Raw genomic sequence first — 92,016 nt, forward strand, 5'->3', positions numbered from 1 at the left:
AGATCAAGCGCACGCGCTACGCCGACCTCGTGAAGCGGACGGGCGAGCTGGAGACGGAGCGGCGCATCCTCACCGGCAGCACCCGCCTGGTCAGCCTCGCCGAGCTGCCGCAGGAGCCGTTCTCACCCAAGGCCGTGCCGCTCCTGGCGGGCGGCCTTGTCCTGGCGGGCGTGCTGGCGGCAGCGGCGGCGCTGCTGCGCGACGTGACCGACCGCCGGGTCCGCACCTCCGCGCAGCTCATGGCCGGCACCGGCGCCCCGGTCTTCGCCCAGCTGCCGTGCCTGGAGGCGCCCGGCCTCGTCGGACGCCTCTCCGACCGGCACCGGGAGCTCGACCTGCCCGACGCCCTGGAACGGGCGCGCGTGGACCCGACGATGCAGAACGTGCTGCGGAACCTGCACGCCCACTTGGTCCTGGCCGGCGGCGGTGCCTCGCGGGTCATCCTGGTGACCTCGTCGAAGCCCCGCGAAGGCAAGTCCTTCACCGCCTTCGCGATGGCCGGGGTCAGCGCCGCGAACGGGCGCCGGGTGCTGCTGATCGAGTGCGACCTCCGCCGGCCGAACTTCGAGTCGTCGCTCGGCCTCGGGCGGGGCCCGGGCCTCGGCGGGGTGCTGCGCGGCGAGATCAGCCCGGCCGAGGCGGTGGTCTCGGCCGGACGCTTCGACGTGATCCCGGCCGGGACGCCCACGCCGGACTCGACGGAGCTCCTGATGAGTTCGCGCATGGTCGATTTCCTCGCGTGGAGCCGCCGCTACGATCTCGTCCTCCTCGACACCCCGCCGACGAGCCTGCTGATGGATGCCTCGCTGCTGGCCCGGCACGTGGACGGCGTCCTCTGCTGCGCCCGCTACGGCCAGTCGCAGCTCTCCGACACGATCGAGACCGTGGCGAATCTCCGCCGGGCGGGCGGCGCCGTCCTCGGCATCGCGATGACGATGGTCCGGCCGGGACGCCAGACGACCTACGACGCGATGGCGCTCCCCGAGCCGCGCTACGCCGAGGCGGCGCGATGAGCGGCGTCCTGCCCGTCGAGACCCTCGCCGATCGCGGGCCCCTGGACGGCGCCCGCGTCGCCAGCCCCGGCCATGGCACGCACCCTCGCGTCCTGTTCGTGAGCCACACCGGTACGATGTCGGGTGCGGAGCTCGTCCTGCGCGACGCCGTGCGCCCCTGGGCGGGTTCGACGGCGCTCCTGTTCGAGGACGGAGCCTTCGCGGGCGCCCTGCGGGACCTGGGGCTGAAGGTTCGCCTCGCCCGGAGCGGCGCCGCGCTGACGGGACTGCGCCGCGACGCCTCGCCCCTGCGCGCCCTTCCGATGCTCGGTCGCCTCGGAGGCCTCGCGCTGGAGGTGGCCCGCGCGGCGCGCGCCTGCGACGTGGTCTACGCCAATTCGCAGAAGGCCTTCCTGCTCGCTTCGCTGCCGGCCCGGCTGGTCGGCCGTCCGCTCATCTGGCACCTGCACGACATCCTCGACGGCGCGCATTTCGGCCGCGCCCAGCGCCTCGTCCAGGCGCGCCTCGCGAACCTCTGCGCGGCCCGGGTGGTCGTGCCCTCGCAGGCCGCGGCGGACGCCTTCCTGCGCGCCGGCGGGCGGCCGTCCCTGGTGACCGTCGTGCCGAACGGCCTCGACCTTGACCGCGACCCCCGCCCCGCCGCGGCGTTGCGGGCCGAACTCGGCCTGCCCGCGGGTCCCCTGATCGGTGTGTTCAGCCGACTCGCGCCCTGGAAGGGGCAGGACGTGGTGCTCGAGGCGCTGGCCGAGCTCCCCGGCGTCCGGTGCATCGTGGTCGGCGCGCCGCTGTTCGGCGAGGACGCCTACGCCGCGCACCTGCGCGACCGCGCGGCGGCGCGGGGTCTCTCCGACCGGGTGCTGTTCCTCGGGCAGCGCGGGGACGTGCCCGCGCTGATGCAGGCGGTCGACGCGGTCGTGCACCCTTCGGTCGACCCCGAACCCTTCGGCCGGACCCTCGTCGAGGCGATGCTGGCCGGCGTGCCGGTCATCGCCACCGATGCGGGGGCCTCCGCGGAGATCCTCGACGGCGGCGCGGTTGGCACCCTCGTGCCGCCGCGGCGACCCGACCGCCTCGCCGCCGCCCTCGCCGAACTCTTCGACGCGCCGGACGCGTTCGTCGCGCGCACGCGCCGCGCCCGGGAGCGGGCGATCGCCCGCTACGGGGCGGCGGAAATGCAGCGCGCCCTCGCCGACCTCATCCTCCGGGTCGCCGCCCGCGCGTGAGCGGCCGGCGATCCCCTGCCATGTACGGAGCTGTCGGAGCCGCCATGCCGCGCGTCCTCGTGAACATGCCGACCCAGCATGCCGGGCGGCCGTCAGGCGTCGCGCTCGTCGCCTTCCGGGTGATCGCCGGACTGGTCGAGCGCGGCTCCGTCTCGGTCGTGCTGCGCTCGCCCTGGACCCGCGCGCAGCTTCCCGCAGCGATCCGCGACCGGATCGAGGTCGTCACCGTGGCGCGCCCGCGCATCATGCTGCTCGACGTCCTGCGCCAGGCCGTGACCGTGCCGCGGCTGTGCCGCTCCCTGAACATCGACGTGGTGCTGAACGCCGATCCCTACGGCGCTGCCTTCGGCGGGCGCGCGCGGGTGAGCGTCGTCCATGATCTCTACTTCCGGACGATGCCCGAGCGAACGCGCTCCCGGGAAGCCCGGACCACGGACCCGATCTTCCGGCTCGTCCTCGGAAACAGCGCCCGGGTCATCGCGGTCTCCGAGACGACGCGGGCCGACCTCGGGCGCCACTATCCGTTCCTGCGAGACCGGACCCGGACGGTCCCCTCCGCCGCGATGCTCGATCCCGCCGCGACCGACCCGACCTTCGCGGTCCCGGAAGGACCGTTCGTGCTGGCCGTGGGCAACGCCCTCTACAACAAGAACTTCGCGACCCTCGCACGGGCCGTCGCGGCGCTCGCGCGCCCCGGGATCGGGGTCGTCCACGTGGGCGAAGACCCGGACGAGGCGATCGCCGCCGCCCTCGGCGACGCGCCGGTCCGGCTGACCCGGCTGTCGCGGATCGGCGAGGGCCAGCTCGCGGAGCTCTACCGGCGCGCCCTGTGCCTGTGCGTGCCGTCCTTCGCGGAGGGGTTCTGCCTGCCGGTTCTGGAGGCGCAGACGCTCGGCTGTCCGGTGCTCTGCTCGGACCGGTCGGCCACCCCCGAGATCGCCGGCGCTGGCGCTCTGACCTTCGATCCCGCCGACGCCGCGTCCCTCACCGCGTGCCTCAGCCGCCTCATCGACGAGCCCGGGCTGCGGGCCTCGCTGATCGCCCGCGGCTACGAGAACGCCCGCCGGTACGATTGGGCCGAGACCGCGCGCCGCTACGAGACCCTGCTGCTCGACGCGCTCCGGGACGCCGCGCGCGAACACCCCGCCCGGGAGGTGCCGCATGCGCATCCTGCACCTTAGTTCGCTCTACCCGCCCGAGCAGGTCGGCGGCGCCGAGCTGATGGTCGAGACCCTGGCGCGCAGCCAGGCCGGCTCGGGCCACGCCGTCGCGGTCGCCTGCACGGCCCGGCAGGTCGAGGCACCGACCCTGCAGGACGGCGTCACGGTCTATCGGACCGGCTACGGGACGCCGTTCCACATCCTCGACTGGCCGGAGCGCGGGCGCCTCGACCGCCTCCGCTACAAGCTGGCGGCCCAGTGGAACCGTCACACCCTCGTCCAGATGGCGGCGGCGGTGCGGGATTTCGCGCCTGACGTGGTGAACACGCACTCGATCTCGGAGCTGTCCCCGGCCATCTGGCCGATGCTCCGGCGGCTCGGCGTGCCGGCAGTTCACACGCTGCACGACTTCACCAGCCTCTGCACCAACGGCGCGATGGCGCGCCACGGTCAGGCCTGCGACGGCCAGCACCTCAAGTGCCGGATCTACGCGGAGCCGCACCGCCGCTGCCAGCGGTCGGTCGCGGCCGTCGCGGCCGTGGGCACCGACATCCTGGAGCGGCACGTCGCGGCCGGCTTCTTCGACGCGGTTCCGGCGGCGTTGCGGCGGGTGATCTGGAACCCGATCCCGCCGGGCGCCCCGGCGATCCGCCGCCCGCGCGCGTCCGGTTCGCCGGTGACGTTCGGCTATCTCGGGCGCATCGAGCCGGCGAAGGGCACCGACGTGCTGCTCGACGCCTGTCGGCGGCTGCCGCCCCAGGGCTGGTGGCTCGCCGTGGCGGGCCGCGCCGCGGACGGGATCGACCGGTACCGCGCCCGGGCCGAGGGATTGCCCGTGTCCTTCGTGGGCTATGCGGAGCGCGACGCCTTCCTGGACACCATCGACTGCCTCGTCGTCCCGCCGATCTGGCCCGAAGCCTTCGGCCGGACTGTGGCGGAAGCCTACAGCCGAGGCGTACCGGTGATCGGGACCGCCACCGGCGGCATCGGCGAGCAGATCGGATACGGCCCCTGGCTGGTGCCGCCCGGCGATGCCCCCGCCCTCGCGGCGGCGATGGCGCGCGTCGTCGCCGAGCCCGGCCGGCTCGCCGATGGGCTCGGCCGCGCCGCGGCGGTCCGCGCCGGGACCGACCCGACGGCCGTCGCGACCGCCTACCTCGACCTCTATGCCGCGGCCCGCAGCGCGGCCAGCTCCGACCCAGCGCCCGCGCATGCTGCGCGCCAGCACCTCAGCGAGTGCCGCCCATGACCGCCTCCTCCCTTCCCCAGGCCTACGCGCGGCTTCTGCCGGGCGCGCCGACCGTCACGGGGCGCGACACACGGTTTGATGGGACGGCCCTGCGGGCCTCGACGACGCCCCTGCGGATCCTGCATCTCAGCGCCCTCTACCCGCCCTACATCGTGGGCGGTGCCGAGCGCTCGGTGGAACACCTCGCCGAGGAACTGGTCGCGGCGGGTCACACGGTGGCGGCGGCCTGCATCGCCCGGGAGCCCGAGTCCAAGAGCGTGCGCGGCGGCGTCACGGTCTACCGGATGGCGCACCACAACGATTTCTGGCTGGAGGACTGGCCCAAGGCGACCCGCGTCGGGCGGGCCTGGGCGAAGCTCAAGCAGCAGTGGAACTTCGCCATCGCGGCCGAGTTCGGCCGCGTCCTCGACGATTTCCGCCCCGACATCGTCAACACCCACTCGCTCCTCGACGTCTCGACCCTGGTCTGGCGCGAGGCGGCCAAGCGCGGGATCCCGATCGTCCACACGGTCTGTGAGTACGATCTGATCTGCGGCAACGCCGCCATGTTCAAGAACGGCAAGCCCTGCGAGCGGTGGCACCTCGGCTGCAAGGTGGTGAATGCGGGCAAGCAGATCACCAACCGGTCGGTGGACGCCGTCGTCAGCGTCGGCACCGAGATCCTGAAGACCCACGTCAATCACGGCCTGTTCACGCATCTCGCGCCGGAGCGCCGCCGGGTGATCTTCTACTCCTGTACGGTCCCCGAGGGTGACCCCGAGGCCCGCCGCCGGATCGACCGGACGGGCAAGCCCATGACGTTCGGCTATCTCGGCCGGATCAACACCGAGAAGGGGGTCGGCACGCTGGTCGACGCCTTCAAGCGGATCGGCCCCGGCGACTGGCGCTGCCTCGTGGCCGGCCACGCGATGGACGACTCGATCGAGCGCTTCAAGGCGCAGGCCGCGGGCCTGCCGGTGGAGTTCGTCGGCTGGGCCAAGCCCGCCGACTTCCTCAGCGAGATCGACGTGCTCGTGGTCCCCTCGTTCTGGGCCGAGCCCTCGCCGCGGACGATCTACGAGGCCTACACGATGGGCGTGCCGGTGATCGGCGCGGCCTCGGGCGGCATCCCCGAGCTGATCGGCGCGGACAACGCCGACTGGCTGTTCACGCCGGGCGACGATGCCGACCTCGCCGCGCGCTTGGGGTCCGTGATCGCCCGGGGCCGCCGCGGTCTCCCGGACGAGCGCAGCTTCCAGCACGTCATCCGCGAATCGACCTCGGAGCGCGTCGCCGAGAAGTATCTCGACCTCTACGCCGAACTCGTTGCCGAGCGCCGGGCGGCCCGCCCGTGAGCGTGGGCGCACCAGTCCTGACCGAGGCGGCGGCGGCCGCGGAGGCCGCCGAGCGCGCGCCGGGCCTCGTCTCCGGCGCGGAGGTGACCGGCCGCTCCTTCGACGCGGCGCGGTGGGTCGCACTCGCCTCCGTGGGCAACGTCGTCCTGAGCTTCGGTGTCTTCCTCGTGCTGGCCCGGCTGATCGGGCCCGCGGAGTTCGGGATGGTGGCGATCGCCGCCGTCTTCATCGACATCCTGCAGATCGTGGCGCGCTGCGGCCTCCCGGACGCGGTGGTGCAGCGCGCCGACCTCGACGAGGATTTCGCCGCAACCGCCTTCTGGGTGATGCTCGGCACGGGTGCCCTGTGTGCGGCGGCGCTGGTGGCCGTGGCAGGGGCGATCGCCGCGATGTTCGACCTGCCGGAGTTGCGCCCCGTCCTGTGCGCGCTCTCGGCCTGCTTCGTGATCACCGCCGCCGGGGCGATCCACGAGGCGCGCCTGCAGCGCAGCTTCGGCTTCCGCAAGCTCGCCCTGCGGGCGCTCGGCTCCAACATCCTCGGCGGGGCGGCCGCCCTGGCGCTGGCAGTGTCGGGCTACGGCGTCTGGAGCCTCGTCGTGCAGCGCCTCGTCGCGGCCACGGCGACCACCCTGCTGACCTGGGCGGCGTCCCGCTGGGTGCCGGCCCGCCGCCTCGACCTCGCGGCCGCGCGGGCGCAGATCGCCTTCGGCTCCCGGGTGTTCTGCACCTACCTGCTGCTCGTCGCGGCGATCCGCAGCCAGGAGGTGATCGCCGCCTACTTCCTGTCGGCCGCCGACGTCGGATACCTCCGCCTCGCGTGGCGCTGCATCGACCTCGTCAGCCAAGTGGCGGTCATCCCCCTCACGACGGTCGGCCTGACCACCTATGCCCGCCTGCAGGATCGGCCCGCCGACCTCGCCGCGACCTTCCACGGCTTCACCGCGGCCTCGGCCTTCCTGGCGGTGCCGGCCTTCTTCGGCATGGCGGCCGTTGCGCCGACGCTGGTCCCGTTCCTGTTCGGCGACCAGTGGCACGACGCGGCGCCGGTCCTGCGGATCCTGGCGCTCCTGGCACCGGAATTCGTCGCGACCTCGATGCTGTGGATGATCTTCACGGCGCTCGGGCAGACCGGAATGGCCCTCCGGCTCGCGGGGGCGCAGTTCGCCCTCGGCGCGGCGGCGGCCGTCGTGACCGCGCCCCTGGGGCTCGCAGCCCTGGCCGCCGGGCACGTGGTGCGGGCCTACCTGTTCACGCCCTTCATCGTGGACAGGGTCGGGCGCCTTGTGCCGGTGGGCAACCGGTCCGTCTTCCGCGTGCTCACGCCGGTGACGGCCTGCGCGGTCGTGATGGCCGGCCTCGTCCTGCTCGTGCAGGGGCCGATCCAGGATGCCCTCGGGGACCGGCTCGGCCTGTTCGCGTCCGTCGGGATCGGCATCCTGGCCTATGCCGGGCTCGCCCAGACCTACATGCGCGACACGGTCCGGACGGCGCTGGGCTTATTCCTGCGCCGTGCCGCCTGATCGGCACCCTCCGCCAACCTTTGCCGGTGAGACTGACGACGGGATGCGCGCGTGTTCGAATGGATCGGGGCCATGACGGGACAGGCGGTGGCGATCGAGGAGCGGGCGCCGACAGCCTCCGTCGCCGTCGACGGCGCGGCGGTGTTCCTGCTCGGGGCCGCCCTGCAGTTCAACGTGCTGACGTCCAGCTTCGGATTGCCGTTTCAGCGCCTGTCCGACCTCCTGCCCTTTCTGCTCATCCCGTGGCTCGGCCTGCGGCGCGCGGTCCTCGCGGAAGCCATGCGCAACGTGGCGCCGCTCTCCGGGATCGTCGTCGTGATCGCGGCCTCCCTGGTGCTGAAGGCGCACATCCTCGCGGGCGACGTCTACCTGACGCTCGTGCTGCTGCTCTACGTCGTCCAGGCCTTCATCCTGCTCGTGCTCTTCCGCGACGCGCGCATCGAGAGCGCGTTCTGTGCCGGCCTGCTCGCGGGACTCCTCGGCTCCCTGGCGGTCCTGCTGCTCACCTCGACGGGCGCCTCCCTGGAGCGCTTCGGCCTCGCGGTCCCGACCGACGGCCTCGACGAGGACCTGAAGCTCTTCTTCCAGGACAAGCTGGGCGGCCTCTGGATCTCCGGGAACGAGACGGGCCACGTCTTCGCGCTGGCCGGGGCCGCGGCGCTTCTGCTGAGCCTGCGCTACCGCACGAAGGCGGTCTACCTCGTCTACTTCGCGGCCCTCCTGACCAGCTTCCCGCTGACCAACAACCGGGCCGGCCTGATCATGCCGCTCCTGTTCCTCGCCGTGCTGATGCGGCGGAACCTGAAGGCACCCGCCATCCTGACCGCGCTCGGCATCCTGGGTGCCCTGCTGGTCGCCTGGTCGGTGACGGGGGAGATCCCCCTGCCGGGGACCCTGTCGCAGGCGATCGAGCGACGTTTCGCGGAGGACACCAACGTCTCCAGCAACGTCGACGAGCGGTTCCTGTCAGGAATCTCCGCCCTCCAGCTCGTCGTCGCGTATCCGTTCGGCGTCGGCGAGGTCGCCCGCCGCTCCGGACTCCAGGCGCTCACCGGCCTGGTGACGCCGCACAACGGGTTCGTCTCCCTCGCGCTCCAGAGCGGACTCGCGACGCTCCTGCTGCTCGTCGCCGGGCTGGTGCGGATCCTCCTGGCGCCCGGCGCCGCCGGTCCGCTGCTGACCTACACCGCGCTGTTCCTCATCCCGTCGCTGATGTTCGAGGAGCTCTCGGTCAATCAGTACGTCCTGTTCTTCATGGCGCTCGTCGTCGCGTCGCTGGCGATCGCGCGCGAACCCGGAGCCCTGCGCACCGGACCGGGCTGACGGGGGCAAGCCTGGGCAGAGCAAAGCCGCGGCCGGCGCATTCACACGGCGTGCTGCTCGATAATCCCCCGCACGGCGTCCAGCATCCGCGCCCGGGCGTAGGGCTTGCGCAGGAATCGGGCCCGGCTCGGCACGTCGCCGGGCACCGGCTCGACCTTGCCGGACGTCATGATGATGCCGACGTTCGGCCAGCGCCGGTCGATGCACGCCGCCAGAACGATGCCATCAAGTCCACTGCGCAGATCGATATCTGTGATGACAACTCGAATATTGTCTCTATTTTCCAAGGCGCATACGGCATCCGCGGCGGTGCAAACGTCGACGGCCTCGTAACCAGCAACTTCCAGCACGTCGACAGCCGCCATCCGCTCGATGATTTCATCTTCCACGATGAGTACAGCTGGTTTCTGGGCATGTGACGCGCTCGAGACTGGATACATCGCTCAAACTTCCCCACAGCGGCCGATTCACGGTGCATGAACTATCAATTCGCCGCCCCGATCAAGCCACGCAGAGTTGCAATTTATCTTTTGATGTAGCTAAAAGTAGCAAATTGACCCTGTTCCCCTGGGTAAAATGCTGAAGATATTGCATTTTTGCAGGAGTTATGATTTTTATAAAGACTAGTGCCACGATGTGCTGAGATTTTAGATTGAATTGCAGATCCGAATGCAATATCGGTTGCGCATAGCGAGGCGTCGTGCTCAGGGGAGCGTCGACATCGCCTCCCAGATGATTGAGGCTCCGACCGTCAACGCGGCGATCGAGGCCGCCAGTCGCGCCATGGGCACCTTCCTAGCCGATGTGCCGGGCGTCGGCATCCTCACCGAGGTCGTGGCGGGCGGCCTCGTCTGGTCCTGCCGGCAGAACATGCCGTCCCCGCCGGAGCCCGATTTCATCCGCCCCTGAACCGGCGTCAGGACCGGCACCGGGCAATCACGCCGGCCCGGGTCCGGACAGGGCCGGATCCAGGGTCCGCGCGAGCGAGCGGGCGGCGGCCACGAGGGCGGTCACGATCGGGGTGGACGGTTCCCGTCGGGGGGCGACGAGGCCGATCGTGTGTTCCAGATCCGGCGCGGTGATCGGGATGGCGCGAACGCCGTCCATGGGACCCAGGGCGTCCACCAGGATCTCCGGCATGATCGAGGCCCAGCGCAGGGTGCGCACGTGGGTCAGCAGCACGATCATCGAGTTCGACTCGAGGGTCGCGGCGGGGTCCGCGCCGGCCTCGCGGATCTGCTGGTCGATGATCCGCCGGTTCTGCATGTTCGGCGTGAGCAGGCAGAGCGGCAGGCTGCTGGTCTCGGCCCAGCTAACGCTCGCCCGCCCGTCGAACGGCCCGCCGATGGCGGTCACGAGGCGGTAGCGCTCCCGGTACAGCGGGACCGACACCACGCGTCCCAGCGGCTCGTTGTCGAGGTAGGTGAGCCCGGCATCCGCCTCCAGATTCTCGATCAGCGAGAAGATATCGGCCGAGGTCGCGGACTCGACGGAGAGCCGCACGTCCGGGTGGCGCTCGCGGTACGGGGTCGTCAGTGCCACGACCATCGGCAGGGCGGTCGGGATCGCGGCGATGCGCAGATGGCCGGTCAGCCCCCGGCGCAGCCCCGTGACCTCCTCGTGCATCGCCCGCGCGTCGGCCACGATCCGCCGCGCCCATTCCAGCACCCGTTCCCCCTCGGGGGTGAAGCCCTGGAAGCGGGAGCCGCGCAGCACGAGCTGCACGCCGAAGCGGTTCTCGAGCTGCTTCACGCCCGCCGACAGGGTCTGCTGGGTCACCCCGCAGGCCTCGGCGGCATGGCCAAAATGCTGCTCGCGGGCGAGCGCGAGCAGGAAGTCCAGCTTGTCGATCACGACGGAGGGATCCCGGCACGGCGAGGCGCCGGAAGCCTAGCGACCCGTCGTGCCGGCCACAACCGGGGTTGGGCCTTACCGGAACAGGATGAAGGCCTTCGACAGGGTGATGCCGATGCCCCAGACGATCGGGATGCCGACCACCGCCCAGGCCACGGCCGCGCCCGGGCTGAAACCGCCGCGCCCGATGCCGAAGGAACCCGAGGCTCCGCCGACCGTGGCGCCGGTGCGGACGTCGAGGGACGCCCGCTCGGAATCGGACATGAACCAGCGCTGGGCCAGGGGCCGGACCAGCAGGTTGCAGAGGAAGCCGACCGCCAGGAAGCTCGCCAGCACGTACATGGTCCGGCCGTAGAGTTCCGCCCCCTGTACGCCCGCGGCGACCTGCGCCTCGCGGATCTTGGTGATGACGAAGGGTCCGACGATGCCCGCCATCGACCACGCGGTGAGCAGGCGCCCGTGGATGGCGCCGACGAACTGCGTGCCGAACACGTCGGCGAGGTAGGCCGGGACCGTCGCGAAGCCCCCGCCATACATCGACAGGATCACGCAGAAGATGGCGACGAACAGGGCCTGAGAGCCGATGCCGGCCGCCCAGGGTGCCGCCGCGTAGAGCAGGCCGCCCAGCGCGAAGAAGATCGCGTAGGTGACCTTCCGGCCGATCCGGTCCGACATCGAGGCCCAGAAGAACCGGCCCAGGATGTTGAACAGCGACAGCAGGCCGACGAAGCCGGCGGCGATCGCTGCCACCTGCGCCTTCTGGCCGGCATCGAGGGCGGAGAAGCCGGTGCCCGGCAGGCCGATCAGCTCGCCGCCGAAGATCTCTTGGAGCATCGGCGAGGCCAGCGCCAGGACGCCGATTCCGGCGGAGACGTTGAGGAACAGGACAAGCCAGATCATCCAGAACTGGACGGTCTTGTGCGCGTCCCGGAGGTGGACGTGCCCCGAGGCGATCATGGCGTTCTTGGCCGCCGGCGCCGTCCAGCCGTCCGGTCGCCAGCCGGCCGGCGGCACCCGGTAGCCGAAGGCGCCGCCCAGCATGAACAGGATGTAGCCCACGCCCATCACCGCCAGCGTCTGCCAGACGCCGGCCGAGTCCGCGGTCCGGAAGCCCTTGATCAGGCTGTCCGCCAGGGGCGAGCCGATCATCGCACCGCCGCCGAAGCCCATGATCGCCATGCCGGTGGCCATGCCGCGGCGGTCGGGGAACCACTTGATCAGCGTGGAGACGGGGGAGATGTAGCCGAGGCCCAGCCCGATGCCGCCGATCAGGCCCATGCCGAGCCAGACCAGCCAGAGCTGGTGGATGTAGACGCCGAAGGCGCCGATCAGGAAGCCGCCGCCCCAGCACAGGGCGGCGACGATGCCGGCCTTGCGCGGGCCCGCGCGCTCCAGCCAGCCGCCGAACAGGGCGGCCGACAGGCCGAGCACCACGATCCCGATGGAGAAGACCGTCACGAGGTCGCTCACCCGCCAGTCGCAGGTGGTGGTGAACAGGGCCGTCATCACGCCCATGTCGGGGCAGGCCGCCGCAGCGGGCTTGCCGACCGAGAGCGCCCGCGTCAGCGGAAGCCAGAACACCGACAGGCCGTAGGCCATGCCGATGCACAGGTGGATCGCGAGGGCCGCGGGCGGGACCAGCCACCGGTTGAAGCCCGGCTTGGCGACGATACGCTCGCGCGAGAGCAGACCCGGCGCGGCATCGGGCGCGACCGCACCCGTAACCCCAAGACTCATGACGTCATCCTCTTCGGCAGCCACGTGGATGGGCGGCTCGTGGGAGGATGATGCGCGATCTGTGTGCAACGTGCCAGCGTCGCCGATCACTCAGTCGACACGTTTACGCCCGATCGCCGCAGTCTGCATGCGCAACGACCAAGGAAAGAGGCCCGTCCAGGAGTCCTGATCGCGCGCCCTGCGCAGTTCGACGCCGGGATCAGCCCGCGTCGCTGGCACCGTCGCCGAGTTTCTGCGGATCGCGGGTCGCGGGCCGGACCGGGCTCTCGGCCTGCGGTTCGGCGCCGCGCAGGGCCCGCTGCACCAGATCGTCGGCCCGGTCGCCCATCGCCGGCAGGGCGGCTTCAAGCTTCGAGACCATCTTGGGCGTCCAGAAGGCCGTGATGTGCTTGTGGACGCCGGCGACCGCCTCCTCTTCCGGGTATGACCGGAAGAAGGTGGCGATCTGGTTGGCCATGCGGAGGAGCTTGTCCTCCTGACTCACCGCGCGCATCGGTTCACTCCGCCGCGTCGAGCGTGGTGTCTTGGGAATTGGCGATGCGCGTCAACGAGAAATCCTCCTCGTAGAACTTCGCCTGCCAGTCGGAGGGCCGGTTGGTCCGCCTGACCTGCACCGCCGTCACCTTGTACTCGGGGCAGTTGGTCGCCCAGTCCGAGTAGTCCGTGGTGATGACGTTGGCGCCGGTCTTGGCGTGGTGGAACGTGGTGTAGACCACGCCCGGCTGCATCCGCTCGGAGACCTTGGCCTTCAGCGCGATGTCGCCCGAGCGGCTCTCCAGGGCGACCAAGTCGCCGTCGACGATGCCGCGCAGCTCCGCGTCGAAGGGGTGGATCTCCAGCACGTCCTCCTCGTGCCAGCGCGAGTTCTCGGTGCGCCTTGTCTGCGCGCCGACATTGTACTGGGACAGGATCCGGCCCGTGGTGAGGATCAGCGGGAACTTCGCCCCCGTCCGCTCCTCGGTGGCCACGAACTCGGTGATCATGAACCGGCCCTTGCCGCGGACGAACCAGTCCACGTGCATCATCGGCGTGCCGAGCGGCGCCTTCTCGTTGCAGGGCCACTGCACCGAGCCCAGCGCGTCGAGCTTGGCGTAGGAGACGCCGGTGAAGCTCGGGGTCAGGCCGGCGATCTCGTCCATGATCTCGGACGGATGGCTGTAGCTCATCGGGTAGCCGAGCGCGTTGGAGAGCAGCACCGTGCCCTCCCAGTCGCCGTAGCCGCCCATCGGGGCCATGACCTTGCGGACCCGGGAGATGCGGCGCTCGGCGTTGGTGAAGGTCCCGTCCTTCTCCAGGAACGAGGCGCCCGGCAGGAAGACGTGGGCGTACTTGGCGGTCTCGTTCAGGAACAGGTCCTGGACGACGATGCACTCCATCGCCATCAGGCCCGAGGTCACGTGGTGCGTGTCGGGATCGGACTGGGCGATGTCCTCGCCCTGGATGTACAGGCCCTTGAACGTGCCCTCGACGGCCTCGTCCAGCATGTTGGTGATGCGCAGGCCCGGCGCGTTGTCGAGCTTGGCGCCCCAGAGGGCCTCGAAGCTCTCGCGGGTGGCGTCGTCGGAGACGTGGCGGTAGCCGGTGAGCTCGTGCGGGAACGAGCCCATGTCGCAGGAGCCCTGGACGTTGTTCTGGCCGCGCAGGGGGTTCACGCCGGCGCCGAGCTTGCCGATGTTGCCGGTGGCCATGGCGATGTTGGCCATGCCCATGACCATGGTCGAGCCCTGGCTGTGCTCGGTGACGCCCAGCCCGTAGTAGATGCCGGCCGCGCCGCCCTTGGCGTAGAGCCGGGCCGCCCCGCGGACCTCCGCCGGGTCGAGGCCGGTGAATTGCTGCTGGCTCTCCGGGGAGTGGCGCTCATCGGCGATGAACCGGGCCCAGGACTCGAACTCGGCGAGGTCGCAGCGCTCGCGGATATAGGCCTCGTCGACCAGCCCTTCCGTGACGATCACGTGCGCCAGCGCGTTGATGAAGGCGACGTTCGAGCCGGGTTTCAGCGGCAGATGATAGTCGGCCTTGATGTGGGGCGACTTCACGAGGTCGATCTTGCGCGGATCGGCGACGATGAGCTTCGCGCCCTGGCGCAGGCGCTTCTTCATCCGCGAACCGAAGACCGGGTGGCCGTCGGTCGGGTTGGCGCCGATCACCAGGATCACGTCGGAGTTCTCGACCGACTTGAAGTCCTGGGTGCCAGCCGAGGTGCCGAGCGTCGACATCAGGCCGTAGCCGGTCGGCGAGTGGCAGACGCGGGCGCAGGTATCGACGTTGTTGTTGCCGAAGGCGGCGCGCACGAGCTTCTGGACGAGGTAGGCCTCCTCGTTGGTGCAGCGCGACGATGTGATGCCGCCGACCGAGTCTTTTCCGTATTTCGCCTGGATCCGCTTGAACTCGCTCGCGGCCCGGTCGATGGCTTCTTTCCAAGAAACTTCGCGCCACGGATCCGTGATCTTCTCGCGGATCATCGGCTTGGTGATGCGGTCCTTGTGGGTGGCGTAGCCGTAGGCGAAGCGGCCCTTCACGCAGGAATGGCCCTCGTTGGCCTTGCCGCCCTTGTAGGGGACCATGCGGACGACGCGCTCGCCCTGCATCTCGGCCTTGAACGAGCAGCCGACGCCGCAATACGCGCAGGTCGTCACCGCCGCGTGCTCGGGCTGGCCGTACTCGTGGATCGATTTTTCCTGCAACGTGGCCGTGGGACACGCCTGCACGCAGGCGCCGCAGGAGACGCACTCGGACTCGAAGAAATTGGTCGGGCCGGCCGCCACGCGGCTGTCGAAGCCGCGGCCCGCGATGGTCAGCGCGAAGGTGCCCTGCACTTCCTCACAGGCGCGGACGCAGCGGTTGCAGACGATGCACTTCGACGGGTCGTAGGTGAAGTACGGGTTCGACTCGTCCTTCGGCAGGTACTTTTCCGAGCTCGGCCGGACGTGGTTGTCGCCCTCGTAGCCGTAGCGGACGTCGCGCAGGCCGACGACGCCGGCCTGGGTCTGCAGCTCGCAGTCGCCGTTCGCCGCGCAGGTCAGGCAGTCGAGCGGGTGATCGGAGATATAGAGCTCCATCACGCCCTTGCGGAGCTTGGCGAGCTTCTCGTTCTGCGTGTGCACCACCATGCCGTTCTCGGCCGGGGTCGTGCACGAGGCAGGCGTACCACGCCGACCCTCGATCTCCACGAGGCAGAGGCGGCACGAGCCGAACGGCTCCAGCGAGTCGGTGGCGCAGAGCTTCGGGATCTGCGTGCCGGCCTGCATCGCCGCCGCCATCACCGAGGTGCCGGCCGGCACCGTGACCTCCATGCCGTCGATCGTCAGGGTGACGGTCTGCTCCGACACGCGGATCGGCGTGCCGTAGTCGATCTCCTTGATTAGGCCCATCGACCGCTCCTCACTCGGCCGCAGCCGGCAGATCGCCGGCGCGCCTGAAATCCTCGGGGAAATGGGTGATCGCGCTCATCACTGGCATGGGCGTGAGCCCGCCCATGGCGCAGAGCGACCCATCGGTCATGACCTCGCAGAGATCCTCGACCAGCTTGAGGTTCGCGTCCGGCCGGATGCCGGCGATCACCTTGTCCATGGTCTCGACGCCACGGGTCGCGCCGATACGGCAGGGGGTGCACTTGCCGCACGATTCGGTGGCGCAGAACTCGAAGGCGAAGCGGGCCTGGGCGGCCATGTCGACGGTGTCGTCGAACACCACGATGCCGCCGTGGCCGACGAGGCCCTTCTTGGCCGCCATCGCCTCGTAATCGAGGGGCGTGTCGAGGAGATGGTCGGGGAAGTAGGCGCCCAGCGGCCCGCCGACCTGCACGGCCCGGACCGGCCGGCCCGAACGCGTGCCGCCGCCGAAATCCTCGATGACCTGCCACAGGGTGATGCCGAAGGCCATCTCGATCAGGCCGCCGTGCTTGATGTTGCCGGCGAGCTGGATCGGCAGCGTGCCGAGCGACCGGCCCATGCCGTAATCGGCGTAGGCCCTGGCGCCGTTCTCCAGGATCCACGGCACGGCCGTGAAGGTCATGACGTTGTTGACGAGCGTCGGCTTGCCGAGGAAGCCCTTGAGCGCCGGGATCGGCGGCTTGGCCCGCACGATGCCGCGCTTGCCCTCGAGGCTCTCCAGCAGCGAGGTCTCCTCGCCGCAGATATAGGCGCCGGCGCCCAGCCGCACTTCCAGGTGGAAGCTCTTGCCCGAGCCCAGGACGTTGTCGCCGAGCACGCCGGCCGTCACGCCGTTGGCGATCGCCTCCTTCAGGGTGGCGAAGGCCTGCGGGTACTCGGAGCGCAGGTAGATGTAGCCGCGGGTGGCGCCGGTCGCGACGCCCGCGATGGTCATGCCCTCGATGAGGTTGAAGGGATCGCCCTCCATCATCATCCGGTCGGCGAAGGTGCCGGAATCGCCCTCGTCGGCGTTGCAGACCACGTATTTCTGGTCCGCCTTGGCGAGCATCACGGTGTTCCACTTGATGCCGGCCGGGAAGCCGGCACCGCCCCGGCCGCGCAGGCCGGAATCGCGCACCGCCGCGACGATGCCCTCGGCATCGAGCTTCAGGGCGGCCTCGAGGCCGCGGTAGCCGCCATGCGCCCGGTAATCGTCCACGGAGACCGGGTCGATCACGCCGCAGCGGTGGAAGGTCAGGCGCTGCTGCCGGGCGAGGAACGGGATCTTTTCGGGATCGCCGAGGCGCAGGGTGTGGTCGCCCCCCGTGGTCAGGCCGGCATCCAGCAGGGCCTCGACATCCGCGAGCTTCACCGGCCCGTAGGCGACGCGCCCCTCAGGCGTGCCGACCTCGACCATCGGCTCCAGCCACGCCAAGCCGCGGGAGCCGGTACGCACGACGGTGACGTCGAGGCCGCGGCGCTCGGCGCCGGCGAACAGGGCCCGGGCGACCTTGTTGGCGCCCAGGCCGAGAGCGACGGCGTCGCGGGGAACGTAAAGGGTGACGCTCACTGGCGCACTTCCGTCAAGGCGGCTTCGAGGGCGTCGGCGGTCAGGTGAGCCAAAGGCTCGCCGTCGACCAGCGCGGCGGGACCGTTGGCGCAGAGGCCCAGGCAGTAGACCGGCTCGACCGTGGCGCTGCCGTCCGCGGTGGTCTCGTGCCAGCCGCAGCCGAGGCGGCCGAGGATCTCGCGGTGGAGCTTGTCGGAACCCATGGCCTGGCAGGCCTCGGCCCGGCACAGCTTCACCTCGTGGCGGCCGGCGGGATGGGCGCGGAAGTCATGGTAGAAGGTGACGCAGCCATGCACCTCGGCGCGGGACAGGTTGAGCGCGTCCGCGATCAGCGGGACGGCGCCGGTATCCACGTAGCCGAACGTCGCCTGCAGCGCGTGCAGGATCGGCAGCGTGGCCCCTTCGAGATGGGTGTGTTCGGCGATGATCCCGGATGCGCGCTCGGCGCTCCAGGGCTCGTGACGCGCCATGGTTTCCAGCCCAGTCTGTTCCTGTTCTAAGGCTGAACAGGAACAGAAATGCCAGTTCGCTTCAATCGAGCAGTCCGGTCGCTCGACAAAGGATATTTGTCGAGCTGTCACCCAGCCTGGGCGGATCGTGTGAATACGAACAAAATGTTTGGCTGGAAACGCATTTTCGTATCGACGCCGCAGCCCGCCGGCCCCGCGTGCAATGCACCATCACTTTGTGCCATGCATGAAATTGCAGGGCTGAGCCGGTCGAACGCCCGAACGGGGCGCTCGCTGTGCCGCAGCGGCAAGACCGCTCTGCGCGCGGGTGCCATGCGACGACCCGGAGCCCAGCGTCGTCGACCGCACCGCGATCGGATTGCGGCACCTCATCCGCGGGACTGAACCGGACCGTTCGATCCGGTCAGAACTCCATCTCCAGTTCCTCGATCTCCTCCGGCTCCTCGGCGGCGGCCTCGGCCCACTCGACCATCAGGGGCCAGTGCAGGATCGTGTCGCGGTAGGTGGCGGCGCGGGGCGGCAGCGCGACGTCGTAGGTGCGGAAGCGGGTGCAGACCGGCGCGAACATGGCGTCCGCCAGACAGGGGCGCGCGCCGAACAGGTACGGGCCCTCGTAGCGGTCCAGGCAATCGTCGAAGATGGTGACGATCCGCTCGATGTCGGCCTTCGCGCCGTTGAACAGCGGGAAAGCGGGGTGGAAGGCGCGCAGGTTCATCGGGAGCGCCGAGCGCAGGTTCACGAAGCCCGAATGCATCTCGCCGGAGATCGACCGGCAATGGGCCCGCTCGGTCACGGGCCGCGGCAGCAGGCCCGCTTCCGGGAACATCTCGCCGAGACATTCGGCGATGGCGAGCGCGTCCCAGACGACCACGTCGCCGTGGCGCAGGCGCGGCACCAGGAAGGACGGCGAGAGGTGGAGCAGTTCCGCCCGGCTGGTGGCATCGGTGCCCGACAGGACCTCGATCTCGAAGTCGAGGCCCGCCATCCGGCAGATCAGCCAGCCCCGCAGGGACCACGAGGAGTAGTTGCGGCTCGATATGGTGAGGGTAGCGGCCGTCATCGTCCTGCCCCGGGGCGCGTCGCCGATCCTACGGTCTGCGATGCCTCATCCAAGACTCGTGCCGAGCGGCCTCGACGAATCGCACCCCTGCGGCGATCCTACTCCCGCCGCAGGAGCGCGGCGACCTCCGCCTCCTCGGCGGCCGAGAGGTTTCGCGCGGGGGCCGCCGGCCGGCGGCGCGCGAGGCGCCAGATGCCGAACCCACCGAGCAGAACCGCGAGCACTGGCGTCAACCACAACAGGAGGGTGTGCGGGGCGAAGACCGGGCGCAGCAGCACGAACTCGCCGTAGCGATCGACGACGTAGGCGAGCACCGCCTTGTCACTGTCGCCCTTGCCCAGACGCTCGCGCACGATCACGCGCAGGTCCTTGGCGAGCGGCGCATCGGAGTCGTCGATCGACTGGTTCTGGCAGACGAGGCAGCGCAGTTCCGCCGAGATCTCCCGGGCGCGGTGCTCCAAGACAGGATCCTTCAACACCTCGTCGGGCTGGACGGCGCAGGCGGGGGTGATGCATGCGGCCAGGAGCAAGGCCGCCACGCCGATCCATGGGCGCGCCCTCCCCGCCATTCCTGCGCGGGCCGGTACCCTGCGCAGCAACGGGAACGAGGGGTGCGCCGAGTCAGCCCCGGTCGCGCCCGAGGGGACGGCCGCAGCCTCATCCGGCCGCCGGGTTTCCCTCTCCCGGCCGACGCGACGGCCGCACGCTGCGCCACCCTTCCCCGCGGCCGGGGGAGCGAGAATCGCGGAAGCCTCCATCTGCGCCCTCACTCGGCCGGCACTGCGTTGGGCAGCGGCCGCACCCTCGCCTTGGCGGGGACGCCCACGCGCATCCGCCGATCGGTGAGCGAGAGCCCGCCGCCCAGCGCCATCACCACGGCCCCGAGCCAGATCAGCAGCACCAGCGGCTTGTAGTACAGCCGCAGGCCGACGCCGCCGTCCTGGCTCATCTCGCCGAGGCTGGCATAGACCTGGCTGGCGCCGATCGTCAGCAGCCCGGATTCGGTAACCGCCATCTTGCGGCTCGGATAGAACCGCTTGCCGGTCTCCACGTGCCCGACTTCGTCGCCGGCGCGGGTGCGGATCGTCAGGGTGGCGGCGGCCTCCTCGTAGTTCGGGCCCTGGCGGGGACCGACGCTGTCGAGGGTCGCCGTGTAGGGTCCGGCCGTCAGGCTCTGACCGGGCTTCAACGTCGCGAGCCCCTCGGCGGCCCAGCCCTGCGCGGCGATGCCCAGTACCACCACGCCGACCCCGGCATGGGCGAGCGCCGTGCCCCACGCCGAGCGCGGCAACCCGACCGCGCGCCGCCCGATCTGGCCGAGCGAGCGCGCCCGGCTCGCGCCGTAGCCGCGGGCGCGGGAGACGATTTCCAGGGCGGAGCCGATCAGCAGATAGGCGCCGAGGCCGATCCCGACGGGCGCCATGACGGGGCCGCCCCACGTCATGGCCAGCACCGCGAGGCCGATCACCAGGGCCACCGCGAGGGCGGCGAAAAGGCGCTGCGACGCGGCAAGCACGTCGCCGCGCTTCCACGCCAGGGCCTGCCCGAAGGGCACGATCAGCAGGAGCGGGATCGCCAGCGGCACGAAGGTCGAATTGAAGAAGGGCGGCCCGACCGTGATCTTCTCGCCCGTCAGCATCTCCAGGACCAGCGGGTACAGGGTGCCGACCAGCACGGTGGCGCAGGCCGCCACGAGGAACAGGTTGTTGAGGACGAGGGAGCCCTCGCGGGAGATCGGCGCGAACAGCCCGCCCTGCCGCAGCAGCGGCGCGCGCCACGCGAAGAGCGTCAGCGAGCCCCCGATGAACAGGATCAGGATCGCCAGGATGAAGACGCCGCGGGTCGGGTCGGTGGCGAAGGAATGCACCGAGGTGATCACGCCCGAGCGGACCAGGAAGGTGCCGATCAGCGAGAGCGAGAAGGTCAGGATGGCCAGCAGCACCGTCCAGACCTTCAGGGCGTCGCGCTTCTCCATCACCACGGTGGAGTGCAGCAGCGCCGTGCCGGCGATCCACGGCATCAGGGAGGCGTTCTCCACCGGGTCCCAGAACCACCAGCCGCCCCAGCCGAGTTCGTAATAGGCCCAGTAGGAGCCCATCGCGATCCCCAGCGTCAGGAAGCTCCAGGCGGTGAGCGTCCAGGGGCGCACCGCCCGGGCCCAGACGGCGTCGATCCGCCCGTCGATCAGCGCGGCCACCGCGAAGGCGAAGCTGATCGAGAAGCCGACATAGCCGACGTAGAGGAGCGGCGGGTGGATCGCGAGACCCGGATCCTGCAGCAGCGGGTTGAGATCGTTGCCCTCGAGCGGCGCGGGGATCACGCGGCTGAACGGGTTCGAGGTCGTGATGATGAACAGCAGGAACACGAAGGTGATCAGCCCCTGCACGCCCAGCGTGCTGGCGCGCAGCCGCGGCGGCACGGAGTTCCTGGCGGCCGCCACGCAGGCGCCGAACAGGGTGAGGATCAGGACCCAGAGGAGCATCGAGCCCTCGTGGTTCCCCCAGACGCCGGAGATCTTGTAGATGAGCGGCTTCTGCGTGTGCGAGTTCTCGACGACGTTCTGGACCGAGAAGTCCGACTTGACGTGCGCCCAGGTGAGCGCCGCGAAGGCGAAGAGCACGCAGGCGAAGGCACCGAGCGCCGCCTGCGAGGCGGTCTGGCGCAGGGCCGGGTCGCCCGAGCGCGCGGCCCAGATCGGCATCACCATCTGGACGAGGGAGATCGCCAGCGCGAGCGCGAGGGCGAAGTGGCCGGTCTCGACGATCATGCGGTTTCCCTTAGCGCTCGCTGCGCGGGCCGAGGGTCGTATCGGCCGCGGCCGTGGCGGGCTTCGGGCCGCCCTTGTTCGGGCCACCCTCCTGCCAGCGCCCCTGAGCCTTCAGCGCGTCGGCCACCTCGCGCGGCATGTACGACTCGTCGTGCTTGGCCAGCACCGTGTCGGCGCGGAACTGCCCGCCCGGCTCTAGGACGCCCTCGGCGACCACGCCCTGCCCCTCGCGGAACAGGTCCGGCAGCAGGCCCTTGTAGTGGACCGCCACGGTGGCGTTCGTGTCGGTGACGGAGAAATCCACCGTCTGGTCCGGTCCGCGCCTGAGGGACCCGTCCTTCACGAGGCCGCCCAGCCGCAGGCGCGTGCCCGGCGCGATCGCCTGCTGGGCGATGTCGGTCGGCGACCGGAAGAACACGATCGAGCCGCTCATGGCGAACAGGATCAGCCCCACGGCCAGCGCGAGCACGCTGCCGCAGGCGGCGATCAGGATCAGGCGGCGGCTCTTACGCGTCACGGTTACGTCCACCCCGCGGTCCGGCAGGCGGCGCTCCGCCCAGACCCGAACCGTTCTCATTCTAGCTTCCTGAAGGTGTCGGCTCCGTGCGGGCGCGGGTCAAGGGCAGCCGTCGAGACGGATTGTCGTACGCGCGGCGCGGCGCGCCGGCCCGGCGTCAGGGACTGGGCTTGACCGGCAGGTCGAGTTCCCGGGCGAGCCCGTCGAGGCGGGCCACCGCCTCGCCGTTGGCCGCCAGGGCCATCCGGGCGCGGTCGAGGGCGCTGATCGCCTTGTCGCGCTCGCCCAGCGCGCTGTAGGAGCGCACGAGGCGCAGCCACTCGTCCGGCATGCCGCCCCGCGCGGCCAGGCGCCGGTCGAGGCCCTCCACCATGCCGCGGATAGCCGCGTCGCGGTCGGCCTGCGGCATGGCGCGCACGGCCGCCATCGCGGCCTCGGTCTCGGCCCGGGCCGCCGGTCCGCCGGGCCCCGCCGGCTGGGACGGCGCATTGTCCAGGCCGACGGCGCGGGCGGCCTGCTCCACCTGGGCCAAACCCTGTGGATCGTTGGCCAGCGCCACGCGGGCTCGGGCCAGGGCGGCGGCCGCCTGATCGTGCTCGCCGAGCACGACCCGGGAGCGGACGAGCCGCAGCCACTCGTCGGCGGTGCCGCCACCGCCCTTGAGCCGGGCATCGAGCCCGTCGACCATGCCGCGGATCGCCGCCTGCTGCTCCGCCGGAATCGTCGGAGCGGTCGGGGGCGCCTCGGGCGGCGGCGGCTCGCCCTTCAGGCGGGCGAGGGTCTGCCGGACCACCCCGAGCCAGGGGGCGTCGGGCGGCCCGGCGGCTTCGAGGGTCGTGAGCTGGCGGATCGCCTCGCCGGTGTCTCCCGCCTGCTCGGCCGCCCGGGCAAGGTAGAACCGGGGCTTGGGCGCGTTCGGGTCCTTGGCCTGCGCCTTCTCGAACAGCGCCTTGGCCTCCGGCGCGACGGTGCCGTTGCTGGCCGCCGTGAGCGCCTCACCCTGATCGGCGAGGAGGTCGGCGGTCTCGCCTTTCAGCCGGGCGATGTTCCCGTAGGCACGGGCGGCGTCTTCGAAGCGGCCGGTGCGCATGTAGACCGGGGCGAGCACCGCCCAGCCTCGGGCGTCGTTCGGATCGCGGGCGAGCCGCGTCTCGATCTGGCCGACCGCCTTCATCAGTTCGTCGGTGCCGCCGCGGGCAGCCTGCCGGTCGGCCTCGGTCTGCGCGGGCAGTTCGGGCGAGCCGTAGAGGCCGTAGGCGATCAGGGTCACCAGGGGGATGGTGGAGAGCGCGAAGGCGGACGCCGCCCGGCGCCGGCGCAGGCGCGGCTCGGCCGGGCGCGCAGCCTCGGCGAGGTCGTCGTCCTCGGCCTCGCGCTGCGCCTCGCGGCTCGCCCGGAGCAGCCGCCGGCCCGCCTCCGCCTTGGCGGTCTCGGCCTCCTCCGGGGCGATCAGGCCGCGCTCGAGGTCGCGCCCGATCTCGGCGATCTGATCCTCGTAGAACGCGGTCTCGGTGGCGAGCCCGGACCCGCCCGCCTCGCCCGTCGGAACGGCGGCGCGCCGCGACATCGGCCAGAGCAGGCCGAGGACGGCCGCCGCGGTCATGGCCGCCAGGATGAACCAGATCGCCGTCATCAAACCTTCGCCAGCGGGCCGGACCGGCCCGTACCCCTCCACACCATGTGGAGCCGGCGGCGTGACGCCACGACGCCCCCCGGCGGTGGCACGGTGTCACGCAACTCCCTCACGAAGACAAGGGCCTAGCCGTGGCCATGAGGCCGCGCCGCGGCGCCGGGGAGGCGCGCGAAGGCGCCCGGCACGGCTCGGCGCGGTCTCAATGCGTCGCGGCCCCCACCGGCGCGTCGCCCGGAACCTCCAGCACCGCGCGCAGGCCGCCCAGCGCCGCCTCCTCCAGGGTGAAGCGCCCCCGGTACAGGGCGGCGAGATCGGCCACGATCGACAGGCCGAGGCCGGAGCCGGGCTTCGATTCGTCGAGCCGCCGCCCCCGGCCGAGCACCGCCTGTCGGGCTTCGGGCGGCAGGCCGGGGCCGTCATCCTCGATGGCGACGACGAGGTGGGGATAATCGTCCTTGTCCACCGCCTCGGCCCGGATCGCCACGCGGCCGTGGGCCCATTTCGAGGCGTTGTCGACGAGGTTGCCGACCATCTCCTCGAAATCCTGCCGCTCACCCCGGAAGCGCAGTCCCGGCGGAACGTGGACGTCGTAGGCGATGTCCTTGTCGCGGTAGATCTTTCCGAACGTCCGGACGAGGCCGGCGAGCGCCGGCTCGACCTCGGTGGACGTGCCGAGGGTGCCGGCCAGCGCGGCCGCGCGCGCCCGGTCGAGGTGGTAATTGACCTGATCGCGCATCACCGCGGCCTGCTCGCGGATCTTCTGCGTCAGTTCCTCGGGGGCGTCGGACGCGCCGACCTCGTTGACGATGATCGAGAGCGGCGTCTTCAGGGCGTGGGCGAGATTGCCGACCTGGGTGCGGGCGCGTTCCAGGATCTCCCGGTTGGTCTCGATCAGGAGATTCACCTCGCCGGTGAGCGGGGCGATGTCGCGGGGATAGGTGCCGGTGATCCGGTCGGCCTCGCCCCGGCGCACGGTGCCCAGCGCGGCGCGCATCTTCTTGAGGGGCGCGAGGCCGAACCGGATCTGCAGCAGGGTCGTGATCGCCAGCGACAGGCCGAGCAGCCCGAACGTGATGGTCAGCGAATTGCGGAACCGGTCGACGTCGTTGACGATCTCGTCGGCGGGACCGGCGACGCGGACCGTGTAGCGCCCCTCCTCGCCGAGATCGACGTCGCGCTCCATGATGCGCAGGAGCCGCCCGTCCTGCCCCCTGCCGTAGCCCTGGCGGATCTGCCCGACGCCGACCTTGCCGTCCGAATCCGTGGCGGCCGGCAGCGGCACGCCGACGAGGGAGCGGGAGGTGCGTACGTCCCGGGGCTTCGCGTCGGGTTTGCCGACCTGCCAGTACCAGCCCGACAGGGGCAGGTCGAAGCGCGGGTCGCCCAGCGAGAAGGTCCGGCTCTCGGGATCGTTGGGCGAGACGAGATCGGTGGCGAGGTTGTTGGCGAAGACGAGGAGCCGGCTGTCGAAGGACCGCTCGGTGTTCTCGCGGTAGAGGGTCGTGAGGATCCAAGCCGCGATCAGCAGGATCGCCGAGCTCGACAGGAACGCTGACACGGCGAGGCGCACCGCGATGGAACGGCGGCGCAGGGAGAAGAGGCCGAGAAGGTCGATCATCGCGGCGCCTATCGCTCAGACGGGCGGCGGCGCATCGTAGTACACCGCGCCCCGCATCAGCGGGCGCGCCGTCCGGAAGAACGCGCCGCGCTCGGCCCGCCAGCCGTCGCCGTCGCGAGTCACGGACGCGTCGGCGGTGAGGATGCCCGAGGGCATGCCGACCCGCAGGGCCGCGTCGGTGGCGCGGGCGGCCTCGTGGACGAGGCTGCCCGTGAGCCGGGCGGCCACCGCGAGGCACAGGGTGGCGGTGAGCGGCAGGGCCTGATGCGGCACGCCGTTGGAGATCATCCGCGCGGTGAGGTCGACCTCTTCGGCGCGGACGGCCGTGCCGGAGAGGCTGCCGGAATCCTGCGGCCGCGCCACGAGGCCGACGAACGGCACGTGGACGATGCGGGCGGCCGCGTCGAGATCGGGCGCGATGCCCATCGCCACGGAAGCGGCCCGGCGGATCCGTGCGAGCCGGTCGAGGAGGCCGGGCACGGCCTCCAGGGCGGCGGGCAGCTCGGTGCCGGAAAGCCCGAGATCGGCGGCGCGGACGAAGGCGCAGGCGTTGGCCGCATCCACCAGCGAGGCCTCGATCGATCCGAGGCCCGGCACGTCGAGGATCTGGCGGACGGCGCCGGTGGGCAGCAGCCGTCCGGTGGTCGCACCGCCCGGTTCGACGAAATCGAGGCGGACCGGCGCGCCGGTGCCGGCCACGCCGGGGATCGCCAGGGCGCCGCGATAAACGGTGCGGCCGTCCCGGACCTCGAACTTGGCCTCGATCAGCTTGCGCGTGTTGGTGTTGAAGATCCGCAGCCGCACCGGGCCGTCGGCAACCTGCACGAGGCCCTCGTCCACGGCGAACGGTCCGACCGCCGCGAGCATGTTGCCGCAATTGCCCGAGAGATCGATGCGGCCGTCGCGGACCACCACCTGCACGAAGGTGTAGTCGATATCGGCGTCCGGCCGCGCGGAGCGCTCCACCACGCAGATCTTCGAGACCGACGAGACGCCGCCGCCCATGCCGTTGAGCTGGCGCCCGAACGGGTCGGGGCTGTCCATGGCGGAGAGGAAGACCGGCTCCCAGGCGGCGAAGTCGCCGGGCACGTCCCGGCGGTGCAGCATCAGCGCCTTGCTGGTCCCGCCGCGCATGAAGACCGCCGGCAGCGTGCCGGGCGCCGACACGGTCGTCACACCCGCGCCGGCGGCTGGTTCGGGTCCACGAGGTAGCCGAGGCCGCGCACCGTCTGGATCAGGTCGACGGCGAGCTTCTTGCGCAGCCGCCCGACGAACACCTCGATGGTGTTCGAGTCCCGGTCGAAATCCTGGTCGTAGAGGTGCTCGGTGAGTTCGGCCCGGGAGACGACCCGGCCGGTATGGTGCATCAGGTAGGAGAGCAGCCGGTACTCGTGGCTCGTGAGCTTCACCTGGGCGCCGTCGACGAAGACCTTGCCGGAGCGGGTGTCGAGGGTCACGGGCCCGCAGGCGATCTGGCTGGTGGCGTGGCCGGCGGCCCGGCGCAGCAGCGCGCGGACCCGCGCCATCAGCTCCTCCATGTGGAAGGGCTTGGTGACGTAGTCGTCGGCGCCGGCATCGAAGCCGTCGACCTTGTCGGACCAGCGGTCGCGGGCGGTGAGGATGATCACCGGAGTTTTCACGCCGGCCCGGCGCCATTTCTGCAGCACCGTGACGCCGTCGGCCTTGGGCAGGCCCATGTCGAGGATGATGGCGTCGTAGGGCTCGCTCTCGCCGAGATAGCCGCCCTCCTCGCCGTCATAGGCCTTGTCGGCGACGTAGCCGGCCTCCTCCAGGGCGGCGACGACCTGCCGGTTGATGTCCTTGTCATCCTCCACGACGAGCAGACGCACGGCTCATTCCCCTCCGAGGCGGTTTCGGCACCCGCTCAATATTGTCCTGACACGCTGCCGGTGCGCGCGTCGACGATGACGTGCACGAAATGACCGTCCCGGCGCAAGGCGGTCAGCATGTAGACGAGGGTGTCCTCGTAGCGGCAGAGGCTCGCCCGCTGGATCTCGGCCCGGGGGATCACCGTGCGGGCCGCGCGGATCGCAGCAACGGGCGGGATCACCCGGCGCTCGCCGACCTCCTCGCGCATGTCGGCGGGGGACAGGCAGGATTCGATCCGCAGCGGCGCCTGGCCGGAGACCGCCCCCGTCTGCGGGGCCGGACCATCGTCGGCCATGGAGCCGAGGCCGCCCGCGGCGAGGGCCGCTGCAGTCAGGCTGATGGCGACGAGGGCGATGGCGTAGCGCATTGGCGGAAGATGTGGGCCGAGGGCACTGAATGCGCCCTGAATGCGCAGCTTGCCGCGCCGAGCGGCAGGGGGACCGGTTATGCGGGTTGTGAACGATCGGATGGCGCACGGCATGGTGCCGGCATTACGGGTGAGGCGCCGCCGGGTTCCCCCGTCCCGGGCGGTTCGCACAGGCCATGCGGGTTGCCTCACCGTGCCCCCCGGCGCCCCCGTCGCGGCCGCCGGCGACGAACCGGGATGGTCGGGCAAGCCCGCCGGTCGCGGTCGCCCCCGCGGTGAGGGCGGCGCCGCCGCCAGGCCAGGGCCGGAGGCCGAGCTGCGCGCCCCCGTGGAGCGCGATCGACAGGGCCGCGCCCCCCGACAGGGCCAGCCAGAGCCGATCGAGGATCCGGTCCCGCTGCACGCCCATCTCAACCTCCCGCAACCACGGTCCAGAGGGCCCGCAGGGCGGGGATGCGCCCCGCGAGCCACGCGATCTGGTCCGAGAACCAGTGCGCGGCCGCCGCCGCGGCGACGAAGGCCAGGATCGTCGCGTGCTTCAGCCGGTGGAGGTACCGGCGCAGGGCCCGCCGCTCGATCCGTTCGTCGATCAGTTCGTCCAGGACGGCGAGGCGCGTCTCGGTCTGGCGCGCGAACCACGCGTGCCAGAAGGGCGGGAAGCGGATCGTCCGCGCCCGGCCCCCGAGGGCGGCGCCGGACCTGGGCTCGTCCTCGGGCGGCGCCCGTGCGGGTCTGCGGGGCGGCGTGCGGATGATGGTCATGGCCGAGCCCTGAGCCGGTGGACCGGGCGCGGGGCGCCCGGTCGTGGTCGTGCCGGAACCCGACGAGGCCTCAGCCGCGTCGCAGGGCGGGCTTCCGGGCCGGGGGACCCTGCAGCTCCGCCAGCGCCGGGGCGAGGACGTTGGCCGCGCTGGCCTGCGGCTCCAGGGGCAGCGCCCGGAAGATGCGGGCGGCGACCCCCTCGGCTCCGCCCGCCCTTCGGACGACGTGGGCCGGCGCGGTGGCGAGGACGTGCCGGGCGCCGGCGGCCACCACGGCGGCGCCGAGATCGACGCTGACGGTCCGACCCTTGGCGGCGCCGGCCACGGCGTTCTGACCATAGGCGGCGCCGGCCCGGATCGCCGCCTCGACCCGGTCCCGCGTCAGCACGGAGGTGGCCCAGGGCGCGACCCGGGCGATGCCGGCCGTCACCGCCGCGGCGGCGATCGGCACGAGCACGGCCGAGGCCGGTTGGAGCAGGGCGACCAGCCAGTCGCCCCACGGCACGCTCACGGCCGAGGCGGTCCCGTCCCCCGCCCGCGCGGGCGACAGCAGGGCGGCGAACGGGAGGGCGGCGCAGGCGAGGGCGAGCCCCGCTCGGATGCGGTGCGTCATGGACGATCTCCGTGGACAGGCGCGCGGCGGACCCGGCCGGCTCGGGAACAGCTTCGGCGCGGCCGGCTCAGCGCGGTTCGCCGGGGCTCCGCGCGTCACCGCCGCGGAGCGCGGCGAGCGCCCGCCGTGACCAGGCGAGGCGGCTCGGCAGCGCCACGATGCCGGGCCGCTCGAACCGCCGGCAGACCGCCGCAGTGGCGGCCTCGAGCGTCGGGGCCTGCCGCAGGGCGGCGAGCGCCGGGGCCTCGGTGGTGCGCAGCTCCACGCAGAGATAGCCGTAGCTCGCCTCGGGCGCGGCCGGATCGAGGCCGTGCGCCCGGCACCAGACCTCCATCGCGGTGCGCCGCGGGCCGGTCCACTGCGCGAGCCCCCAGCCTCCGCGGGAACCAGGGACCGCGGGAGCGATCTCCTGAAGGTCGCGGAACCCGCCGCTCTCGTGGCCGAGATTTCCGAGGAGGCCCGCGGCCTGGACGTCGGTCAGGCCGAGGTCGCGCATCAGGCGGGGTCCGAGGCTCCGGCACGCTTCCTCGAAGGTGCGGGCGGGCGGCCGAGCGGATCGGGTGGTCTGCATGGGCGTGCTCCCCGCGATGGCCGGCCGGCCGCCGCCGGGCTATGGCACCGCGGGATCCGTCCCCCGGGCGGCGGCGTGGATGGTGTGAATGGTGGGACGCGGACAGGACCGGCCGCTGGTGTTCATCGGCGACTCGATCACCGCCGCCTGGGGTGTGACGGGGGCCGAGACCTTCGCGCGGCACGGCCTCCTGGCGCGGGGCGTGCCGGGCGAGACCAGCGGGCAGATCCGGGCGCGCTTCCTCCGGGACGCGGCGGGGGCGCGCGGCGTTCACCTGCTCTGCGGGATCAACGACATCGCCGAGGTGGACGGCCCGGTCTCGGACCGGGCGATCTGCGAGAACATCCTCGCCATGGGGCGGCTCGCCTTCGAGGCGGGGCTGCCCCTCTGGATCGGCACCGTGATGCCGAGCGATTTTCAGGGCTGGCGTCCCGAGTTGCGGCCGGTCGCGCGCATCCGCGCCCTGAACGGGTGGCTGCGCGCGACCTGCGCGGCGGGCGCCGCCCGCCTCGTCGATTATCACGCGCCGCTCGCCACCGCGTCCGGGGCGCTTCGCCCGACGCTGACCGACGACGGCATCCACCTCAACCCGGCGGGCTACGCGGCGATCGAGCCGGTGATGCTGGCGGCGCTCGCGACAGGGTGAGCGCAGGGACCCCGCCCTCTCGGAGCACGCCCGTGCACGGTCCGGGGTGCCAGGAGCCTTCGGAGGATCGCCCGTCGCTGCGGGACGCCCCAGGCGAGCCCGGAACGGCCGGGCCTGGTCCCACAGGGTATCTCCGGGCGTCCGATCCTGAGGCGCGGGCGGCTTCCCGACGGCCTGCCACGCGTACGTGATGGCCAGCGGGCCGCACGGCACCCTCCATCCCGGCGCGGCGAACGCGCGCGCGTCGGGTCCCCGCGCGTGGCGGCGGCTCAGGCGCGGCGGTGCCGCGACCTGCGCCATGACACGACCCGTCCGGTACGCGCCCCACGACCGCGTCGTCGAGGCAATCGAGCGCGAGCGGGCGCCCGGGAAGTGGCGGCGCGGCTGGACGATCCGCCCGATCGCGGAAGTTGAACCCCGATCGGTCCGATCTGAACGACGCCTTCGGCATCACGCCTTCCGCATCACGCCTTGGGCGGCGCGACCGGATTGTGGAAACCTCATCCGTCACGCTGGGACCGCGGAGCGGAGCCCGGAGCGACCGGCGGGTCAGTCGAACGGCGCCAAGAGGCGGCAAGAGGGGGTTGAGCGATACCGCGGAACCGCTCACGCAGCGGCCCGCGTCCCGGCCGCCAGCGGTGTCCCGTCGGCCCGCTGGTAGTGCCACACGCGCCAGCGGCCGGCCGCGTCCGAGAGGGCGAGGCAGGTGTCGTCGGCCGCCGTGACGATGTCGGCCCGGGTCGGCAGCGCGAGCGCGTCCGCATCATGGACCAGCCGCACGCGTCCGGCGAAGCGCACGAGCCGCTCCCGGCCGGGGATGCCGCCGAAGCTCGTGATCGTCGCCGCACCCGTGACCAAGACCCGCCGCGTGCCGGTGCCGCCGAGATCGGTGGCGGCGGCGGAAGCCAGCGTGGTCTCGGCGGAGGTGAAGTCGATGCCGCCGGTCTTCGCCGAGGCGGTGAGCGCCGTCGCGTAGGCGGAGCCGTCCGCCGACACCTTGAGGCTGAAATCGTCGCTGCCGAGGAGGCCCAGCAGCGCCCGGGCCGCGTAGCCGGTCTCTAGGACCAGAGCGGCGTCCCGGGCGGCGGTCTTCTTGTTGATCGCGACGCGCATGTCCCCGGAGCCGGGGGTGGCGTCGTCCCAGGTCAGCAGGGCGGCATCCGCCTTGACGGCGAGGCGGTTGTAGGAATCCGCACCCGTGTTGATCCCGAGGCGGCTCACGCTCTCGATCGCCGCGAGGCTCCGGCGGAAGCTCGTCCAGGCCGCACCGTCGTACACGTAGAGGTCGGCCTCATCGATCAGGTATGCGAACCATCCGGCCCGCGGCGCCGAGCCGGTCCAGATCCCGTCGGCGTAGCGCACCACCTGCCCGCCGAGACCCGCCCAGGCCCCGCCGGGATCGGCCGCGACCACGAGGTAGCGGTCGCCCTCGGCCGGGCTCGGCGGCGGCGCGGTCAGGTCCTTGTCCAGGCAGGCGAGCTGGACCAGGGCGTCGAGGAGGCCGAGCGCCTCGTTGTGGGTGACGTGCTTCTGCGCTTGGCTCGCCGCGATCAGCGGCAGGCCGAGATGGGGCGTGACGTCGGACATGGGGCACCTCCGGTGGTTCAGGCCGAGCGGACGGGGATGCGGGCGCGGCAGGCGGGCCCGGGCCCCGCGACGGTGCCGCGCTGCGCCACGGCCACGTCGAGGCTGCGCTGCGGGCCGCCGAAATCCGCCGCCTCCTCGGCGTAGAGGATCTGCTGGGCGTCTGCCCGGAGCGTGCGCAGGGCAGCGCCGGACGCCGAGAAGACCGTGACGTCGTAGGCCTCGGCCTCGTCGAGCGGGATCTCGGCGGCCTCCCAGGCATCGCCGTCGCGCCGCGCCCGGCGGATCCACGAGAGCCGGACGCCGTCGGCAACCCGGCGCGCCCGCAGGTGGACGGGCCGCAGGGGCCGGAGCGCCGAGAACCCGGCGGTGGCGGAAAACGCCGTGAACGACGGGTCGCCCGGATCGCGGTCCGCGGGTCCGACCCGGTAGCGGAAGCCCCGCCCGGCCTCGTCCAGGCGATCGACGAGCGGCACCGCCGCGCCGTCGTCGAGGCGCACGATCAGGCTTCCGGACGGACTCGTCCGCCCCGCCGCGGCCTCGCTGCCGGCGAGGCCGCGCAGGAACCCGGACAGCCGGTAGGTGTCGGGCCCGGTCAGCACGGCGTTCGCCGCGCAGAGCAGCTCGCCGCTGCCGTCCGGCCCGATCAGGGCGAACAGGTTGCCGCCCGCCAGCATCGCGGCCTCGCCGATGGCGGCGAGCGCGCCGCCCCGGCGCAGGGTGACGTCGAGGTGCACGCCGCGCTGGATCCGCCAGAGCGGCCCGGCGGGCAGCGGCGACAGGGTCTGCCCGAGGCAGGCAGGGTAATCGACGTGGCCGTGCAGGCTGAGCGGGCCTGCGCCCTCCGCGCGCCAGATGGCGGCCGCGCCGGGCCACGGCTCGGCCGCCACCGCGCACCATTGCAGAACCGTGGGGGTGCCGCGGTCCGCCGGCAGGTCGAGCGCGAGCGCGAGCGGCGGCCCCGGGAAGACCGGCGGCGGCGCCTCCGGCTGGGCCGGGCTTCGGGCGAGCAGGCGCCCGGGCCCACCCCGGGGCGGCACGCCGCTCGCCTCGATCCGGCGGCCCGTGGGGGCGTCGTCGATCCGGTCGATCCTGCGCAGCACCGTGCCGCCCGGCACGTCCGCGGGAATCGCGAGGAGATCGCCGGGCTCCAGCGCGATCCGGCGCGGGCTCACGGTGAACGCCGCGGTATCGCGGGCCGAGAGGGTGCGGTCGAGGATCGCCTCGGCCAGCCCGTCGCCGGTCTCGCGGCGCGTGACGATCGCCGCCTCGATCCGGGTCTCGCGGCGGCGCGCACCGGCGGGTCGCACGGCCGCCGCCGTGGCGCGGCGGTATTCCGGGCTCTCGGCCTCGGTGATGCCGAGCTCCACCGAGCGCGGCAGGGCGCTCTCCTCGGCGCGGACCTGGCGGAGCACCGGCTTCTCCCGCGCGAGCCCGACGAGGTCGGCCTCGGCGAGCACCACGGGCCGGTCGCGGCGCGGGCCGCGCAGGCGCAGGATGCCGGCCACGGCCGAGACGTCGAGGCCGTAGACCTGCGCCAGGGTCTCCAGGGCGCCGCGGGCCGTGAGCGGACGGTCGACGACGTAGCCGTCGAGATAGGCGGCGGCCTCCACGGACACGTCGGCGTCGAAGCCGAATTCGCCCAGGATCTTGAGGACCAGCAGGTCGAGGTCGCAGCCCTCGATCCGGCCGGTGATCCAGTGGCCGATGCGCCAGTTGCCGGTATCGGCCCAGACGCCGCGGACCGTCGGGAAGGCCGGGAACGGGCGCGCGTCCCAGGCCCAGACGAAGATCCCGTCCGGATCGACCATCCGGCCCCCGTAGACCGGAGAGACCGGGTTGTCGGCCTCCCGGAAGCCGGGATCGGCCGGGTCGAAGCGGGCGAGGATCACCTCCAGCCCGCGGATCTGGATCAGTTCGTCGCGCAGGCCGCGGGATGCCGGCGGATAGGCGCCCTCGGGGGACTTCGGGTCCGGGAAGACGTTCGGGCCGTTGGTGCCCTTGTCCACCGCGGGCACGCCGACCTCCGTGAACCAGACGGGCTTCCCCATGGGAACCCAGGCGGTGGTGCGGGTCTCGGCGCCGTTGTCGCGCTCCACGTGCGGGTTCGACCACCACGCGACGAGATCCTTCGGCCGGAAGATCCAGGGCTTGCCGGCGGCGCCGTCGGTGATCGGCCGGCGGTCCTGGGCGGCGCGGCCGGCCGCGTCGGCGTAGTACCAGTCGAAGGCCTCGCCGGAGGCGCCGCGGGCCCGGAGATAGGCCCGGTCGGTGATGTCGCCGGCCGCCGCGCCGTCGGCGTGCTCCGGCGCGTCGCGCCAGTCGGAGACGGGCGGGTACCAGTCGATTCCGACCGCCGCGATGTTGGAATCGGCGAAGAGGTCGTCGAGGGGGAACCGCACCGTGGCGCCGCCGTCGCGGACATCGGCACCGTACTCGGTCCAGTCCGCGCCGTAGACCAGGGCGACCCCGGGCCCGAGGCGCGCGCGCACGTCGGCGGCGAGGCTCCGGAACGCCTGCACGGCCGGGTAGCCGGCGCCGCCGCGCACCCGGGTGAGGCCGACGAATTCGCTCCCGATGACGAAGCCCGCGAGCCGCACGCCGGCGGCCGCCCAGCGCGCCGCCAGGTCGGCGTAGTGCAGCACCTCGGCGCGGTAGCCGTTGGCGAAGAACGCCTCCACCTGCGCGTCGGCGGCGGCGGTCCCGTCCGGGCTGCCCGGACGGCCCGGCGCCGGGTCGCAGGTCACGTGCCCGCGCCAGGGATAGGGCGGCTGGGACGCGCCCGGCGCGCGGGGATCGGGCAGGCCGTTGCCGGCGGCCACGTCCATCATGACGAACGGGTAGAGCAGAACGTCGAGGCCGCGGCGCGCCAGCTCGGCCACAAGCCGGGTCAGCCCGGCATCCGCGGGCGTGCCGCCATAGGATGGCGTCCCGTCCGGCAGGGTCGAGACCACCTCGGCCGCGCCGCGGGCGATCCCGGCCACCGACCAGTCCTCCGGCCGCGCATGCTTCCGGCCGGTCTCGACCCTGGGTACCACCCGGCAGGTGCCGGCGCGCAGGTCGGTGCCGAACCAGGTCGCCACCACGGCGACCCGGCGCAGGTTCGGGCACAGGGCCTGGAGGGCGTCCAGAGACGCGATCACGTCGGTGATGCGCTGGAGCTGGTGGCGGTTGGCCGCCTCGGTCCGGCCGAGGCCGAGATCGACGGTGACCCGGTCCGGATCGAGGGCGAACTCGCCGGCCCCCGGGATCAGGTCGACGGCGCGGACCCGGCCGAACAGGCCGTTGACCGGGCGGATCACCTCGAAGGCGAATTGCGGCACGCGGTTGCCGAATTCGGCGAGCGGCAGGCCCTCGAACACCACGTAGGCGAGGCCGCGATAAGCGGGCGCGTTCTCAGGCCCCTCCTTGGCGACGATCAGCGGGTCGGGCGCCTGGTCCGGCCCGCCGGTGTGGACCCGGATCGCGAGGCCGACTTGGTCGATCTCCCGGCCGTCCGCCCAGATCCGCCGGACGAAGGCGATCTCGCCCTCGCACAGCCCGACCGCGAGGTTGGCGAAATAGGCGTACCGGGTCGCGACGGTCTTCTGGCCGCCCATGCCCTTGGCGGGCGTCGCGGCGCGCTGCACCGTGGTGTTGGCGACCTCCAGCGGGCGCGTCGCCCAGATCAGGCTGCCGCCAACCTTCGCGCGTCCGTAGACGCGGGGGATCGGGTCGCCCTCGGTGGAGGTGAGCCCGGCCACGTCGGCGAGGCGCGGCCCCTCGACGAAGCGCGTGCGCCCGGAGCCCGACAGGGCGCCGCCCAGCGCCGAGCCCGCGACCGAGCCGAGCACCCGCCCGACGATTCCGCCGATGGGGCCGCCGAGGGCGGTTCCCACCGCGGCGCCGGCCGAGGACAGGATCAGCGTGGCCATGGCGGGGCTCCAGATCCGTGGTGTCGGGCAGCATGCGCGGCGTGATGACGGCTACCGGCCCGGCTGCGCTCCGGGCGCAGAACCGGACGGGGCCTCCGGAAACCGGAACACCCCTGTCAGGTGCCGGCGCCACCACGCGGTCAGCGCCACCTCGGCGACCACCGCGCCGTCGTGCGCGTGGATCATGCCGCCGTCGCCGGTGGCGATGGCGCAGTGGCGGGCCGGAAGATGGCGGCGGAAGGCGAAGAGCAGCACGTCGCCCGCACGCGGCGACGCGTCGGCGAGGGGGCCGGGCACGGCCGAGAGGTGGCGTGACGCCGCCTCGGTGAGCGGGTCGGTGCCCGGGGGGGCGGATTCCGCCCAGGCGCCGGCATAGGGGGGCACGGCCTCGGGCTCGTGCCCGTAGAGCCCCCGCCAGACCCCGCGCAGAAGCCCGAGGCAGTCGCAGCCGACACCCCGCAGGGAGGCCTGGTGGCGGTAGGGCGTGCCGAGCCAGAGGCGGGCCTCGCCCAGCGCCGCCGCGCCGGTGTCCCGCCGCATCGCGCTCATCGGAACAGGCTCCCGCCGTCGAGGATCGCCGCCGAGCCCGGCACGGTGCGGGCCACCGCGTCGTTGCCGGGCATGTGCGGGAAGCCCTGGAAGTTCGCCGCGTTGGCGAAGCGGTCCCGGCAGGTGCCGAGGCGCTTGTCGCAGCCGGCCGTGAGGGTGAAGCCGTCGCCGGTCGCCACGGGCCGGGGCGGCACGGTCCAGAGCTCGATCAGGTCGCCGAGCTGGAGCCGGATATCGACCGCATGCCCGGCATTGGCGCCGACCGTCCAGGTGAGCCGGCCGGCGGTGAACAGGCCGTCCGGGAATTCGCCCGTCAGGACGGCCGAGACCGTCGCGGGTTCCGGGATCGCCGTCACGCGCCCTGCGGTGCGCCACGCGGCCAGGTCGACCCGGCAGCGCGCGTCCCCGAGGTCGGCGTCGCAGGTCGCCCGGTAGCTGCGGCCGCGCTCGGCATCGAGGCGGTGGGTGAGTCCGCGCAGCTCCGCCACGAAGGCGTCACCCTCCCGGCGCACCTCGCCGATGGTGGCGAGATCGAGGAGGAGCCGCGTCGCCGGCCGGGTCCAGTCGACCAGCCAGGTCTCCACGGAGGCGCCGTCGTAGAGGCCGCCGGCGATGTCCGCCTCGGTGAGGCCGAGGCTGCTCAGCGCACCGGCGACATCGCCGCCCGAGACCGCGAAGCCGAGTTCCGCGCTGGCCTCGGCGGCCTCCAGCCCCGTCCGGGCTTCGTGGACGAGGCCGGAGAAGGTCAGGTCGCGGTCGTGGTCGGTGAAGCCGAGGGCGACCCCGTCCCGCCGCCGCAGCGACCAGCAGCGGCACAGGGTGGTCACGCCCTGCGCGAGATGGGCCGCGAAGGCCTCCGGGATGTCGCGCATGGCACTCTCCTCACGGCACGATCTCGACGAGCGGCACCTTCGGGATCTCGCCGGCCGCGAAGGCGGCGAGGTCGATGATGAGGTCGTCGGTGTCGAAGCGGACCGGCACGTCGAAGGCGAAGCCCGCCGTCACGGCGGCGCCCGCGGGCGGCAGATGCCCGGCCGCGAAGGTGACGAGCCCCGTTGCCGGGTCGCACCCGAAGGCGTCTGGCGCGACCTCGCTGCCGCCGACCGCCACCCGGACGCTGGCCCGCCACGGGCTTGGCGATCCGGCGCCGGTAGGGCGCGAAGCCGCCGCCGTAGGTCTTCACCAGCGGGAAGGACGCGGTCGCGCCGTCGCCGAGGCCGAGCGGCTGATCCAGGGGGCCGACGGCGCGGCCGGGCGGGCCGGATCGGCCGTCGACCCGGTCGCGGAAGCGGAAGCCGTAGAGCCGCCCGCGCCGCTCCTCGAAGAAGGCCAGCACGCTGTGGAGCGCGTCGAGCCCGCGCATCCCGAACCCGGCATCGTAGCGGCGGCGGGAATCGGCCCAGCGGCCATTCCGGTGCTCCCGGCCCGAGGCCAGCGTGACGATCTCGGTCAGCCGCTGCGGGCCGCCGCCGGCGCGCAGCGACACGTCGAGGGGGAACAGCACCTCGTGGAAGTCGCTGGCCATCGGGGTCTCTCCGGTTCGGCGGGCTGCGTCCGCGTCGATCCCCCGGCCGCCACCGTCGGCCGGGCCGCGTCCCCGGTCCTGCGCGACGCCGGGGAACGTCATCGCTGCCGGCCCGGGCCGCTCGCAAAAAGTCTTTCCGGAAGGGAGGGAAAATCAAAAACACCGTTCATCGACAAAGGACGGCCGTCGATCGAAGATCGGCGCGGCGAAACCGTCGAGGACCGCATCATCCCGGTCCGGAACACCTGCATCGACCGCGCATGATCTGCGCGCCACTTCGCCGAACCCTCAGGGAGCCTTTCGATGAGCGCCGTCCCCCAGCCCCTCCACGCGTCCACCCCCGCCCTCGACCTCCGCCGCGTCGCCGGCCGGATCGGCGCGGAGATCCGCGGCGTCGCCCTCTCGGGCGACCTCGATGCCGGGATCGTCGCGGCGATCCGGCAGGCGCTCACCGCTCACAAGGTGGTGTTCTTCCGCGACCAGACCCTCGACGAGGCCGGGCAGGAGGCGTTCGGCCGGCGCCTCGGCGACCTCGTCCCGCACCCGACGGTGCCCTCCCTGGCAGGGACGGCGGGCGTCCTCGACATCGACGGCAGCCGGGGCGAGCGGGCGAGCTCCTGGCACACCGACGTGACCTTCGTGCCGGCCTATCCGGCGATCTCGATCCTGCGCGCCGTGACGCTGCCGCCCTACGGCGGCGACACGCTCTGGGCCAACACGGCGGCGGCCTACGCCGACCTGCCCGAGCCCCTGCGCGACCTCGCCGATCGCCTCTGGGCGCTGCACTCCAACGTCTACGATTACGTCGGCGGGCGCGTGAACGTCTCCGAGGCCGGGCGGCGGCGCTACGACGAGGTGTTCACCAGGACCGTGTTCGAGACCGAGCACCCCCTGGTCCACGTGCATCCGGAGACCGCCGAGCGCTCGCTGATCGTCGGGCACTTCGTCCAGCGGATCCTCGGGCTGACGACGGCGGATTCCCAGCACCTTCTGGCGATCTTCAACGACCACGCCACCCGGCCGGAGAACACCGTGCGCTGGTCCTGGCGGACCGGCGACGTGGCGATCTGGGACAACCGGGCGACCATCCACCGAGCGGTGGACGATTACGGCGACGCCCCCCGCGTGGTCCGCCGCGTGACGATCCAGGGCGTCGCCCCGGTGAGCGTCGACGGCCGCCGCAGCCGTGCGCGCGCGGCGCAGGCGCAGCAGGCGGCGTGACAGGGGTCGGCGCCCGCCCCCGCCCCCGGCATCCCTCCCCGTGAGGGATCGCGTACCCGCGCCGACGTGAGAGCCGGGGCACCACGGCCCGCGAGGGGAGCGCGACGGGCAGGAAGGCGCGGCTGCGCCCCTGCGCTGGCGCCCCCCGCCCGCTCACGTCGCCCGCTGGCCCCGTGCCACGGCCCGGGCGAGGCTCGCGGTCACCTGGGCCTCGGACCGGCGGAAAGCCCCCGGATCGGGCGTGGCGATGTGCACCGTCACCGAGACCGGCCGCGCCGAGGCCCCGCCCGCCGCGACGCCGAGGCGGCCGTCGACGCCGCGGGCCAGCGGCAGGATCGCCTCCGGGCCGGCCTCGCCCATCAGCCCGGTGCCGCCCGTCATGGGGAAGTAAGTCGGCGCGGCCACGACGCCGCCCGCCGCGAAGGGCTGCACCCGGCCGCCCCGGAACACGCCGCCCCGCGCGAAGCCGGCCGCGGCCTCGGATCCCGCCCCCAGGGCGGCGTCGATGAGGCCCGTGATGCCGGAGCGGATCGGGCCGGCGGCCGCCCGGGACGCCGTGCCGGCGAGGCGGGCCCCGATCGTGCCCAGCACCCCGTCGAGGCTGCGGCCGGAGGCGGCGCCCCGGGTCAGGGCCGCGTCCAGGCTGCGGCCGAAACTCTGCGCCAGCCGGTCGAGGGTTTCGAGCTGCTGGATCCGCGCATCGCCCTGTGTGTCGGAGTCGGTGTCGGCCATGGGGCGCCTCAGGTCGGGTCGGGATAGGCGGCGAGCAGCCGCTCGAAGGCGGCGCGGGTCAGGGGCTCCGGCCGGGCGCCCCGGCCGAGCGCCGCGGCGAACTCGCGGGGTGTCGCCGTCCAGAAGGCGGCGGGGCTCCAGCGGAGCACGCCGAGACCGAGGGCGAGGGCGTCGTCCCAGGGGAAACCGCAGGCGGCGCCGCGAGGGCGGCGGCGGGGGTTTCGAGCCGGGGTCGGTTGCGGTTCCTCCGACCCCGGCTCTACGGAGGGTTTGCGGGTGCCGGCCCCTCCCCGAAGGCCGCTGCCAGCACCTCGCCGAGGGCGGCCGAGACCGCGTCGAGCCCGCCCGCGAGGGGCAGCCGCGCCACCGCGGCGTCGTCGATGTCGTGGCCGCCGCCGCGCAGGGCCACGCCCAGCAGGGCGATCAGGTCGCGGGCCGAGACGCGCCCGCCCGCGAACCGGTCGGCGAGGCCCGCAAGGTCGCCGGCCTGGAGCGCGGCCTCCAGCTCGGCCAAGGCGCCGAGGGTGAGGCAGAGGGTGAGGCAGAGGGTGTAGCGCCGACCGCCCAGGGCGAGCGGCACCTCGCCGCGGATCCGGTTGGCCATGGCTCACGCCGCCGCGAAGGCGAGCGCGCCGGCCGAATCGAGGCTCACGTCGAAGGTGACCTCGCCGGCATGGTCGCCGCGGTATTCGAGGCTCGCGATCTGGAATGGGCCCTCCAGGATGCCGAAGGCCGGCACCACGACCTGGAAGGTCTCGATCGCCCCCTCGAAGAAGATCAGCCGCAGCCGCGCGTCCGAGGCCTGATCGCGGAAGACGCCGGAGCCCGAGATCGCGGCCCGACGCACCCCGGCGCCGGCCAGGAGCTCGCGCCAGCGGCCGGTGGAATCGGCGTTGGTCACGTCCACGGTCTCGGCGTTCAGGGTGATCTGCCGCGTGCGCAGGCCCGCCACCGCCACGAAGCCGCCCGCGCCGTCGCCGGCCCGGAGCAGCAAATCCTTGCCCTTCTGCGCGCCCATCGGCGTCCTCCTGCCTGGTTGATGGAAAACCTCGCCGCGCGTCGTCGCCCGCCCCGCCCCTCACAGCGTCTCGGTGACGGCCTCGAGGGTCAGGCGCGCCCGGGCCTCGCCGGTCCGGGCGTCGCGGTGGGCCTCGATGGCGCGGACCCGCAGGGTGACGAGCCGGCAGCCGGTCAGCGGCATCGCGGTGTCGGCGAGCAGCGCCGCCATGCGCGCGGCGGCGTCCAGGGCGGTGCGGACCGAGCCGGGCCGCGCGATCACCGCGATGTCGTGGCGGTGGCGGTGGCGCTCGGCGAAGTCGACGGAATCGTCCTGGATCTCGGCGTCGCCGAACACGGCGTAGACCGGGATCGAGCCGCGGGGCGGCTCGTCGTAGAGCCGGACCCGTCCGCCCAGCAGGGCCGCGAGGGCGGCGTCGGCCGAGAAGCGGGCGATCAGGCCGGCGCGCAGCGCCAGCAGCGGGCACGGATCGGTCACGACAGGCTCTCCCGCGGCAGCTCCTCGACGTGGCAGACCCGGTCGCGGCCCCGCGCGTCCGGCTCGGCGACGGCGCGGATCGCGAAGCGGCGGGGGCCGGCGGCGAGCCGCATCGTCGGATCGAGGTCGGCCCGGCCGCGCAGGGTGATGCGGTAGGCGGGCAGCGTGTCGGTCCGTCCTCCAGCCGGGCGGTCGACGATCCCGGCCGGGGCGAGCGCCCCCCACAGGACCGGGCCGGCGACGTAGCGGCGCAGCACGCCGCCGAAGCCGTCGGGCGACTCCACGGGCCGTTCGAGCACGAAGCGGCGGCGGCGGGCGCCGAGGGACGGCCTCTGGGAGACGGTCGTCATGGGCCGGGCTCCGGAGAAGGACATCACAGCCGCATCCGGCGGAAGGGGGCGGCCAGGTCGGCCGCCTCCGCCTCGGGCTCGTCGCCGCGATGCTCGTAGCGGGCGGCGGCGAGGCGCAGAATCGCGAGCCGCAGGGGGGCCGGCAGCGGCGGGCCGTCGCCGCCGTAGCCCGCCGCGACCTCGATCAGGATCGTGCGGCCGGCGGGATCCGGCACCGCCGGATCGACCCGCAGGCACGGGTCCTCCACCGGGTCGGGCCCGAGGCGCACGAGACCGTCGGCCAGGAGGGCGATGTCTCCACCGGCCACCGCGAACCCGGCGCGCGCGAGCTCCGCGAGCGGGCTCAGCGGCAGGGGCACCCGGCCGTCCGGCGGCCAGGCAGGCAGGGCGATCCGGTAGCGGCCCGGCACCAGGATCCGGCGGGTCTCGAGCTCGAGGCTCGCGCGGACCGCGGTGATCAGGGCGCCGAGCAGGTCGTCCTCGGCGCCCCCGTCGTCGGAGTCGAGGCGCAGGTAGGCGCGCAGGTCGGCCACGCTCACCGGCTCGACGGCGGCGGCGTCGATGCGTAACGGGATCATCGCGTCCCTCACCCAGGTGGTTTCAGGTGGTTTCAGGTGGTTTGATGCCGATCTCGAAGCGCCGCCCGCCGGCCCGCGCCGTGCCGGCGACCCCGTCGCTGGCGGCCCTGACGCTGGCGGCCCTGACGCTGGCGAGCCTGCCGGCCCGGGCGATCGTGGGCGGCGCGGAGGTGCCGGCCGGCGGGGCCGTGATGGTCCTGTCGTCGCAGGGCGGCGTCTGCACCGGCGTGGTGCTCGGCCCCGACACGGTGCTCACCGCGGGGCATTGCGCGGCCGGCGCCCCGGAGCACCGCATCCATTTTCGCGACGAGGCCGGCGCGCCGGTCCTCGTGGCGGTGGCCGCGCGCGCCGTGCATCCGGGCTACGACGCGGGCGCGGCGTCGGGCCGGCGCCGCTCCATCGACCTCGCGCTCCTGCGCACCGCGACGCCGCTGCCGCCGCGCTTCGTCCCGGTGGCCCTGAGCGCCGCGATCCCGCGGGCCGGCGAGAGGCTGACCCTGGCGGGCTACGGCGCCGCCAAGCCGGGCGACCCGCGCTCCACCGGCACCTATCGCGGCCTCGGCCTGCCGGTCATCGAGCCCCACGGGCCGAGCCGCATCCTGGTCTGGCTGAAGGGCGGCGCCGGCGGCGCCTGCCAGGGGGATTCCGGCGGCCCGATCGCCGGGCCGGACGGCGCCGTCCTGGCGGTCGCCGCCTGGGTCGGCGGCGCCTGCGGCGGCCTCACCCAGGGTGTCCTGGTCGGGCCGCAGCGCGGCTGGATCGACGGCACCCTCGGCGGCTGGGGCCGGAGCGTGCGCTGGGCGGAGTAGACCCCGCGCGGATCCGCAGGGAACCGCAGCTTGGCCGGCTCATTGCCTTGCTCTAGGCTCACCTGTCGGCCTTGCCCCGCCGCCCTGCCCCGCCGCCCTGCCCCGTTGCCCTGCCCCGTCGCCCCATCCGCGCCGACGGCGCCCCCGGAGTGCTCGATGTCCCCTCGCCCGATCCGCAAGGCCGGCCTTCTCGAGCGTCTCCTGTGCGGAAGCCTCGGGGGCGGCCTGCTCGGGGCGGCCCTCGTCGGTGCGCTCGCCGGCCTGATGCCGGCCCCCGCGGCGGCCGTGATCAACGGCACCACAACCCGTGATCCGAACGGCGCGCGCAGCTTCGTGGTGCGCATCGAGAGCACGGAGGGCGAGATCTGCTCCGGAACCCTGATCGCCCCGGACCTCGTGCTCAGCGCCGCCCACTGCGTCATGCGTCCGGCCGGCTACACGGTGATCAGCGTCGACCGGGGCTTCCGCCAGCACCGGACCCCGGTGATTGCCGCCACCATGCACCCGGACTTCGTGCCCGGCACGACGCCGGAGGAGCAGCCCGGTGTCGACCTCGCGCTCCTCAAGCTCGAACGGCCGCTCGGCGCCGACTACGTCCCCCTCGATCCGCGCGGCGCCGCCGCGATCGATACCGGCGCGGCGGTGGACATCGCGGGCTTCGGCGTCGTGGCCGAGAACCGGCGGGGCTCGGCCCGGGTCCTGCGGCTCGCGCATCTCGTCTCCATCGGCTCGCTGCAGGTCGCCAACCGGGTGACCGTAGTGACCGACCGGCAGCGCATGGCCGAGACCTCCGGGGCCGGGGCCTGCCTCGGCGATTCCGGCGGCCCGATCCTGGCGGGCGGGTCCGGCGGCTACCGGATCGTCGGCGTGGTGAGCTGGTCGAGCGGTGCCCTGCAGCAGGGTGTCCGCCGGACCGCCTGCGGCGGCTTCACCGCCGTCACGCCGGTGGCCGAGCACGCCGGCTGGATCTCCGCGCGCTCGGCCGAGTTGTCGCGGATCCAGGTGGGCGACGCGATGCCGCGCGGTAACCGCTCGGACTGGATGGCGCGCCCGGCCCGGTCCCGCTAGGGCACCCAGCCAGAACCTGTCGGCATCCCTGGATCCTGCCGGGATCGTGCACGCGTGCGGGAACCGGAGGCCGCATCCGAACTTTCGCCTCCGAACCTTTCAGGCATACGGAGCGAGAGCATGGCCGACACCGGCACCACCAACACCCCGCGGACTCACAAGACCCGCAACAACACCGATTCGAACGCCAAGAAGGTCTCCATCGAGGCGCTCAACGCGCGCTTGGCGGACGGCATCGACCTGGCGCTCGCGATCAAGCAGGCCCATTGGAACCTCAAGGGTCCGCAATTCATCGGCGTCCACGAGATGCTCGACGGGTTCCGCACCCAGCTCGACGAGCTCAACGACACCGTCGCCGAGCGCGCGGTCCAGCTCGGCGCCACGGCCTTCGGCTCGACCCAGGCGGTCGCTGAGCGCACCAAGCTGCCGGCCTACCCGACCGGCATCTACGCGATCGCCGACCACATCGCCGCGCTGATCGACAGCTACGCCGCCTACGCCAACGCGGTGCGCCAGAACATCGACGAGACCGACGAGGCGGGCGACCCCGACACGGCCGACCTGTTCACCGAGATCTCGCGGGCGGTCGACAAGCACCTCTGGTTCCTGGAGGCCCACGTGCAGGAGCCCACCGGCACCCTGCGCGACGGCAATTCCGGGCGCTGACGTCCGGGTGGCACCCACCGGACCGCACCGCCAGCCGGTGCGGTCCGGTACCGACGCCCGCCCGCCCATGGGGCGGCGCGTTTTACCGGCCGGCGGCGTCCCTTCGGGGCCATGCCGGTCGGCGACGATCCCCACCGTCATCCGGGGCCGGGAAGCCGCGCCCGAGGACGGGGATCGGCAGTCTCCGCACGCGCCCCTGAGCGCGCCCCGCGATGGCCCCCGCCCGCCTCGCGAACGCCCGCGGGAGCCCGCGCTCAGCCGAATTTCAGCAGCTTGATCGCGTCGAAATCCTGTACCCCGCCGCCGACGCGCTTAGTGGTGTAGAACAGCACGTAGGGCTTGGCCGAGTACGGGTCGCGCAGCACCCGCATCCCCGTACGATCCACCACCACGTAGCCGCGGCGGAAATCGCCGAAGGCGACCGACAGGCTGTCCTTCCCGAGATCGGGCATCGCCTCGGCCTCCGTGACGGGGAAGCCGATCAGCGTCGCGGCCCGGTTGGCGGCGAGCGGCGGCTGCCACAGGTAGTTGCCCTCCGCGTCCTTGAACTTCCGGATCGCGCTCTGGGTGCGCCGGTTCATGACGAAGCCGCCGTTCTGGCGGTAGCCCGCCCGCAGGCCGTAGATCAGGTCGAACAGCACGTCGCCCGGATTGGTCGACGGGAAGGCGCCGGCCGCGCCGGTCGCCACGATGCCGAGCTTGCCCGGCACCCAGGCGGCGTTGGCCACGGTGTCGTAGGCGAGGAAACCCCGGGGGCGGCTGGCGCCGTTGCCGGTGACGAAGGCGACGCCCTCCTGCTCGGCGAACGCCGTCTCCACCTCGGACGACAGCCACGCGTCGAGGTCCACGACGGCGTCGTCCAGCAGCGTCTGCGTGGCGGCCGGCATCGCGTAGAGTTCCAGGGCGGGGAGCGCGATCTCCGACAGGGCGGGTGCGGCGGTCTCCGGGCGCGGCGCGGCCTCGGCCGCCCAGCCGGTGATCGGCGCTCCGACCGAGACGGCGCGCTTGTACTGCGCGCCCGAGATCTGCTGCACGCTGGCGATCGACCGGATCGGCGAGATCTGGCCGAGCCGCGTCAGCACGGTCCGCTCGATCGTGTCGGGCACGAGGTAGCCGCCGTCCGGACCGGAGCCGGCCGACAGGGCCTTGGCCTCCAGGCGCTTGAGGCCGGCGCTCTCGCCGGCCCGGACGTAGAGGTCGAAAGCGGCCTTGTGCTCGTGCGCGGCCGTGCCCTCCCGGGGATCCGGCCGGCCCAGGGGCGGCCGGGCCCGCTCCAGGCCGATCCGGTCGAGGCGGGTACGGGCGGCGTCGAGGGCGGCATCGATCCGGGCGAGCTTCTCCTCGGTGAGGACGTCGGCGCCGAGCCGGCCCTCGATCTGGCCGATGCGCGCGTCGTTCGTCTCCTTGAAGGCCGCGAAGGCGGCGGCGAGGTCGTCGAGGGCCGAGCGGACCTCGCCGCCCTCGGGGCGGGCGGCCTTGTTCTCCAGGTCGGGCAGAGCGTCCTTGGTCTCGAAGGCGGCGCTGGCGAGCGCGGTATGGGCGTTCATGGGGTCCTCGTCGGCGGGGGCGGAAGTCGGGGTGGCGGTCAGGGCCGGAGGCCCGGCTGCGGACGGACGGCGGGAAGCGGGCGCCGCGGCGGCGCGATCCTGCGGGCGAGGCCGCGGATCTCCTCCGACAGGGGCGTCGCGCCCGTATCCGGGCGCGGACTCGCGCGGGCCGCCTGCTGCAGCGGGAAGGTCACCAGGGAGATCTCCCAGAGATCGACCTGATGGAGCCGGCGCTCGCCCCCGCCACCCTTCCGGGCGCGCAGCGTGCGGAAGCCGATCGACAATCCGTCCAGGCCGCCCCCGCGCATCAGGGCGTCGACCTCCCGGGCGCGCTGCACCGCGAGGTTGAGCTGCCCTTCCGCGAACAGGCCGCGGGCATCCTCGCGGAGGGCGATCCAGCGGCCGATCGGTTCGGCGGGGTCGTGCTGGAACAGCAGGCGCACGCCGGCCGGCCCGCGCCCGGCGAGGCTCGCCGCGAAGGCGCCCGGCACGACCACGTCGCGGCCGAGATCGGGCACGCCGAAGACGCTGGCATAGCCCGTGAAGTGGCCGTCCATCGGGTATCCTCGGCTGTGGGACGTGTCTGGGGAGCGGACCTGGATCGGACGCACGCCCGCCCTTCAGCGCTGCGACGCCCAGGGCGGCCGACGCGTGCGGCGGGCCCCTCTCGGGATCCGGCAGGCCGGTTCGGGCAGCGGGTTCGAGCAGCGGGTTCGGGCGCCGGGTTCAGGATCGTCGTCCGGTCGATGGATCGGCGGTCCGGTGACCGACGCGCCCGCCCCCGCGGAGCGGAAGGGAGATGCGCGCCGTGTCAGGCCGCCGCCCCGCCGGCCCGCTCCGGTGGGTAGCCTACCGCCTCGCGCTTCTCCGCCACCGACAGAAAGTCCGCGGCCTGGATCCGGCGCCACAGGGATTCGCGCTCGGCCGCGAGCGCCTCGATCCGGTCGAGGTCCGGCTCGAGGTCCACCGGCCCGAAGGCGGGCTCCAGCCAGCCGGCCAGCGCCTGCGCGGTGCGGGCGGCGAGCGGGATCAGGGTCTGCCGGTACAGGGCGCGGTTGGCCTCGGCGTAGTTGGCGTGGGTGTTGTCGCCGGGCAGGCCGAGCAGCAGGGGCGGCACCCCGAAGGCCAGCGCGATCTCCCGCGCCGCCGCGTTCTTGGCTTCGACGAAGTCCATGTCCCGCGGCGACAGGGCCAGCGGCTTCCAGTCGAGGCCGCCCTCCAGCAGGAGCGGCCGGCCGGCATTGGCGGCGCCCTGGTAGTTCGCCTCCAGCTCCGCCTTCAGCCGGTCGAACTGGGGTTCGGAGAGTCCCGCCCCGGCGAAGACCAGGGCTCCGGACGGTCGCGCGGCGTTGTCGAGGAGCGCCTTGTTCCAGGCGCTCGCGGCGTTGTGGATGTCGAGCGCCGTGGCCGCCGCCGCGATGGGCGCGAGGCCGCCGGCATCGTCGTCCGGGTGGAACAGGGCGAGCGCCAGGACCGGCGCCACCTCGGCCGCGCCCGGCGCCGGCAGGTCGAACCGGCGGCTGCGTCCCCCCACCGTGTAGAGATAGGCGGCCGGCCAGCCGTCGGGCCCGGGCAGCATCCGCATCCGGGCCGGCCGCAGGGTCTGCAGGGCCGCGACCCGTCCGTCGAGGTCGACCGCCTCCAGGTAGGCCGTTCCGGTGAGCAGGAGGTCCGCGTAGACGGTCTCCAGGAGCTGGGTGCCGCTGTCCCGCGGGTTCGGCCGGGCCAGCAGCGCCAGGAGATCGCAGGCCCGCGCCGCGCCCGGCCCGGTGGCGATCAGCGGCAGACGCGCCGCGCTCTCGGCGACGAGGCGGACCGCCCGGTGGACAATCGGGTTGCCCTCGTAGCCGGCCCGGGCCAGCGCGGCTGGGTCGCGGGGCGTCCAGTTGGCCCGCCCGTCCGCATAGAGGGCGAAGGCCGGCGCCGGGGCGGCCTTGGTGGCGGGCGCCGGGCCGGAGCCACCCGCGGCGCGGCGCGCGAGCCGCGCCAGCCGTTCGACGACAGTCGCCATTCCGGTCCGCTCCTGAGCTGTGGTCGCGCGCAGATTGATCGTGCCCAAGTTATCGGGCGCGACCCCACAACAATCCGGGGAATTTATACCGTTGGAAGCCGCGCCGTGGCCTCCCGGCTACAGCATGGCTCAAGAAATTGTGTATACAGGATGCAGTTCGTTCCAGAGACCACGAACCGACTCCCGGCGCGCTTCTCATCGAAGCGCGCCGTATTGTTTTGGCGTTCGTCTCAAAGCGTTCTACAGGCGCCTGATGCGCGGTTCCGCGCGCGCCTCCAGCATCAGATGGGTGAGCGCCCAGACCAAAGCGTCGAGCCGATCGGGGGAAGCGTGGCCGGACAGGCCGTCCGGCCCGAAATCGCACAACTCGTCTTCCAGCTCCGGGAACGCCCCGACATGGTGGACCAGACCGCGGGCGTAGAGCAGCGAGACCGGCTCCGCCCGCAGATACTTGCCGCGGGTGGCATGGACCCGCGTCACCGGGACGGCGGGGTCGCACTGGGCCAGCACGGCCGCGGCCATCTCGCCGCCCTGGTTGACCTCGACCACCAGGGCGTCGGCCGCGAGGCGGTGGTAGAGGGCGAGCGCGGTCCCGGCCCAGGCCTGGGGGGTGGCGCGGGCGAGGCTCGCATCGGCGAGCACGTAGGCGTGCCCTCCGGCGCGGCCGGCCGCCACGATCCCGCAGGCATCCGAGCGCGCCCCGGAGGTCGCGGGCGGATCCACCGCCACCACGATGCGGCCCAGCTCCGGCGCGGCGGCGACCCGGGCGGCTTCGAGGGCGGCGCGGTCCCAGAGGGCGTCGTCCCGGTCGGCGATCAGCTCGCCGTCGAGTTCCTGCCGGCCGAGACGGGTGCCGGCGTAGCGCCCGACCACCCGCTCCAGGAAGTCCGGCGCGAGGTGGCCGGCATTGTCGCGGGTTCGGGCGCGGCTGATCACCGTGCGCGGGTCGGCCAGCAGCCGCCGGATCAGCGGCACCGGCCGGGGGGTCGTGGTCACGAGGTTGCGCGGCCGGGCGCCGAGGCGCAGGCCGAATTGCAGCATGTCGAAGGTGGCCTCCGGCCGGCGCCATTTGGCGGCCTCGTCGCACCACGCGGCGCCGAATTGCGGGCCGCGGAGCGCGTCGGGCTCCTCGGCCGAGAAGGCGAGCGCCACCGCGCCGTTGGCCCATTCCAGGCGCCGCCGGCTCGGCGACCAGACCGGCCGGGCCCGGCCGCGCGCCGGCAGGCTCAGGAGGCCCGACGGCCCCTCGACCATCACGTCGCGCACGTCCAGATGCGTCTCGCCGACCAGCGCGATCCGGCCCACCGGCTCCGCCGTGAAGGCCGGATCGCCGCGCGCCAGGGCGTCGACCCACTCGGCCCCGGTGCGCGTCTTGCCGCTGCCGCGGCCGCCGATCACGGCCCAGGTGGTCCAGGGGCCTCCGGTCGAGGGGCCTCCGGTCCAGACGTCTCCGGTCCGGATCTCCCCGGCCCTCGCCGCCCCGGACCCGGGCTCCGGGTCGGCCGGCGGGAGCTGGTCGGGCCGGGCCTGGTGCAGCCAGTCGTCGGCGAGCGCGCGGATCAGCGCCGGCGGCAGGGTCGCGAGGAAGTCAGGCAGCCGCCCGGCCGCCGACAAAGCCAGCATAGCGGCGCGCGAGCTCCGCGCGCAGGGCGGGCAGGTCGGGCTCGGTGTCGCCATCGTCCTCCTCCCCGCCCGCGCGCCGGGCGCCGTCCGCATCCACCGTGTCGAGGAGCCGCTTGAGCCCGCCGAGGTCGCGCAGAACCCGGGCGGAATCGCGCAGGGCCGGCCCCGCGCCGCTCAGCGCCGCGTCGAAGGCGGCGATCTGCCGGACGATGTGGGCCCGCAGGTGCAGCCGTAGGGTCGTCGGATCCGTCGCCGCGCCGCGATCCGGGCGCACCAGCACCTCCGCCGGCAGCCGCAGCGCCGTCCCGAAGGCCGTGACCATCATGTCCGGCGTGAGCCGCCCGAGGCCCAGGGCCAGGGTGACGTCGCCGGGGTCGTTGCCCGGCGCGCAGAGCAGCCGGACGAGGGCCGCCCGGCGCTCCGCCGGCCAGCGCGCGGTCGCCACCCACCGGCGCCGCGGCGGCCTGAGCCAGCCGGCCCGGACGTTCCACGACCATACGGTCCGCGCGGTGACGCCGGTCCGGGCGCTGATCTCGCAGACGGGAAGATTGGTCTCAGCGAGGAGCCGGAGGGCCTCGGCCCGCAACCCGGCCGGGTGAGCCCTGCTTCGGAGCATCGCCGCCTCTCCGCATACGTCTCGACCGTGCCCCGGTGATAGCCCGGCAGCGGCCCGGCGTCAAGCAAGAATTCCTATCACTCGGAGGTTTTAGGATTTTTGGCTCATCGAATGTGCGATGGCGGGGTCGCCGCACTGCGGGTCGGGCCCGAGACCGTGCGGGTCGGGCCGGCCGCCGCCGTGCGGATCCTGCACGCGCCGACCGGTCTCACCGCGATCAACCCTATGAATCAAGGCTCGTTCGGCTGTCCGAAGCCGGAACGGCAATCGGGTCGACACGTTGACCGGCGCCATCCGCACGCAGCCACCTCGTCTCACACACACACAGCCTCAGAGCGAATCGAGTAGAGAATGGTCGGTGAGCCACCAGGGTCCGAAGCGGCAAAGCCGCTGGACGACGGCCCCGCGGGTGATCCCGGGACGGGTCCCGCGCAGGGAACCGCGGAAGCCGCCGCCCTCAGCGACAGCTTCAAGCGCTTCGCCGACGTCGTGCCCCTGATGATGTGGCGCTCCGACAGGGCCGGCCACGCGATCCACCACAACGAGTGCTGGCTGAAATTCACCGGCCGTCCCCTCGAGGAGGAGCTCGGCCTCGGCTGGCGCAACGGGCTGCACCCGGAGGATTTCGAGCGGCACGCCCAGATCGTCGCGAGTGCCTTCGAGGCGCGGGAGCCGTTCACCGTCGAGTTCCGGCTGCGGCGGCACGACGGCGTCTACCGCTGGCTCCTGGACACGGCCCGCCCACTCATGGAGGACGGCCAGTTCCAGGGCTATCTCGGCTCCTGCTTCGACATCACCGACCGCAAGCACGCGGAGGAGCACATCGAGCATGCGCTGGCCGAGAAGGAGGCGCTGCTCGCCGAAGTCTATCACCGCGTCCGCAACAACCTGCAGGTGATGGTGAGCCTGATCGGCCTCTACGGACGGGCGGCGCCGGATGCCTGCCGCGGCAGCTTCGAGGCGCTCGGCCAGCGGGTCCGGGCGATCGCGCTCGTGCAGCAGCACCTCCACGAGGCGCCCCACATCGCGTCGATCGACCTGAAGGACTACCTGTACCGCCTCGCCTCCGGCCTCGGGCAGCTTCGACGGGCGGGGCGCATCAGCGTCCAGGTCGGCGGGACCGGGAACGGCCTCGTCGAACCGCGCACCGCCAACGCCCTAGGCATGATCGTCGCGGAGATCGTGGCCGAGTGCCTCGACGCCACCGCCGAGCACGTCGCCTGCTCGATCGCCATCGACATGGAGGCCCAGGCCGGCGAGCCCCTGCGCTTGGCGATCGTCTCGGGCGTGAGCGAGATGACCGCTTCCGGCCGGCCGAACGTGCCGAAGCTCGGGCCGCGCCTCATCGCAGCCTACGCGGCCCAGGCCGAGATCGCCGTCAGGGGCGATGCCAGCCCCGGCGCCCCCCTGCGTCTGACCCTGCCGCCGGTGCATCCCGGCCCGTCGTGAGCGCCGGCTGGGTCATCGGCAGGCCCACGATCCGGCGTCGGGATCGCCACCGCCGGGACCGGGCGGGCGGAAGCGACGATCCGGCAGGGGTCCGGGCCGGATGGTGGCGCGTTGACACCAACACCAACCCCTGCCGCGGCGCCGGGCCCCGTCGCCACGACGGGGCCGGCGGCTTATAGCGGTGCAGATCACCGCGGATCCGGCCGAGCATGCTTCCCCCGATCGACACCATCATCGACAATTTCGAGATCGTCGAGGACGACGACATGCGGCTCGAGTACCTCATCGAGCTCGGCCGCGCCCTGCCGCCGATGCCCGAGGCGGAGCGGACCGACGCGAACCGCGTCCACGGGTGCGAGAGCCAGGTCTGGATCGACACGGGGGTGGAGCGGACCGACGGGGGGCCGCGCCTCGTCCTGCACGGCTTCAGCGATTCGTTCATCGTCCGCGGCTTCGTCGCGCTGATGGTGGCGCTCTACACCGGCAAGACCCCGAAGGAGGCCGCCGAGACCGACGGCCTCGACCTGTTCCGCCAGCTCCGCTTCGGCTCCCACGTGACGTCGAAGCGCTCGAACGGCGTGCGGGCGATGGCCGAGCGCATCCACCACGACGCGGTCCGGCTCGCCGCGGAGGCCTGAGAGCCGCCGCCCGCGGGCGGCGCCCCCGTCAGCCCCGCCACAGGCGCAGGCGCCCGCGTTCGGGCCCGGTGGCCTCCCGCTCCAGCCCGTAATGCTCGGCCAGCCGCCCCAGGGCGATGCGCGCCACGACCTTGGCCGAGCGGGCCGGCCAGCGCCGCTCGACCTCGATCCGCTCCAGGCCCTTCAGGAAGCCGCAGAGGTCGATCAGCAGGCCCGACAGGTCGCTCCCGACCGCGTCGAGGGCGCCGCGCACCCGCTGCCGCGCGGCGATCACGTGGTCGGCCGCGCCGGCCGGGTCACGCGGACCGCCCCCGTCGACCCGGGGGGCGCCGAAATCCGATCCCATCCGGGGCAGCAGCGCGGCGGCGGTCATGTCCCGCCGCAGCCGTTCCCCGGCCTCGAAGGATGCCGGGTCGAGCAGCGGCGCGCCGTCCCGGTCGCGCCGGCGCACCATCCAGGCCAGGGGATTCTCCGCGGCGTTGCGCAGGGTCGGGCCGTCTGCGCCGCCGTCCACGAGGGTGAGGTCGTGATGCTGCGCCGCATACGCCAGGGCGCCCGGCATCGCCTGCCGGCGCAGGCGCGCCCGCCCGGCGGCGGTGATCGTCAGCTGCGTGCCGGCGTCGTTCCACGCCGCCAGGTCGGCCGCGGCGAGGCAGCGGCCGGACGCGGCGGCGAAGCGCCCGCTGCCCACCGAGATCCCGTCGCCGCCCCGCCGGACCAGGAGGGCCTCCTCCGCGAGGGGATCGGGCCGCGCGTAGGCGCCGGCCTCGCCCAGGCGCGTCAGCAGGCGGGCCGCCTCCGCGGGCAGCGCCACCGACGCGCTGGGCGGACGCCCGGGACGATTGACCCGGCCGGATGCATTGACGGGCATCTTGTTCATGATTTGTTCCAGTCTCAACGCAGGACGTCGCCGGGGTCCCATCCTCTCACAACCCGGCCGCGCGTCAAGGTATATTTACCTACGATCCTGGCTCTCGCGGTGCGCCGCCCTGGGCCATGCGGGTCGGGGGCCGGTGCAGGATCTCGGCGATCTCGTCCTCGGACTTGCCGCGGACCTCGTAGCCCATCGCCTCGAACCGCTCGATCAGCGCCGCGCTGGCGACGGCCGAGCGCGCCGCCCACTCGGCGAGGAGGTCGTTCATCCCCTCCAGATCCGGCTCGGGCGGATCGTCCTGCGGATCGGAAATCGCGACCATGACGGCACCTCGGCGTCGAACCGGCGGCCGCCGCGCGGACGCGCCATGGCCGGCGGTTCAACGCCCGAGGTTGGAACGGGCTCCCGTCGCGGCGGGGCGTCGGCCGCTCCGGGATCGCGAGCCGGGCAGATCGAGGGCGGGAGGGGCAGGTCTTCCGGCCGGGACAACCCTCGGCCTTCGACCCAGGCCCGCGGCGGGGCACGCCGCCGCGGGATACCCCGCCGCGGGACGCCCGGCCGATCGTGCCCCGACGCAGCCGCGGGCCGGGGCCTACTGGGTGATCAGGATCTTGCCGCTGAGCGGACCCACGCCCTTGGGCACCGGTACGCTCGTCGCATCGTAGTTGGCGTTGAGGTAGAGGTTCGGTCCCTCGTAGAGATTCACCTGTTGCGCCACCACGACCGTGTAGGCCGACTGATCGGCCACCGGCTGCGTCGCCTCGATGACGAGGCGCCCCGTCGGCAAGTAGATCGTGCCGAGCATCAAACGGGCGTTGTTGCTGATGATCCGGTAGATGCGCATCGGTTTGGTTTGCCCGAGCGGCGCCGGGGTCGGCGGGATGCTCACGCCGAGATCGAGGGCATTGGCGATTGTGCCGGGTCGAGCGGGGCAGAGACCGTCGTCTGCTCGGCCATCAACAGTCCCGCCATCTCCCCCGACGTCGGCGCCGTGAGGCTGATCGTGGTATCCTTGTCGAAGAGCAGGCCGCCCTTGTCGCCGGTGAAGTAGAACCCCACGCCGGACGCGGTCAGCGAGGCCTTGTCTTTCACGATCAGCGGCCCGTCTTGGAAGACGTAGATGCCGGGGGCCAGCGTCACGATGGCATTCTTCTTGATCTGCAGGCCGCCGCAGTATGTCCCCGGGTAGAGCGTCACGTCCTTGTCGATCGTCGCGGTCTTGCCGATCGGCAAGAGGTTGAACGGATAGGGCAGAGTCGCGCAGCTTCCGATCGGCGGGTTGGCACGCCCCTTCAACGGGTCCGCGATGACCGGGCAGCCCGTTTGCGGGGTCGGGGCGAAATTGGCGCGCAGGCCCAGGTAGCCGCCAGCCGAGCAGATCGTGTCGGCGCGGGCCATCGCGCTGTCGCCGCCGACCATCCCGGTCGGGCTCAGGGAGTTCGAGTACAGCGAGCAGCCGTTGGCGGTGACCTGGGCGTTCTTCTGAAGGTTGAAAGCCCCGGGCGCCGCGGCGTCCAACGTGAGCATGCACAGCCGCATCTTGCCCACGACACTGGCCCTGGCCTGCGCCGACACGGTGCGGGCACTCATCCCCAGGAAGCCGCCGAAGGCGAGTTTCACGCTCTCCTGGACCCGTGCCGAGACGCTGGTCTTGTCGGCGGCCACGTCGACCGTCACGGCGAAGGGCTGATCGGGCGACGGCGGCGCGTTGTTGCGTATGGCCTGCTCGGTCACGCCCTGGACGGACGCGATGCTGGAGGCGGCGAGCTTGAGGGTGTTGCCGCCGGTGAGCACGCCGACGTCCACGGCGTTCTGCAACTGGGAGCGGCGGGTGGCCAGATGCGCGTAGTCGATCCCGCCGCCGACCAAGCCGATCAGCACCGTCGAACCGAGGGCGAAAGTCACCGCGACGCCGCCGCGGCGATTTCCGCCGAGGTCGCGTCCGCCTGAGGCGATCCCGCGCAGAACCGCTTCGATGCGCCGGAGCACGACCCCTTCGGATTTCGACATTCCGCTCGCGCCTTGGACGAACAATAGAGCCCAAGGTCTTCGCAGTTACGGATGATGCGGCGGTTAATAGCGCCCACAGCAGTCGCCGCTGCTCCGAACGCGTCGGACTATGCTTAATGCCTCGGGTATCGGGGCCGCGATCCGGGCCCATGGACGGAGGGCCGAGCGGGCGATCCCGATCCTCCGGCCCGCCGGATTTCCGCGGCCGCGGGCCCCCTGTCCGCCGATGGGCCCGAGACCGTCGCGTCCGATCGCCCGGCTCCGCCCGGCGGAGCGCCCCGGATGCGGACGCCGCGGGAGCCGGCAACGGGCTGGGCGCCGCCGCCCGAGCCGCCGGTCCGATCACGTCCGGGGGGCTGAGAGGCCGGGGGGCTGAGTGGCCGGGATGGTCTCGACGCGCCGGGGCGATGCGGCCGAGGGGCGTTCCGCGGGCACCCCGACCCCGTCGTGGCTCCCCGTCGTCGCCCGTCGGCCGCCGCCCCGCATCGCGCCGCCCTGCCGCGCACCACCTTGCATCCCGGCGCCCGGCGGGACACATCCCCTCACCCGAACGTGACGGGACCCGACGGGAGACACGATGACGGAGATCGGCCACGGCCTGCTCGCTCAACCCACCGGCGCGCCGGTCGCCGAGGTTCGGCCGCGGCGCTTCAGCGTCCACGGGCAGGAGATCACCGATCCCTACGCGTGGCTGAAGGCCGAGAACTGGCAGACAGTCCTCAAGGACCCGGCCGCCCTGCCGGACGACATCGCCGCCTACCTCAAGGCCGAGAACGCCTTCGCCGAAACGGCGCTCTCCGGGACCGCGGCGCTGCGCCGGCGGCTCGTCGCCGAGATGCGCGGGCGGATCCAGGAGGATGAGAGCGGCGTCCCGGAGCCGGACGGGCCCTTCGCCTACTACACCCGCCACCGCGAGGGCGGGCAGCACCCGCTGATCTGCCGGCGGCCGTCGACCGCGCCCGATGTGCCCGAGTCCGGGCCGGACCCGGACGAGACCATCCTGATCGACGGCGACCGGGAGGGCGAGGGGCATCCCTTCTTCGAGATCGCCGCCGCGGTCCATTCCGACGACCACAGCCGGCTGGCCTGGAGCGCCGACACCAAGGGCTCGGAACTCTACACGATCCGGGTGCGCGACATCGCCACCGGCCTCGACCGCGACGACCGGGTCGAGGCGACCTCCGGCGAGGCGGTCTGGGCGGCGGACGCGGAGAGCTTCTGGTACGTGGCGGTGGACGCCAACCACCGCCCCGCCAAGGTCATGCGCCACCGCCTCGGCACCGCGCAGAGCGAGGACGAGACGGTCTACACGGAGGCCGATGCCGGCTATTTCGTCCATATCGGCAAGACCCAGTCGGGCACGTTCCTCGACGTGACCGCGAGCGACCACGAGACCTCCGAGGTCCGGCTGCTCGACCGCCACGCGGAGGCCGCGCCCCTGCGCCTCGTCGAGCCGCGGACGCCGCTGCTGATCTACGGGGTCGAGCACCGGGGCGACCGGCTGTACATCCGCACCAACGCGGACGGGGCCGAGGACTTCAAGATCGTCACCGCGCCGCTGGACGATCCGGGGCGCGCGCACTGGACCGACCTGGTGCCCCACCGGCCCGGGGTGATGATCCGTCACCTCCACCTGCTGGCCGGCCACCTGGTCCGGCTGGAGATCGAGAACGCCCGGCCGCGGATCGTGGTGCGCGACCTCGCCGACGGCACCGAGCACAGCGTCGCCTTCGACGAGGAGGCCTACTCGCTGGGCCTGCGCGCCGGGCTCGCCTTCGACACGGCCACGATCCGCTTCGTCTACGCCTCGATGACGACGCCGTCCGAGACCTGGGACTACGCGTGCGACAGCCGGGCCCGGACCCTGCGCAAGCGGCAGGCGGTGCCGAGCGGGCACGACCCGGCCGCCTACGTCACCCGGCGGCTGTTCGCCACCGCGCCGGACGGCGAGCAGGTGCCGGTCTCGCTCCTGCACCGCCGGGACCTGATCCTCGACGGCAGCGCGCCGCTGCTCCTCTACGGCTACGGCTCCTACGGCACGCTGATGCCGGCCGGGTTCCGCACCAACCTGCTGAGCCTCGTGGACCGCGGCTTCGTCTACGCCATCGCGCATATCCGCGGCGGCACCGAGAAGGGCTGGCGCTGGTACCTGGACGGCAAGCGCGAGAAGAAGCCCAACACCTTCACGGACTTCATCGCCTGCGCCCGCGCGCTGATCGCGGCCGGCTACACGGCCGAGGCGCGCATCGTCGCCCATGGCGGCTCGGCGGGCGGGATGCTGATGGGCGCGGTGGCCAACCTCGCGCCGGAGCTGTTCGCCGGGATCGTCGCCGACGTGCCCTTCGTCGACGTGCTCAACACGATGCTCGACGCGGACCTGCCGCTGACCCCGCCGGAATGGCCCGAATGGGGCAACCCCGCCGAGAGCGAGACCGCCTTCCGGACGATCCTGTCGTACTCGCCCTACGACAACGTCGCCCCCAAGGCCTATCCGGCGATCCTGGCGCTCGGCGGGCTCACCGATCCACGGGTGACCTACTGGGAGCCGGCCAAGTGGGTGGCGCGGCTGCGGGCCACCATGACGGGGGGCGGCCCGGTCCTGCTGCGGATCAACATGGAGGCGGGCCATGGGGGCGCCGCCGGCCGGTTCGACCGGCTGGAGGAGGTGGCGCTGATCTACGCCTTCGCCCTCGCGGCGGTGGGGAAGGCCTAGGCCGGCGGGCTCCGGGGCGGGGTCCGACCGCGGGACCGGCGCGCCTCAGGGACGGATTTCGGCGGGCTCGACCGGCTGGGCCGATCCCTCCTGCGCCCGCGCCCGGCGCGTCGCCTCCTCGGCGGCCCGCTCGGCCGCCTTCTCGGCCGCCGCCTTCTCCGCCGCGGCCTTCTCGGCCGCCGCCTTGAGCGCCGCGGCGCGCGCCTTGTCCATCTCGATCCGGCCGCGGCGGCGCTGCCGCTCCACCTGATCGGCCTCGGTGAGCTCGATGGATTCCAGCTCGCGCTGCAGCACGAAGGCGGCGAGCCCGTTCGACAGGGCGCCGACGTCGAGGGTCCGCTCGGGCGCGGCGACCGGGCCCGAGAGCCCGAGCTGGATCATCGGCGCACCGGCGTTCCAGCCCCGCGGCACCGGGCCGCCCGAGAGGGTCCCGCGGGCGTCCAGGCGGCCGGCGCGCAGGTCGTAGCTGAGGGTGCCGGACCAGCGCGCCGCCCCGAGATCGATGTCGAGGGGGCCGGCCCGCAGCACGCCGCCCACGAGGGTGGCGGCGGCGCGGGCGGGGCCGCGCGTCCGCGCGCCACCCTTGGCGAGCTCCTCGGCGACCACCGCCTGAAGCCGGCCCTCGCGCAGCGGATCGTCCATCTCGGCGGCCCGCGCCAGGGCGCGGCCGAGCCCCGCGGGATCGGCCTCCGGGACGGTGAGATCGACGAGCGCCAGGGTGCCGCTGCCCGAGAGGTTCTCGGCGAGGCCGGGACCGGTCTCGGCCGAGGTGGAGAAGCGCAGATCCGCGGTCAGGCGGCCGCCGATCGGGCCGCCGGCGAGCGCGGGGATCGCGACGGCGTCGAGGCGGCCCGCCCCGGAGATCGCCCCGCTGGCCCCGAGGCGCGACAGCGTGGCCGACCCCGCGATCCGGCCCCCGGCCAGCGCCCCGCTCAGGTCCCGCACGGTCAGGCCCGCGTCGGCGAGGCCGAAGCCGAGGGTCGCGTCCGTCGCCACGAGCCCGCGCCCGAGGTCCAGGCTGGCGACGCGAAGGTCGAGGGCGAGGCTCGGAGCCGCGGCCGGCGCCGCGAACCGCCCGCTGCCGTCCTGGGGCAGCACGGTCGCGGCCGCGAGCTGGGGCAGCGACAGGCGGTCGAGGGTGAGGCGGCCGCTCAGGGCGCCGCCGGGCGCCCGCGTCAGCGCCCCGTTCAGGCCCGCGCCCGCGACGCGGCCGTCGAGGGCGGCGGTGACCTCGCCCTTGTCCCCCGACAGCGTGACGGTCAGCTCGGCGGGCCACGCGCCGGGCTGGAGGCGCGCGGCCCCGGCCAGCGTCAGGAAGGGGGCCAGATCGGCCGCGTCGACCCGCAGGACGCCACGGCTGGGCAGCGCGTCGGGCCCGAGGAGGAGCGGCGTCCCGGTGGCGATCTTCAGGCCCGCGACGCTGCCGTCGGCCGTGACCGCGAGGGCATCGCCCGCGCCGCGCTCGGCCCCCTCCCGGCGCCCGGCGCGTTCGGCGCGCAGGCGCAGTTCGGCGGGAAGCTGGAGGCCGGGGATGTCGGGCCGGCCGAACCACGCGCCGGCCCGGGGGCCGGTCAGGATGGCGGTCCCGCCCTCGATCCGCGTGCCGCGGCTCACGAGCGTCAGGTCGAGGGTGCCGCCGCCGGCCCCGCCCTTCGCCTGCGTGCGGAGCGCCTCCGCGGCGCCGCCCTCCCGGTCGAGGGTCACGGCGAGGTCGAGGGGGGCGTCCCGCAGGAAGGCGGGCAGCAGGCGGATGTCGCCGACCCAGACCCGCTCGAGCAGGCCCAGCAGCGGCGCCGCCACCGGGGCCTTCAGGCGGCCGGAGACGCGGCCGGTCCCGTCCGCGCCGATCCGCCCGGACAGCTTGGCGCTGGCGCCCGCGAGGTTCGTCACGTCGAGGCTGTCGACCACGAGGCTGCCGCCGTCGGACTGGATGCTGGCCGCGATGGTGCCGGTCCCGGAATTCGCCGCTCCGAAGCGCACGTCCTGGGCCTCCAGGGTCATCGCGAGGTCGTGGTCGCGCAGGCTGCCGAGCGTCGTGCCCAGCGGCGGCAGGCCGGCGATGTCGATGCCGCGGGCGCGGATCTGGGCCTCGAACCGCCCGCGCGCGCCGGCCTCCGCAGCCTTGTAGCGGGCGTTGCCGGTGATCCGGGCCTGCCCCAGGGTCAGGCGCAGGTCGCGCAGGGACAGGCTGTCGGCGGCGGCCGACAGCTCGGCGGCCGCCTCGACCCGGCGCCCGTCGAGGAGCGCCGGCAGCGGCCCCTCCAGGCCGAGGCGCCGCAGGTAGCGTCCCAGCGCGTCCGAATCGGGGGCGGTCAGGCTGACCGGGCCGGTCAGGCGCAGGGGCGCCGTCTCGATCTGCCCGCTCGCCGTCAGGGCCGCCTGCGCCGGCCCAGTCACCGAGAGGCGGCGCAGCAGGAGCCCGCCCGCCCGCTCCACCGTGCCGGCGAAGGCGAGGTCCGACCATTCCTCGCCGCCGAGCACGGCGCTGCCCACCGCGAGGTCGAGGTCGAGCATGGCCGGGAGGCCGCCGGCCCACCGGGGGGCCCCGCGGGCGATCAGGGCCTGGCCCTCCGGCGAGGCCAGGAAGGCGTCGAGGTCGAGGCGGCGGGCCTCCAGGCTCAGCCCGGCGCGCCACTGGCGCAGGTCCAGGCGGCCGGTGCCGCCGAGCCGCAGCGCCCGGCCGCCCGGATCGACCGCGAGGTCGACGTTCTCGAACCGCACCTGGGTCCCGCGCGCCTTGAAGCCCCCGCCGATGGAGAACGGCAGGTAGGTCCCCGCGGCCTGGGTCGGCGGCCCGACGACGAGGCGGACCGTGCCCTCGGCCTCGACCAGGGAGGCCCGGCCGGCCTCCGCGGGGGCGAGGCCGAACCGCGCATCCGCCTCGAAGCGCGGATGCGCGTCGCCGCCGCCGGAGATCTTCACGGGCAGCCGCCCGTCGGCCCCCGGGGTGCCGCTGACGGCCCGGAACGGGAGGCCGCCGCTGGTCCCCTCCGCCCGCCACGGTCCGACGAGGGCCGGCGCCTGCAGGGTCAGGTCCTGCACGTAGAGCTGGTCGGTCCGGCCCGTGGCCGGCACCTGCGTGGTGATGAGGAACTGCTGGACGTGCAGGGCCTCGATGGCGAGGTCGCGGGCGCGCAGGGCCTCGCCGAGGTCGGGGGGCAGCTTCACGGCGTCCGGCCCCGCGGCCGGGAGCCTGATCTCGGCCCGGCCGATCCGGGTCTCGGTGAAGCGGAACTCGCCCTTCAGGAGCGGCGCCAGGGCGATCTCGGCCTTGACGAACCGGGCGTCAAGGGACGGCCGGTCCGGATCGGTCCCGAGATGGAGGCGGTCGACGCGCAGCCGCGGCGACGGCAGGAGGCGGACCTCGATCCGCCCGTCTGTCCGGGTCGGGATGCCGAGGGAGCGGGCGAGCGCCCGGTCGACCAGCGCGCGGTGGGCCTGCCAATCGACGAAGGGCGGGACGGCGAGCGCCGCCACGAGAACCAGGATGACGGCGCCCGCCAGCGCGGTCAGAAGATCACGCAATGGTCCCGTTCCGCACTCATGTCCGCGCGGGGCTGCCCCGACGCCGTCCCGCGTGCCCCGCGGGCAAGCCGCCACGGCCATAGCACGATCAGGCGCGCAGGGCGCCAGCGGCGAAGTCTGCGATCCCGCCCCTGTGCCTCAGGCGCCGCAGTCGCTCCGGCGCCGCCGGCGGGCCCGGACTCGGCGGCGCCGCCCGCGCGGGATCCCGGCGCGGCAGCGGGCCCCGACTCCGGTCTGCGCTGCGCCGCGCCGGCATGACGGGGCATCCCCGTGACCGGGATCGGCCGCGACGGTCTCCGAACCGTCGTTCTCGGCGCGCCGACGGCCCGCGCCTCCCGACTTCGCGCACCGCCGGTTGCAGGCGTCGCGCCCAAACCACCTCGACGCCGTTCGCGATTTGGTCCAGGGATGCGGGATGCAGAATAACCCGCATGCGCAGCCCGCCGGGGACGGCGCTCCCACCTCTTCCATCGCCGCCCGCGCCATGGGCGCGCTCCGCCGCGACGCCGCCGGCTACCTCGACGGGCTCAACCCCGAGCAGCGCCACGCCGTCGAGACCACGGAGGGTCCGGTGCTCGTGCTGGCCGGCGCCGGCACCGGCAAGACCCGGGTGCTCACCACCCGCATCGCCCATCTCATCTCCACCGGGCGGGCACGCCCCTTCGACATCCTGGCGGTGACCTTCACCAACAAGGCCGCCCGGGAGATGAAGCACCGGATCGGCAGCCTGATCGGCCCGGCCGGCGAGGGCATGCCCTGGCTCGGCACCTTCCACGCCATCGGCACCAAGATCCTGCGCCGGCACGCGGAACTCGTCGGGCTGAAATCGGACTTCACCATCCTGGGCACCGACGACCAGCTCCGGCTGATGAAGCAGGTGATCGCCGATCAGAACGTCGACGAGAAGCGCTGGCCGGCCCGCGCCCTGTCGCACGCCATCGACGGCTGGAAGAACCGCGGCCTCTCCCCCGAGCAGGTGCCGGCCGGCGAGGCCGCCTCCTTCGCGTTCGGCAAGGGCGGCACGCTCTACAGCGCCTACCAGGCCCGACTGGCGACGCTGAACGCCGTCGATTTCGGCGACCTCCTGCTGCTCTGCCTCAAGCTCTGGCGCGAGAACCCCGACGTCCTGGCCAATTACCAGGACCGGTTCCGCTACATCCTGGTGGACGAGTACCAGGACACCAACGTCGCCCAGTACCTGTGGCTGCGCCTGCTCGCGCAGAACCGCAAGAACATCGCCTGCGTGGGCGACGACGACCAGTCGATCTACGGCTGGCGCGGCGCCGAGGTCGACAACATCCTGCGCTTCGAGCACGACTTCCCCGGCGCCGTGGTGGTGCGGCTGGAGCGCAACTACCGCTCCACCGGCCACATCCTGGCGGCCGCCTCGGGACTGATCGCCCGGAACGAGAGCCGGCTCGGCAAGACCCTGCGCACCGACGACGAGCCGGGCGAGCGCGTCACCGTGACGGGGGCCTGGGATTCCGAGGAGGAGGCGCGGCTGCTCGCCGAGGCGATCGAATCGCTCCAGGTGAAGCAGCACCCCCTGTCGGAGATCGCCGTGCTGGTGCGGATCTCGGCGCAGATGCGCGAGATCGAGGACCGGTTCGTCCAGCTCGGCCTGCCCTACCGGGTGATCGGCGGCCCGCGCTTCTACGAGCGCGCCGAGATCCGGGACGCCCTGGCCTACCTGCGCGCCACCGTGAACGTCAGCGACGACCTCGCCTTCGAGCGGATCGTCAACACGCCCAAGCGCGGCCTGGGCGACGCGACCCTGCAGCAGCTCCACACCTACGGCCGGGCCAACCGGCTGCCCCTGCGGATCGCCGCCGAGCGCCTGTGCGAGACCGACGAGCTGAAGCCCCGGGTCCGCTCGACCCTGCGGGCGGTCACCGAGAGCTTCGCGCGCTGGGCGCGGCTGATCGAGTCGCAGCCCCACAGCGAGGTCGCGCAGACCATCCTGGAGGAATCCGGCTACGTCGAGATGTGGCAGAAGGACCGCTCGGCCGACGCCGCCGGCCGCCTCGAGAACCTGAAGGAATTCGTCCGCTCCATGGAGGAGTTCCCCGACATGGCGGCGTTCCTCGAGCACGTCTCCCTGGTGATGGAGGCCTCCGAGACCGAGGGCGCCGACCGCGTCTCCCTGATGACGCTCCACGCCGCCAAGGGGCTCGAATTCGACACCGTGTTCCTGCCCGGCTGGGAGGACGGCCTGTTCCCCAGTCAGCGGGCGCTGGACGAGAGCGGCCGGGCCGGCCTGGAGGAGGAGCGCCGCCTCGCCCATGTCGGGCTGACCCGGGCGCGCAAGCGCGCCAAGCTCTCCTTCGCGGTGAACCGGCGGATCCACGGCCTGTGGTCCTCGACCATCCCGTCCCGGTTCATCGACGAACTGCCGGAATCGGCCGTCGACGTGGTCGAGGCGCCCGCCCATTTCTCGGCCGGCGCCTCGCGGTTCGACCGCAACCCCACGCCCTTCGGATCGAGCTACGGCACGCCCGGCTGGCAGCGGGCGCAGGCCAACACGGCGGCGGGCGGGCGCGGCTTCGGCTCGGTGCCGGGCGGCCGGGCCGGCGGATCGACGGGCGGTCCGCGCCAGATCGAGGGCGAGCTGATCGCCAAATCCACCGGCACGCCCTCGGCCTTCCAGGGCGGCCAGCGGGTCTTCCACACCAAGTTCGGCCCCGGGACCATCGCGGGCGTCGACGGCAACAAGCTGACCGTTGACTTCGACAAGGCCGGCCGGAAGATGGTCCTCGACAGCTTCATCCAGGCTGGATCGAGCTAGTCCCGCCGACCAAGCCCGGACGTCCCAGGGCGGCAGGGTCGGCCGGCTTCGCCCCTGCGGGCGGGGAGGTCGTGAGATCGTGCCGGATGCCGCGCCATCCCGTCTCTCCCGGCCCCGGCCTGTTGCACCCGCGCCAGCATCGCGGCTTCTTCCCACCGTCCGCCGCCACCGTCACCCCGTAGTCACACCCCGTGCGCCATCGTGCGGCGCGAAGCACGCTGGTGCGGCAGTTGCATCGCGTAATCGGTCGCGTTCGGCACGTCGTAACGCTCTCCACAGGCCGACGAGCGCGGCGCGGAACCTTCGGTCAGGGGCCGCTATTTAGTTCCGCAAGCGAGTATATCCAGGAGCACGCAGGTAAACGGCAGTTCAGAGACAGATCCAGGTTGGCAAGTCCCGTTGGAGTGTACATCCATGAAGAGACGCCGCGCACGACTTGAACTGGTTGAAGACCGCACGTCCCGCATTCACCGCACGCGCTTCGACGAAGAACGCAACCTCGCCCCGATCCAGCCGCTCACGGAACGCCAGGCCGAGTATCTCGACGCCCTGGCCCGCTCGCCGCAGGTGATCGTCCTGGGCCCGGCCGGAACCGGCAAGACCTTCATCGCCGGCACCCGCGCCGCCGACCAGCTCCGCCAGCGCCGGATCGCCAAGGTCGTCATCACCCGCCCGAACGTGCCCTCCGGCCGGTCCCTCGGCTTCTTCCCCGGCACCCTGGAGGAGAAGATCGCCCCCTGGGTGGCCCCGCTGACCGAGGCCATGAAGGAGCGCATGGGCGAAGCCGCCTTCGAGATCGCCCTGAAGACCGGCGACATCGAGATCGTCCCCTTCGAGGTGATGCGCGGCCGGACCTTCAAGAACTGCCTCGTGATCCTCGACGAGGCCCAGAACACCACGGTCAACGAGATCAAGATGTTCCTGACGCGGATCGGCGACGACTGCCAGGTCATCATCAACGGCGACGTCTCCCAGACGGACCTCCGCGAGACCTCGGGGCTGCGCACCGTGATGCACATGATCAAGAGCCGGATGATGCCGATCCCGGTGGTGGAGTTCACCCGCAACGACATCGTCCGCTCGGGCATCTGCGCCGAATGGGTGAAGGCGTTCGAGGAAACTAATCTCTGACCTAACAGTTAGTGGCGGCGGGTCCTCGACGACCCGCCGTGCCGGCCCCCGGCACGAGACGGCTCTCCGCACCTCCCGTCCGGGAGGATGAACCGGGCACCATACCCGGCCATCAGAGAATTGGAGTCTCCTCGTGAGGAAACTGACCTTCGCCTTCGCCGTGCTGTCCAGCCTCGGCGCCGCCGCCCTCGTCCAGCCCGCCTCGGCGGCCCCCGTCATGCCGGGCGCCGTCGCCGCTCCCGACCCGGTCACCCAGGTCCGGATGACCCCGATGGAGCACCGGATGATGCACCGCCGCATGGAGCGCCGGATGATGCACCGGCGGATGGAGCGCCGGATGATGCGTCACCAGATGCACCGCCGCATGCACCGTATGTGATCGTCGGTCGATGATCGGCGGCGGACGGGGCCCGATCGGCCCCGATCCGTCGCCATCGGGCGTTGCTCCGGCCCCGGAAGATTCCTATCTCCTCGCCTCGAATCGCGCAGTCAGGCGGCCGACGCGGCAGCCGGCCGATCCGGGAGACCAGGATGCCCCCCTCCAACCGACTGTTCGACGACCTCGCCCGCCTGATGACCGACGCCGCGGGCGCCGCCCAGGGTGTTCGCCGCGAGGCCGAGACCGTGGTCAAGGCCCAGATCGAGCGCGTCGTCCGCGACCTCGACATCGCGTCCCGGGAAGAACTCGACGTGCTGCGCGACCTCGTGACCAATCTGCAGGCGCAGAACGAGGCCTTGTCGGCCCGCGTCGCCGCCCTGGAGGCGAAGGCCGGCAGCGCCGCCGCGGGCCTGAGCGAGGCGGTCTGAGTCCGCCCGGCAACGCCCGGGGCTTTTACACAGGAAGCCGCGCCGACGATCCGGTTTCCTGTTCACTGAACCGGGCCTGCACTTTGTGTCGCGAGTCACGGCCGGTCTATAGTGGGCATAGGGTGATTCGGGGGCTGCGGGGCGATGTCCGCGGAGCTTTGACAGTCGATCGCGTCACCTCCGGTGCAGATCTGCCGGTCGTTCCAGTTCTCGGAGCGTTCTCGCTCCGGTTTCGCGTCACCGTCACTTCGGGCCTGGACATGTCCAGGCCGTCCTTTTGGATCGTCATGCCGCTTCTCAACGTCGACTTCCACGACCCGGACCGGAACGAGCATCCGCTCGACGTCGTCGAGCGTCTGGCGTCCCTGCGCGACTGGATCTTTGACCGGGCCGAGACCGACGAGATGTCGGTCACGAGCCCCGGTCGGTGGACCGACTACAACATCGCCTTCACGTGGATCGAAGACGTCGAGGCCCTGCACGTGGCCTGCGCGTTCGACCTGAAGGTGCCGGAGCGGCAGCGGACCGAAGTGATGCGCCTGATCGCGCTGATCAACGAGCAGCTCTGGGTCGGCCATTTCGATCTCTGGTCAAGCGACAGCGTGGTGATGTTCCGTCACGCCCTCCTCCTGACCGGCGGGGTCGTCCCGACCCATCCGCAATGCGCGACCATGATGAAGAGCGCGGTCGACGCCTGCGAGCGGTACTTCCAGGCTTTCCAGTTCGTGCTCTGGGCCGGCAAGAGCGCCCGCGAGGCGCTGGACGCCGTGCTGTTCGAGACCGAAGGCGAGGCGTGACGGCGCCGGGCCCTTCCGGGGCAGGGATGCCCGCGTCCCTGATGCTGGCCGGCGCCGGCAGGATGGGCGGGGCGATGCTGGCCGGATGGCTCGAGGCCGGGCTCGATCCGCGCCGCACCACCCTCATCGATCCCGTGCCCGCCCGCGAGATCGTCGATCTGTGCGCGCGGGACGGCATCGCCCTGAACCCGCCGGATCCCGGGCCCTGCTCCGTGCTGGTCCTGGGGATCAAGCCGCAGGGCCTCGCCTCGGCCGCGACCGGCCTCGACCGGCTCATCGGGCGTGACACGCTCCTCGTCTCGATCCTGGCCGGCAAGACCGTCGCGGACCTGCGCGACCGGCTCCCGCGGGCACGGGCCGTCGTCCGGGCGATGCCGAACCTTCCGGCCAGCATCGGCCGGGGCGCCACCGGCGCGTACGCGTCCGCCGAGGTCACGCCCGACCAGCGCGGCGCCGCGGAGGCTCTGTTCAGCGCGAACGGAGCCGTTGCCTGGCTCGGCGACGAGGCGCAGATTGATGCCGTGACGGCGGTCTCGGGCTCCGGTCCGGCCTACGTCTTTCTCCTCGTGGAGGCGCTGGCCGAGGCCGGCATCGCCGCCGGACTCGACCCGGCGGTGGCGCGCACCTTGGCTCGGGCGACCGTTACGGGCGCCGGCGCGCTCCTTGAGGCGAGCCCGTCCGAGGCCGAAGAGTTGCGCCGCGACGTCACCTCGCCGGGCGGCACGACGGCGGCGGCCCTCGACGTCCTGATGCGACCGGATGGACTCGCCGCGCTGATGCGGGAAGCCGTGGCGGCGGCCAAGCGTCGGGCGGGAGAACTCTCCGGCTGAGGGAACACCCGTCCGTGCGGCATGGCCGCGCGACGGCCCTGCCCTTCGCCGCCGCCCCGCCTACATGAGAGCCGACGACCGGCAGGAGCGGGCGACAGACTCATGACCGAAAGCAAAACCCCGTCGAAGCGGATCCGGAAGGCTGCGACCCCCTCCAAGGCGAGCACCGTTGGCGCGAACACGACACAGGACGGCATGATCCAGGACGACATGATCCAGGACGCTTCGGCACACGGAAGCGCGGCCCAGGAGAGCGCCGCCCGGAGCGAGAGCCCGGCTAAGCCCTCGCCCCGGGAGGCTGCCGTCGAAGCCCTCATGCGACTCGCGGCGGAACAGCCCTGGAGCGACATCGAGATCAGTGACATCGCCCGGGAAGCCGGCCTGAGCCTCGCGGAACTTCGCGACCTGTTTCCCTCCAAGGGAGCCGTGCTCGGCGGCCTGACGCGGATCATCGACCGCAAGGTCTTGGAAGGGGATCTCGAAGGCCTTGAGGAAGAGCCGACCCGCGAGCGCCTGTTCGACGTGCTGATGCGCCGCCTCGACGCCATGGAGCCCTACAAGCCCGCCCTGCGCCGGATCGCCTACGCACTGCGCGGCGAACCGCTCTCGATGCTGGCGATGAACGGCGTGATGCTGAACTCGCACCGCTACATGCTGGCCGCCGCCGGGATCGACACGGAAGGGCCGCTCGGGCAGCTCAAACTGCAGGGTGTGGTGATCGCGTTCGCCCGTGTGACCCAGGTCTGGCTCGACGACGACGATCCGGCCCTGGCCCGTACCATGGCGCGGCTCGACAAGGAGATCCGCAACGGCGAGCGCATCATGGAGCGGGCGGAGGACGTCCGTCGGCTCACGGCGCCGCTGCGCGCGTTGGGGCGCTCGTTCCTGGATCGCCGCCCGCGCGAGCGCCGCGGGCGAGACGGCGACGAGACGGATCCCGCCGCCGCGATCTGAGGAGGGTCGCGGTCTCGAGCCGGTGCCGCCGATCTGCGACTGGCGGCCCGGATGTCATCCAGAAAGCCGTCGACCGCGCCCGGGACGTTCATCACCTGCACAGGCCGCCCCCCGGTCTTACCGGCGCTGCCTCCCAGGCGTCGGGCCCGCGACGCGATCCCGGCCGACGGAGAGGTTGCAACACCGCAATCGAAGCCCGGGCCGGCGCGCGTGAAAGCGTCCCCTGCCGGAGGCCGTCCTCCTGTCCTGGGTCGTGGCGCGGCATGACCGTGACACATCGAACCCGCGCCAGCGTCGCGCCACGCGCCGTCGGGCAGACGGGATTGGGCCGGCCGAGTACCGTCTCTGCCGCCGCGCGGGTCCGCGCCGCAATCCCTTCAGACCCCGACAGTGCAGTGCGCGCAGCCCGGCAGGGGCTGGAAAACCGCTTCACGCGGCGCGATTGGCCAGGGCTTCGCGCATCGTGCTGGCGATCAGACCGTTCTGGAACTGGTCCCGCGGGACGAGAAGCGCGTCGGGAACCGCGATGGTCGCTTTGCGGTCGAGGGCATCGACCGGATTGCTGGCGAGGACGATGCGCAGGCCGGGTCGCAGGGCGCGCGCTTCGAGCGCCAGCTGCGCGCAGCACAGTCCCCCCTGCAGGGCGGCGTCCACCACCAGCACGTCGACGGGCAGTCCCAGGGCCAGGACCGTCATTGCGTCCACGCCGCGGTCGCAGGCCGTAACCTGATAACCCAGCATCCGGACCTGCGCGGACACCTCATCGCGCCAGCGTTTGTGCCGGCCGACCACCAGAACCTGGATCCGATAGCAGCTCCCCTGAGGAAGCTTGCCGGAGTCAGTCTCGATGTCGGCTTGGGGCATTCCGCACTCGACTTCGCGCTGGCATTGCGATGCAGCATGCTAATCTGGGATACAATCCGGGCGCAAGTCCGCCGCTTCGAAGCAGGCCGGCATCACGCGTTCGTCGGATGGGCGCGCGGTTGACGGCGCCGGGGGTGCACGGGCAACACCGGCCGGCCGCGGAGACTCACGCCGCGCGCTGCCGGAGCCCGAGCCGATGTCGTCCGCGAAATCCCCGCCCGTCTCTCCCTTGGCGCCGACGGCGAACCCCACGCTTCCGCCCGTGCCGGGCGTGCGCATCGCAACCGCCCAGGCCGGCATCCGCTACAGCGGCCGCACCGACGTGCTCTACGTCGCCCTGGAGGACGGCACGAAGGCGGCCGGGGTGTTCACCCGGTCGAAATGCCCATCGGCGCCGGTGGATTGGTGCCGCGAAGCCCTGACCGACGGCGCGGCGCGGGCTCTGGTGGTGAATTCCGGCAACGCCAATGCCTTCACGGGGCGCGCCGGCCGCGAGGCCGTGGCGCGCACCGTCGCGATCGCCGCGGCGGCGGCGGGCTGCGATTCGCGCGCGGTGTACGTTGCCTCCACCGGCGTAATCGGCGAGCCGCTCCCTGCGGAGCGATTCGAGGGCGTGCTCGCGGCGTGCGCGGAACGGGCCGAACCGGGGCCGGCCGCCTGGGAAGCGGCGGCCCGCGCCATCATGACGACCGACACCTTCCCGAAGCTGGCGACCCGGACCGCCGAGATCGCGGGGGTGCGCGTCACGATCAACGGCATCGCCAAAGGCGCCGGCATGATCGCGCCCGACATGGCCACGATGCTGTCCTTCGTCTTCACGGATGCCGCTCTGTCCCAGGACGTGCTGCAGGCCCTGCTGTCGGCGGGGGCGCGGACGAGCTTCAACTGCGTGACCGTGGACGGCGACACGTCCACCTCCGACACCCTGATGCTCTTCGCCACCGGCAAAGCCGGCAACACCACGGTGTCCGACCCCGCGGACCCGGCCCTCTCCGGCTTCCGCGAGGCCCTGGACAGCCTTCTGATCGAGCTGGCCCAGCTCGTCGCCAAGGACGGCGAGGGCGCGCGCAAGTTCGTCACTGTGCGGGTCACGGGCGCCGAGAGCGACGCCTCGGCCCATCGCATCGCGATGTCCATCGCCAACTCGCCGCTGGTCAAGACCGCGGTGGCGGGCGAGGACGCCAACTGGGGCCGCGTGGTGATGGCCGTGGGCAAGGCCGGCGAGCCCGCCGACCGGGACCGGCTGGCGATCTGGTTCGGGGACGTCCGGGTGGCCGTGGAGGGCGCACGGGACCCCGCTTACAGCGAGGCCGCCGCGAGCGCCGTGATGCGCGCGCCGGAGATCGGCATCCGGGTCGATCTCGGCCTGGGTGACGGCACCGCCCGCGTCTGGACCTGCGACCTGACCAAGGCCTACATCGAGATCAACGGGGATTACCGCTCGTGAGGGCCGTCCTGGTCGGAGCCATCCTCGTCTCGGCGCTGGCGGCGACGGCGCGGGCCGATGACGCCGCGTGCCGGCACCAGATCAGCGTCGTCGGGCGGGCCGCGGAAGCGCGGGCGCCGGACTTCGCCGAGGTGACGGTGGGCATCGAGGCGCGCGGCGCGACCGCGGCTGCCGCCCTCGATGCGGCCTCGAAGGCGGTCGCCGGCGTCTCGGCCCAGGCGCGGGCCCTCGGCGTGCCGCCGGCCGACATCGGCACGGCTGCCGTGACGCTGCAGACGGCCACGCGCTCCGTGACGCGGCCCGGCGGGGCCAGTGCGGAGGAGCCCGACGGCTACCGCGCCAGCAACCTCGTCAGCGTCCGGCTCAGCGACATGGGGCGCCTGGGCGACCTCCTGCGCCAAGCCCTCGACGCCGGGGCGAACCGGATCGACGGCGTGAACTTCGGGCTCCGCGATCCGGATAGGACCGAATCGACCCTCCAGACCGCCGCGGCGCGGGATGCGCGAACCCGGGCGGAGGCGATGGCCGAGGCGGTGGGCGCCAAGCTCGGGCCACTCTGCGCGCTGAGCACCGCGGGCGCCGCGCCCACGCCCATGATGGCCCGCGCGCTCCCGGCGCCCATGGCGGCGAAGGGACGGCGCGTCCCGATCGAGGCGGGCACGATCGAGATGTCCGCCGAGGTCTCGGCCACCTTCGCGGTGACGCCGTGAGCGGGCCGGAACAGCCGCCGCTGCGCCTCCTCCTGGTGGTCGCCGTGGCCCTGGTCGACGCCGACGGCCGGGTGCTGGTGAGCGAGCGTCCGCCGGGCAAGCAGCTCGCCGGCCTGTGGGAGTTTCCCGGCGGCAAGGTCGAACCCGGCGAGCGCCCGGAGGCGACGCTGATCCGGGAACTGGCGGAGGAACTCGGTATCCGGGTCGAGGAGCCCTGCCTGGCGCCCCTGACCTTCGCCAGCCACGCCTATTCGGACTTCCACCTGCTGATGCCGCTCTACATCTGTCGGCGCTGGTCGGGCACCCCGCGCCCGATGGAGGGTCAGGCGCTGAAATGGGTCCGCCCCAAGGCGCTGCGGGATCTCGCGATGCCCCCCGCGGACGCGCCGCTGATCCCGTTCCTGATCGATCTCCTGGAGGTCTGATCGGGTTCCTCCGGACGCAAGGTTGATGCGGCCATGCCCGTCATCACGAGCGAAGCGACCCGGGTCAGCGCGACCTCGGATCTCCGGGTACGGCACAGGCCTGCTGCGCGGCCCCCGCAGGGGCGGCGCAGGGCTTCAGCGGAGGTCGGGCGGGGCGCCCGCCGTCACAGGGCCAGGATGCCTTCGACCGCCTCCTGGACGTCGAGCGCCTCCGCGAAGGTGGCGAGGTGGTGAGACTGGCCGCGGGCCATCCGGACGACGCCGTCGAGCTGGCGCCGCAGCGTGATCGGCCGCAACCGCTCGTTGGGGATCGCGTCCGGCTCCGGCGCGAAGGACCCGTCCGGCCCGCGGCGCTCGGCGATGGCCCAGTCGCGCAGCCGGACGGCGCCCGCCTCGCCCTCCAGCGTCCAAGTGTTGTGGTCGTCGGCCCCGGTGCCGCCAACCCGTCCGGTCAGGGTCACCGGGACCCCGCCGGCCGTGAGCGTCACGTCGATGGCGCGCTCGGACCGGCCGGACTCCGGGAAAGCGACGCGTCCCTCGAGGCCCTGCAGCGGCCCGAGGAGGCGGCGGGCGAGGAACAGGAAGTGCGAGACGACCTCGCGGGTGAAGCCGCCCTCGGCGCGCCCGTCGAGCCAACCGGCCGCATCGGCCTGCCAGGGGCGCGGCCAGCGCGCGAAGGCCACCGTGATGGCGAGCCGCTCGGCCTGCCCGACGACGCCGTGCGCGATCCAGCGCTCCAGCGCCGCCACCCCGGGCGAGGAGGCGAAGGGGAAGTTCACCGCGCCGGCCTCGCCGGCCGCCGCCACGAAGGCGCGGGCCTCGGCGCGATCGATGGCGAGCGGCTTCTCGCAGAAGATGGTTCGCCCCGCCTCCAGGGCGGCGCGGGCATGGGCGAGGTGCGAGGCCGGCGGCGACGCGACGTACACGCAGGCGCTCGCCGCCACGACGGCGGCGGCATCGGCCACGCGCGGCACGCCGGGGAAGGCCGCGGCGATGCGGGCCAGGGCCTCCGGGGCCGGATCCCAGATCGCCGCGACGCGAACGGGCGAGTCCGGCGCCCCGTGGATCGCGTCGAGCAGGCGCTCGCCCATGATCCCCGCGCCGATGATCCCGAGGGCGAGGCGTTCGTCGGTGGCCGGCATGCTGGGTCCCGCGGGTGATGGGCCGCGATCCGCGGTCCGCTGCAGCCTTTAGGGAACCGGCGGGAGTCAGGGAAGGGCGCGGGCGGAACGGCGCCTGCGGTCACCGCCGGCCGAGCCGATCGTCCAGGCTGAAGGGGCCGCCCCCGAAGGCCGCGACCTGCAGGAGGCCGCCGGCCATGGCGAGGTTCTTCAGGAAGTGGAACATCTGGTTCTGATCGCCCAGCGCCGCGTGGAAGGTCACGGCGGTCGCCACGGCGAAGGCCGCCAGGATCAGCGCGACGAGCCGGGTGCGGTAGCCGGCGATCAGCAGCAGGCCGCCGACGATCTCCACCAGCGTGGCCGCCGCGTAGGAGACCGGCGGCAGCGGCAGGCCGGCGGCCTCGATCGTGGCCAGCGTCGCGCCGGGCGCGGCGAGCTTGCCGGCCCCACTCACCAGGAAGATCGCGCTCAGTAGAACGCGGCCGGCCGTCGCGGACAGGCCGGCGACGCGCGTGCCGGCGGCAGTGGAGGCAGGCGGGTTCGGGGAGATCATGATGATGTTCCATCCTGTACGCGGGTCGAAAGCGAAATTCACGCCGCGCTCCGGAGCGCGGCGGTCTGGAGCCAGCCGGCCGCGACGCTGACCTCGGCCTGCGACAGGCCGTGCCCGGCGGGCAGGATCCGGTGCTCGACGGTCGCGCCGGACGCGGTGAGCTGTGCAGCGAGGCGCCGGGCGTTCTCCACCGGCACGATGGGGTCCATCGCCCCGGAGAGGATCAGGACAGGCCGGCCGGCGAGATCCGCTGCGGGCGGCTCGGCGAACGGCACCATCGGGCGGATCAGCACAGCCCCCGCCAGGGTCTCCGGCCAGAGCAGCAGCGAGGCGGCGATGTTGGCGCCGTTCGAGAAGCCCAGTGCCAGGGGTGCTCCGAGGCCGTAACGCTCCCGGGCCGCTGCCACGAAGGCGGCGAGGTCGCCGGTGCGGCGGCGCAGGTCCGCCTCGTCGAACACGCCTTCGGCCACGCGCCGGAAGAAGCGCGGCATGCCGTTCTCGGTCACCGGCCCGCGCGGGGCGAGCAGTGCGGCGCCCGGCGCGACCATGCGGCCGAGCGGCAGAAGATCGGTCTCGTTGCCGCCCGTCCCGTGCAGGAGCAGCAGCGGCCTGGCGGCATCCGCGCCGGGCTCGAAGCGATGGATGAACTCGACGGTGTCCTGGGTCATGGCATCCTCCTGGCGGTACATCGCGGGCCCGCCCCGCTTCGCGCGGGGCGGGCCCGACGGTCAGGCGACCTTCGGCAGCACGGCCTCGATCTCGGCCCGGTGCGGCTCGAGGCCGGCGGGCAGCTTCAGGGCGCTGCCGAGGGCCTCCACCGGCTCGTCGACCGCGAAGCCGGGCGCGTCGGTGGCGATCTCGAACAGCACGCCGCCGGGCTCGCGGAAGTAGATCGACCGGAAGTACTGCCGGTCGCGCTGCTCGGTGACGTGGAGGCCGCGGGCGGTGAGCCTCTCACCCATCGCGGCCTGCGCGGCGTCGTCCGCCGCCCGGAACGCGATGTGGTGGACCGAGCCGGCGCCCGGCCGGCCACGGAGGAAGCCGCCCACCGCCCGCAGGGTCACGAGCCCTCCGATCGCGGCGCTGCCCGCGAAGCGGATCAGGTTGCCCTCGCGGGCGACCTCCCCGAGACCCAGCACCTCCGTGAGGATCGCGGCCGTGGGCTCGGCCTTGTCCAGGAGGAGCGTCACCCCGTGCAGCCCACGGACGGCGTGCTCGGCGGGAACCTCGCTGGAGGCCCATCCCTCCGCGTCCCCGCCCTCCGCGCCCATGTCCACCCCGACCAGGGCGAGCATCATGCCGTCCGGATCGCGGAAGCGCAGGGTCGGCTCGCCGAAGACTTGGACGAGCGGCTCGTGGGCGACGCCCTTCTCGATCAGGCGGTGGGTCCACCAGCCGATGGAGGCGCGGGGTACCCGGAAGGCGGTCTCCTGCGTCTCTCCCACCCCGATGCGGCCCGGGGCCGCGTGCTCGATGGGGAAGAAGGTGAGGATCGTGCCGGGCCGTCCGGCGGCGTCGCCGTAATACAGATGGTAGGTGCCCGGATCGTCGAAGTTGACGGTCTTCTTCACCAGCCGCAGCCCGAGGATCCGGGTGTGGAAATCGAGGTTGCGCAGGGCCGGGCCGGAGAAGGCCGTGACGTGGTGGAGGCCGGTCTGAACCATGGCGATGTCTCCCGGGAGGCCGCCGCAAGAGGCGCGGCGCGTTGCCGATGACGGGAATGTGCCCCTTGCCGCCGATCCATAAAATAGAAACAATGGAAATCCATCGTTTCTGGAATTGACCCATGCGGCTGCCCGATTTCGAGGCCTGGGCTGTCTTCGCCAAGGTGGTGGAGACCGGCTCCTTCGGGCGTGCCGCCGCGGAGTTCGCGCTATCGAAGGGGACCGTCTCGAAGGCGGTGGCGCGGCTGGAGGCTCGGATCGGCGCCCGGCTGTTCAACCGCACGTCGCGTAAGCTCGCCCTCACCGAGGCGGGGCAGGCCGCGAAGGACGGTGCCGCGCGCATCCTGGCGGAGGGTGAGGCGGCCGAGGCGCTCGCGATGGCGGGCTCAGCCGAACCGCGCGGACTGGTGCGGCTGGCCGTCCCGATGACCTTCGGCGTGATGCACGTGGCGCCGCTGCTGCCGGATTTCCTGGCCCGGCACCCCTCCGTCGCGGTGGACCTGCACCTCTCCGACGCGGTGGTCGACCTCGTCGGCGGCGGCTTCGACATCGGGCTGCGCATCGCCGCCCTGCCGGATTCGTCCCTGCGGGCGCGCCGCCTCTGCGCGATCCGCCGCTCCCTGGTGGCAACCCCGGATTACCTCGACCGGCACGGCCGCCCGACGCATCCGGACGATCTCGCCCGCCACACCTGCCTCGGCTACGCCTACCTGCCGAGTCCCGACCGCTGGCGCTTCATCGACGCCGCCGGCGTCGAAGCAGTGGTCCAACCCGCGGGCCAGCTCCGGGCGAACAACGCCGAAGCGCTGGCACCCGCGCTCCGGGCGGGCCTCGGACTGGCGCTGCAGCCCGATTTCATGATCTGGGACGATCTGGAAACCGGCCGGCTGGAACGGGCCCTGCCCGGCTGGTCGCCGCCCCCGATCGCGCTGCATCTGGTAACCCCGCACGGCGATCCCCGACCCGCGCGCGTGACGGCGCTCATCGGTTATCTCGGCCAGGCGCTCGCGCGGGCGCCGTGGGCCGGGCCGAACCATCCCGCGGAGCGGTCCGACGCGCTTGCCGCACACGGAACCGGACGCGGATCAGTTGACCCAGCCGGATCCGCGCCCACGCTATGACGGGGTCTCGTCCGGTTGGACGCCCGAGGCAGTCGGGGCCTGCGTCATCGCGCGTGTCTTGCAGGCGAGACCGGCAGCGGGACGGCCCGGGCCTGGAACTTGCGAGGGCTCGGTCCCTGACGTGCTCGCCCGGCTAAACCTGAAGTTTCAAAAAGTCGTATCCGTGCCGGATCTACAAGACTTTCATGCAGCTTCACGTTATGTCTAGATGCATACGGTGACGTTGAGGCCCCGATGGACATAGCGGTCCCCACCAGACCGGAGCCAGACCGGCTGCGGCACAAGACGATGGCTGCCGCGGTCGCGGATTCGCTGCGCCAGAGAATCCTGAACGGGGAGCTGCCACCGGGCGTTCAGCTCCGCCAGGACGCCCTGGCCGAGCAGTTCGGCATCAGCCGGATCCCGGTCCGGGAAGCCCTCCTGCAGCTCGAAGCGAACAACCTCGTGAAGATCATGCCGCATCGCGGCGCGGTGGTGACGGGCGTGTCGCTGGAAGAGCTGGAGGATATCTTCCAGCTCCGCGGGCAGCTCGAACCGCAATTGCTGGTCGTCTCGGCGATGCACCTGACGCCCGCCGACATCCAGGCGCTCCGCGCCGTGGCCAGTGCCTACAGCGATACGCTGGCCGGGGGCGAGGTCCTCCGCTGGGGCGAGCTGAACCGGCGCTTCCACCTCGACCTGCTTCGCCACGCGCAGCGCCCGCGCTCGCTGAGCATCCTGTCCGGGCTCCTTCAGGACTGCGACCGGCCGACCCGGCTCCAGCTCTCGACGGTCGGCGACATGGCGCGAGCCGAGCAGGAGCACGGGCGGATCCTCGACCTGTGCGAGGCGCGGAGGATCGACGAGGCGGCCGCGGCCCTGCGCGCCCATGTCGAGCATGTCGGCGCCGCCCTCGTCGCGATCTACCGGCGCGTGCTCGCGGACGCCTGACGGGGGCGGTCCGCCCCGAGGGGGCGCGACCCGCTTCGGCGACGCGGCCGTCACCGCGTCCGAGGGAGGACGGCCGGCCGCGTGCGCGGGTCGGGCCGCCGTCCTCAATCCGTCGGCTTGATGTCCGACTTCGCCGCTCGGCCGCCGATGCGCCCCGGCAGGCGGACGAGACGGTCCTTCACCTCCAGCACCTTCTGGACCTTGGAACCGAGGGTGAGAAGCTGGACGAGGCGCTCCGTCTCGAGGCGGCGCACGTCCGCGTACCAGCCGGCGAAGAGCTCGAACAGGTCGTGCATCTCGCCGAGGCGGGCCTGAGCGTGGCGCTCCCCCTCCGTGCCGGCCTCCTGCATCAGGAGTTCGCGCAGCAGGGTCAGGGTCGGGTCGATCTCCCGCTTCTTGCGTTCCTCGACCAGCGTGCGGACGATCTGCCAGATATCCTCCGGCGTCGCGAAATAGTCCCGCCTGTCCCCCGGCACGTGCTGGAGGCGCACGAGGTTCCAGGCCTGCAGCTCCTTGAGGCCCATGCTGACGTTGGAGCGCGAGACGCCGAGGCGCTCGACGATCTCGTCGGCGTTGAGCGGCCGCTCGGCGACGAACAGCAGGGCGTAGATCTGCCCGACGGTCCGGTTGATGCCCCAGCGCGAGCCCATCTCGCCGAAGTGCAGCACGAAGGTCTGGACGAGGGGAGGCAGATGCACGGTGACGGTCCGACGCGGGGGTCCGGGTTCGGTGCCGGCTTATCAGCTCTTGAGCCAGAACCGGAGGAGCGTCGCGACGCATCCGAGGCCGACGATGCTGGACGCCCAGATCGCCGCGAACCACGCGAGACGCTTCCAGAGGGGGAGAGCCGTGGCGTCCGTCATCAGTGGTACCCGTGCGCGTCGACCTTCCCGCGAAACACCCAGTAGGAATACGCGGTGTAGATCAGGATGATCGGGATCAGGACCGAGGCGCCTACCAGCAGGAACACTTGGCTCGCCTCGGGGGCGGCCGCCTGCCAGATCGTGATCCGGCCCGGCACCACGTCGGGGAAGATGCTGATGCCCAGTCCCAGGAAGGTCAGGGCGAACAGGCCCAGCGCGATCAGGAAGGGCGCCCGCTCGGCACCGCCCCGCAGGGTGCGCCACAGGGCGTAGGCCGCGAGCGCCACCAGCAGCGGCACCTGCGCGGTGATCAGCACGTTCGGCATCGCCAGCCAGCGCTCGTAGTAGCGGCCCTGGAGGAAGGGCGTCACCGCGCTGACGAGGGCGATGGCCGCGACCGTCGCCACGGTGAGGCGCAGGGCGTAGCGCCGGGCCTGCATCTGGAGCAGGCCCTCGGTGCGCATCACCAGCCAAGTCGCGCCGAGGAGCGCGTAGCCGACGACCAGGCTCGCGCCGACGAGGAGGCTGAAGGGCGTGAGCCAGTCCCACCAGCCGCCGGCATAGGCGCGCCCGTTGACCGCGATGCCCTGCAGGAGCGCGCCCAGCGTGATCCCCTGGGCTAGGGCCGCCACCAGCGAGCCGCCCGCGAAGGCCAAGTCCCAGGCGGCGCGGTGGCGGGGATCGCGCCAGCGGAACTCGAAGGCGACGCCGCGGAAGATCAGCCCGAGCAGCATCGCGATGATGGGCGCGTAGAGCGCCGGCAGGATCACCGCGTAGGCCAGGGGGAAGACCGCGAACAGGCCGCCGCCGCCCAGCACCAGCCAGGTCTCGTTGCCGTCCCAGACCGGGGCGACCGAGTTCATGGCGGTGTCGCGCTCCGCGCCGGGCCTCAGGACGGGGAACAGGAGTCCGATGCCGAGATCGAAGCCGTCCATGACGATGTAGGCGAAGACCGCGAAGGCGATGACGAGCGCCCACACCACCGTGAGGTCGAAACTGTAGGCCATGGCTTCCTCACTCGGCCGGCTGGAGGTGGCGGTCGGGATCGATCGCCGGGGCGGGCGTGATGCCCGCCGTCCGGATCGGCGCGCCGGGCTCGATCCCGCTCTCGCCGGCCTGCGGGGGCTTGCCCATCAGGCGCAGGATGTAGCCGGTGCCCATGGCGAAGACCGCGAAGTAGATCACCACGAAGGCGGTGAGCGAGGCCGCCACCGCCGGCGCCTGGAGCGGCGAGGCGGACTGCGCCGTGCGCAGCAGGCCGTAGACCGTGTAGGGCTGGCGCCCGACCTCGGTGGTGATCCAGCCGGCCAGCACCGCCACGAAGCCGGCCGGGCCCATCGCCACCGCGAAGCGGTGCAGCGGGCGCCACGCGTAGAGCGCCCCGCGCCAGCGGGCCACGAGGCTCACGCCGCCCAGGAGCAGCATCAGCATCCCGAGGCCGACCATGATGCGGAACGACCAGAACACGATCGGCACCGGCGGCCATTCCGACCGCGGCAGGCTGTCGAGTCCCTTCAGCGGGGCGTCCAGGGCGTGCTGCAGCACCAGCGAGGACAGCTTCGGGATCTCGACCGCGTAGCGCACGGTGCCGGCCTCCTGATCGGGCAGGCCGAACAGCACCAGCGGCGCGCCGTCCGGGTGGCTCTGGAAGTGGCCCTCCATGGCCATGACCTTGGCGGGCTGGTGCTCCAGGGTGTTGAGGCCGTGCGCGTCGCCGGCGAGGATCTGGACGGGCGCAACCAGGGCGGCCATCCACATCGCCATCGAGAACATCGTCCGGGCGGCCGGGTTGGCCCGGTCGCGCAGCAGGTGCCACGCGCCGACCGCACCCACCACCAGGGCCGTCGTGAGGTAGGCGGCCAGCACCATGTGGACGAGGCGGAACGGGAAGGACGGGTTGAACACGATCGCCCACCAGTCCAGCGGCACGAACTGGCCCTCGGCGTTCGTGCCGTAGCCCGCCGGCGTCTGCATCCAGGAATTCACCGCCAGGATCCAGAACGCCGAGAAGAAGGTCCCGAACGCCACCATCAGCGTCGCCGCGAAATGCAGCCGCGGCCCGACCTTGCGCATCCCGAACAGCATCACCCCGAGGAAGCCCGCCTCCAGGAAGAAGGCCGAGAGCACCTCGTAGGCCATCATCGGGCCCAGCACCGGGCCGGTCTTGTCGGAGAAGACCGACCAGTTCGTGCCGAACTGGTAGGACATCACCAGCCCCGACACGACGCCCATGGCGAAGGCGATCGCGAAGATCTTAATCCAGTACTTGAACAGGTCCATGAAGACCTGGCGCCCCGTGGCGAGCCACAGGCCCTCCAGGACGGCGAGGAAGCTCGCCAGCCCGATCGAGAAGGCCGGGAACACGATGTGGAACGCCACCGTGAACCCGAATTGCACGCGGGCGAGGATCAGCGGATCGAGATTGGCGAGCACGACGGACCTCCGGCCCAGCGGTTGCGACTCGCGTTATAGCAATTTCAGAAATTTCTGAAAAGTCGATAATTCTGGTCCATCGGCGGCGAGCGTCGCACCCGCGAGGATCCTCGGGCCTGGACGCGCGGAGCCGAACGCGGCAGGGTCGGGGCCATTCCAACGAGCCGAGACCCGGCAGGCACGGTGCCCCTCCGGGCAACAGCGCCGCGAGGCGCGCCCATCGGCCGTGCCAGCACACCACGAGAACCGCCCGCATCCCATGGCCCAAACCTCAAGCCCCGCCGCCGTCGACCTCGCGGCCGCCCTGTCGGCCCGGATCCGGGGTGTCGGCACGAGCCAGATCGGCCTCGTGGCGGACCGCGGGCGCGACGACCCGGAGGTCGTGAAGCTGTGGATCGGCGAGGGTGACCTGCCGACCCCGCCCTTCATCGTCGAGGCGGCGCACCGCGCCATGCTGGACGGGCATACGCGCTACACGACCTCGCTCGGTCTTCCGGCCCTGCGGGAGGCGCTCGGCGCCTATCATGCGCGGCACTGGGGCGTGGACATCCCGCCCGACCGGTTCGCCGTGACGGCGGGGGGGATGAACGCCATCATGCAGGCCGCGCAGGTTCTGCTGGAACCGGGCGACGAGATCATCATCCCCTCCCCCGCCTGGCCGAACCTGCGCGAGGCGGTGCGCATCGCCGGCGGCGTGCCCGTCGCGGTCCCCTATCGCAGGCTGCCGGACGGGCGCTTCGCCCTGCCGCTCGCCGACATCGCGGCGGCGATCACAGCGCGCACCCGCGTGATCATGGTGAACTCGCCCTCCAATCCGACCGGCTGGACGATGCCGCTCGCGGAGATGACGGCCCTGCGCGACCTCGCCCGCGACCGCGGCCTCTGGATCCTGTCGGACGAGGTCTACGCGCACTTCACCTACGGCAATCGGATCGCCCCGTCCTTCCTGCAGATCTGCACCGAGGACGACCGGCTGATCGTGACCAACACCTTCTCGAAGAACTGGGCCATGACCGGCTGGCGCGCCGGCTGGGTGATCTATCCCCGCGGCCTCGCACCCACGTTCGCGAAGCTCGGGCAGTACAGCACCACCTCGATCTCGACCTTCGTCCAGCACGCCTGCATCGCGGCCCTCGCGGAGGGCGACGGCTTCATCCGCACCATGGTGGACCGCTGCGCCGAGGCCCGCACGATCCTGGTGGACGGGCTGTCGGGCCTGCCGGGCGTCACCGCCGCGCCGCCGGACGGGGCGTTCTACCTCATGGCCCGGATGGGCGGCGACGAGCCCAGCCTCGACCTGGCGCTTCGGCTGCTGCGGGAGGCGAAGGTCGGGGTGGCGCCCGGCACCGCGTTCGGACCGGAGGGCGAGGGTCTGGTGCGGATCTGCTTCGCCATCAGCCCGGCGCTGGCGCGGGAGGCGGTGGAGCGCCTCTCGGCCGTCCTGCGCCGCGCGGGCTGAAACCGCCTCACCGTCCCCAGCGCAGCACCAGCGCGTCGTTCCGGCGGGCCAGCTCGATCAGGCCCGAGCGGGTCGCCGGGTGCAGCGGCTGGATCGGCAGCCGCGCGGTCTCGTGGGCGATCACGCCGCCCTCCCGCATCAGGGCCTTGCAGGCGAGCAGCCCGCATTGCCGGTTCTCGTAGTTGATCAGCGGCAGCCAGCGCGCGTAGGCGTCCATCGCGGCGTCCCGCCGGCCCGCCGCGTAGGCATCGGTGATCTGCCGGATCCCGTCCGGGTAGGCGCCGCCGGTCATCGCCCCCGTGGCGCCGGCATCGAGGTCGGCCATCAGGGTGATCGCCTCCTCGCCGTCCCACGGACCCACCACGGCGTCGCCGCCCAGCGCGATCAGCTCGCGGAGCTTGCCCGCCGCGCCCGCGGTCTCGATCTTGAAGTAGGCGACGTGCTCGATCTCGCGGGCCATGCGGGCGAGGAAGGCCGCCGAGAGCGGCGTTCCCGCCACGGGCGCGTCCTGGATCATGATCGGGATCGCGATCGCGTCGGAGACGCCGCGGAAGAAGTCGTAGATACCGAGATCCGGCACGCGGATCGTGGCGCCGTGATAGGGCGGCATCACCATCACCATGGCCGCTCCGGCCGCTTGCGCCCGGCGCGAGCGCTCGGCGCAGACCTGCGTGGCGAAGTGCGTCGTCGTGACGATCACCGGCACCCGGCCCGCCACGTGGTCGAGCACCGCGTGCATCACGGTCTCGCGCTCGTCGTCGGTGAGGACGAACTGCTCCGAGAAATTGGCGAGGATGCACAGGCCCTGGCTGCCCGCGTCGATCATGAAGTCGATCGCCCGGCGCTGCCCGTCGAGGTCGAGGGCGCCGGAGGCATCGAACACCGTGGGGGCGACTGGGAAGACGCCGCGATAGGCTTGGGCGGGTGAGGTCATGGGCAGTCCTTCTGCCGCGATCGTGCATCTCCGCGGACGATTCGCAACCGCGGCCGTGACGTGCCCGAGTCTGAGCACGCGACGGACCTGCGCCGAACGGTGCGGACCCGATCATCGCGCCTCCTGGCGCGTCCGACCAGTGCCCGTGCGCCCCCTCCCCGCGCCTGCTGCTGCGCGACGCGCCGACCTCGGACCTCGATCCGGACCTGGCCGCCGAATCCTGGACGTGCGCGCCGCTTCCCGAGCCGGCTCCGAGATCGGCCGCCGCGCAGGGGCCAACCCCTTCGACAGGGCGGCGCGGTTCAGCGCGACAGGCAACGCAGGCTGAGAAGGTCTTCGAGGGTCAGGGCCGAGCCGAAGAGGAGCGGTCGCCACGCCGGGAGGGTTGCGAGGGTCAGGCCGGCCGTGAGGATGAGCCAGGGCAGGACGGACCGGCGATCCGGGCCGGCCCTCAAACCGAGGCCCGCGCCATCGCCGCCTCCTCCGCCCGGCCGACCTGCACGAGGCCCAGCCCCGCCGCCAGCATGGCGCCGCCCCAGAGCAGGAAGCCGATGTCCCAGTAGATCCACTGCGTCCGCGGCAACGACTCGTTGACGTGGTGCACGCCGAGAATCTCGTGGTCGATCACGCCCTCGACGAGGTTGAACAGGCCCCAGCCGATCAGCAGCGACCCGATCAGCAGCTTGTTGGACCAGTAGAGATGTGCGCGGTGTGCGGTTCGCCAGAGGAGGAACAGTCCCAGCACGACGAAGACGTAGGTCGCGCTGTGGAAGATGCCGTCCCAGCGGGTGTTCAGCTCGAGGTTCGCGATCGTGTCGATCGGGTACCAGCTGCTCAGCATGTGGTGCCATTGCAGCACCTGATGGAGCACGATCCCGTCGAAGAAGCCGCCCAGCCCGAGTCCGAACAGGATGCCGGCGCTCAAGGGAAAGACGCGCTCTCGGGCTTCGGCCGCTTCCATGCGCAAATCCGGCTCCGGACGATCAGGATGACGGAGGTCGAGGGTTTCATTCCCGGGATCGCGCGGCAATCCAGGGCGGCGCGGGACCGATCAGCAGGGCGGGGCGGAATTACCCCACCGCGCTCGGACCGCTCCTCGACTGCCTTTCGGACTGTGCTGGGGCCCCGAGGCGGAAACCCGCCCGGGACCCCGATGGATCCCTAACCCCTTCGCGGTGCCTCGCCCGGGACAGAGACCATCCGGTGATAGACCGCGAGGCCCGCCAGGAAGACCGCGAGGCCGAGCCCCGTGGCGTAGGGGGCGAAATCCTTGCCCACGATGGCCAGCGCCGCGCTGTGGCCGGCCAGGAGATCGGTCCCGGCGAGCAACACGCCGACGCAACTCTCACCGACGAGGAAGCCCGAGGCCAGCAGCACGCCGCGGCGCCGCGCCGCCCCCAGAGCCTTGTCGGCGGCCCGCGCGTCACCCTTGCCACCGACCCGGGCGCGCAGCCGGCGCTCGGCGACCCAGGCGAGGATGCCGCCGATGGCGATCGTCACCTCCACCGACAGCGGCAGGTACATGCCGATGCCGACCGTCAGCGCCGGGAAGGTGAGGTTGCGCCGCTTCAGCCATGTTTCCGCGGCCACCAGGATCACGCCGAGTCCCGCACCGATCAGCACCATGTTCCACGGCAGTTCGCTGTGCGTGATGCCGTTGGCGATCTGGGTCATCAGGGCCGCCTGGGGCGCCGCCATGGCGCTTCCCGCATCCTGCCCGTCGCGTGCGGGCGCGCCGACGAAGCCGTAGGCCTCGTAGAGCAGCGACAGGAGCGGGGCGATCACCACGGCGCCCACCCCGACGCCGATGATGAGCGCGACCTGCTGGTGCCAGGGCGTGGCGCCGAGGACCTGGCCGGTCTTCAGGTCCTGCAGGTTGTCGTTCGCGATGGAGGAGGTCGTGATGACCACGGCGGTCAGCAGCAGCGCCATGCCGGTGACGAACCGGTCGCCTTCCGGTCCGGCGGAATGCCCGAGGATGAAGGGCAGGAGCAGCGCGGTCGCCATCGTGGTCAGGATCCCGATTCCCGAGATCGGGCTCGACGACGACCCGAGCAGGCCCGCGAGGTAGCCGCAGGCGGCCGCCATCAGGAAGCCGAACAGGATCGTGAACAGGGTCGCGGCGATGGCCAGCACCACCGTCAGGCCGCCGAGATCGGCTGGCTTGGCAAAATACCCGAACAGGATCGCCAGCGGCGCGCACAGGGCCAGCGTCGCGGCGGCGACCCAGGTGATCGGCAGGTCGCGCTCCTCGCGGGGATGATCCTTGCCGAGGCCGCCGCTTCCGGACAACGCCGAGCGGATGCTTTTCAGGATCGGGCGCGCCAGCGATCCCACCGTCCAGAGACCGCCCACCGCGATGATGCCGGCCCCCATGAGGCGCACCTGCCCGGACCAGATCGCCTCCGCAGCCTCACCGGCGGACTTGGCGGAATCGGGCGACAGGGCCGTCAGCACCGGCACGGCGATCCCCCAGGCGATCAGGACCCCGGTCAGCAGCGCGAGGCAGGCGCCGATGCCGACGAGGTAGCCGACGCCGACCAGCGCCAGCGAGAAGCCCGTCCCGGTGCGGAACACGGCGCCGCCGAGGCTGATCGCACCGTTCAGGCCGTCGCCCAGGATCCGCAGCCCGCTGGTGGCGAGGCCGATCGTCCCCGCCGCCGCTGCGGCGGCGAGCAGGTCGCGCAGGCCGTGGCTCCCCTCCTCTTCCTGGCCGGTCTTGAGCACCTCGGCGGCGGCCACACCCTCCGGATAGGGAAGATCGCTGCCGGAGACGAGGGCCCGACGGAGGGGGATCGAGAAGGCGACGCCGAGCAGGCCGCCCAGCATGCAGACGGCCGTGGTCTGCCAGAAGGGGAAGCCCTGCCAGTGCCCGATCAGGACGAGGCCGGGCAGGGCGAGAATGACATTGCAGAGCGTTCCCGCCGCCGAGGCCTGCGTCTGCACGATGTTGTTCTCGAGGAGGCCGGCGCCGCCCATCAGCCGGAACGCGCCCATCGAGATCATCGCGGCCGGGATCGACGACGAGAACGTCATCCCGGTCTTCAGCCCCATGTAGAGGTTGGCGGCCATGAAGATGACGGTGATGCCCGCCCCGAGCACGATGCCGCGCAGTGTCAGTTCGGCCGGACGGTCCTGGCCCGTCGGCTTGGTCGTCGGGCTTCGCGCGTCCATCGCTCACTCGGGTTGCCGTACGCAAACCGCCCGGAGGCCGAAACCTTTCCCGCGACCCGACGACGTGTCCGGCCGGAGGGCCTGAGTCGATCTGTCCCTGGGTCATGCCGCCGATGTGATGCAGTCACCGGCCGACCCGGCGGGTTCCCCGCAGACCGCCCGCGCCGGGTTCAGCCTGCGCGCCCGTCACGTCACGCGCCGGGATCCCTCACCGTGTCCAAGTGGTACCTCTACGGCTTCGCCCTGCTGGCCGGCGTCGCCAACGCCATCGAACCCGGCCAGAACGCGACCCTGGCCAAGGTCACCGGCCAGCCGATGCTGGCGGGGGTGTTCTGCTTCGCGGTGGCGATCCTCTGCTTCCTGGGCGTCATGGCGGTGGTCCGGTGGCGCGACCGGCCGTCCACCGGCGAGGCGACTCCCGTCCCGCGGTGGGCGTGGCCCGGCGGCATCCTCGGCGCGGCGGTCGTCCTGGCACAGCTCTACGTCTCCGAGCAGGTCGGGGCGGCGCCGTTCCTGGGCTGCGTCATCACGGCGGGCGTGATCGGCTCGATCGCCCTCGATCATTACGGTCTCGTCGGCTTCGCACGCCACAGCGCGAGCCGCTGGCGCGTCCTCGGCGGCATCCTGATGATCGCGGGCGTCGCCCTGGTGGCGGGCTTCTGACGGGTCCGGCCGCCGATCCCAACCCCCACCCGACAGGATGCGATCATGCTCTTCCTCTACGGCATCGCCTTGCTGGCGGGGCTCGCCAGCGCGGTCGAACCGGGCCAGAATGCGGCCCTCGCCAAATCCCTCGCGCGGCCCCTGCTGGCGGGCGTGGTGAGCCTCGCCGTCAGCATCGGCGCGTTCGTGGTGATCATGCTCGTAACGGGACGGTACGGGCTGCCGGGGATGGACCGCCTCGCGCAGGTCCCCTGGTGGGCCTGGCTCGGCGGCCTGATGAGCGCGGTTCTCGCGGCGGCGCAGCTCTACCTCTCGAAGGAGATCGGGGCCGCCACCTTCCTCGGCCTGATCGTCACGGCCGGCGTGGTCACCTCGATCCTGCTCGACCATTTCGGCCTCGTCGGCTTCAAGGTCCACCCGGCCGGCCTGTGGCGCCTCCTCGGCGGCGCCCTGATGATCGGCGGCGTCGGCCTCGTCGCCCGGTTCTGAGACCCTGCAGGGCGACGACGGCGGCGCCGTACCGTCGGGTTCAGATGGTCCAGCCGCCGTCGATGGTGACGGCCTGACCGGTGGTGTAGGTCGCCCCCGCCAGGTAGACGGCGAGGTCGGCGATCTCTTCCGGCGTTCCGAGCCGCCCGATCGGCTGCCGCGCGATGAAGGCCGCGCGGGTCTGCTCGTAGTCGCCCTGCGCGCGGATGCGCTCCTGCAGCGACGGGCTCTCCACGGTTCCAGGGCAGATCGCGTTGCAGCGGATGTTGTGGGCGACGTAATCGGCCGCCACCGCCTTGGTGAGCCCGATCACGGCCGCCTTGGTGAGCCCGTACGCGAAGCGGTTCGGCACGCCCTTCACCGAGGAGGCGACCGAGGCCATGTTGATGATGGCGCCGTCCCGCCGCTCGATCATGCCGGGCAGCACCGCGCGGATCGTGCGGATCATCGCCTTGACGTTGAGGTCGATGGCGACGTCGAGGTCGGCATCGGGCATCTCCAGGATGGTCCCGCCATGGACCACGCCGGCGCAGTTGAACAGCACGTCCACCGGACCGATCCGGTTCACGCACGTGGTGACGGCGCCGGCATCCAGAACGTCGAGGATCGCGGTTTGGAGGTTGTCGGCGCGCAGGTCGCCCAGCGCCGCCGCGTTGACGTCGGTGGCGTGAACCCGGGCACCGGCCCGCGCGAAGGCGAGCGCGCTGGCACGCCCAATTCCCTGCGCGGCCGCCGTGATCAGGACCGTTTTCCCGGCGAGATCTGTCATCGTGTGCTCCCTGCAGGCTGCGTGACGGCGAAGACAATCGCCTCAATCACCGTGATCGCAAGGCACAATCGCGAGGCACGCTCGCAAGGATCACTCGCAAGGATCACTCTGGCGCGGGTGGGTGAGCCGCCGCCACGCAGGGCGGCACCGGTCCGCCCGGTGCCGCCGCCAGGGTCGCGGCGCGGCCGGGACAGCGCCGGCGCGACCGGCGCCGTCGGGGCGCGCTCAGCGCCGTCCGGTGACGGTCTCGGCCAGGGACTTGGCGCCGTCCTTGACGTCGCCGACCGTCTTCTGCGCCTCGCCCTTCAGCTCCTGCGCCTGGCCCTCGGCCACCAGCCGGTCGTTGCCGGTCACCCGGCCGGCCGCCTGCTTGACGTTGCCGACCGCCTCGTTGGCCAGGCCCTTGAGCTTGTCCGTCGTGCTGCTCATCGTGTGCTCCTGCTGCGCGGGTGGGGGGCCGGTCTCCCGGCCGGGGATGGCCCCCGCCGGCGGCGGGGACCGAGGATGGCGCCGAGGATGGCGCCGAGGACGGCGGCGTCAGGCGCGGCGGGTCTCGTAGGCGCCCAGCAGCGTCACCGGCTTCGGCGCGCCCAGGCGCCCGCCCAGGAACGCGGCCAGCCCGCCCAAGAGCAGAGCCAGCGCGGCGTAGAACGCGCCCTGCGTGGCCGCCGACTTCGCAGTCACGGCCGCGGCCTCGGCCTTCTGCTTGGCGGTGGCCACCGCCTGCTCGTACTGCTTCTGGTAGTCGTCGATCTGCGCCTTGGCCTGGTCGGGCGAGGTGCCCTGGGCCCGGGCCAGCGCGTCGGCGGCGCGGCTCTTGGCCTGCTCCTTCTGGGCCGCGTCGCCGGTCAGCACCGCCCGCACCGCCGCCACCGCCGCGTCCCGGGCCGCCTGCGGATCCTGGCCGGCGGACTGCTCGCGCACCCGCTGCTCGATGCCGTCCAGCGGGTTCGAGATCTTCGACAGCGACGGCGCCGCCGCCTGGGCGGCGGTCTGCACGGTGCCGCCGACCAGGCTGCCCGCCCCGCCCAGCGCCCCCGAGACCGTGCTCAGCGTGCCGCCGACGAGGCCGCCGGCCGCCGAGGTGAGCAGGTAGAGCACCACCAGCGTGGTCACCGCCCACGACACCAGCCCGTGCAGGGCGGCGGCTCCGGGCAGCGGCTTGCCCGACAGCCGGCCGGCGATGACGCCGCCGGCCAGCGAGGCGACGATGCCCGAGGCCACGAACCAGAGGCCCGCGCCCATCGAGGCCGTGGCCGCGGACGGGGTGTCGGCCGCCGTGGTGCCGACCGAGGCCAGGCCGACCCCGACGCCCACGAGGTTGACGATCACCTGCGTCACCAGGGCGGTGACCGCGCCGGCGAAGATGGCGCCCCACGAGACCTCGTTGAGCAGCATCGCGCGCGTGTCGGCCTGGGCCGCGCCCGTGGCGAGGGGGGATGTGGTCGTCTGGATGGTCACGCTGTCACTCCGGTTGGCGGGTCGTTCGTAGGGTTGTTCATGGGCCCGGTCGGGGCCGGCCGGCTCAGTCGCGGCTGGCGCTGACGAGGAGGCCGAGGCCGAAGCCGACGGCGCCGGCGACGAGCAGGGAGGCCAGCGGGTACGCGGCGACCTGATCGCCGACCTCGTGGGAGCCGCGGCGCAGGGCGTGGCGGCTGCGGGCGTAGGCGTCCTCGGCGAAGTCGGAGGCGGACTCGTACCCGTCGTGCGCGGCCCGGCGGGCGCGCTGCTCGACGTCGTCGGACCCGACGAGGCCGCCGACCGTGTCGCGGATCCGGCCGCCGAGGTCGCGCGCGGTGTCGGCGACGTGCTCGGCGGCGTCGCGGGCCGTGTCCTTGGCCTGGCCGTAGAGGTTCTCGGCCTGCCCGGCCGCCTCCCGGGCGCGGCCCTCGACCGAGTCCCGCCGCGAGCCGGTCAGGTCGCCGACCGCGCCCTGCAGCTTGCCGCCCAGCGCCTGCGCGGCGCCCGTGATCCGATCCGTGTCGACCATGTCGTTCTCCTCGTGTCGTGAAGGGCGGGAGCGCGCCTCGTCCTTGAGGCACCCCGCGGAATGTCGTCAGTCCCGGTCCGAGCCGGCGGGCTTGGTTCCGGTGCCCCGGGCGGCGCGGGCCTGACGTTTCTGCCGCCGCCCCTCGGCCTCGATCCGGACGTCGCCGGTGAGCTTGCCGAGTGCTTCCTTGATCGAGCCCTTGCGATGATCGGTGGGGGGCGCGGTGCTGTCTTCGGTCATGGGTGCTCCGTCGTGTTCGAGAAAACCCGGGACCGATTTCGAGATGATGCGGCAGGCTCCGGGATCAATGAGATAAATATACCGGTATCATGATCAATTTTTTCCTGATGATTGCAGCGGAAAACCGTTTTCTCGCCCCCAGACGATTGCCTCGCTGCGCTTGTGGACGCCGAGTTTGCGGTGGAGGGCGGCGCCGTGATTGCGGACCGTGTTGCGCGACAATCCGAGCTTGCGGGCGATGGCGTCGTCGTCGAGCCCCGAGCAGATGAGGGTCAGGATCTGCCGTTCGCGAACCGTCAGGTTGAGGGCGCAGGCATCCGGTCGTCCCGCCTCCGGCCGGCGCAGGTTGGCGAGCTTCTCGATCAGGCCGCGGCTGAACCAGGACGTGTCGGCCATCACGGCCTCGAGGGCGTCGAACAGCTCGCGCTCGGTGTGCTTGCGGTCGGTGATGTCCTGCATCACCAGCAGCACGAACGGATCGTCCTCGATCTCGATGCGCTCGGCCGAGACCAGGCAATCGAGGCTCGCCCCGTCCTCGTGCCGCAGGCACACCTCGGCGCCGTGCAGGTAGCCGTGCCGGTTCATGGCGGCCTCGACGTCCATGCGCTGCCGATCGTTCACCCAAAGCCCGGCCTCGGCCAGGCTGCGGCCGATGACCCGGTCCTCGCCCAGGCCGAAGACCCGGGTGAAGGCCTCGTTGATGCCCGTGACATGGAAGTCCCTGCCCCGGGCGAGCACGGTCGGGACCGGAGTCAGGCGGAACGCCTTAGCGAAGCGCGCCTCGCTCTGACGCAGCGCCGTCTCGGCCTTCCGGCGCAGTTCGAGGTCGGCGAAGGTGAACAGCATGCAGGGCTCGTCGCCCATGTCGATGGGCTGGCCGGCCACGATGACGAACCGGCTTCCGCCCTCCGGCAGGCCGAGGCACGCCTCCATCTGCGGGATCGGGCTGCCCTCCTTGAGGCGGGCGCTCCCGAGGGCGCGGTTGCGCGCCTCGGCCAGCACGTGGACCTCGTAGACGCTGAGTCCGATCACGGCATCGCGGGTGAAGCCTGTCATCTCCAGGAAGCCGGTGTTCACCTTGACGTGGCGCAGATCGGAC

90 protein-coding genes and 2 pseudogenes (1 of these 92 cut by a window edge) are annotated in these 92,016 nt (G+C 72.7%); 32 read left to right on the forward strand and 60 right to left on the reverse strand.

Features of this window, described 5'->3' with window-relative positions:
* From MKK82_RS05515 to MKK82_RS05545, 7 genes are all read left to right on the forward strand, one after another.
* Positions 1–1,013: the end of a GumC family protein gene (locus MKK82_RS05515; RefSeq protein ID WP_238287779.1), read on the forward strand. It extends 1,189 nt beyond the left edge of the window; the window shows 1,013 of its 2,202 coding nt (coding positions 1,190–2,202); its start codon lies off the left edge, out of view; the stop codon is at positions 1,011–1,013.
* A complete protein-coding gene (locus MKK82_RS05520) occupies positions 1,010–2,236 on the forward strand; it encodes a glycosyltransferase (protein ID WP_238287780.1) in 1,227 nt (408 codons plus the stop codon). Before MKK82_RS05515 ends, MKK82_RS05520 begins: the two co-directional genes overlap by 4 nt.
* Positions 2,237–2,280: 44 nt before the next feature.
* Positions 2,281–3,417, forward strand: a complete 1,137-nt coding sequence (locus MKK82_RS05525; protein ID WP_238287781.1) for a glycosyltransferase family 4 protein — start codon at positions 2,281–2,283, stop codon at positions 3,415–3,417.
* Positions 3,398–4,645, forward strand: coding sequence for a glycosyltransferase family 4 protein (locus MKK82_RS05530; protein ID WP_238287783.1), 1,248 nt, complete (start codon positions 3,398–3,400; stop codon positions 4,643–4,645). Before MKK82_RS05525 ends, MKK82_RS05530 begins: the two co-directional genes overlap by 20 nt.
* 110 nt (positions 4,646–4,755) lie before the next feature.
* Positions 4,756–5,979 (forward strand): glycosyltransferase family 4 protein, encoded by a 1,224-nt coding sequence (locus tag MKK82_RS05535; protein ID WP_409566775.1) that lies wholly within the window; start codon positions 4,756–4,758, stop codon positions 5,977–5,979.
* Complete coding sequence (locus MKK82_RS05540) at positions 5,976–7,499, forward strand: lipopolysaccharide biosynthesis protein (protein ID WP_243984861.1); 1,524 nt, start codon at positions 5,976–5,978, stop codon at positions 7,497–7,499. Before MKK82_RS05535 ends, MKK82_RS05540 begins: the two co-directional genes overlap by 4 nt.
* 51 nt (positions 7,500–7,550) lie before the next feature.
* Positions 7,551–8,822 (forward strand): hypothetical protein, encoded by a 1,272-nt coding sequence (locus tag MKK82_RS05545; protein ID WP_243984863.1) that lies wholly within the window; start codon positions 7,551–7,553, stop codon positions 8,820–8,822.
* A gap of 41 nt (positions 8,823–8,863) precedes the next feature.
* Here MKK82_RS05545 and MKK82_RS05550 read toward each other — a convergent pair whose 3' ends face one another.
* Positions 8,864–9,262 (reverse strand): response regulator, encoded by a 399-nt coding sequence (locus MKK82_RS05550; RefSeq protein ID WP_238287788.1) that lies wholly within the window; start codon positions 9,260–9,262, stop codon positions 8,864–8,866.
* A gap of 292 nt (positions 9,263–9,554) precedes the next feature.
* Between MKK82_RS05550 and MKK82_RS05555 the strand changes: the two genes are divergently transcribed.
* On the forward strand, positions 9,555–9,731 hold the full coding sequence (locus MKK82_RS05555; protein WP_238287790.1) for a hypothetical protein: 177 nt from the start codon (positions 9,555–9,557) through the stop codon (positions 9,729–9,731).
* Between the two features lie 27 nt (positions 9,732–9,758).
* On the opposite strand, the gene MKK82_RS05560 is transcribed toward MKK82_RS05555, so the two are convergent.
* The 19 genes from MKK82_RS05560 to MKK82_RS05650 form a co-directional block, all read right to left on the reverse strand.
* Positions 9,759–10,676 (reverse strand): LysR family transcriptional regulator, encoded by a 918-nt coding sequence (locus MKK82_RS05560; protein ID WP_238287791.1) that lies wholly within the window; start codon positions 10,674–10,676, stop codon positions 9,759–9,761.
* 75 nt (positions 10,677–10,751) lie between these two features.
* Positions 10,752–12,413: an OFA family MFS transporter gene (locus MKK82_RS05565; protein ID WP_238287792.1), complete on the reverse strand. Its 1,662-nt coding sequence runs from the start codon at positions 12,411–12,413 to the stop codon at positions 10,752–10,754.
* 199 nt (positions 12,414–12,612) lie between these two features.
* Complete coding sequence (locus MKK82_RS05570) at positions 12,613–12,906, reverse strand: formate dehydrogenase subunit delta (protein ID WP_238287793.1); 294 nt, start codon at positions 12,904–12,906, stop codon at positions 12,613–12,615.
* A gap of 4 nt (positions 12,907–12,910) precedes the next feature.
* On the reverse strand, positions 12,911–15,784 hold the full coding sequence (gene fdhF / locus MKK82_RS05575; RefSeq protein WP_238287794.1) for a formate dehydrogenase subunit alpha: 2,874 nt from the start codon (positions 15,782–15,784) through the stop codon (positions 12,911–12,913).
* Positions 15,785–15,794: 10 nt separating this feature from the next.
* Complete coding sequence (locus tag MKK82_RS05580; RefSeq protein ID WP_243984864.1) at positions 15,795–17,354, reverse strand: formate dehydrogenase beta subunit; 1,560 nt, start codon at positions 17,352–17,354, stop codon at positions 15,795–15,797.
* The gene (locus MKK82_RS05585) at positions 17,351–17,824 is read right to left on the reverse strand and encodes a formate dehydrogenase subunit gamma (RefSeq protein ID WP_238287796.1); all 474 of its coding nucleotides are present in this window, start codon (positions 17,822–17,824) and stop codon (positions 17,351–17,353) included. The genes MKK82_RS05580 and MKK82_RS05585 overlap by 4 nt, the downstream gene beginning before the upstream one ends.
* 403 nt (positions 17,825–18,227) lie before the next feature.
* Complete coding sequence (locus tag MKK82_RS05590) at positions 18,228–18,884, reverse strand: glutathione S-transferase family protein (protein ID WP_238287800.1); 657 nt, start codon at positions 18,882–18,884, stop codon at positions 18,228–18,230.
* Positions 18,885–18,982: 98 nt separating this feature from the next.
* Entirely contained in the window at positions 18,983–19,453 is a 471-nt protein-coding gene (locus tag MKK82_RS05595; protein ID WP_238287801.1) for a cytochrome c-type biogenesis protein, read from the reverse strand.
* 197 nt (positions 19,454–19,650) lie between these two features.
* On the reverse strand, positions 19,651–21,651 hold the full coding sequence (locus MKK82_RS05600; protein WP_243984866.1) for a heme lyase CcmF/NrfE family subunit: 2,001 nt from the start codon (positions 21,649–21,651) through the stop codon (positions 19,651–19,653).
* 10 nt (positions 21,652–21,661) lie between these two features.
* Positions 21,662–22,168: a cytochrome c maturation protein CcmE gene (ccmE, locus tag MKK82_RS05605; RefSeq protein WP_238287978.1), complete on the reverse strand. Its 507-nt coding sequence runs from the start codon at positions 22,166–22,168 to the stop codon at positions 21,662–21,664.
* Positions 22,169–22,325: 157 nt separating this feature from the next.
* Positions 22,326–23,801, reverse strand: a complete 1,476-nt coding sequence (gene ccmI / locus MKK82_RS05610) for a c-type cytochrome biogenesis protein CcmI (RefSeq protein WP_243984868.1) — start codon at positions 23,799–23,801, stop codon at positions 22,326–22,328.
* Between the two features lie 199 nt (positions 23,802–24,000).
* On the reverse strand, positions 24,001–25,419 hold the full coding sequence (locus MKK82_RS05615) for a sensor histidine kinase (protein ID WP_238287809.1): 1,419 nt from the start codon (positions 25,417–25,419) through the stop codon (positions 24,001–24,003).
* Positions 25,420–25,434: 15 nt separating this feature from the next.
* The gene (locus tag MKK82_RS05620; protein ID WP_373323342.1) at positions 25,435–26,586 is read right to left on the reverse strand and encodes a 2-methylaconitate cis-trans isomerase PrpF family protein; all 1,152 of its coding nucleotides are present in this window, start codon (positions 26,584–26,586) and stop codon (positions 25,435–25,437) included.
* A gap of 5 nt (positions 26,587–26,591) precedes the next feature.
* Entirely contained in the window at positions 26,592–27,269 is a 678-nt protein-coding gene (locus MKK82_RS05625) for a response regulator transcription factor (protein WP_010684559.1), read from the reverse strand.
* Between the two features lie 35 nt (positions 27,270–27,304).
* Positions 27,305–27,676, reverse strand: coding sequence for a PepSY domain-containing protein (locus MKK82_RS05630; protein WP_238287813.1), 372 nt, complete (start codon positions 27,674–27,676; stop codon positions 27,305–27,307).
* A 124-nt stretch (positions 27,677–27,800) separates the two neighbouring features.
* Positions 27,801–28,085 carry a hypothetical protein gene (locus MKK82_RS05635; RefSeq protein WP_238287815.1) on the reverse strand — a complete coding sequence of 95 codons (285 nt, stop codon included), beginning with the start codon at positions 28,083–28,085 and terminating at the stop codon, positions 27,801–27,803.
* Between the two features lies 1 nt (position 28,086).
* Entirely contained in the window at positions 28,087–28,437 is a 351-nt protein-coding gene (locus MKK82_RS05640; RefSeq protein ID WP_238287817.1) for a hypothetical protein, read from the reverse strand.
* 70 nt (positions 28,438–28,507) lie between these two features.
* Complete coding sequence (locus MKK82_RS05645; protein WP_238287820.1) at positions 28,508–29,050, reverse strand: hypothetical protein; 543 nt, start codon at positions 29,048–29,050, stop codon at positions 28,508–28,510.
* A 67-nt stretch (positions 29,051–29,117) separates the two neighbouring features.
* Positions 29,118–29,621 carry a phage tail tip lysozyme gene (locus tag MKK82_RS05650; RefSeq protein ID WP_238287823.1) on the reverse strand — a complete coding sequence of 168 codons (504 nt, stop codon included), beginning with the start codon at positions 29,619–29,621 and terminating at the stop codon, positions 29,118–29,120.
* Between the two features lie 88 nt (positions 29,622–29,709).
* Between MKK82_RS05650 and MKK82_RS05655 the strand changes: the two genes are divergently transcribed.
* A complete protein-coding gene (locus tag MKK82_RS05655) occupies positions 29,710–30,267 on the forward strand; it encodes a GDSL-type esterase/lipase family protein (RefSeq protein ID WP_238287825.1) in 558 nt (185 codons plus the stop codon).
* 606 nt (positions 30,268–30,873) lie between these two features.
* Here MKK82_RS05655 and MKK82_RS05660 read toward each other — a convergent pair.
* The 5 genes and pseudogenes from MKK82_RS05660 to MKK82_RS05680 all read right to left on the reverse strand — a co-directional run bounded on the left by MKK82_RS05660 (position 30,874) and on the right by MKK82_RS05680 (position 37,839).
* On the reverse strand, positions 30,874–31,854 hold the full coding sequence (locus MKK82_RS05660; RefSeq protein WP_238287827.1) for a DUF2793 domain-containing protein: 981 nt from the start codon (positions 31,852–31,854) through the stop codon (positions 30,874–30,876).
* A gap of 17 nt (positions 31,855–31,871) precedes the next feature.
* Complete coding sequence (locus MKK82_RS05665) at positions 31,872–35,765, reverse strand: glycoside hydrolase/phage tail family protein (protein ID WP_238287828.1); 3,894 nt, start codon at positions 35,763–35,765, stop codon at positions 31,872–31,874.
* A gap of 51 nt (positions 35,766–35,816) precedes the next feature.
* The gene (locus MKK82_RS05670) at positions 35,817–36,314 is read right to left on the reverse strand and encodes an NlpC/P60 family protein (protein WP_243984870.1); all 498 of its coding nucleotides are present in this window, start codon (positions 36,312–36,314) and stop codon (positions 35,817–35,819) included.
* On the reverse strand, positions 36,311–37,186 hold the full coding sequence (locus MKK82_RS05675) for a DUF2163 domain-containing protein (RefSeq protein WP_238287831.1): 876 nt from the start codon (positions 37,184–37,186) through the stop codon (positions 36,311–36,313). Before MKK82_RS05675 ends, MKK82_RS05670 begins: the two co-directional genes overlap by 4 nt.
* A 10-nt stretch (positions 37,187–37,196) precedes the next feature.
* Positions 37,197–37,839: pseudogene (locus MKK82_RS05680) on the reverse strand (TIGR02217 family protein).
* Between MKK82_RS05680 and MKK82_RS05685 the strand changes: the two are divergent.
* Both MKK82_RS05685 and MKK82_RS05690 read left to right on the forward strand, forming a co-directional pair.
* Entirely contained in the window at positions 37,822–38,103 is a 282-nt protein-coding gene (locus MKK82_RS05685; RefSeq protein WP_238287834.1) for a hypothetical protein, read from the forward strand. The pseudogene MKK82_RS05680 and the gene MKK82_RS05685 sit on opposite strands and share 18 nt — an antisense overlap.
* A gap of 39 nt (positions 38,104–38,142) precedes the next feature.
* Positions 38,143–39,060, forward strand: a complete 918-nt coding sequence (locus MKK82_RS05690) for a TauD/TfdA dioxygenase family protein (RefSeq protein ID WP_238287836.1) — start codon at positions 38,143–38,145, stop codon at positions 39,058–39,060.
* Between the two features lie 153 nt (positions 39,061–39,213).
* On the opposite strand, the gene MKK82_RS05695 is transcribed toward MKK82_RS05690, so the two are convergent.
* From MKK82_RS05695 to MKK82_RS05725, 7 genes and pseudogenes are all read right to left on the reverse strand, one after another.
* Complete coding sequence (locus tag MKK82_RS05695; protein WP_238287837.1) at positions 39,214–39,792, reverse strand: phage tail tape measure protein; 579 nt, start codon at positions 39,790–39,792, stop codon at positions 39,214–39,216.
* Positions 39,793–39,800: 8 nt separating this feature from the next.
* Positions 39,801–39,968, reverse strand: a pseudogene (locus MKK82_RS05700) (rcc01693 family protein); the annotation flags it as partial.
* Between the two features lie 83 nt (positions 39,969–40,051).
* Complete coding sequence (locus MKK82_RS05705; protein ID WP_243984871.1) at positions 40,052–40,396, reverse strand: gene transfer agent family protein; 345 nt, start codon at positions 40,394–40,396, stop codon at positions 40,052–40,054.
* Between the two features lie 3 nt (positions 40,397–40,399).
* Complete coding sequence (locus MKK82_RS05710; protein ID WP_238287843.1) at positions 40,400–40,810, reverse strand: phage major tail protein, TP901-1 family; 411 nt, start codon at positions 40,808–40,810, stop codon at positions 40,400–40,402.
* Positions 40,811–40,870: 60 nt separating this feature from the next.
* Entirely contained in the window at positions 40,871–41,287 is a 417-nt protein-coding gene (locus MKK82_RS05715) for a DUF3168 domain-containing protein (RefSeq protein ID WP_238287844.1), read from the reverse strand.
* The gene (locus MKK82_RS05720) at positions 41,284–41,637 is read right to left on the reverse strand and encodes a head-tail adaptor protein (RefSeq protein ID WP_238287845.1); all 354 of its coding nucleotides are present in this window, start codon (positions 41,635–41,637) and stop codon (positions 41,284–41,286) included. The genes MKK82_RS05715 and MKK82_RS05720 overlap by 4 nt, the downstream gene beginning before the upstream one ends.
* A 23-nt stretch (positions 41,638–41,660) precedes the next feature.
* A complete protein-coding gene (locus MKK82_RS05725; protein WP_238287847.1) occupies positions 41,661–42,215 on the reverse strand; it encodes a hypothetical protein in 555 nt (184 codons plus the stop codon).
* 44 nt (positions 42,216–42,259) lie between these two features.
* Here MKK82_RS05725 and MKK82_RS05730 point away from each other — a divergent pair, with 44 nt between their 5' ends.
* The 3 genes from MKK82_RS05730 (at position 42,260) to dps (ending at position 44,758) form a co-directional block, all read left to right on the forward strand.
* Complete coding sequence (locus tag MKK82_RS05730) at positions 42,260–43,024, forward strand: S1 family peptidase (RefSeq protein ID WP_238287848.1); 765 nt, start codon at positions 42,260–42,262, stop codon at positions 43,022–43,024.
* A gap of 156 nt (positions 43,025–43,180) precedes the next feature.
* Complete coding sequence (locus MKK82_RS05735) at positions 43,181–44,092, forward strand: S1 family peptidase (protein WP_238287851.1); 912 nt, start codon at positions 43,181–43,183, stop codon at positions 44,090–44,092.
* Positions 44,093–44,212: 120 nt separating this feature from the next.
* The gene (gene dps / locus MKK82_RS05740; protein ID WP_238287852.1) at positions 44,213–44,758 is read left to right on the forward strand and encodes a DNA starvation/stationary phase protection protein Dps; all 546 of its coding nucleotides are present in this window, start codon (positions 44,213–44,215) and stop codon (positions 44,756–44,758) included.
* A gap of 254 nt (positions 44,759–45,012) precedes the next feature.
* Here the strand turns inward: dps and MKK82_RS05745 are convergent, their stop codons facing one another.
* The 5 genes from MKK82_RS05745 to MKK82_RS05765 form a co-directional block, all read right to left on the reverse strand.
* Entirely contained in the window at positions 45,013–46,305 is a 1,293-nt protein-coding gene (locus MKK82_RS05745; RefSeq protein WP_238287853.1) for a phage major capsid protein, read from the reverse strand.
* Positions 46,306–46,343: 38 nt separating this feature from the next.
* Positions 46,344–46,862 (reverse strand): HK97 family phage prohead protease, encoded by a 519-nt coding sequence (locus tag MKK82_RS05750; protein ID WP_243984873.1) that lies wholly within the window; start codon positions 46,860–46,862, stop codon positions 46,344–46,346.
* A 254-nt stretch (positions 46,863–47,116) separates the two neighbouring features.
* The gene (locus MKK82_RS05755; RefSeq protein ID WP_238287857.1) at positions 47,117–48,316 is read right to left on the reverse strand and encodes a phage portal protein; all 1,200 of its coding nucleotides are present in this window, start codon (positions 48,314–48,316) and stop codon (positions 47,117–47,119) included.
* A 240-nt stretch (positions 48,317–48,556) separates the two neighbouring features.
* Entirely contained in the window at positions 48,557–49,939 is a 1,383-nt protein-coding gene (locus tag MKK82_RS05760) for a DNA-packaging protein (protein WP_238287858.1), read from the reverse strand.
* Positions 49,905–50,555, reverse strand: a complete 651-nt coding sequence (locus MKK82_RS05765) for a helix-turn-helix domain-containing protein (protein WP_238287859.1) — start codon at positions 50,553–50,555, stop codon at positions 49,905–49,907. Before MKK82_RS05765 ends, MKK82_RS05760 begins: the two co-directional genes overlap by 35 nt.
* 351 nt (positions 50,556–50,906) lie before the next feature.
* Between MKK82_RS05765 and MKK82_RS05770 the strand changes: the two genes are divergently transcribed.
* Both MKK82_RS05770 and MKK82_RS05775 read left to right on the forward strand, forming a co-directional pair.
* Entirely contained in the window at positions 50,907–52,004 is a 1,098-nt protein-coding gene (locus tag MKK82_RS05770) for a sensor histidine kinase (protein WP_243984875.1), read from the forward strand.
* Positions 52,005–52,213: 209 nt separating this feature from the next.
* Entirely contained in the window at positions 52,214–52,642 is a 429-nt protein-coding gene (locus tag MKK82_RS05775) for a SufE family protein (protein WP_238287863.1), read from the forward strand.
* Positions 52,643–52,670: 28 nt separating this feature from the next.
* Here the strand turns inward: MKK82_RS05775 and MKK82_RS05780 are convergent, their stop codons facing one another.
* The 4 genes from MKK82_RS05780 to MKK82_RS05795 all read right to left on the reverse strand — a co-directional run bounded on the left by MKK82_RS05780 (position 52,671) and on the right by MKK82_RS05795 (position 55,526).
* Positions 52,671–53,522 carry a DUF6456 domain-containing protein gene (locus tag MKK82_RS05780; protein ID WP_373323340.1) on the reverse strand — a complete coding sequence of 284 codons (852 nt, stop codon included), beginning with the start codon at positions 53,520–53,522 and terminating at the stop codon, positions 52,671–52,673.
* 79 nt (positions 53,523–53,601) lie between these two features.
* Positions 53,602–53,838, reverse strand: a complete 237-nt coding sequence (locus tag MKK82_RS05785; RefSeq protein ID WP_238287865.1) for a hypothetical protein — start codon at positions 53,836–53,838, stop codon at positions 53,602–53,604.
* Positions 53,839–54,108: 270 nt separating this feature from the next.
* Entirely contained in the window at positions 54,109–54,405 is a 297-nt protein-coding gene (locus MKK82_RS05790; RefSeq protein ID WP_243984877.1) for a hypothetical protein, read from the reverse strand.
* Entirely contained in the window at positions 54,402–55,526 is a 1,125-nt protein-coding gene (locus tag MKK82_RS05795; protein WP_243984879.1) for a TadE/TadG family type IV pilus assembly protein, read from the reverse strand. Before MKK82_RS05795 ends, MKK82_RS05790 begins: the two co-directional genes overlap by 4 nt.
* Positions 55,527–56,103: 577 nt before the next feature.
* Between MKK82_RS05795 and MKK82_RS05800 the strand changes: the two genes are divergently transcribed.
* A complete protein-coding gene (locus tag MKK82_RS05800; RefSeq protein ID WP_238287867.1) occupies positions 56,104–58,239 on the forward strand; it encodes a S9 family peptidase in 2,136 nt (711 codons plus the stop codon).
* Positions 58,240–58,284: 45 nt separating this feature from the next.
* Here the strand turns inward: MKK82_RS05800 and MKK82_RS05805 are convergent, their stop codons facing one another.
* Positions 58,285–61,764 (reverse strand): AsmA protein, encoded by a 3,480-nt coding sequence (locus MKK82_RS05805; protein ID WP_243984881.1) that lies wholly within the window; start codon positions 61,762–61,764, stop codon positions 58,285–58,287.
* A gap of 415 nt (positions 61,765–62,179) precedes the next feature.
* Between MKK82_RS05805 and MKK82_RS05810 the strand changes: the two genes are divergently transcribed.
* The 7 genes from MKK82_RS05810 to MKK82_RS05840 all read left to right on the forward strand — a co-directional run bounded on the left by MKK82_RS05810 (position 62,180) and on the right by MKK82_RS05840 (position 69,068).
* Positions 62,180–64,549 (forward strand): ATP-dependent helicase, encoded by a 2,370-nt coding sequence (locus MKK82_RS05810; protein ID WP_243984883.1) that lies wholly within the window; start codon positions 62,180–62,182, stop codon positions 64,547–64,549.
* 414 nt (positions 64,550–64,963) lie between these two features.
* Positions 64,964–65,680, forward strand: a complete 717-nt coding sequence (locus MKK82_RS05815) for a PhoH family protein (protein WP_238287871.1) — start codon at positions 64,964–64,966, stop codon at positions 65,678–65,680.
* 133 nt (positions 65,681–65,813) lie between these two features.
* Positions 65,814–66,059, forward strand: a complete 246-nt coding sequence (locus MKK82_RS05820; protein ID WP_243984885.1) for a hypothetical protein — start codon at positions 65,814–65,816, stop codon at positions 66,057–66,059.
* A gap of 152 nt (positions 66,060–66,211) precedes the next feature.
* Positions 66,212–66,487, forward strand: a complete 276-nt coding sequence (locus MKK82_RS05825) for an accessory factor UbiK family protein (RefSeq protein ID WP_238287875.1) — start codon at positions 66,212–66,214, stop codon at positions 66,485–66,487.
* Between the two features lie 287 nt (positions 66,488–66,774).
* Entirely contained in the window at positions 66,775–67,284 is a 510-nt protein-coding gene (locus MKK82_RS05830) for a YbjN domain-containing protein (protein ID WP_238287876.1), read from the forward strand.
* Positions 67,285–67,310: 26 nt separating this feature from the next.
* Entirely contained in the window at positions 67,311–68,114 is an 804-nt protein-coding gene (gene proC / locus MKK82_RS05835; protein WP_238287877.1) for a pyrroline-5-carboxylate reductase, read from the forward strand.
* A gap of 102 nt (positions 68,115–68,216) precedes the next feature.
* On the forward strand, positions 68,217–69,068 hold the full coding sequence (locus MKK82_RS05840) for a TetR/AcrR family transcriptional regulator (protein WP_238287878.1): 852 nt from the start codon (positions 68,217–68,219) through the stop codon (positions 69,066–69,068).
* A gap of 429 nt (positions 69,069–69,497) precedes the next feature.
* Here MKK82_RS05840 and MKK82_RS05845 read toward each other — a convergent pair whose 3' ends face one another.
* Positions 69,498–69,932 carry a histidine kinase gene (locus MKK82_RS05845; protein ID WP_238287879.1) on the reverse strand — a complete coding sequence of 145 codons (435 nt, stop codon included), beginning with the start codon at positions 69,930–69,932 and terminating at the stop codon, positions 69,498–69,500.
* A gap of 196 nt (positions 69,933–70,128) precedes the next feature.
* Between MKK82_RS05845 and argJ the strand changes: the two genes are divergently transcribed.
* Genes argJ through MKK82_RS05860 form a run of 3 tightly spaced genes read left to right on the forward strand, consistent with a single transcriptional unit; the run spans position 70,129 to position 72,514 of the window.
* Positions 70,129–71,379 (forward strand): bifunctional glutamate N-acetyltransferase/amino-acid acetyltransferase ArgJ, encoded by a 1,251-nt coding sequence (gene argJ / locus MKK82_RS05850; protein WP_238287880.1) that lies wholly within the window; start codon positions 70,129–70,131, stop codon positions 71,377–71,379.
* The gene (locus tag MKK82_RS05855) at positions 71,376–72,089 is read left to right on the forward strand and encodes an SIMPL domain-containing protein (protein ID WP_238287882.1); all 714 of its coding nucleotides are present in this window, start codon (positions 71,376–71,378) and stop codon (positions 72,087–72,089) included. The genes argJ and MKK82_RS05855 overlap by 4 nt, the downstream gene beginning before the upstream one ends.
* Positions 72,086–72,514: a (deoxy)nucleoside triphosphate pyrophosphohydrolase gene (locus tag MKK82_RS05860; RefSeq protein ID WP_238287883.1), complete on the forward strand. Its 429-nt coding sequence runs from the start codon at positions 72,086–72,088 to the stop codon at positions 72,512–72,514. The genes MKK82_RS05855 and MKK82_RS05860 overlap by 4 nt, the downstream gene beginning before the upstream one ends.
* A 164-nt stretch (positions 72,515–72,678) precedes the next feature.
* Here MKK82_RS05860 and MKK82_RS05865 read toward each other — a convergent pair whose 3' ends face one another.
* The 4 genes from MKK82_RS05865 to MKK82_RS05880 form a co-directional block, all read right to left on the reverse strand.
* Positions 72,679–73,656 (reverse strand): Gfo/Idh/MocA family protein, encoded by a 978-nt coding sequence (locus MKK82_RS05865; protein WP_238287884.1) that lies wholly within the window; start codon positions 73,654–73,656, stop codon positions 72,679–72,681.
* Between the two features lie 100 nt (positions 73,657–73,756).
* Positions 73,757–74,188: a DoxX family protein gene (locus tag MKK82_RS05870; RefSeq protein ID WP_238287982.1), complete on the reverse strand. Its 432-nt coding sequence runs from the start codon at positions 74,186–74,188 to the stop codon at positions 73,757–73,759.
* A 38-nt stretch (positions 74,189–74,226) separates the two neighbouring features.
* Entirely contained in the window at positions 74,227–74,856 is a 630-nt protein-coding gene (locus tag MKK82_RS05875) for an alpha/beta hydrolase (RefSeq protein WP_243984887.1), read from the reverse strand.
* A gap of 60 nt (positions 74,857–74,916) precedes the next feature.
* Complete coding sequence (locus MKK82_RS05880) at positions 74,917–75,852, reverse strand: ring-cleaving dioxygenase (RefSeq protein WP_238287891.1); 936 nt, start codon at positions 75,850–75,852, stop codon at positions 74,917–74,919.
* A 122-nt stretch (positions 75,853–75,974) separates the two neighbouring features.
* Between MKK82_RS05880 and MKK82_RS05885 the strand changes: the two genes are divergently transcribed.
* Positions 75,975–76,973, forward strand: a complete 999-nt coding sequence (locus MKK82_RS05885; protein ID WP_243984889.1) for a LysR family transcriptional regulator — start codon at positions 75,975–75,977, stop codon at positions 76,971–76,973.
* Between the two features lie 288 nt (positions 76,974–77,261).
* Positions 77,262–77,903 (forward strand): GntR family transcriptional regulator, encoded by a 642-nt coding sequence (locus tag MKK82_RS05890; RefSeq protein WP_238287897.1) that lies wholly within the window; start codon positions 77,262–77,264, stop codon positions 77,901–77,903.
* A 104-nt stretch (positions 77,904–78,007) separates the two neighbouring features.
* Here MKK82_RS05890 and MKK82_RS05895 read toward each other — a convergent pair whose 3' ends face one another.
* From MKK82_RS05895 to MKK82_RS05910, 4 genes are read right to left on the reverse strand one after another with little or no spacing between them, the layout of a single operon-like run.
* Complete coding sequence (locus MKK82_RS05895; RefSeq protein WP_238287899.1) at positions 78,008–78,601, reverse strand: GbsR/MarR family transcriptional regulator; 594 nt, start codon at positions 78,599–78,601, stop codon at positions 78,008–78,010.
* Between the two features lie 42 nt (positions 78,602–78,643).
* Positions 78,644–78,766, reverse strand: a complete 123-nt coding sequence (locus tag MKK82_RS05900; RefSeq protein ID WP_238287901.1) for a DUF2474 family protein — start codon at positions 78,764–78,766, stop codon at positions 78,644–78,646.
* Positions 78,766–79,773, reverse strand: a complete 1,008-nt coding sequence (gene cydB, locus MKK82_RS05905; RefSeq protein ID WP_238287902.1) for a cytochrome d ubiquinol oxidase subunit II — start codon at positions 79,771–79,773, stop codon at positions 78,766–78,768. The genes MKK82_RS05900 and cydB overlap by 1 nt, the downstream gene beginning before the upstream one ends.
* A gap of 7 nt (positions 79,774–79,780) precedes the next feature.
* Positions 79,781–81,199 carry a cytochrome ubiquinol oxidase subunit I gene (locus MKK82_RS05910; protein ID WP_238287903.1) on the reverse strand — a complete coding sequence of 473 codons (1,419 nt, stop codon included), beginning with the start codon at positions 81,197–81,199 and terminating at the stop codon, positions 79,781–79,783.
* 259 nt (positions 81,200–81,458) lie between these two features.
* Here MKK82_RS05910 and MKK82_RS05915 point away from each other — a divergent pair, with 259 nt between their 5' ends.
* The gene (locus tag MKK82_RS05915) at positions 81,459–82,658 is read left to right on the forward strand and encodes a pyridoxal phosphate-dependent aminotransferase (protein WP_238287904.1); all 1,200 of its coding nucleotides are present in this window, start codon (positions 81,459–81,461) and stop codon (positions 82,656–82,658) included.
* A 7-nt stretch (positions 82,659–82,665) separates the two neighbouring features.
* Here MKK82_RS05915 and MKK82_RS05920 read toward each other — a convergent pair whose 3' ends face one another.
* The 3 genes from MKK82_RS05920 to MKK82_RS05930 all read right to left on the reverse strand — a co-directional run bounded on the left by MKK82_RS05920 (position 82,666) and on the right by MKK82_RS05930 (position 86,766).
* Complete coding sequence (locus MKK82_RS05920; RefSeq protein WP_238287905.1) at positions 82,666–83,592, reverse strand: dihydrodipicolinate synthase family protein; 927 nt, start codon at positions 83,590–83,592, stop codon at positions 82,666–82,668.
* Positions 83,593–84,043: 451 nt separating this feature from the next.
* Positions 84,044–84,553 (reverse strand): DUF2243 domain-containing protein, encoded by a 510-nt coding sequence (locus MKK82_RS05925; protein WP_243984891.1) that lies wholly within the window; start codon positions 84,551–84,553, stop codon positions 84,044–84,046.
* Between the two features lie 200 nt (positions 84,554–84,753).
* Complete coding sequence (locus MKK82_RS05930; protein ID WP_238287908.1) at positions 84,754–86,766, reverse strand: OPT family oligopeptide transporter; 2,013 nt, start codon at positions 86,764–86,766, stop codon at positions 84,754–84,756.
* A gap of 213 nt (positions 86,767–86,979) precedes the next feature.
* On the opposite strand from MKK82_RS05930, the gene MKK82_RS05935 reads away from it, so the two are divergent.
* Together MKK82_RS05935 and MKK82_RS05940 are read left to right on the forward strand one after the other, a co-directional pair.
* Complete coding sequence (locus MKK82_RS05935) at positions 86,980–87,429, forward strand: DMT family transporter (RefSeq protein WP_238287910.1); 450 nt, start codon at positions 86,980–86,982, stop codon at positions 87,427–87,429.
* 45 nt (positions 87,430–87,474) lie between these two features.
* The gene (locus tag MKK82_RS05940; protein WP_238287911.1) at positions 87,475–87,918 is read left to right on the forward strand and encodes a DMT family transporter; all 444 of its coding nucleotides are present in this window, start codon (positions 87,475–87,477) and stop codon (positions 87,916–87,918) included.
* Positions 87,919–87,958: 40 nt separating this feature from the next.
* Here the strand turns inward: MKK82_RS05940 and MKK82_RS05945 are convergent, their stop codons facing one another.
* The 6 genes from MKK82_RS05945 to MKK82_RS05970 form a co-directional block, all read right to left on the reverse strand.
* Entirely contained in the window at positions 87,959–88,687 is a 729-nt protein-coding gene (locus tag MKK82_RS05945; RefSeq protein ID WP_238287913.1) for an SDR family oxidoreductase, read from the reverse strand.
* Between the two features lie 225 nt (positions 88,688–88,912).
* A complete protein-coding gene (locus MKK82_RS05950; protein WP_238294249.1) occupies positions 88,913–89,116 on the reverse strand; it encodes a CsbD family protein in 204 nt (67 codons plus the stop codon).
* Positions 89,117–89,224: 108 nt separating this feature from the next.
* Complete coding sequence (locus tag MKK82_RS05955; protein WP_279602822.1) at positions 89,225–90,085, reverse strand: PhnA-like protein; 861 nt, start codon at positions 90,083–90,085, stop codon at positions 89,225–89,227.
* A 127-nt stretch (positions 90,086–90,212) separates the two neighbouring features.
* Entirely contained in the window at positions 90,213–90,677 is a 465-nt protein-coding gene (locus MKK82_RS05960) for a CsbD family protein (RefSeq protein WP_243984893.1), read from the reverse strand.
* 66 nt (positions 90,678–90,743) lie between these two features.
* Positions 90,744–90,917, reverse strand: a complete 174-nt coding sequence (locus MKK82_RS05965; RefSeq protein ID WP_243984895.1) for a CsbD family protein — start codon at positions 90,915–90,917, stop codon at positions 90,744–90,746.
* A 93-nt stretch (positions 90,918–91,010) separates the two neighbouring features.
* On the reverse strand, positions 91,011–92,016 hold a 1,006-nt coding region (locus tag MKK82_RS05970; RefSeq protein WP_243984897.1), incomplete at its 5' end, for a helix-turn-helix transcriptional regulator.

It is taken from the genome of Methylobacterium sp. E-046, assembly GCF_022829625.1.
GTDB classification, from domain to species: domain Bacteria; phylum Pseudomonadota; class Alphaproteobacteria; order Rhizobiales; family Beijerinckiaceae; genus Methylobacterium; species Methylobacterium longum.

What these genes read in the sequence shown, in the direction of transcription:
- MKK82_RS05520 (WP_238287780.1), top strand. Translation starts at nt 1,010, where the DNA reads ATGAGCGGCGTCCTGCCCGTCGAGACCCTCGCCGATCGCGGGCCCCTG.
- MKK82_RS05525 (WP_238287781.1), top strand. Translation starts at nt 2,281, where the DNA reads ATGCCGCGCGTCCTCGTGAACATGCCGACCCAGCATGCCGGGCGGCCG.
- MKK82_RS05530 (WP_238287783.1), top strand. Translation starts at nt 3,398, where the DNA reads ATGCGCATCCTGCACCTTAGTTCGCTCTACCCGCCCGAGCAGGTCGGC.
- MKK82_RS05550 (WP_238287788.1), bottom strand. Translation starts at nt 9,262, where the DNA reads ATGTATCCAGTCTCGAGCGCGTCACATGCCCAGAAACCAGCTGTACTC.
- MKK82_RS05555 (WP_238287790.1), top strand. Translation starts at nt 9,555, where the DNA reads ATGATTGAGGCTCCGACCGTCAACGCGGCGATCGAGGCCGCCAGTCGC.
- MKK82_RS05565 (WP_238287792.1), bottom strand. Translation starts at nt 12,413, where the DNA reads ATGAGTCTTGGGGTTACGGGTGCGGTCGCGCCCGATGCCGCGCCGGGT.
- MKK82_RS05570 (WP_238287793.1), bottom strand. Translation starts at nt 12,906, where the DNA reads ATGCGCGCGGTGAGTCAGGAGGACAAGCTCCTCCGCATGGCCAACCAG.
- fdhF (WP_238287794.1), bottom strand. Translation starts at nt 15,784, where the DNA reads ATGGGCCTAATCAAGGAGATCGACTACGGCACGCCGATCCGCGTGTCG.
- MKK82_RS05585 (WP_238287796.1), bottom strand. Translation starts at nt 17,824, where the DNA reads ATGGCGCGTCACGAGCCCTGGAGCGCCGAGCGCGCATCCGGGATCATC.
- MKK82_RS05590 (WP_238287800.1), bottom strand. Translation starts at nt 18,884, where the DNA reads ATGACGGCCGCTACCCTCACCATATCGAGCCGCAACTACTCCTCGTGG.
- MKK82_RS05595 (WP_238287801.1), bottom strand. Translation starts at nt 19,453, where the DNA reads ATGGCGGGGAGGGCGCGCCCATGGATCGGCGTGGCGGCCTTGCTCCTG.
- MKK82_RS05600 (WP_243984866.1), bottom strand. Translation starts at nt 21,651, where the DNA reads ATGATCGTCGAGACCGGCCACTTCGCCCTCGCGCTCGCGCTGGCGATC.
- ccmI (WP_243984868.1), bottom strand. Translation starts at nt 23,801, where the DNA reads ATGACGGCGATCTGGTTCATCCTGGCGGCCATGACCGCGGCGGCCGTC.
- MKK82_RS05615 (WP_238287809.1), bottom strand. Translation starts at nt 25,419, where the DNA reads ATGATCGACCTTCTCGGCCTCTTCTCCCTGCGCCGCCGTTCCATCGCG.
- MKK82_RS05630 (WP_238287813.1), bottom strand. Translation starts at nt 27,676, where the DNA reads ATGCGCTACGCCATCGCCCTCGTCGCCATCAGCCTGACTGCAGCGGCC.
- MKK82_RS05635 (WP_238287815.1), bottom strand. Translation starts at nt 28,085, where the DNA reads ATGGGCGTGCAGCGGGACCGGATCCTCGATCGGCTCTGGCTGGCCCTG.
- MKK82_RS05640 (WP_238287817.1), bottom strand. Translation starts at nt 28,437, where the DNA reads ATGACCATCATCCGCACGCCGCCCCGCAGACCCGCACGGGCGCCGCCC.
- MKK82_RS05645 (WP_238287820.1), bottom strand. Translation starts at nt 29,050, where the DNA reads ATGACGCACCGCATCCGAGCGGGGCTCGCCCTCGCCTGCGCCGCCCTC.
- MKK82_RS05650 (WP_238287823.1), bottom strand. Translation starts at nt 29,621, where the DNA reads ATGCAGACCACCCGATCCGCTCGGCCGCCCGCCCGCACCTTCGAGGAA.
- MKK82_RS05655 (WP_238287825.1), top strand. Translation starts at nt 29,710, where the DNA reads ATGGTGGGACGCGGACAGGACCGGCCGCTGGTGTTCATCGGCGACTCG.
- MKK82_RS05660 (WP_238287827.1), bottom strand. Translation starts at nt 31,854, where the DNA reads ATGTCCGACGTCACGCCCCATCTCGGCCTGCCGCTGATCGCGGCGAGC.
- MKK82_RS05665 (WP_238287828.1), bottom strand. Translation starts at nt 35,765, where the DNA reads ATGGCCACGCTGATCCTGTCCTCGGCCGGCGCCGCGGTGGGAACCGCC.
- MKK82_RS05670 (WP_243984870.1), bottom strand. Translation starts at nt 36,314, where the DNA reads ATGAGCGCGATGCGGCGGGACACCGGCGCGGCGGCGCTGGGCGAGGCC.
- MKK82_RS05675 (WP_238287831.1), bottom strand. Translation starts at nt 37,186, where the DNA reads ATGCGCGACATCCCGGAGGCCTTCGCGGCCCATCTCGCGCAGGGCGTG.
- MKK82_RS05690 (WP_238287836.1), top strand. Translation starts at nt 38,143, where the DNA reads ATGAGCGCCGTCCCCCAGCCCCTCCACGCGTCCACCCCCGCCCTCGAC.
- MKK82_RS05695 (WP_238287837.1), bottom strand. Translation starts at nt 39,792, where the DNA reads ATGGCCGACACCGACTCCGACACACAGGGCGATGCGCGGATCCAGCAG.
- MKK82_RS05705 (WP_243984871.1), bottom strand. Translation starts at nt 40,396, where the DNA reads ATGGCCAACCGGATCCGCGGCGAGGTGCCGCTCGCCCTGGGCGGTCGG.
- MKK82_RS05710 (WP_238287843.1), bottom strand. Translation starts at nt 40,810, where the DNA reads ATGGGCGCGCAGAAGGGCAAGGATTTGCTGCTCCGGGCCGGCGACGGC.
- MKK82_RS05720 (WP_238287845.1), bottom strand. Translation starts at nt 41,637, where the DNA reads ATGACGACCGTCTCCCAGAGGCCGTCCCTCGGCGCCCGCCGCCGCCGC.
- MKK82_RS05725 (WP_238287847.1), bottom strand. Translation starts at nt 42,215, where the DNA reads ATGATCCCGTTACGCATCGACGCCGCCGCCGTCGAGCCGGTGAGCGTG.
- MKK82_RS05730 (WP_238287848.1), top strand. Translation starts at nt 42,260, where the DNA reads ATGCCGATCTCGAAGCGCCGCCCGCCGGCCCGCGCCGTGCCGGCGACC.
- MKK82_RS05735 (WP_238287851.1), top strand. Translation starts at nt 43,181, where the DNA reads ATGTCCCCTCGCCCGATCCGCAAGGCCGGCCTTCTCGAGCGTCTCCTG.
- dps (WP_238287852.1), top strand. Translation starts at nt 44,213, where the DNA reads ATGGCCGACACCGGCACCACCAACACCCCGCGGACTCACAAGACCCGC.
- MKK82_RS05745 (WP_238287853.1), bottom strand. Translation starts at nt 46,305, where the DNA reads ATGAACGCCCATACCGCGCTCGCCAGCGCCGCCTTCGAGACCAAGGAC.
- MKK82_RS05750 (WP_243984873.1), bottom strand. Translation starts at nt 46,862, where the DNA reads ATGGACGGCCACTTCACGGGCTATGCCAGCGTCTTCGGCGTGCCCGAT.
- MKK82_RS05755 (WP_238287857.1), bottom strand. Translation starts at nt 48,316, where the DNA reads ATGGCGACTGTCGTCGAACGGCTGGCGCGGCTCGCGCGCCGCGCCGCG.
- MKK82_RS05760 (WP_238287858.1), bottom strand. Translation starts at nt 49,939, where the DNA reads ATGCTGGCTTTGTCGGCGGCCGGGCGGCTGCCTGACTTCCTCGCGACC.
- MKK82_RS05765 (WP_238287859.1), bottom strand. Translation starts at nt 50,555, where the DNA reads ATGCTCCGAAGCAGGGCTCACCCGGCCGGGTTGCGGGCCGAGGCCCTC.
- MKK82_RS05770 (WP_243984875.1), top strand. Translation starts at nt 50,907, where the DNA reads ATGGTCGGTGAGCCACCAGGGTCCGAAGCGGCAAAGCCGCTGGACGAC.
- MKK82_RS05775 (WP_238287863.1), top strand. Translation starts at nt 52,214, where the DNA reads ATGCTTCCCCCGATCGACACCATCATCGACAATTTCGAGATCGTCGAG.
- MKK82_RS05780 (WP_373323340.1), bottom strand. Translation starts at nt 53,522, where the DNA reads ATGAACAAGATGCCCGTCAATGCATCCGGCCGGGTCAATCGTCCCGGG.
- MKK82_RS05785 (WP_238287865.1), bottom strand. Translation starts at nt 53,838, where the DNA reads ATGGTCGCGATTTCCGATCCGCAGGACGATCCGCCCGAGCCGGATCTG.
- MKK82_RS05795 (WP_243984879.1), bottom strand. Translation starts at nt 55,526, where the DNA reads ATGTCGAAATCCGAAGGGGTCGTGCTCCGGCGCATCGAAGCGGTTCTG.
- MKK82_RS05800 (WP_238287867.1), top strand. Translation starts at nt 56,104, where the DNA reads ATGACGGAGATCGGCCACGGCCTGCTCGCTCAACCCACCGGCGCGCCG.
- MKK82_RS05810 (WP_243984883.1), top strand. Translation starts at nt 62,180, where the DNA reads ATGCAGAATAACCCGCATGCGCAGCCCGCCGGGGACGGCGCTCCCACC.
- MKK82_RS05815 (WP_238287871.1), top strand. Translation starts at nt 64,964, where the DNA reads ATGAAGAGACGCCGCGCACGACTTGAACTGGTTGAAGACCGCACGTCC.
- MKK82_RS05825 (WP_238287875.1), top strand. Translation starts at nt 66,212, where the DNA reads ATGCCCCCCTCCAACCGACTGTTCGACGACCTCGCCCGCCTGATGACC.
- MKK82_RS05830 (WP_238287876.1), top strand. Translation starts at nt 66,775, where the DNA reads ATGCCGCTTCTCAACGTCGACTTCCACGACCCGGACCGGAACGAGCAT.
- proC (WP_238287877.1), top strand. Translation starts at nt 67,311, where the DNA reads ATGCCCGCGTCCCTGATGCTGGCCGGCGCCGGCAGGATGGGCGGGGCG.
- MKK82_RS05840 (WP_238287878.1), top strand. Translation starts at nt 68,217, where the DNA reads ATGACCGAAAGCAAAACCCCGTCGAAGCGGATCCGGAAGGCTGCGACC.
- MKK82_RS05845 (WP_238287879.1), bottom strand. Translation starts at nt 69,932, where the DNA reads ATGCCCCAAGCCGACATCGAGACTGACTCCGGCAAGCTTCCTCAGGGG.
- argJ (WP_238287880.1), top strand. Translation starts at nt 70,129, where the DNA reads ATGTCGTCCGCGAAATCCCCGCCCGTCTCTCCCTTGGCGCCGACGGCG.
- MKK82_RS05865 (WP_238287884.1), bottom strand. Translation starts at nt 73,656, where the DNA reads ATGCCGGCCACCGACGAACGCCTCGCCCTCGGGATCATCGGCGCGGGG.
- MKK82_RS05870 (WP_238287982.1), bottom strand. Translation starts at nt 74,188, where the DNA reads ATGATCTCCCCGAACCCGCCTGCCTCCACTGCCGCCGGCACGCGCGTC.
- MKK82_RS05875 (WP_243984887.1), bottom strand. Translation starts at nt 74,856, where the DNA reads ATGACCCAGGACACCGTCGAGTTCATCCATCGCTTCGAGCCCGGCGCG.
- MKK82_RS05880 (WP_238287891.1), bottom strand. Translation starts at nt 75,852, where the DNA reads ATGGTTCAGACCGGCCTCCACCACGTCACGGCCTTCTCCGGCCCGGCC.
- MKK82_RS05885 (WP_243984889.1), top strand. Translation starts at nt 75,975, where the DNA reads ATGCGGCTGCCCGATTTCGAGGCCTGGGCTGTCTTCGCCAAGGTGGTG.
- MKK82_RS05890 (WP_238287897.1), top strand. Translation starts at nt 77,262, where the DNA reads ATGGCTGCCGCGGTCGCGGATTCGCTGCGCCAGAGAATCCTGAACGGG.
- MKK82_RS05900 (WP_238287901.1), bottom strand. Translation starts at nt 78,766, where the DNA reads ATGACGGACGCCACGGCTCTCCCCCTCTGGAAGCGTCTCGCGTGGTTC.
- cydB (WP_238287902.1), bottom strand. Translation starts at nt 79,773, where the DNA reads ATGGCCTACAGTTTCGACCTCACGGTGGTGTGGGCGCTCGTCATCGCC.
- MKK82_RS05915 (WP_238287904.1), top strand. Translation starts at nt 81,459, where the DNA reads ATGGCCCAAACCTCAAGCCCCGCCGCCGTCGACCTCGCGGCCGCCCTG.
- MKK82_RS05920 (WP_238287905.1), bottom strand. Translation starts at nt 83,592, where the DNA reads ATGACCTCACCCGCCCAAGCCTATCGCGGCGTCTTCCCAGTCGCCCCC.
- MKK82_RS05925 (WP_243984891.1), bottom strand. Translation starts at nt 84,553, where the DNA reads ATGGAAGCGGCCGAAGCCCGAGAGCGCGTCTTTCCCTTGAGCGCCGGC.
- MKK82_RS05930 (WP_238287908.1), bottom strand. Translation starts at nt 86,766, where the DNA reads ATGGACGCGCGAAGCCCGACGACCAAGCCGACGGGCCAGGACCGTCCG.
- MKK82_RS05940 (WP_238287911.1), top strand. Translation starts at nt 87,475, where the DNA reads ATGCTCTTCCTCTACGGCATCGCCTTGCTGGCGGGGCTCGCCAGCGCG.
- MKK82_RS05945 (WP_238287913.1), bottom strand. Translation starts at nt 88,687, where the DNA reads ATGACAGATCTCGCCGGGAAAACGGTCCTGATCACGGCGGCCGCGCAG.
- MKK82_RS05950 (WP_238294249.1), bottom strand. Translation starts at nt 89,116, where the DNA reads ATGAGCAGCACGACGGACAAGCTCAAGGGCCTGGCCAACGAGGCGGTC.
- MKK82_RS05955 (WP_279602822.1), bottom strand. Translation starts at nt 90,085, where the DNA reads ATGCTGCTCAACGAGGTCTCGTGGGGCGCCATCTTCGCCGGCGCGGTC.
- MKK82_RS05960 (WP_243984893.1), bottom strand. Translation starts at nt 90,677, where the DNA reads ATGGTCGACACGGATCGGATCACGGGCGCCGCGCAGGCGCTGGGCGGC.
- MKK82_RS05965 (WP_243984895.1), bottom strand. Translation starts at nt 90,917, where the DNA reads ATGACCGAAGACAGCACCGCGCCCCCCACCGATCATCGCAAGGGCTCG.